Genomic DNA, 91,432 nt, shown 5'->3' with positions numbered 1-91,432 from the left:
CTGCGGCAATAAATAGCAATCGTTTTCCTACATACAAATTTGGCAGTTATTGTAGAGGGCATTTATACCTCGACTGCGAGATTCAGGAGAATGGTACCTGAGGACCTTTTTTTGGCTGTCCAGATTCAGCAGCTACTCTACTTTTTCAATATTGAATCCGTCACGACGAACAAAATCGACTAAACGCTCAATATTTCCGAGTCCCCATTGGTTTGAAATGGCCACAAGCTCGCCTGATGGTAACTCAATCAGCGCATCATCATTCATATGAAACCTGTTCTTGCGCCCTTCAGGGATATGATCTGCTAATGCTATTGTTCTGCTTTTTAATATTTCACTTAATTTTGCTTTCAGCTCACTAAAATCGCTCGGGTTATGCTTCGCGATCCAGTCGGTAAAGAGCTCAAGAGCAAGTTTTCTTTTATTAAAAACCAGTCCCTTATACTTATATTCAGAGTAATCTCGATCTGATTTTTGGCTACTTGCGATTTGCTCTACGCGCTTTTCTCTGAACTTCACCTGATACTCTTCAAGCTCCGGAACAGGGATTATCTGCTCCGCATTGATTAAAACTTCACCGTTGAAGTTATACGGCGTCAAGCGGACACAACGAATATCTACTCCCTTATCTCTCAACCAGATAGCTGTTGTCGTCAATTCTTTACCAAAATCGGCTGAAGCCAGAATAATTCTGATATCTTTGCCAAAATCCACAAGTTCAGTATCTTCCAGTTCAACAAAATCAAGTATCTTTGCTTTAGCATCTATATCTAAGCCGTGCTTTTGCAGATAAGCTTGATAATACTCACATGCTTTCGCAAAACTCATTGTAGAAATCATCGCGGCATATCTTAATGCCTGCAATTCCATATGTGCACCGACTTCATCACGTTTTAATTCAATGACAACTAAATTAGCTTGTTTATCAATGGCTAATAGGTCTATTCTTCGTCGACTGTCTTCCCAGTCTGAAAACTCTTCCGATATAACGAGACAGTCTGGTGCGACAATATCGATATTTTTCTTGATAGCCTCCTGCAAGTCGTAACGTTCTTGCAAGCCTTCAATAGTAAATGTCGTTTTTGTTAATGCAGTAAGGTTTTTATCAGAGATGCAGTACAGTGCCACGTTGAAATCCTTTTATCTAAAATATTGGAATTGTATATTTTTCAGTACATACCTTCTCAACCAATTGATTTGTAAAACACCTTACAATTAATTTTTACGCATAAACAGCAAGGTGTTTTCGTTCCTCTACATACTTAACCAACAGTTTTTTTCATTTTTATATTACTGACTCTAACTTTTTCTGCTTCAGATATTGTGCTGACCAGTTCTTTCGCAACAGCATCAATCACATTAATACATACCGAATTGCCAAATTGTTTATAAATCTGACCTTGTGAAACAGCATCAACAATATAATTATCAGGAAACCCTTGGAGCCGAGCACACTCACGCGGGGTTAGCTTTCTCGGATTTTTATTAAGATGAGACTGATCAATTAATATCTCCGAACCATCTTTATAGTAACGTGCACTTATTGTATTCGTGTATTCACTATTTTCATTAAAAAGTGAATAACCGAAACCATTTCCTTTCTTTTCATGCTCTAGTTTTCGTTTCTGATGACCGTTCCATAGTTTGTCAGATATAGTATATCTATCATCAAACTCAGAAATATTGCTCAAATCCTCTAAAATATCACCAACTTTTGTTGGTGTCATCGGAGGTTTTGGCCAATTAAAGATATTATCAAAATCAACTCCATCAAAATAATCCTTATCAAAGCCGACAATAAATATACGCTCACGATTTTGTGGTGCACCGAAATCGCCTGCACGAAGTACTTTATAATCAACCCAATAATTGAGCTTCTCCGACAATGCAGTCCTAGCATCTTCACTGATTGGAATATCATCAGGTATTGAATGGGCGCTTTGTCCTCTGAGAATATCCAGAATTGTCTTTAGCGTTCGACCTTTGTCATGACCTTGGAGTTGTTTAACATTTTCGAGCATAAATGATTTTGGACGTTTAGTTGCAAGAATCCGTTGAATCTCGAAGAACATAGTCCCGCGAGTATCACTAAATCCTTTTTTAAGTCCAGCCTGGGAAAATGCTTGGCATGGGAAACCACCGAGAAGGATATCGTGATCAGGAATATCCGTTGCTTTAATCTTAGTGATGTCTCCATGCGGCATCTCACCGAAGTTAGTCAGGTATGTCTTCTGCGAGAACTTATCCCATTCAGAAGAAAAGACGCACTGTCCCCCCAATCGCTGGTAAGGTAGTCGAATCCCACCGATACCAGCAAACAGATCAATAAATGTGAATTTTGATTCACATGCTGGTTGTTGCCGGAAAGGGGCATTCTGTAAGTATTCCGTCATTTGTTTTTCAACAGCAAGAATAGCCTGCCATTTCGCGGATGAAGGGGTATGTTCTCCTTCTTCCCAACCACGGACTGTCCTTTCGCCAGCAGAACCAAGCCCTAGTAGGTTGGCGAACTCTGTGCGTCCAAGGCCTAATCTTTTTCTCAGTTCTTTGATATGATGCGATTTATTCTGATTGTTCATGATAGGTCATTTTTATCCGGTTTTTGTCCTGGTAATCGTAACACTGTACAAATGATCAATCAATACAGCTAATGGAGGATGGCTATGTCACAGTCTCAATTGCAGCAATTGTATGACAAAAATGTTCAGTGGAATGCTAGCTCAGTTTTTAATGTAAACTTCCTTGGAACTGGCTCTTTTTTTGAAGTGAGTAATTCATCAGGGAAAGTACATGACATCTCTTTCCAATGCATCCTTCAGTCTCTGAAAGACATCCAAGCTAGTGATAAAGCTAAGCAATTTATAAATTATACTGTACAAACATCAACTCCGTTAAGAAATGATCTAAACGCAGATCAACAGACATTTGACAGTATTTCCCCTATAGGCCACATTCAATGTACTGAATGGAAATATTTTGAAAAAATGGTTCGAGTGCTAGGCCTAAATGTTTTTACCCATCCTCGAGCCAAAGTTGCGGCACAAGAACAATCCAAACTTTTTTTTAATGTTGTATCCAGATTTATACATATTGCTACTAACAAAATTCCACAGGAGCTTGATGAAAGAACATCGTTCAGTGAACAAGATATCGTCATCACAATAGAGTATCTTGAACAAGTAATATCTGATTGTACTATATTCACATTTAGGCCATTAACAAGTACAACCATCACATCCAGCGTAATATCTAAAAGAATAAAGAATACTATTTATCTTGGTGCTCCTGGCACTGGGAAAAGTTATTCAATTGAACAGTTGACTGCTGAATCGCAAAAATTCCGTACAGTATTCCATCCTGACACACAGTATAGTGATTTAGTCGGAAGCTTAAAGCCAAGGATGAGAAGTAATGGTTCATCACAAACTATAAGTTATGAATTCCGTCCAGGAGCTTTCACAAATGCGTTTATCCAAGCGAAAAACAATCCAAATCAGAGAGTTTTTTTAATTATTGAGGAAATCAATAGAGCACCTGCGGCAGCAGTATTCGGCGATTTATTTCAATTGCTCGACCCAGACTGTAACTATGAAATAGATATCGATCCAGATATGTTAGATTACATAAATAATCATCTTACACAAAGCATCGATAAATTATCGTTACCTGTAAATTTAACTATCTTGGCAACTATGAATAGCAGCGATCAAGGAGTTAATTTCTTAGATACTGCATTTAAACGTCGCTGGGCTATTCGATATATCCCGATTGACTATTCAAAAGCTACCCCAGGGGTACTTTACCTTCCTTTACAGGGCGATATTTATCAGGTCGAATGGAGTGATTTTTCAAAAATAATCAATGAAAGGCTAACAGTGTTGGGTATCCCCGAAGATCGTCTGCTTGGTCATCGCTTTTTATCATTGGGAGACCTTAGCGATCCAAGCTCTGCAAATGATTCACTTCGTTACAAACTCTTCGTCTATCTATGGGACGATATTTTACGGCACGGTAAAAGATCTAGTATCTTCGCAACAGAAGTTGGAGGTATTAGCATCGTAAGTTTCGGGCAACTGGTTACCGCATTCTCGGAGGGTAAATCTGTTTTCGAAAGTAGCCTAGAGGAAACTCTTATATCTGTTGGCGCTATTCAACCAAAAGAGGTCGAATAATAATGGATATAGTTCTAAATGAGGATAAGTGTATAGTTAATAGTTTACCTAAACATGTCCGTAACATATTAGATTCAGAAAAACTAATTTACAAGGATCAAGACAGACTAGATTTTTGTGGCATTGTATTACAAAAAAACAGAGTCGATATATTTTTACCAAGAAATAGCGGGACTATAAGAGATAAGGACCCACTAAAACTCGGTGCATCTCTTATCCGCGCAATCTATAAATACACCTTAAATAGGAATCGTACCTCATTTTCAGATGGCACCTCTGAAAACGTTGTAGGGGATTCATTAATCAGTTTAGCATTTACACTCCTCGATGACTATATCAAGAATGGTATTTATATAAGAAGGGAATCATCCATCAAAAAAAACATAGGAAAAACAGATTGGAAGCGAACTATTCTTAGAATTCAAAATTATCCTGCTTCAAACTCTTTTATATATTTGGATACTCTTGGTAGGAAAAGAACTATCCATTATAATGATGAAGTATCTCGTATTCACGCCGAAGTCATTCGTGAGTTAAACGATCTCGTTGGGTGGATTTTCTTCGACACAACTTCAACTATCTCCTCTGAACTTGTCGATATACCCCAACCCACTGGAGATATCAAATCAAAGTTACAAACATTAGAAAAAGAAATGGGATTAATCTATGCAGATAAAGATCTAAAACTCATGAAAGATTTATCAATGTATTTATCAAATAAGAATAAATCTTCGAAAAACAATATTGTTATTGGTATAAATAAATTTCACGCAATGTGGGAACATATGATTGATTCCTGTATGCTTTGGAAATTTGATATCAATCGTAAGTTGGCTAAGCCTAGTTATAAAATTGATGGTGAATTCAAAATTGCATTCCAAAAAGGAGGTCGTACTGACACTGTTTTGAGGAGTGTTGATGAAAATGTATTCGCCATTATTGATGCAAAATACTATGGCGCAAATAGTGTAGCAAACCTGCCTGGTTGGCCAGACCTCATCAAACAGTTTTTCTACGCCTCGGCATTAAAAGATATCTACCCAGAAGCTACAATCTATAACTATTTCATATTTCCAGGAACATCTGGGACCGTAGAATCAGCACATATTGAAGATCCAATCACAAGAGAGCGACAGGATATTCAGTATCCCCCCATCAAATGTGAATATCTCAATCCAATGATGCTCGTTGAATTCTATGAGTCTGGGAAAAAACTTGTAGACCTATCTGAAAGACTTCTTCACATGTCATAACCCGATAATTAATTAAAGCTACGTAAATTTATAAAGGTTCTGCTTTGGTTCAATCAAAATAATATTATCTGGTATAGTTATCTTTACTCATATACCTCTATTATCAATAGTTAATTCAACAATATCTTTTAACTCACATATTTTATATAGATTATTACTTCACTCTATAATTGAATGGGATTAATAAAAACACATTTTTTATTACTTCATAATATTTATTATGAGGTTTATGTTTTGATTAAAAATAATACGTTCATTGATCTAGGTCATAAGTTTTATCCGCTGGATACCAGATCTATATGATAGTATATAATTCAAGTTTATCATATAGTTAATATAATTATTTATTAATCAGAGGTTAATTATGGCTACATCCCCGATTTATCTTAAGCAATCGTGTATTAAAACTTTAACCGCAGTTGAAGCCAATCGAGATGCCTCAAACCAGCACGAATTTAACGGAGTTTCTCAATTAAAACAGATATTTGGCACCGTCAGATTCACCAAGGAAGCACTATTTTCGATTAGAGGAACGGAGGCATTCTGCAAGGATGCTATCACTTGGTATGATGCTAGAGAGAATTCGCCTGACAGAAGCGAGTTTCGCCTTTATTTTCGAGATAATTACGTTATGGAACAGGCTTGTGAAGGTGACAATATTATTGTAGGCATTGATAGAAGTAACCAGATCCATATTATTTTAATCAAGCAAAACAATGCTAACTATCAAGGACGCATACCTAGCTGGAGTTAATTTTTGTATTCTTTCTAAAGTATAAATGAAATTATACCCTCTTGCCTCAGAGTCAATCTGCTGGGGCACTATTTATTTTCTAACTGTGTTCTTTAATAAAATTCGGCCGCATCCCCTGATTTATTCGCCGCCTGCCGTAATTCATTCCGTACTCTTTCAGAGAAGAAAAGACAATGGCACGAGCACTACTGAAACAGGCCTTTGAAACCTGTCAGAAGATTAAATCGGACTGGATGAGCAGCAAGTCAGCACTGCCGCGGGCTGAAATGGTGCTGAAAGAACGGGAGCTGATCTGCACCCGTTCTGAACCGGAGGCCGCACGGTAGCACGCGAAAAAATCCCCGAAAATTCCGCTATTTTTCCCGAAAAAAGCCATGCATTCATAAGGTGCATGGTTTTGCATGCAAATCCCCGTATTTTATTTTCCCCACCACGCCAGTACCGGCGCGGCCTGAGCCGGTTCATGCACCTGCATTAAAAGCGACCTCTTAAGCGGGCAGGCGTGGCGGGGAGAGCATTGTGCGCAAATATTAATTACCAATATATTTACGTAAGCGACTAAAATTAATGCAGCCAAAGATATTTAGCCTCTGTACATGCCAAGCGGGTTATCATCTTCAAATGAACCACCATTAGGATGATAATAATCACTATGATAATGAAAGAATATGGGGAGCTCACATAAAACTGTAAGCCCCCCCTAATTTCTCACCCTAGTAATATGCAATAGCAGTAAATACTCATGATTTACTATATGCTCACTGCTTACGAATAATGTTATTGTCAAAGTGTAATAAATTGACATTCAGACCATTTAGCATGGCCATCAAGTCATCATATTTCTCACTAGTCCCCATAATTATTTGTTTTTTATGTAGGTAAGAACCTGAAGCTTTCTTAATAAATATTTTGAAGCTAACATCTTTAGTTTCTTGTTGTCTTGGTTCATCCATAATTAGCAGCCCCAAATGATTGGTCGATATGCCATTTGAATTAACATCCAGCATCAGCAGTGAATACAAATATGACCAAATTACCCTAATGTTATCACTAGCAGATGCTTCTGAGCCAATATCTATGCTGTCAACGGTAGGTTTATAAGTATTAAATGACAAATCAAAATCATCTATTGGTGTACTTTTGTACCCAAAATCATGTAAGTTTGACTTAAACGAATCTCTCAAGAGTCTTATCTTGGCTTTGTCATTATATGTAAAACCATCATAAGGAAGTGCTGCCAATTTGTTATTACATTCTCTCCAATCTGAAAGAACCGCACGAAGGGTGTCTTTTTTATTTAGCTCAAAACTAGAAAGAGCATGTAAACTGTCAATATCCTTTTCTAGCTTCACTTCTTTTCTTATCAACTCCCGAAGCTCTGCATCTACCGGCGCTGATATACTGCGCTGAATATCTTTAATTTGAGAACGTAAATCCCTGACTTTAGCATTAGCAAAATTTAAAGCCACTTCTTTTCGTTCAAACTTCAACTTTTCACTTTTAGCTAGACTTTCAAACACAGCTAAAGTTTTTTCTAGGTATTTTACATTATCTTCAATAGTTAATATTTTCCCATCTAATGTAGCTGGCAATAGCGTATCTTCTATAAGTTGACCGCATGTTGGGCAATTACCTTCAACAAAAGAAATTTTTTCTTGGGAACCTAACAATTTCAGTTTTTCGATATCCCTATATTTTCTCAAGCTTTCCTTAGTATCATTCAAACTTTTATTAATTGAATTAATGTATGTTTTATTTGCTTCAATATCGGATATCAGTAATGAAAGAGCATTTTCATGATTGACCAAATTTGCTTTTAGGTTATCTAGAACCGCATCCAATGATTCATCATTAAAGCTATATCCGTATTTTAATGTTTCTCTGACAGTTTCTAATTCAGCTTCATGCGTGAGTATATGCTGAGGCAATGGTATATCATGATTTTTTTCGTCTAGTGTGTAAAGATCGCTATCTTGATACACTTCTGATTTTGTAGTAATTTTCTCCGGTATTCTTGATGAAACAAAGAATCCATAAGCCTTCGCATTAGACTCTAAATCAGTAAGAGTATTAAACCATTTTGTTTCTTGATTTTTCTTGTCATCCAAACAAACTTCTCTCTTCCTTCTAATTTCACGAACATCCAGATCAAGAGTATACTCAAGGATATTTTGCGACAAATCCTTTATGCCAAGGTAAGTAGGAGTGATATTTAATATACCTCCCCACCCTCTTGTCTGTTCAACATAATTCACAGTAAATATTGACTCAATATATAATGGGCACTTCGTCCCATCATACTTGATAACTTGAGGTAACTTAACATTAAGATAATTGCATAAAAAATAATGAAACCCTTTCTCACGCTGAGCAGAGCCAGGATCTTTCAAAAAATAATCAGTAAATTTCTGGTCATTTATTTCGTCAAATTTATCTTCAAATACTGTAACTATCTTGGAAGCTTCACTATCGCTTTTTCTTAAAATAGTTATAGTCTTTTCACTTTCATTAGAAATTTGGAGATAGATTTTCGATTCGCTTACTGGTATTTCATTATCATGATAATCTCTCAATTTAGTTGTTAACGCAGATTTTAATGGATTGCTCCTTGATGGACCTAAAATCCCTTCCAAACCTAAAGCGAAGATTATAGACTGTATACACGTTGACTTACCTGAAGAGTTTTCAGCACTAATGATGTTTAAACCATAATCAAATGTGAGATCTGCTCCGTATACACCATCATTTGTTTTCGTTCTAATTATCAAGCGTTCAATTTTAAGCTTGCTCATATTATTCCCTTATATAATATTTGATCGATATTTTTATCTGAAAACTCGGATTTATTATAGTGTTCAATGAATTCCTTCTCATAAACAAACAATGTTGCATCTTTATAAATCATGTTAGATAACAACAGCCCTTTTTGAGTCAGTACAACACTCTTTGCTGAATCTAGAGAAAATAATCCTTCTGCTAATCCAAGCGATATAGCCTTATCTAAAAGCGGGTCAAAACGGATGTTAATATCCGCATTAGCTCCTTCAGAAAGATAGCGAGTTCTTTTGTCATTCGATGCTATTAAAGAATATATAACCTGAATTTTTTTTAAACTTGCAGAGGAGCCACGACATAATTTATTTAAAATAATGGCGAGTAACGATATTCGCCAAATAGGTCTTAATTCCGGTTCAACTGGAGACCCTGAGGAATTAAAAGTCATTTTACTAGGGGTTTCTTTTAAAATATCCATAGTTAGAAATCCAAATTGCAACGCATTATCCAATCACCAACAACTCCAGTGGAAATACATTTTAGATTATCTTGATGAAGTCGGCTAGATTCTTTAAGCTTATTATTTAAAATTTCTATTTGTTGATTAGGAGTAAGCGTTTCATTATCAAAAAAAGCCAGTGATAAATCCTGCTCACGATCAAGAATCCCATTTGTTATTTTCTCATGTAACGTAGGATAGTTGTCCTTAAGATCGGTCATGGCATTTTTATACATTACAATATTTTTTAATAGCATGGTTGATGCGACTTGAACTTGTTTATCATCATCCCTAATCTTTCTAAGCTTACGAGAGATATTATCGACAAACTCACTGCTATTATCCTTTAAGTCATCGATATCAGACATTTCAACCACTGGCAGGTCTAATTTTAAAAGTCGTAAGCCACTAGAGATCAGCTCGTTTTCTTCTTTTTTAAAATTATCACGATCCCAAATTAATATTTTAAAATCTTCATTATCGACATAGGGCAAATTAGCAGTCAGAACCTCACTTTCTTTTTTTGTAGCATGTACATTTAAATGTTTTGACTGATGTCTAGGAACAACTAAAATCCAGCGTCTTATTTTGGTATTATGTAAAATGTTTTTTAAATATCCTTTTTTATCTAAGATAAACTTCCCGATATCGGCCGTCATTTTATCCCTTTGTTTTTCATACAACTTATCAACTGTACATGCTTCATCAGGACAATAAGACTGAAATGCAAAACCCTGAGTGCAATATCCCTCAATGCCTGCATCACCATTATGATAATCAGGTATTGGAATGTAATTTTCCTCTCCAACCTTAAGTCGTAAAAGATCATTTACATGGCCTTCCCACTCTTTAGCTTCCCATACTTTATTTCTTGATATTTCCATAAAAGCGCCAATCTGAATTGAATTAAAGACTTAATTTAAAAAAATCATTAGCACAATACAAAAAACAAATTAATAAAACACTCTTAAATCATCACGTTAGAGCACATTATATTTTGTTCCAACATATGTAAAACTTAATGCTTTTTTAACTTTGCAAAATCAAAAGGTGTAACAGGCATCAATTTATTGGTATCAAGATAATCAGCCCACCACTGCACCATCAATCGACGCTCATCCAAATGCTCGGAGGTATGGATATATGCCGCACGTACATTATTACGCTCTGAGTGGCTCAGTTGCCTCTCTATCGCGTCATCACTCCATAACCCCGACTCCCCCAACGCACCACGCGCCATAGTCCTAAACCCATGCCCACACACCTCGGTTTTCGTATCATAGCCCATCGCACGCAATGCGCTGTTTACCGTGTTTTCACTCATAACCTTAGTTGCGTCATGATCCCCCGGAAAAAGCAGCTCTTTATCACCACTAATCTGCTTTAACTGGTTTAATAAAATCATCGCCTGCCGACTAAGCGGAACAATATGTTCCTCTTTCATCTTCATGCCTCGGTACGAATAACGCACGCCTTTAATTTCTTCTCGCTTTGCAGGTATACGCCAAAGAGATTTATCGAAGTCGAATTCATCCCAACGCGCGAAACGTAATTCACTGGAACGCACAAAAGTTAGCAAGGAAAGCTCGACCGCAATCCGTGTCATTACACGGCCATGATATGCAGCAAGACGTGCAAGAAACTCAGGGAACCGGCTAGAAGGTAAAGCAGGGTAATGTCGCGCTTTGGTTGTCGATAGCGCACCGGCCATATCGCTGGCTGGATTTGAGTAGATGTAATCGTTCTGTACGGCATAACGCATAATGGCCGTGACACGCTGTTGCAGGCGCTGAGCGACATCGTGTTTGCCACTAGCATCAACTTTTTTAATCGGGGCTAACAGGTGGCTGGTTTTAAGCTGCCGAATGTCAGACGAACCGATATGAGGGAAGATATAAAGCTCAAGATAGCGAAGAACGCGCGATCGATGGTCTTCACTCCAGCGCTTGTTACTGGCATGCCATTCTCGGGCGATAGTTTCAAAAGTATATGCCCCCGAATTCTCGGCCTGAGCTTCTTTCTGTTCGACTTTTGGGTCTATGCCCTGTACTAAAAGCTTTTTAGCTTCATCGCGTTTTGCTCTTGCCTGAGCAAGCGTCACAGCAGGCCAAACACCAAAAGCGAGGCGATCCTCTTTTTTGTCAGAGGGACGTCTGTATTTCATGCGCCAATATTTGGAACCTTTGGCCGAAACCTCAAGATACAAACCGCCACCATCGGCCATTTTGTAGGTTTTGTCTTTTGGCTTTGCGGTCTCGACCTGTCTGGCGTTGAGCTTCATTTGGGGGCACATTTCTAATCGAAGTTAAGATGCCCCCAATTATGCCCCCAATGACATCCGGATTTCAACGGACAACCTCGGACGACGCAGGACGTAAAAACCGCTGCAAGCATTGATTTTAAAGGGATATTTGGACTTTCTCGGATGGTCTTGGAAGTACTAATGGTGCCGAAGGCCGGACTCGAACCGGCACGTATTTCTACGGTTGATTTTGAATCAACTGCGTCTACCGATTTCGCCACTCCGGCACGGAAGGGATGCGGAAAACGTTTTGGATTATACCTGTCATGCGCCACCATGCAAGCACCAGCACGCGATAGTCTCGCTAAGTGTTGAAAAAAACAGCGTCATTGCGCTTCGATCGCCCACGCTCCCTCCTTGCTCCAGCTATTCTCATCTCTTACCTGAATTTTTCCGGAATTTACCTCGCAAAAAAATGCAACGTGACCCGCTCGGTTTACATTTGCTGCCGTTTACTATGAGATATCGTTACTGAATCACGTAATAGCGGTTACTCACCGCGCTCAGGACACCGTTATGCGTTTCTATCAGGTTGAACCCACGCTGGAGAACTACTGGCGCGGGATTATCCTTTTCGGCAAAAATGTGGCTTCCTACAAGTTTGCCCTCGCCCACGCGTTGTACGATCTCAAACCTGACGGCAGCGATCTGATCGCGCTTGAGGATCTGGCCATACCATTCAGCGGCCATTTATGCCGTCATCTAAAACACGCACCAAAGCAGATCACTTCACGCAGCAGCCAATTTATTGCCGCCTGTACGCAATTTAATAACGGTGAAATTACACGCGATGAACTCACCGCCATCACCGTCCGCCAGGGGTTTAACAACGTGCTCGATGCCTTTCACAATGTGAATCAGGGTGAGATTGAGAAACGCTTTTTTATCGATGAGCGCAAAACGCATAAAGGCATCCGGATGACGGATAACTTTTACAACCTGGGTGAACGCCTGCAATACCGAAACTTCAGTTTTGAAACTGACGCACGCTGGAACCTGGTCGAGCAGGGCTGGGCAATGAATATCTCCAGCCACCTGATTAACATTGAATATGACGACGATGACCAAATGTTGTTTAGCAGGAACAGCTATCGACGGGTGGCGATCTCCAGTTGTCGGGATAGCCTGAATGGTTATCAGAAGGGGCGCTGCTTCTACTGTTTTGCCCCCATCAGCCTGCAAGCTGGCGATGACACTTTCGCTGATGTTGATCATTTTATTCCGTGGAAAGCACGGGGACAGGTGGCGAATATCGATGGCGTCTGGAATCTGGTCCTCGCCTGCAAGGAGTGTAACCGTGGTGGGAAAGGTAAATTTGCCCAACTTCCTTCGACCAGGCTACTCCAGCGCCTACGGGACCGAAATGAATACTTCATTAACAGCCATTTTCCGCTGCGCGAAACGTTGATTCGCCAGACCGGTGCAACCCAGGCGCAGAGAAACACATTTTTGAACGACAGCTGGAACGAGGCGATTAAAATACTCTTTCACCAGTGGGAACCCATTGCACAAGGAACGGATACATTCTGATGACCCTTGAATATTACCAGCGCCATGCGCAAGATTTTTTCAGCTCGACGGTTAATGTCGATATGGAGTCGCTTTATCAACCTTTTCTGCAACGCATCGCAGAAGGCGGGCGTATTCTGGATGCGGGTTGCGGCTCGGGGCGCGACAGCAAAGCATTTCTTGAGAAGGGGTATAGGGTCGAGGCTTTCGACGCCTCATCGGAAATGGTTAACCTTGCCAGCCAGCATGCTGGGCTGCGCGTCAGACAGATGACATTCAACGATATCGCCGATATTGAACACTATGATGGTATCTGGTGCTGCGCGTCGTTGCTGCATGTAAGTGCCGAAGAGTTACCGAGCGTAATGAGCAAACTCGCCCATGCGCTTAAAAAGGGCGGTACCTGGTATGTGTCGTTCAAATACGGTGAAACTGAACGAGTGAAAGACGGCCGCCACTTTACCGATCTCACCGAGCAAAGGCTGGAAAAGCTGATTGCACCGCTGACGGATATCACGCTACTCAGCAGTTGGACAACGCGCGATAAGCGTCCCGACCGTGACGAAATGTGGCTCAATGCGCTGCTGCAGAAAAAGCCTTAATCCCCCCTTCTGCGAAGCGTCCCGTTTCCCCATACTCTACACTTCCAGTTCAACACCACACTGAGGGAAACACGATGTCGATGATAAAAAGCTACGCCGCAAAAGCGGCGGGCAGCGAACTCGAACTCTATGAATATGATGCGGGTGAGCTTAAGCCGGAAGATGTCGAAGTGCAGGTCGATTACTGCGGTATCTGCCATTCTGATTTGTCGATGATCGACAACGAATGGGGATTCTCTCAGTATCCGCTGGTTGCCGGGCATGAGGTGATTGGTCGCGTGACGGCGCTCGGCAGCGGGGCGCAGGATAAGGGTCTGAAAGTTGGTCAGCGCGTCGGCGTTGGCTGGACGGCACGCAGTTGCGGGCATTGCGACGCCTGTATCAGCGGTAATCAGATTAACTGCCTGGCAGGTTCCGTTCCCACGATTCTTAATCGCGGTGGCTTTGCCGAGAAGCTGCGGGCCGACTGGCAGTGGGTGATCCCGCTGCCGGAGAGCATCGATCTGGCGGCAGCGGGCCCATTGCTGTGCGGCGGTATCACGGTGTTCAAACCGCTACTGATGCACCACATCACTGCCACCAGCCGCGTCGGCGTGATCGGCATCGGCGGCCTGGGGCATATCGCCATTAAGCTGTTACACGCGATGGGTTGCGAGGTGACCGCGTTCAGCTCCAATCCAGCGAAAGAGCAGGAGGTGCTGGCGATGGGAGCGGATAAGGTGGTCAACAGCCGCGATCCGGATGCGCTAAAAGCGCTGGCAGGCCAGTTCGATCTCATCATTAACACGGTTAACGTCGACCTCGACTGGCAGCCCTATTTTGAAGCGCTGGCCTACGGCGGTAACTTCCATACCGTCGGCGCGGTGCTGAAGCCGCTGCCGGTGCCGGCGTTCACTTTGATAGCCGGCGATCGCAGCATCTCTGGTTCGGCGACAGGTACGCCGTTCGAACTGCGCAAGCTGATGAAGTTCGCCGGGCGCAGCAAGGTATCGCCGACCACCGAACTGTACCCAATGTCGAAAATTAACGAAGCTATCCAGCACGTGCGCGACGGCAAGGCCCGCTACCGCGTGGTGCTGAAAGCCGACTTCTGATTATCTCTGCCGGGGGGAGTAAACCTCCCGGTTATTCCCGCCACTTTGGAATTCTCCTCGCAATCTCCGCAATTTAGCGGTGAAGAGTGCGTCACGGTTGCCTATACTCCAGGCAGGATAAATGGAGGAAATCTCAATGAGCGCACCCCTGCTAATCGCCCGCACGCCGGACACCGAACTGTTATTACTCCCAGGCATGGCCAACCGTCACGGGCTGATTACCGGCGCGACCGGGACCGGTAAAACCGTCACGCTACAGAAACTGGCCGAATCGCTGTCTGAGATTGGCGTGCCGGTATTTATGGCTGACGTAAAAGGTGACTTAACCGGCGTAGCGCAGGAAGGACAAGCCTCTGAAAAGCTGCTCGCCCGCCTGAAAAACATCGGCATTACCGACTGGCAACCGCATGCTAATCCGGTCACGGTGTGGGATATCTTCGGCGAAAAAGGCCACCCGGTGCGGGCCACGGTGTCTGACCTCGGGCCGCTGCTGCTGGCGCGTCTGCTGAACCTCAACGATGTGCAGTCCGGCGTGCTGGATATTATCTTCCGTATTGCCGATGACCAGGGTCTGTTGCTGCTGGATTTCAAAGATCTGCGGGCCATTACGCAGTACATCGGCGATAACGCTAAATCGTTCCAGAACCAGTACGGCAACATCAGTAGCGCCTCGGTGGGCGCTATCCAGCGCGGACTGTTGTCACTGGAACAACAGGGAGCGGCGCACTTCTTTGGCGAGCCGATGCTGGATATCAAAGACTGGATGCGAACCGATGCCAGCGGTAAAGGGATGATCAACATCCTCAGCGCCGAAAAGCTGTACCAGATGCCCAAACTGTACGCCGCCAGCCTGTTGTGGATGCTCTCCGAGCTGTATGAACAATTACCGGAAGCCGGCGATCTGGAAAAACCGAAGCTGGTGTTCTTCTTCGATGAAGCCCACCTGCTGTTCAACGACGCTCCGCAGGTGCTGCTGGATAAAATTGAACAGGTGATCCGCCTGATCCGCTCGAAAGGGGTCGGCGTGTGGTTCGTTTCGCAAAACCCGTCCGATATTCCGGACAACGTACTCGGCCAGTTGGGGAACCGCGTGCAACATGCCCTGCGCGCCTTCACGCCGAAAGATCAGAAAGCGGTGAAAACCGCAGCGCAAACTATGCGCGCCAACCCAGCCTTTGATACTGAAAAAGCCATTCAGGAGCTGGGCACCGGCGAAGCGCTAATTTCCTTCCTTGATGCCAAAGGTAGCCCGTCAGTGGTGGAACGGGCGATGGTGATTGCGCCGTGCTCGCGCATGGGACCGGTAACCGACGACGAGCGCAACGGGCTGATTAATCACTCCTCGTTGTACGGAAAATATGAGGAAGAGGTCGACCGTGAGTCCGCCTATGAGCGTTTACAGCAAGGCGTACAGGCCAGCACCGAGCAGCAAAATACGCCTCCCGCCAACGGTAAAGCGATCGACGTGGATGGCGGTATTCTCGGGGGGTTGAAAGATATTCTGTTTGGCAGCACCGGACCACGCGGCGGTAAGCGCGATGGCGTAGTACAGAGCGTGGCGAAAAGCGCGGCGCGACAGGTCACTAATCAGATAATTCGCGGCATGTTGGGAAGTTTGATGGGCGGCAGAAAACGCTAGCAGTGAAATGCCCCTCCCGCACTACGGGAGGGGCGGATATTATGACTTACGCAGCATCAGCCACAGGCTTATCAGGAAGAAGCTGGCGCTAGGCAGCAGCGCGCCGATAATCGGCGGAATGCCGTACACCAGCGTTAATGGGCCAAAGATTTGGTCCAGCACATAGAACACAAAACCGAAGCTAATCCCTGTCACCACGCGCACGCCCATCGGGACGCTACGCAGCGGGCCAAAGATAAACGACAGCGCCATCAGCATCATGACCGCCACTGACAGCGGCTGGAAGACTTTGCTCCACATATTGAGCTGGTAACGTCCGGCGTCCTGGCCGCTCGACTTCAGGTACTTCACGTAGTTATGCAGACCGCTAATCGAGAGCGCATCAGGGTCCAGCGCGACAACGCCGAGCTTGTCCGGCGTAAGGTTGGTTTTCCAGGTCCCGCTAACCATCTGCGAACCGGTGATTTGCTTTGGATTGGTCAGGTTAGATTCATCCACCTGCGACAGACGCCAGACCTTCTGCTCCGGGTCAAACGTCGCGCTCGCAGCATAGCGAACGGACTGCAAACGACGCTTATCGTTAAAGGAGTAGATGCTAATCCCGCCTAATTCGGCGTCGCCTTTCACCCGCTCGATGTAGACAAAGCTGTCACCATCTTTCGCCCACAGACCCTGCTGGGTAGAGAGCAGCGAGCCACCGTACATCTGCTGCGCACGGTAGTTACGCGCCATCTGTTCGCCCTGCGGCGCCACCCATTCACCGATGGCCATCGTCAACAGCACCAGCGGAATCGCGGTTTTCATCACCGACAGCGCCACCTGCATACGGGTAAAGCCGGAAGCCTGCATCACCACCAGTTCACTGCGCTGAGCCAACATGCCCAGCCCCAACAACGCGCCGAGCAGCGCCGCCATCGGGAAGAAAATCTGGATATCTTTTGGTGCGCTGAGCAGGGTATACAGCCCGGCGCCCATCGCATCGTAGCTCCCCTGCCCGGCTTTTTTCAGCTGGTCGACAAACTTGATGATCCCGGAGAGCGACACCAGCATGAACAACGTCATCATGATGGTGGTGAAAATGGTTTTACCGATATAGCGGTCAAGTACACCAAAGGGCTGCATTATACCGCTCCTTTACGCATAAAACGGGCACGCAAGCGGCGCATCGGCACCGTATCCCAAAGGTTAAGTACAATCGCCAGCGCCAGATACGCCAGGTTAACCGCCCACATCCAGAACACCGGATCCAGCTTACCTTTGCCGCCGTTCGACTTCAGCGATGTCTGGACCAGGAAGAACAGCAAATAGAGCAGCATTGCGGGCAGCATCGACAGTACGCGCCCCTGACGCGGGTTCACCACGCTCAGCGGTACGACCATCAGCGCCATCATAAATACAGTGAATACTAACGTGATACGCCAGGTCAACTCCGCGCGGGCACGATCGTTGTCGGTCGTCCACAGCGTACGCATATCCATCTGGTCGGTATCGTTTGGATCCAGCGCCACGGCCTGATGGCCAATAATCGCCTGATAATCCTGGAAGTCAGTGATGCGGAAATCACGCAGCAGCGCGGTCCCTTCAAAGCGCGTACCCTGGTTCAGCGTCACGACCTGGGAGCCATCGCGCATCTGGGTAAGATGTCCGGAATCAGCCACCACCACCGAAGGACGGGCATTACCTTTCGGGCGGATTTGCGCGAGGAACACATCTTTGAAGTTGCTGCCGTCAACGCTTTCGATAAACAGCACCGAACCGCCGTTAGTCGCCTGCTGGAATTGCCCCTGAGCAAGCGCGGCCATGCCGGGGTTAGCTTTCGCTTCCGCCAGCACTTCGTCCTGATGCCTGGAGGACCATGGTCCGGCCCACATCACGTTAACCGCCGCAATAATACTGGTAAACAACGCCAGCACCATCGCCGCTTTCACGAGCACAGCCTTGCTCAGCCCACAGGCGTGCATGACCGTAATTTCACTTTCGGTATACAGTTTGCCCAGCGTCATCAGCAGCCCGAGGAACAGGCTTAAGGGCAAGATAAGTTGCGCCATTTCTGGCACGCCCAGCCCCAGCAGCGAGAGCACCAGATTCGCCGGGATATCACCGTCAACCGCCGCACCAAGGATCCTGACTAACTTTTGACAAAAGAAGATCAAAAGCAGGATGAATAGGATCGCAAGTTGGCTTTTGAGCGTTTCCCGAACCAGATATCTTATGATTATCACTTTAAATACGCCCGTAAAAACCCGTCTTTTGCCGGAATTTAGCTTGTTTCATGGCTTAAACGTCATTTATTCTCTTGAGTCGTCGAAATCGTCGCTAAGATCATTATACTCAACGGATCCACCTCTCAGAAATTGTTCTGACGTGCCAATGCCGTAATAACGTTAAGATTAACACGAAGTCACCGCAACAGCGGGAATGAGTTACGAAAGCTTGCAATTCTATCCGTAGCCACCGCCGTTGTCTTTAAGATTCAGGAGCGTAGTGCATGGAGTTCAGTGTAAAAAGCGGTAGCCCGGAGAAACAGCGGAGTGCCTGCATCGTCGTGGGCGTCTTTGAACCACGCCGCCTCTCTCCGATTGCAGAGCAGCTCGACAAGATCAGCGATGGGTACATCAGCGCACTGCTGCGTCGTGGCGAACTGGAAGGCAAACCAGGTCAAACCCTGTTGCTGCACCATGTTCCTAACGTCCTGTCTGAGCGAATTCTCCTCATCGGTTGTGGTAAAGAGCGTGAGCTTGATGAACGTCAGTATAAGCAGGTCATTCAGAAAACTATAAATACCCTGAATGATACAGGCTCAATGGAAGCCGTCTGCTTCCTGACTGAGCTACACGTTAAAGGTCGCAATAACTACTGGAAAGTACGTCAAGCCGTTGAGACGGCACAGGAAACGCTGTACAGCTTTGATCAGTTGAAGACTAACAAAAGCGAACCACGTCGTCCGCTGCGTAAAATGGTCTTTAACGTACCGACCCGCCGCGAATTGACCAGCGGTGAACGTGCCATTCAGCACGGCCTGGCGATTGCCGCCGGGATCAAAGCGGCAAAAGATCTCGGCAACATGCCGCCGAATATCTGTAACGCCGCCTACCTGGCCTCTCAGGCGCGTCAGTTGGCTGATAGCTATAGCAAAAATGTTGTCACCCGCGTCATAGGTGAGCAGCAGATGAAAGAGCTGGGCATGCACTCCTATCTTGCGGTCGGCAATGGTTCGCAAAACGAGTCGCTGATGTCGGTGATTGAGTATAAAGGTGTCGAATCCGAAGACGTACGCCCGATCGTGTTGGTGGGTAAAGGGTTAACCTTTGACTCCGGCGGTATCTCCATCAAACCTGCCGAAGGCATGGATGAGATGAAATACGATATGTGCGGCGCGGCAGCTGTGTATGGCGTGATGCGCATGGTGGCAGAGCTACAGTTGCCAATCAACGTCGTCGGCGTACTGGCGGGCTGTGAAAACATGCCGGGTGGTCGCGCGTATCGCCCGGGCGATGTGCTGACGACCATGTCTGGTCAAACCGTTGAAGTGCTGAACACCGATGCAGAAGGCCGTCTGGTGCTGTGCGACGTGTTAACCTACGTCGAGCGTTTTGAACCGGAAGCGGTCATTGACGTGGCAACGCTGACTGGCGCGTGCGTGATTGCCTTGGGCCATCACATCACCGGCCTGATGTCGAACCACAATCCGCTGGCGCACGAGCTTATTGGCGCGTCTGAGCAGGCGGGCGACCGCGCGTGGCGTCTGCCGTTGGGTGATGAATTCCAGGAACAACTGGAGTCCAACTTTGCGGATATGGCTAACATCGGCGGCCGTCCTGGTGGGGCTATCACCGCGGGCTGCTTCCTGTCGCGCTTTACCCGTAAATATAACTGGGCGCACCTGGACATCGCGGGTACCGCATGGCGTTCCGGTAAAGCCAAAGGCGCCACCGGTCGTCCGGTAGCGCTGCTGTCGCAGTTCCTGCTTAATCGAGCCGGATTTAACGGCGACGAGTAATGTGTAAATGCCGGATGGCTCTACGCTTATCCGGCCTACAAAACAACACGCTGTAGGCCTGATAAGACGCGCAAGCGTCGCCATCAGGCGATAAGGCCGGGTCACCCGGCCTTGTATTTAAATTCACCACAAGAAGCCCCATATATGAAGAATGCGACGTTCTATCTTCTGGATAATGACACTACCGTTGATGGCTTAAGCGCCGTCGAGCAATTGGTGTGTGAAATTGCCGCAGAACGTTGGCGTGCTGGCAAGCGCGTGCTGATCGCCTGCGAAAACGAAAAGCAGGCCTTTCGCCTTGATGAAGCCCTGTGGGCAAGACCGGCAGAAAGCTTCGTGCCGCATAATCTGGCGGGTGAAGGTCCCAGAGGCGGCGCACCGGTAGAGATTGCCTGGCCGGAAAAACGCAACAGCAGCCCGCGCGACCTGCTCATCAGTTTGCGCGTTGGCTTTGCAGATTTTGCCACCGCTTTCACAGAAGTGATAGACTTCGTCCCTTACGAAGATTCTTTGAAACAATCGGCACGCGATCGCTACAAAGCTTACCGCGTGGCTGGTTTTAACCTGAATACGGCAACCTGGAAATAATGGAAAAGACATATAACCCACAAGATATCGAACAGCCGCTTTACGAGCACTGGGAAAAGCAGGGCTATTTCAAACCTAACGGCGATGAAAGCAAAGAGTCCTTCTGCATCATGATCCCGCCGCCGAACGTCACCGGCAGTTTGCATATGGGTCATGCTTTCCAGCAAACCATCATGGACACCATGATTCGCTACCAGCGCATGCAGGGCAAAAACACTCTGTGGCAGGCCGGTACCGACCACGCGGGTATCGCTACCCAGATGGTGGTTGAGCGTAAGATTGCCGCTGAAGAAGGTAAAACTCGTCACGACTACGGTCGCGATGCGTTCATCGACAAAATCTGGCAGTGGAAAGCGGAATCCGGCGGCACCATTACCCGTCAGATGCGCCGTCTCGGCAACTCCGTTGACTGGGAGCGCGAGCGCTTCACCATGGACGAAGGTCTTTCCAATGCCGTGAAAGAAGTCTTCGTTCGCCTGTACAAAGAAGACCTGATTTACCGCGGCAAGCGCCTGGTGAACTGGGACCCGAAACTGCGCACCGCCATCTCTGACCTGGAAGTGGAAAACCGCGAGTCCAAAGGCTCGATGTGGCACATCCGCTACCCGCTGGCCGACGGCGCGAAAACCGCAGATGGTAAAGATTATCTGGTCGTCGCCACTACCCGTCCGGAAACCATTCTCGGCGATACCGGCGTGGCCGTGAACCCGGAAGATCCGCGTTATAAAGATCTGATCGGTAAATTCGTTATTCTGCCGCTGGTTGACCGCCGTATTCCAATCGTTGGCGATGAACACGCCGATATGGAAAAAGGCACCGGCTGCGTGAAAATCACCCCGGCACACGACTTTAACGACTACGAAGTCGGGAAACGTCACGCCCTGCCGATGATCAATATTCTGACCTTTGACGGCGACATCCGCGAAACCGCGGAAGTGTACGACACCAAAGGCGAAGAGTCTGACGTTTACTCCAACGCGATCCCGGCAGAGTTCCAGAAGCTGGAACGTTTTGCTGCCCGTAAAGCTATCGTCGCTGCCGTTGACGCGCTGGGCCTGCTGGAAGAAATTAAACCGCATGACCTGACCGTTCCTTACGGCGACCGTGGCGGCGTGGTTATCGAACCGATGCTGACCGACCAGTGGTACGTGCGTGCCGACGTGCTGGCGAAACCGGCGGTTGAAGCCGTTGAAAACGGCAGCATTCAGTTCGTGCCGAAGCAGTACGAAAATATGTACTTCTCCTGGATGCGCGATATTCAGGACTGGTGTATCTCTCGTCAGTTGTGGTGGGGTCACCGTATCCCGGCATGGTACGACAACGACGGCAACGTCTACGTTGGCCGTACCGAAGACGAAGTGCGTCAGGAAAATAACCTCGGCGCCGACGTTGCGCTTCGTCAGGACGAAGACGTTCTCGATACCTGGTTCTCCTCCGCGCTGTGGACCTTCTCCACCCTCGGCTGGCCGGAAAATACCGACGCCCTGCGTCAGTTCCACCCAACCAGCGTGATGGTTTCCGGCTTCGACATCATCTTCTTCTGGATTGCCCGCATGATCATGATGACCATGCACTTCATCAAAGATGAAAACGGCAAGCCGCAGGTTCCGTTCCATACCGTCTACATGACCGGTCTGATTCGCGACGACGAAGGCCAGAAGATGTCCAAGTCCAAGGGTAACGTTATTGACCCGCTGGATATGGTCGACGGCATCTCCCTGCCGGAGCTGCTGGAAAAACGTACCGGCAACATGATGCAGCCGCAGCTGGCTGAGAAGATTGCCAAGCGTACCGAGAAGCAGTTCCCGAACGGTATCGAGCCGCACGGCACCGACGCCCTGCGCTTTACCCTGGCGGCGCTGGCTTCGACCGGCCGCGATATCAACTGGGATATGAAGCGTCTGGAAGGTTACCGTAACTTCTGTAACAAGCTGTGGAACGCCAGCCGCTTCGTGCTGATGAACACTGAAGATCAGGATTGCGGCTTCAACGGCGGTGAAATGACGCTGTCGCTGGCTGACCGCTGGATCCTGGCTGAATTCAACCAGACCGTGAAAGCGTACCGCGAAGCGCTGGATAACTTCCGCTTCGATATCGCCGCGGGCATTCTGTACGAGTTCACCTGGAACCAGTTCTGCGACTGGTATCTGGAGCTGACCAAGCCGGTAATGACCGGGGGTTCCGAATCTGAACTGCGCGGCACCCGCAATACGCTGGTCACCGTGCTGGAAGGTCTGCTGCGCCTGGCGCACCCAATCATCCCGTTCATCACTGAAACCATCTGGCAGCGCGTGAAGGTCATTTGCGGTATTACCGCCGATACCATTATGCTGCAGCCGTTCCCGGAATATAACGCCGCGCAGGTTGATGAAGCCGCGTTGGCCGATACCGAATGGCTGAAGCAGGCGATCGTTGCCGTGCGTAACATTCGTGCGGAAATGAACATCGCCCCGGGTAAACCGCTGGAGCTGCTGCTGCGTGGTTGCAGCGCTGACGCGATGCGTCGTGTGAACGACAACCGCAGCTTCCTGCTGAACCTGGCGCGTCTGGAAAGCATCACCGTGCTGCCTGCCAATGACAAAGGTCCGGTTTCCGTGACCAAAATCATCGACGGAGCTGAACTGCTGATCCCGATGGCTGGCCTCATCAACAAAGAAGATGAGCTGGCGCGTCTGGCGAAAGAAGTGGCGAAAATCGAAGGTGAGATTGCCCGTATCGAAGGCAAACTCTCCAACGAAGGTTTCGTCGCTCGCGCACCGGAAGCGGTGATCGCCAAAGAGCGTGAGAAGTTGGACGGTTACGCAGAAGCGAAAGCGAAGCTGATTGAGCAGCAGGCGGTCATCGCCGCGCTGTAATCATCGAGCCCGTAGGTCGGATAAGCGTAGCGCATCCGACACTACTGACGATTAAAAAGCCTCTGGCGTCCTCGCTCAGAGGCTTTTTATTGAATTATCCTCGCTTGCGCTTCCCCTCACCGCAGTGGTATTAACTGCATATGTTCCACATTTATGTCATGAGTTCGCTATGAGTGTCACTACCCCTGCCTTTGCGACGCTGCGTCGTCTTACCGCCGACGATAACGCCGCCATCGCCCGCGTTATTCGCCAGGTTTCCGCCGAATACGGGCTTACCGCTGATAAAGGCTATACCGTCGCCGACCCTAATCTGGATGAGCTGTTCCAGGTTTACAGCCAGCCGGGCGCGGCCTATTGGGTCGTTGAGCAGAATGGTCAGGTAGTGGGCGGCGGCGGCGTCGCGCCGTTAGGCTGTAGCGAGCCGGACATTTGCGAGCTGCAGAAGATGTATTTCCTGTCGAGCGTACGCGGCCAGGGGCTGGCGAAAAAGTTGGCGCTGATGGCGCTGGATCACGCCCGTGAGCAGGGTTTTAAGCAGTGCTATCTGGAAACGACCGCGTTTCTGACCGAGGCTATTCGCCTGTATGAACATTTAGGCTTTGAGCATATCAGCGAAGCGCTGGGCTGCACCGGGCACGTGGATTGTGAAGTACGGATGTTAAAGCCCCTCTGACCTTACGCTGAGGGGCTATGGCAACCTTACTGCATCTCAGCTGAAAGCATCAGACGAATCACGCCGGCCGAACGCGCGGTCGGCAGCTTCAACACCTGTGACCAGAGATCCTGCACTATCTCACAGGCAATCTTCTCTTTGCCGACAGCTTTAGTCGGATCGGCCATGATTTGAATATCCGGTCCATAGCGCTGTACTAGTCCAGGACTTATTGCTTGCAGATCCTGCAACGCCAGCTGTTTCTCTTCTGCCGTGACCGTATGTTTGTTCGGACCATAGGCAGCACGCATCATACTCATATCACTCGCCATACGACGGTTCATGATCTCATGCGGAACCAGACGTGCCGGGTTAATCCCCCCTTTCACTGCCGGAAACAGAAAGCGGAAGCATTCGTCATCACCTATTTTGGCCACGGCGGCGATCTGCTCAAGATTAATTTTCATATATTCAATGACATTGGCATCAGGAGCTTGCTGCAATCGTGCCATCTGCAACTGAAGAATCTGCGGCTGTATCGCGTCGATAACCTGCTGTTCGCTGCTCCCCGCTTTCTTCATCTGCGCTGCCTGGCTGATAATTTTTTGTGTCAGCGCGGGCTCCTGTTCCTTAATCACCTGAAACGCCGGATTAGAGAGCATCGCCTTTTCAAACTGCTGCTCTTCGGTCAGACCATAATCCGGATTTTCACGTGGGATCAGGTAGTGCACATCAAACAGATTCCACGCAATAATCGCCACCACAAAGACCACCGCGCCTGAGATCTTGCCCAGCCAGCCTTTTTTACGAAACATGCCAACGACGATGGCAATCACCACCCCGATATAGCCCGCTAACCATACGTGTGCCCAGTTCATTAACCATCCTTATGCAAAACAATCTCTGGTAAGGGGATATATTTCCCCCTTCGTGTGTTTTGATTATTACGGCAGCGGCGAGCGATTTCCAGCCACCAGATTTTGCTAGCGGAAATGGGGGAAGAGGTAATACGCGCGATGATTGAACACCGCACGTCACGGAAAGAATCAAGCCGGTACGCCGCTGTGAAAGCGGAACTCGTCGTCAGGAGAGGTAATCAGCGCGGCTTCGACTTCGCCAAAAAATCGCACCCGGTCGCTGATATCATCAGCAGAAACCTGCTGCGCCAGCGCCAGATAATCCTGATAGTGCCGCGCCTCGGATCGCAGCAGCGACAGATAAAACGCCTGCAAATCAGCCTCCAGATACGGTGCCAGCGCGGCAAAACGTTCACAGGAGCGGGCTTCGATATACGCCCCGCAAATCAGCTTGTCGATCAGCGTCAGCGGCTCGTGGGTGCGTACCTCTTTGAGCATGCCTTTGGCGTAACGGCTGGCGGTAATTTTGATGTAAGGAATATTGCGGCTCATCATCGCCTCGCGTACCTGCGAGAAGTGATGTAGCTCTTCTTTAATCAGCAACACCATGCTGTCGATAAGCTTTCGTCCCCACGGGTCGTCGGTCTGCGGCATGACGCTTTTGCTTATCTGTTTATTCAGCGCGATAAAATCCGGCTCATCCCCTTCTCTGAAAGCAAACGCTTCATAGGGTTTCAGCCAGTCCAACAGCGCCTGCGATCCCTGTTTATCCGCGACATACTTACGCACCAGCAGCATTGCCGTTTGCGCCGCTTTCAGTTCGCAGACGAGGTGATCGGTCAATAACAGCGGCAGATTCGCCGGGTCTCGCGCTTTATCAAGCCAGGCCTGGGGCGTTTTGCATTTCAGGAAGTTGTGGATCGGGGAGAGTATTTGCGGGTAATCCATACGTTGTCCTTGACCTGCGGCAGCCTGTGCTACCGCAGGTCAGCAGATGACTTAGTGACGCACGCCGTCATCATCTTCGTCGACGAGGTCTTCATCGTCGCCGTCTTCACCTTCTTCGCCGTTCGGGTCTTCAAAATAAGTGCCCCAACCGTCGTATTCCACTTCAAATTTTTCAGCCAGGTTCATCAGTTGCTCAACCTGCGCGTCAATCAGTTCGGCATTCAGGGCGCATTCGCTGAGGATGTCACAGCAAATAACCGTGTCGCCTTCTTCCACTTCCAGCTCTTCCGGCTCGGTCACTTCATAACCCAGTTTGAAGGCTTCTACTGCCGCTTTTTCCAGGGTTTCAAAGTCGTCCGCGGAAAGGTGATGCTCAATGGTGTACAGCGCGTCTGGATCGCTGCCATCTTCGAGTAACTCTTCAATAATCAAGCGTGTTTCTTCACGCTGCTCTTCCAGTAGTTCCGGGTTTGCCATGGCTCGTTCCTCATAATGTCCTGCCGATACTCTTATTGTCACATACCGCTGTCATTGCCTCCACCTTTCCAGGAAAGATTTGTTAAACAAGGTTGCAAATGAATAAAAATACATATAAATTGAATTTTAATTCAATAAATGGCTTAAGCCATGTGAGGAAACCATGTCTACGTTTTATCAGAAGCACTTTTTGAAATTGCTCGATTTCACCTCTGCTGAACTCACGTCACTGCTCAAGCTCGCCGCACAGCTCAAGGCAGATAAGAAAAACGGCACAGAGGTGGCTCAACTCACCGGTAAAAATATCGCGCTCATCTTCGAAAAAGACTCGACTCGTACTCGTTGCTCTTTCGAAGTTGCCGCATACGATCAGGGCGCTCGAGTGACATATCTCGGGCCAAGCGGCAGCCAGATTGGACATAAAGAGTCGATTAAAGATACTGCCCGCGTGCTTGGCCGTATGTACGACGGTATTCAGTATCGGGGTCACGGTCAGGAAGTGGTGGAAACGCTGGCGGAATATGCCGGTGTGCCGGTGTGGAATGGATTAACTAACGAGTTTCATCCCACCCAGTTACTGGCGGATCTGTTAACTATGCAGGAACACCTGCCGGGTAAAGCGTTTAATGAGATGACGCTGGTCTATACCGGCGATGCCCGTAACAATATGGGCAATTCAATGCTGGAAGCCGCCGCGTTAACCGGGTTAGATCTGCGTCTGGTTGCACCGCAGGCCTGCTGGCCGGAAGAGAGTCTGGTGGCAGAATGCAAAGCGCTGGCACAGAAAAACGGTGGCAATATTACGCTGACGGAAGATGTCGCCACGGGCGTAAAAGGTGCGGACTTCATCTACACCGACGTATGGGTGTCAATGGGCGAAGCGAAAGAGAAGTGGGCCGAGCGTATTGCGCTGCTGCGCAAATATCAGGTAAACAGCGCGATGATGGCGTTCACCGGCAATCCGCAGGTGAAATTTCTGCACTGCCTGCCCGCGTTCCATGATGATCAAACCACGCTTGGCAAACAAATGGCGCAACAGTACGGTTTGCACGGCGGGATGGAAGTGACCGACGAAGTCTTTGAGTCACCCGCCAGCATCGTATTTGATCAGGCGGAAAACCGGATGCACACTATTAAAGCGGTAATGGTGGCGACGCTTTCCAAAAAATAACGTTGCATGATTGATTTGCCGGATGGCGATGCTAAGCATCTTATCCGGCAATCTGCACCGTTGTGCCTGATGGCGCTGCGCTTATCAGGCCTACGGTCCGTCACTCAACCAACAGCTTAACCACCGCTTTGCGTACCAGCGCCGGAGCACCGACTGCGCACAGCGGTTTGTGCACTTCCCCCGGATAGAACACCACAAAGTCACCCTCGTTCAGCACCACCGTTTTCTCCTGTGCCCCTTCCGGCAGGAAGGCAATATCTTTATCCGCCAGCCAGTCAGTTTCCGGCGCGCCCGCAGGCTGCGTACTAAAGGCCATGCCTTCCTGCCCTTTGAGCAGGATCTGAATATCCAGATAGCGGGCATGATATTCGGCACGGCGCTGTGCAAACGGCTCCGTCATATCTTCGGCAATCAGATAAAACAGGCGATCGCCATCGATGTCGTGCTTACCCTTTTCCGTCGCATCCGTAACATGCGTTTTAATGTGCTCAATCGCCTGACGCAGCTCTTCCGGCAGCCAGGCACCCAGGTTGTGAATATTGCCGACAATCATCTCAAACCCCTTAATTAAAACATCGTTTCATTTTTGTTGTTATACGAAAAAACGGCCTGCCATACCACTCCTAATTACCGATATTTTGCGGCAACGCATGTTTATCGCTGATGATGTTAGATAGTTGTTAACCTAACGCATCAGGTTATGCATAAACACTGCATAACTCTTACCCTCTCATTTTTCTCTTTGCTGGTAACTTGCTGGTTTTGAAAGTGTTATGATAAAACCCAGCCGTCGATCACAATTCACACCTCCCCCACTCGCTTTGTTCGCCACCATATTTATTTGGCAATAAACTGTCCCGTACAAATAATAGAATCACAGAACCGCATAAACATTCACCTCATAATAAAAAACACATAAAAATCAATTGATTATTAAGTGTATATATTTTTAAAAATGTACATAAAATTAACATAAATAAATAACAAGACATATTCATGCGTAGCAATTCAGTTATTGTATTTATTATTTTTTAAAATCTCAGAGCCATCTCATATATTAGGAAAGCAAATTCAAATATCGAACCGACTGTGAAACAAATCACGTTTCCGTATCAAATAAGATCTAAATATAGATTCTGAAATCAGCTGAAAAATCATGACTGCAATAAATTGCATTTGCAGCCATCTCCTCTTTATTTTTTAAAATCGTATTAAAGGAATAATGATGGAAAAGCATTATGTCGGTTCTGAAATCGGTCAATTACGTAGCGTGATGCTGCATCGCCCTAATCTCAGCTTAAAAAGGCTGACGCCATCCAACTGTCAGGAGCTGCTTTTTGATGATGTGCTTTCGGTAGAACGTGCAGGTGAAGAGCACGACATTTTCGCCAACACGCTGCGTCAGGAGGGAATTGAGGTTCTGTTACTCACTGATTTATTGACACAAACTCTGGATATTCCAGACGCTAAAAGCTGGCTGCTGGATACGCAAATTTCTGATTATCGCCTTGGCCCCACTTTCGCCGCCGATGTCCGCGCCTGGCTTGCGGACATGCAGCACCGGGAACTGGCACGGCATTTAAGCGGCGGGCTGACCTATGGCGAAATCCCAGCGTCAATCAAAAATATGGTGGTTGATACTCATGATATTAATGATTTTATTATGAAGCCATTGCCCAACCATTTATTTACGCGTGACACCTCCTGCTGGATATATAACGGCGTATCGATTAATCCGATGGCTAAAACCGCCCGGCAACGAGAAACTAATAATCTGCGGGCGATTTACCGTTGGCACCCGCAATTCGCCGATGGTGAATTTATTAAATACTTCGGTGATGAAAATATTAATTATGACCACGCCACATTAGAAGGTGGAGATGTGCTGGTCATTGGTCGCGGTGCGGTACTTATTGGCATGTCTGAGCGTACCACGCCACAGGGAATCGAGTTCCTTGCCCAGTCACTCTTCAAGCATCGCCAGGCAGAGCGCGTCATCGCGGTCGAACTGCCTAAGCATCGTTCCTGTATGCATCTCGACACCGTTATGACCCACATCGATATCGACACCTTCTCTGTCTACCCGGAAGTGGTGCGCCCGGACGTGCAGTGTTGGACTCTGACGCCGGACGGGCGCGGCGGCCTGAAACGGACGCAGGAAAGTACGCTGGTTCATGCCCTGGAAAAAGCGCTGGGGCTCGATCAAATTCGCCTGATTACCACCGGCGGTGACGCCTTCGAAGCCGAACGTGAACAGTGGAATGACGCCAACAACGTCCTGACGCTACGTCCCGGTGTGGTTGTGGGTTACGAGCGCAATATCTGGACCAACGAGAAATACGACAAAGCCGGCATCACCGTTTTACCCATTCCTGGCGACGAACTTGGACGCGGACGCGGCGGCGCGCGCTGCATGAGCTGCCCGCTGGAACGCGACGGTATTTAAGGAGACGTCATGGAAAATAAACCGACCCTGGTTGTGGCTCTGGGCGGCAACGCGCTGCTCAAACGCGGCGAGCCGCTGGAAGCTGACATCCAACGTAAGAACATTGAGCTGGCGGCAAAAACCATCGCCCGGCTTACGCAACAGTGGCGTGTGATTCTGGTACACGGCAATGGCCCACAGGTTGGACTGCTGGCGTTACAAAATAGCGCTTACGCCAGCGTCACCCCCTATCCGCTCGACATTCTCGGCGCGGAAAGTCAGGGAATGATTGGCTATATGTTGCAACAGGCGCTGAAAAACCAGCTTCCACAGCGGGAAATTAGCGTCCTGCTGACTCAGGTTGAAGTCGATGCCCACGATCCGGCCTTCAGCAATCCCACCAAATATATCGGCCCCATTTACGACCAAACCCAGGCCAATGCATTGCAGGTGGAAAAAGGCTGGGTTTTCAAAGCTGATGGTAAAGCGTTCCGTCGCGTTGTGCCCTCTCCGCAGCCCAAACGCATTGTTGAAAGTGACGCGATCCAGGCGTTGATCGCCCGCGATCATCTGGTCATTTGCAACGGCGGTGGCGGTGTGCCGGTCGTGGAAAAGGCCGATGGCTACCACGGTATTGAAGCCGTGATCGACAAAGATCTCTCCGCCGCCCTACTCGCCAGCCAGCTTCATGCTGATGCGTTGCTCATCCTGACCGACGCCGACGCGGTGTACCTCGACTGGGGCAAACCCACCCAACGGCCTTTGGCTCAGGTCACCCCCGAGATACTCGGCGAGATGCAGTTCGACGCCGGTTCTATGGGTCCAAAAGTTACCGCCTGCGCGAATTTTGTCTCTCAATGCCATGGGATAGCAGGCATCGGCTCGTTGGCCGACGGTCCGGCCATTCTCTCGGGAGAGAAAGGCACATTGATTCGGCCCGAAACCATTGCTTACGACGCGTGACCCATTTTGCCGGATGGCGCCTGCGCCTTATCCGGCCTACATAAGGACATTCTGATGACTGTTAACTTAAAAAATCGCAATTTTCTTAAACTGCTCGACTACACCCCGGTAGAGATCCAGTACCTGATCGATCTGGCTATCGAATTAAAAACGGCGAAAAAGGCCGGACGCGAAAGACAGACGCTGGTCGGTAAAAATATCGCGCTAATCTTCGAAAAAACCTCAACCCGCACCCGCTGCGCCTTTGAAGTTGGCGCTTTTGATCAGGGCGCACAGGTGACCTACCTCGGCCCAAGCGGCTCACAGATTGGTCACAAAGAATCGATGAAAGATACCGCCCGCGTGTTAGGCCGTATGTACGACGGCATCGAATATCGCGGATATGGCCAGGAGATCGTGGAAGAGCTGGGGCAGTTTGCCGGTGTTCCGGTATGGAACGGGCTGACCAACGAATTTCACCCTACGCAGATCCTCGCGGATCTGATGACCATGCTGGAACACGCGCCGGGCAAAACCTTACCTGAACTGAGCTTCGCCTACCTCGGTGACGCCCGCAATAACATGGGTAATTCACTGATGGTTGGCGCGGCGAAAATGGGGATGGACATCCGCCTCGTCGCCCCTAAATCCTTCTGGCCGGATGAAAAACTGGTTGCCGAATGCCGTGAGATCGCCGGCGTGACGGGCGCGCGCATTACGCTCACGGAGGACGTTGAGGAAGGCGTTTACGACGTGGATTTCCTCTATACCGATGTCTGGGTCTCCATGGGTGAACCCAAAGAGGCATGGGCAGAACGCGTAAGCCTGATGACGCCTTATCAGATTAACCAGCGAGTCATCAACGCAACCGGCAACCCCAATGTGAAATTTATGCACTGTCTGCCCGCCTTCCATAACGAACACACCAAAGTTGGACGTGAAATCGAAGCGGCTTACGGCCTGAAAGGGCTTGAGGTCACGGAGGAGGTGTTCGAGTCAGCACACTCCATCGTCTTCGACGAAGCAGAAAACCGGATGCATACCATTAAAGCGGTCATGGTAGCGACACTCGGCGACTAACCCCTGCGGGCATATGTCGCCTGACGGCATATGCCCGAGTTATCCGGAGAACATCATGGGCAAATTCAAATTTCCCAGCGCGTATACCATCCTGTTTATTCTTATTGCACTCGTCGCTGTTATGACCTGGATTGTCCCGGCAGGGAAATATCAGATGGCGATGAATGCGACCCTGGGCAAAGAAGTGCCGGTTGCCGGGACTTATGCCCCCACCGAGGCGCATCCCCAAGGTATTACCGCTGTACTGCTGGCACCGATTGACGGTCTTTATAATCACGAGACCTACACCGCTGGCGCCATTGATGTGGCGCTGTTTGTCCTGATCATCGGCGGGTTTCTCGGCGTAGTAAACAAAACGGGGGCCATCGACGCCGGTATCGAACGCGTGACGGTCAGGCTTAACGGCAAAGAAGAGTGGATGATCCCCATCCTGATGGGACTTTTCGCCGCCGGAGGTACGATTTACGGGATGGCGGAAGAATCGCTTCCTTTTTACACGCTGCTCGTCCCGGTGATGATGGCGGCCCGCTTTGATCCACTGGTTGCTGCTGCGACCGTTTTGCTCGGCGCAGGTATCGGCACACTCGGTTCGACAATTAACCCTTTCGCAACGGTTATCGCTGCCAATGCTGCCGGGATCCCCTTCACTCAGGGAATGCTGATGCGCATTCTGCTGCTGGTCATCGGCTATGTGATCTGTGTGGTGTGGGTCATGCGCTATGCCCGGAAAGTTCGCAGCCATCCTGAGCTGTCTATCGTGGCGGATAAAATGGAGGAAAACCGCGCCCATTTTCTCGGTAGTCGCGCCAATACCAATCTGGAATTCACGGCAACGCGGAAATGGATCCTGCTGATTTTCGCCGCCGCCTTTGCGGTAATGATCTATGGAGTAGCGGTACTCGGGTGGTGGATGGCAGAAATATCCGGTGTTTTTCTGGCTGCTGCGATTATCGTCGGCGTAATCGCCCGCATGAGTGAAGAGGCATTTACCAGTACGTTCATTGACGGTGCGCGGGATCTGCTTGGCGTGGCGCTGATTATCGGTATTGCGCGCGGCATCGTCGTGGTGATGGATAACGGCATGATCACTCACACCATTCTGCACAGCGCTGAAAATTTAGTCTCCGGCCTTTCCACCACCATTTTCATCAATGTGACCTATTGGCTGGAAGTTTTGCTCTCCTTCCTGGTCCCATCGTCCTCTGGGCTGGCGGTCCTCACCATGCCCATTATGGCCCCGCTGGCCGACTTCGCGCATGTACAGAGGGATCTGGTCGTCACCGCGTATCAATCCGCTTCCGGCATTGTGAATCTGATTACACCCACATCTGCGGTTGTGATGGGTGGGCTGGCCATCGCGCGCGTTCCCTATGTGCGTTACCTGAAATGGGTCGCTCCGTTACTGCTCATTTTGACGTTACTGAACATGGTCGTCCTGAGTATCGGCGCGATGCTGTAACCCTTTTAGCCGTCGGATACCGGCGGCTTTTTTGATCGTTCTCTCGTTTTTCTGCACAACCGCCCGTTTGAGCCGTTATTGATACTGCAAATGTGGTGAATTTCGCCATCGCATTGATACAGATAAGAAATATAAGGTGATTTTATGAAGGAATTCGATGATTACTCTGCCAAAGAGCAAAAACAGCTGGCGATGTGTCAGCGCCTGATTAGCGAAAAAAGCTACCTGTCTCAAGAAGCGCTGCGTCGCGACCTGCAAAGCCACGGCTTTACCAGTATTAGTCAGTCGACGGTGTCTCGTTTGCTGAAGTTGCTCGGGGCCATAAAAATAAGAAACACAAAAGGGCAAAAAATTTATTCTGTGAATCCTCAGTCACGACCCGCTCCTGATGCCGCGCGATCGATCGCTGAAATGGTGGTCAGCATAGAACACAATAGCGAGTTTATCCTCATTCACACCGCAGCAGGATATGGTCGCGCGGTTGCCAGAATCCTCGATTATCACGCCTTGCCGGAAGTTCTGGGCGTCATTGCCGGTAGCAGTATCGTCTGGGTCGCGCCGCGCGTCGTGCAGCGAACGGGCCTGGTTCACAAGCAGATTAATTATCTCTTTAAAATGAATTAAAATTCAGAAGAACCGTTTGCGATGAATAAATCGTGCATTTTTCGCTTGATCCCATAACGTAGCTGAGTATAATCGCGGACAATTTGCCGGGAGGATGTATGGTTCAGTGTGTACGACATTTTGTCTTACCGCGTCTGAAAAAGGACGCTGGCCTGCCGTTTTTCTTTCCGTTGATCACCCATTCCGAGCCCCTCAATTGAGGGGCTTTTTTTTTGCCCAGGCGTCAGGAGATAAACATGGCTAACCCGCTCTATCAAAAACACATCATTTCCATAAACGACCTCAGCCGCGATGACCTCAATCTGGTCCTCGCAACGGCGGCGAAATTAAAAGCGAACCCACAGCCGGAGCTGTTAAAGCATAAGGTCATCGCCAGCTGTTTCTTTGAGGCGTCCACCCGCACCCGTCTATCCTTTGAAACTTCTATGCACCGTCTGGGCGCCAGCGTGGTAGGTTTCTCTGACAGCAGCAACACGTCTCTGGGCAAAAAAGGCGAAACGCTGGCTGACACCATTTCCGTCATCAGCACCTATGTCGACGCCATCGTCATGCGTCATCCGCAGGAAGGCGCCGCGCGTCTGGCAACAGAATTCTCTGGTAACGTTCCGGTTCTTAACGCGGGCGACGGCTCTAACCAGCATCCAACCCAAACGCTGCTGGATCTGTTTACCATCCAGGAAACACAGGGCCGCCTGGACAATCTGCAAATCGCCATGGTGGGTGATCTGAAATATGGCCGCACTGTCCACTCCTTAACTCAGGCGCTGGCGAAATTTGAAGGCAACCGCTTCTACTTCATTGCCCCGGATGCGCTGGCCATGCCGCAATACATTCTGGATATGCTGACTGAAAAGGGCATCGCCTGGAGCCTGCATGGCACTATCGAAGAGGTAATGGCGGAGGTCGATATCCTCTATATGACCCGCGTACAAAAAGAGCGTCTGGACCCATCCGAATACGCCAACGTGAAAGCACAGTTTGTCCTGCGCGCCAGCGACCTGAACGGCGCCAGAGCCAACATGAAGGTACTACATCCGCTGCCGCGTATTGATGAAATCACCACCGACGTCGATAAGACGCCGCACGCCTGGTATTTCCAGCAGGCTGGCAACGGCATCTTCGCCCGCCAGGCGTTACTGGCACTGGTACTGAATAGCGAACTGGCACTGTAAGGGAGAAAAAGAGATGACACACGATAACAAACTGCAGGTTGAAGCCATCAAACGTGGCACCGTGATTGACCATATTCCCGCACAGGTTGGTTTTAAATTGCTGACGCTGTTCAAGCTGACAGAAACCGACCAGCGAATCACCATCGGTCTGAACCTGCCGTCCGGTGAGATGGGTCGTAAAGACTTGATTAAAATTGAAAATACCTTCCTGACCGACGAGCAGGTTAACCAGCTCTCTCTGTATGCCCCGCAGGCAACGGTGAACCGCATTGACGATTACGATGTTGTGGGTAAATCACGTCCGAGTCTGCCAGAGCGCATCGACAACGTGCTGGTGTGCCCGAACAGCAACTGTATCAGTCATGCTGAGCCGGTTTCTTCCAGTTTTGCAGTGAAAAAGCGTGCTGATGACATCGCACTCAAATGCAAATACTGTGAAAAAGAGTTTTCGCATTATGTGGTGCTGGCCAACTAATTTGGGTTGGTTATGAAATGTGGCCTCTCTATAATGGCCGGGAACATTCTATTACCGCTGTAATTCAGGAGAAATCATGAGCAAGACTATCGCGACGGAAAATGCACCAGCAGCAATCGGCCCATACGTACAGGGTGTTGACCTGGGTAGCATGGTAATCACTTCCGGTCAGATCCCGGTCGATCCGAAAACCGGCGCCGTAGCGGAAGACGTGTCCGCTCAGGCGCGTCAGTCGCTGGAAAACGTAAAAGCTATCGTTGAAGCAGCAGGTCTGAAAGTGGGCGACATCGTAAAAACGACCGTCTTCGTGAAAGACCTGAACGATTTCGCTACCGTCAACGCCACCTACGAAGCGTTCTTCACTGAGCACAACGCGACCTTCCCGGCGCGTTCTTGCGTGGAAGTTGCCCGTCTGCCGAAAGACGTGAAAATCGAGATTGAAGCGATCGCCGTTCGTCGCTAAATATGCTTGTGCCGGATGGCGGCTTCGCGTAATCCGGCCTATGCAAGCGTAGTTTGTAGGCCCGGTAAGCGCGAGCGCCACCGGGCATTTATCACATCACGCCAAACAGTTTCGGCAGAAACAGCGAAATCGCCGGAATGTACGTCACCAGCATCAGCACCAGGAACAGCACCAGGTAGAATGGCAGCATCGCCTTCACCACCTGCTCGATTTTCTGCTTACTCACCGCACTGGCCACAAACAGCACCGACCCCACCGGCGGCGTAATCAGGCCGATCCCTAAGTTCACCAGCATGATCATGCCAAAATGGACCGGATCAATACCGAGCGCGTTGGTCACCGGTAGTAGCACCGGCGTCAGGATCAGGATCAGCGGCGCCATGTCCATCAGCGTACCGATCAGCAGCAGCATGATGTTAATGCACATCAGGATGACGTATTTGTTATCCGAGATGCTGGTGAAGGCTTCGGTAATCCGCATCGGCAACTGCATATAGGTCATGACGGCCCCAAACGCGGCGGCAAAGCCTATCAGGATCATCACGATAGTGACCGTTTTCACCGTGCGGAACATCAGCTTCGGCAGTTCAGACCATTTATAGTCACGATAGATAAACATGGTGACAAAGAAGGCCCAAAGACAGGCTATCGCCGCGGATTCCGTTGCGGTAAAGATACCTGACAGGATCCCGCCCATGATGATCACCACCGTCATTAATCCCCACAGTGTATCGACGAAAATCTTCAGTGCCTGGCGAAACGGTACGCGCTCCCCTTTTGGATAACCGCGTTTATGGGCAAAAGCCACGCACATCACCATCAGGCTAAAGCTCAGCAACAGGCCCGGCAGGATCCCGGCGATGAACAGCGCGGCAATCGACACCGTCCCGCCCGTTGCCAGCGAGTAGATAACCGAATTATGGCTGGGCGGCGTGAGGATCGCCTGCACCGAGCCGCTGGCCGTTACCGCCGCGGCAAAGTCGCGCGGGTAGCCTTTTTTGTCCATCTCCGGGATCATCACTGAACCGATAGAAGCGGTATCGGCCACCGACGATCCTGAAATTGCGCCAAAAAAGGTCGAGGCGACGATGTTTACCAGTGACAGCCCACCGCGGATAAAGCCAACAAAAATATAGGCAAAATTCACCAGTCGCCGCGCGATTCCCCCTTCCGCCATGATTGCCCCGGCCAGAATAAAGAATGGGATCGCCAGTAGCGAAAACTTGTTTACTCCGCTGGTCAGTTGGATCATTACGGCTTCCAGCGGAATATCAATATACCAGGCTCCAATGATGGCGCTAATGCCAACCGCGTACGCTACCGGTACCCCAATCGCCAGCATAATGCCAAGCGTAAAGACGAGAATAAATGCATCCATCTGCTTTCCTTAATGAAATGGGGGCGGTAACTAGCTGGTTGAACCCAGCATGACAACGGGACGTTGATATTGCGGGCCGCGGAATATCTTTTCTGCGATAAACAGCAGCGTTATGGCAGAGCCAATCGGCAACGGAAGATAGTTTTGCCCGGAGCTTAAAAGCGGGAATTCCGCTACGGGCTGGTCCCACAGCTCAAGACACAGATTGGTTCCATACCAGAGAATAAACAGGCTGATCGCCACCAACATGATATCTGCGATAATCGAGCAGTAACGACGGGCGGACTCCTCCAGACGGTCAATGACCATGCTCACCGCGATATGTGAACCTGCGCGATAGCTCACCGCCGCGCCAATAAAGGTGAACGTCACCATACAAAGAATGGCGACCGGTTCAGGCCATGACAGGGCATTGTTCAGGACATAGCGTGCAAATATGCCAATGGGGATAATAGCGACCATAACCAATAATGCGACACCGGCAATCCACATAGAGACCCGATAAAGAAAATCCATTACCGATGAATAGCATTCACCCATAATTATCACCTCGAATTAATCAAAAGACTCAGGCAGAGGATTGCTTCCCTCCGCCTGATGAATTACTTCACATCCTGAATACGTTTGATCAAATCCTGGTGGTCTTTACCGTAATTATCCCGCACTGACTGCGTGGCTTTATAGAAATAGTCAGTATCAATATCGTGGAACTGAACGCCATTGGCTTTCATGGTCTCCAAAGATTTCGCATTATATTCTTGCCAAAGTTTGCGTTGTTCTATCTGCGCTTCTTTGGCGAGCTTAATAATGAGTTCCTGGTCTTCTTTTTTCAATTTATCCCATTTGGCTTTGGAGAACAGAAAAAGCTCAGGAATAATAAAGTGTTTGCTCCAGGTATAGTTTTTAACGACCGGTAAATAGTTGTGCGCAACAAATGTTGGCGGGTTATTCTCTGTGCCATCAATAACGCCGGTTTGCATACCGCTAAACACTTCACTGACGCCCATCACGATGGCGTTAGCTCCCATCGCTTTTAAGGTATCCAGCGCTATCGGACTCCCTTGAACGCGGATTTTCATACCGTGTAAATCTTCCGGTTTCACCACCGGATTTTTGGTAATCAGGTTGCGCGTCCCGGCATCCATCCAACCAAGAAATACCAACCGCGATTTCGTATTAGCCGTCAGACGGTCGCCAATCTCTTGACCGATCATGCCGTCAAGGACCTTATGCAGATGGTCTTCATCGCGAAAGATATACGGCAGGGTAAACACGTTAATTTCAGGAAGAATGGCGGCAACAGGCGTCATTGAGACGCGAATAATATCGATAGCGCCTAATTGCGCCTGCTCAATCATCTGTTTTTCATCACCTAACACGCCACCTGGAAATGTTTTAATCTCCAGACGGCCATCGGTCGCAGCGCTGAGTTTCTCCCCCATATGTTTCACTGCGACAACGTTCGGGTAATCAGCCGGATGCACATCCGCGGCGCGAAAAGTTTGTGCCAGCGTTGCATGACTCGCCAGTAATACGGACGCGCCAATACACAGACTTAACAGTTTTTTTGTCAGTTTCATTTGTCCTTCTCCAGAAGTTCATAATATCCATTAACAGGAATAGCTTGCAGAGCAAATGACTGCCGGAATTAAAACGGGCAGCGAGAAACTTTCTTAACGACGTTACCTGTGCAGACTAGCTGGTGTAACAATTTATTTCGATGACTGTGTTCACAAAAAATCGCAGATGCTAATAATTTTTAGCACAGTGTTTCATTTTTGCAACGCAGATCGTTTTCTTGATAAAAAAACAACGCAAGGAAGGCGATTTGATACTAATTCCCTCCGCTAGTATTTCAATAAAAATAAAACACTAATATTTCGTGGGAATATCTTTCGAATGAAAAAGAGAAATGCAGGATGGTATTTACACCATCCTGCTGAGAAGTTTGATGTTTACTGCCAACCGTAGCGACGGCTATAAAAACCTTTCACTAATTGGGTCAATGTCATGTAGCCCGCCAGAATCACAATCAGCCACGGGAAGTAGCTCAGCGGCAGCGCCTGCAATTGCAGATAGCTGGCCAGCGGCGAGAACGGTAATGCAATGCCCACCACCATCACGACCAGCGTCATTAGCATCAGCGGCCATGCGGCGCGACTTTGGATGAACGGCACACGACGGGTACGGATCATATGCACAATCAGCGTTTGCGACAGCAGGCCCACCACGAACCAGCCCGACTGGAACAATGTCTGATGCTCTGGCGTATTGGCATGGAAGACAAACCACATCAGGCAAAAGGTCAGAATATCAAAGATCGAGCTGATCGGCCCAAAGAAGATCATAAAGCGGCCCAGTTCGGCGGGATTCCAGCGCTGTGGCTTTTTGATCTGCTCTTCGTCGACGTTATCAAACGGAATCGCCACCTGGGATACATCGTACAGCAGGTTCTGGATCAATAAGTGCAACGGCAACATCGGCAGGAACGGCAAAAAGGCGCTCGCCACAAGTACGCTAAACACGTTACCGAAGTTAGAACTGGCGGTCATTTTGATGTACTTCAACATGTTAGAAAAAGTACGGCGTCCTTCGATCACCCCTTCTTCCAGCACCATCAGGCTCTTTTCCAGCAGAATAATATCCGCCGCTTCACGCGCAATATCGACCGCGCCATCAACAGAGATACCGATGTCCGCCGCGCGCAGCGCAGGAGCGTCATTGATGCCATCGCCCATAAAGCCAACCACGTGGCCTTCACGCTTGAGCAGCGTAACAATGCGCTCTTTGTGCATCGGCGTCAGGCGGGCAAACAGCGTGGTGCGCTGGGCCAGTTTTGCCAGTTCGTCATCGCTTAACCCTTCAATGCTGCTGCCAATCACCACATCGCCCGCATCCAGCCCCACTTCATGGCACACTTTTGCCGCCACCAGCTCGCTATCACCGGTGAGAATTTTCACCGTAATACCGCTGGCTTTCAGCGCTTTCAGCGCCGGAGCGGTGGTCTCTTTCGGTGGATCGAGGAACGCGATATAGCCTTCGAGGATCAGATCCGACTCATCAATACGCTGGTAATCACCTTCGCGCGCGGGCAGGTACTTGGTGGCCACCGCCACTACGCGCAGCCCCTGACGGTTCAGCGTATCGGTGACGCGTTTTACCCGACGCAGCATGCCCTCATCCAGGGGGACAATCTCGCCGTTGTGGCGCACCTGGGTGCAGACGCTGAGGATCTCCTGCAGCGCGCCTTTGCACACCAGCTGATGCACATCAGTTTCTTCCGCAACCACCACCGACATGCGGCGACGTTCGAAATCAAACGGGATCTCATCGATTTTTTGCCAGCGGGTAGAGAGCTGGCGGGCAGATTCTTCATCCACGCCTTCCAGCACCGCCGTATCCAGCAGATTCTTCAGCCCGGTCTGGTAATGGCTGTTCAGCCACGCAGAATGCAGAACGTGCTCGCTGGGTTTGCCGGAAATATCAGTATGATTCTCCAGCACAATTTTATCCTGGGTCAGGGTCCCGGTTTTATCGGTGCACAGGATATCCATCGCGCCAAAGTTCTGGATGGCATCAAGGTGCTTGACGATGACCTTTTGTTTAGACAGCTTCACCGCCCCGCGCGCCAGCGTCGAGGTGACGATCATCGGCAGCATTTCCGGGGTCAGCCCCACCGCAACAGACAGCGCAAACAGCGCCGCCTCCCACCAGTCGCCTTTGGTATAGCCGTTAATGATGAGCACAATGGGCGCCATCACCAGCATAAAGCGGATCAGCAACATGCTGACGCGGCTGATCCCTTTCTGGAAGGCATTCTGCTCGCTTTCCTGCTCGCTGACGCGGCCCGCCAGTTGTCCGAACCAGGTATTGGCTCCGGTCGCAATCACGATAGCCTGCGCTGTACCGCTCACCACGTTGGTGCCCATAAAGCACAGGGTATCGCACTCCAGCGGGTTGCTTTGCTGCGGGTCGCGGCTGGTTGCGACCTTCTCCACGGGTAGCGATTCACCGGTCAGCGAAGCCTGCGCCACAAACAGATCGCGCGCCTGGACGATACGTAAATCCGCCGGGATCATATCCCCTGCCGCGAGCTTAATAACATCACCGGGTACCAACTGGTCGATCGGCAGTTCAACCCAACCGTTCTCCCCTTTTTCGTTGATCACACGCAGCACCGTGGCGGTGTTGCTGACCATCGCTTTCAGCGCGTCTGCTGCTTTGGTGGAACGCGCCTCCTGCACAAAATTCAGCAGCGTCGAGATGGCGACCATCAGCGCGATGACGCCAGCAGCGAACAGATCCTCAGTGGCATAGGAAATGGCGCCAAGAATGGTCAACAGAATATTAAACGGATTGCGGTAGCAGACCCACAGATGCACCCACCACGGCGACGGCTTCTGCGCCGGCAACTGGTTTTCGCCATGGATTTCACGAGCGTTCTCGACCTCTGTAGCGTTTAATCCTTCCGGGTGCGCGCCAAACGTTTTCCACAGCGCGGCTTCGTCCATCAACGCCATTTTCAGGCAATGTTCGCTCAGCGAGGGCGGGATCGGCGTGCTGGCAACGGTTTGCGCATTGGGCAACGGATCGCGATGTACCAGACGATGCGGTAAATGGCGGTTAAGCCGGGCAAACAGCTGGCGAGTCATATTTTTGAACATAGGCAGTCCCCCTGCGCCAGTCTTAACGGGCGCAGTAAATCCTTCAGGCGTGGCAAAGCCTTGCCTGATGGCAATTTTCAAATCACAACAGGGACGTCAGAACGTCACTGTCTTACGCATCCGGTAAGACAGTGAAAGACAGGCTTACCGGAAAGTTTTGTTTCTCCGTCTCGGGAGAGGGGTGGGATCGGGATCCATATAGCCTCCGGTAAGTGAAAGATAAGCGCTGCGGATTATACGCAGAAAACCATAAGGTTTGTGGCAATTATGGCGGTATGATAAACCATGGAAACTAAACCAAACGTATACCAGACTTTGCCCATTGCGCTGTGCTTGAGTAAAGTTATTCTCTTTTGGCATAACTTCACACGCGACACGGGAAAACAGGATGCAAAATCGGCTGACCATTAAAGACATCGCCCGCTTAAGCGGTGTGGGGAAATCCACGGTTTCCCGCGTTCTCAACAACGAAAGTGGCGTCAGCGAACGTACTCGTGAACGCGTCGAAGCGGTGATGAATCAGCACGGTTTTTCCCCTTCCCGCTCCGCACGCGCCATGCGTGGGCAAAGCGACAAGGTGGTGGCGATTATTGTCACGCGCCTGGATTCGCTTTCAGAAAATCTCGCCGTACAGACCATGCTGCCCGCTTTTTATGAGCAGGGTTACGATCCGATCATGATGGAAAGCCAGTTCTCGCCTGAACTGGTCGAAGAACATCTGGGCATGCTCAGACGCCGCAATATTGACGGTGTGGTGCTGTTTGGTTTTACCGGCATTACCGAAACGATGCTCACCTCCTGGCAGGATTCTCTGGTACTGCTGGCCAGAGATGCCAAAGGCTTTGCCTCCGTCTGCTATGACGATGAGGGTGCTATTCATAACCTGATGCAGCGTTTATACGATCGCGACCACCGCCATATTAGCTTTCTTGGTGTTCCCCATAGCGACGTGACCACTGGTAAGCGCCGTCATGAAGCCTACCTGGCATTCTGTAAGAAACACAAACTGCATCCGGTTGCCGCACTGCCGGGTCTGGCCATGAAGCAGGGTTATGAGCAGGCCGCCAGTGTCATCACCCCGGAAACCACCGCCTTAGTCTGTGCGACGGATACCCTTGCCCTTGGGGTCAGCAAATATCTGCAGGAGCAGCGGATTGAAAATCTGCAGTTGGCGAGTGTGGGCAGCACACCGCTGATGAAATTCCTCCATCCGGAAATTATCACCGTCGATCCAGGCTACGCTGAGGCCGGACGACAAGCGGCCTCACAGCTGATCGAGCAGATCAACGGCCGTAGCGAACTGCGACAAATCGTTATTCCCTCCACCCTCGCCTGATCGCTTTCTGAGCGCTAATTTGTGATCTTCGCTGCGTTTCGGGAACGTTCCCATTTTTAAATATTCATCGAAGAGATACTCTGGCGGCAGGTCAACAACAGGGCTTAATAATGAGCAAAGTAAAACAAGCAGACATCGACCGGCTGATTGAGCTGGTAGGCGGGCGCGACAATATCGCTACGGTGAGTCACTGCATCACTCGCCTGCGTTTTGTACTGAATCAGCCTGCGAATGCCAGGCCAAAAGAGATCGAGCAGTTGCCGATGGTCAAAGGCTGCTTCACCAACGCCGGGCAGTTTCAGGTAGTGATTGGCACCGAGGTGGGCGATTACTACAAAGCACTGCTGGCGACCACCGGCCAGGCCAGTGCCGACAAAGAGCAGGCGAAAAAAGCCGCGCGGCAGAACATGAAGTGGCATGAACAGCTGATTTCCCATTTTGCAGAGATCTTCTTCCCTCTGCTGCCAGCGCTGATTAGCGGCGGCTTGATCTTGGGTTTTCGCAATGTGATCGGCGATCTGCCAATGAGTAACGGGCAGACGCTGGCGCAGATGCATCCGTCGCTGAAAACCCTCTACGACTTCCTGTGGCTAATTGGCGAAGCGATCTTCTTCTATCTGCCTGTCGGGATCTGCTGGTCAGCAGTGAAGAAAATGGGCGGCACGCCGATCCTCGGTATTGTGCTGGGTGTGACCCTGGTTTCGCCGCAGCTGATGAACGCCTATCTGCTCGGTCAACAGGTGCCGGAAGTGTGGAACTTCGGCCTGTTCAGCATTGAGAAAGTGGGCTACCAGGCGCAGGTTATTCCGGCCCTGCTGGCCGGTCTGGCGCTTGGATTTATTGAAACGCGCCTGAAACGCATCGTCCCGGATTATCTGTATCTGGTGATCGTCCCGGTGTGCTCGCTGATCCTCGCGGTGTTCCTTGCGCACGCCTTTATCGGTCCGTTTGGCCGCATGATCGGCGACGGCGTGGCGTTCGCGGTCCGTCATCTGATGACCGGCAGCTTTGCGCCGATTGGCGCGGCGCTGTTCGGCTTCCTGTACGCCCCGCTGGTGATCACCGGCGTACACCAGACCACGCTGGCTATCGACATGCAGATGATCCAGAGCATGGGCGGTACGCCGGTATGGCCACTGATTGCGTTGTCAAACATCGCTCAGGCTTCCGCGGTGGTCGGCATCATTATCTCCAGCCGCAAACACAATGAACGCGAAATATCAGTACCTGCGGCGATCTCGGCTTATCTCGGGGTAACGGAACCGGCGATGTACGGCATCAACCTGAAATACCGCTTCCCGATGCTGTGCGCGATGATCGGCTCCGGTCTCGCCGGTCTGCTGTGCGGCCTGAACGGCGTGATGGCGAACGGCATTGGCGTCGGCGGCCTGCCGGGTATCCTCTCCATTCAGCCAACTTACTGGCAGGTATTTGGCATGGCGATGGTCATCGCGATTGTTATCCCGATGGTACTGACCTCATTCGTCTACCAGCGTAAATACCGTCAGGGCACATTACAGATTGTTTAACTTTTCTTCGGGGCGCAGTTGCGCCCCATCGTATCTCCAGGAAACAGCAATGAATATTCCACACTGGTGGCAAAACGGCGTTATCTATCAGGTGTACCCCAAGAGCTTTCAGGACACCACCGGCAGCGGCACGGGTGATTTACGCGGCGTAACGCAGCGTCTCGACTATCTGCAAAAACTGGGCGTTGATGCTATCTGGTTGACACCCTTCTACATTTCGCCGCAGGTTGATAACGGCTACGACGTCGCCGACTACATGTCTGTCGATCCGGCTTACGGCACGCTTGCAGACTTTGACGAACTGGTAGCAGCGGCGAAAGCGCGCGGCATACGCATTATTCTGGATATGGTGTTTAACCACACCTCAACCCAGCATTCCTGGTTTCGTGAGGCGCTGGATAAAGACAGCCCGTATCGTCAGTTTTATTTCTGGCGTGACGGCGAACCGACCACCCCGCCGAACAACTGGCAGTCAAAATTTGGCGGCAGCGCCTGGGGCTGGCACGCCGAAAGCGAGCAGTATTATCTGCATCTCTTTGCCCCGGAGCAGGCCGACCTGAACTGGGAAAACCCGGCGGTACGCGCCGAGCTGAAAAAAGTCTGCGAGTTCTGGGCCGATCGCGGCGTGGACGGCCTGCGCCTCGACGTAGTCAATCTTATCTCCAAAGATCAGGACTTCCCGAACGATCCCGACGGCGATGGCCGCCGTTTTTATACCGACGGCCCGCGCGCGCATGAGTTTTTACGCGAGATGAACCGCGACGTCTTCACCCCACGTAGCCTGATGACGGTCGGCGAAATGTCTTCCACCACGCTGGAAAACTGCCAGCAATACGCCGCGCTGGACGGCAGCGAACTGTCGATGACCTTTAACTTCCACCACCTGAAGGTGGATTATCCCAACGGTGAAAAATGGACGTTAGCCAAACCGGACTACGTGGCGCTCAAAACTCTGTTCCGCCACTGGCAGCAAGGGATGCACAATCAGGCATGGAACGCGCTTTTCTGGTGTAACCACGACCAGCCGCGCATCGTGTCGCGTTTTGGCGAGGAAGGGAAATACCGTGTGCCAGCCGCCAAAATGCTGGCGATGGTGCTGCACGGCATGCAGGGCACGCCCTATATCTACCAGGGGGAAGAGATTGGCATGACCAACCCGCACTTCCGCCAGATTACCGATTACCGCGACGTAGAAAGCCTTAACATGTTCGCGGAACTGAACGGCCAGGGACGCGATGCCGAAGAGCTGCTGGCAATCCTCGCCAGTAAATCCCGCGATAACAGCCGCACGCCGATGCAATGGGACGGCAGCAAACATGCCGGATTTACCCAGGGCGAGCCGTGGATCGCACTGTGCGACAATGCGACGGATATTAACGTGGCAGCCGCGCTTGATGATGCCGATTCCGTGTTTTACACCTATCAGAAGCTGATCGCCTTGCGCAAAACGGAGCCGGTTATTACCTGGGGCGACTACCAGGATCTGTTACCAGACAGCCCACTCGTATGGTGTTATCAGCGCGAATGGCAAGGACAGCGGCTGCTGGTCATTGCCAACCTGAGTGATACCTTCCAGAACTGGCAACCGACTCATACCGACGGAAACTGGCAAGTGCTTATGCACAACTATGCCGAGGTCGCCAGCCAACCCGTTGACATGACGCTGCGTCCTTTTGAAGCCGTCTGGTGGGTGCAAAAATAATGGCGCAAAGATACGGATAAGCGTCATTATCCGTATCTTCAATTACGCAGTTCGTATGGGATGTATAGCGATACCTGAAATGTACCATGATAAAATTTACAAGCACTGGGGAATAAAATAAAAATACACCTGCCTCTTATTATATTGCCCGGCAGGATATTATGAAAAATCTTATTAGAACATGTACTATTTCAGCATTACTGATTAGCAGCCAAGGATGGTGTGGGAATACTGCAGTTGATTTACGCTTTGGTCATAACACAAACTCTGAAGCAAATGACTCAAGAATTAAAGTCATGCATCAGGCTGACAACGGTTTTTATTTTTCCGTTGAGGCTGCACAAAATCACAATGACACGTTTTTTGGCGATACCGATAGAAATGATCCCGATGATAAAGGTGTGACTGAAGCAGCTCAAGAAATAGAAACGCGCTGGCGTTTTGACTTAGGTAATGGTTATGCAATTGCACCAGGTTTAGTTACTGTATTTACTTCCAGCAACACGCACTATCGACCTTTTATTCAGGGTTGGAAATCTTTTGATAATGGACTTAATCTCTCAGCGCGCTATCGCTATAACACAGTAAACGACTCCCACAGTGACAGAAAATTAGACGGTAGCGGTTACACTCGCCGCGAGTCACACCAGTTCGATCTCTGGTTTGCCTATAATATTGGTAATTTTGGTATGTCTTATAATCCTCGTTTCCGCTGGCAGGATGGTGTCGACCAGGGAACAGGTGATGATACATACTGGGAGCATACCGTGGCGTTCAATTATAAACTGGACGATGGCTGGACCCCGTATGTTGAGTTAGTATCTCTTGATAAAACCTACATCAATGACCACGGGGATCATGAAAATGATTACGCCGTGCGTCTGGGGATTGTTAAGCAGCTCTGATGTTTCACGCCGCATCGTGTTGCAGCAAATAGCAACCGATGCGGTCAACCACAGTAAGCAGTTCAAGCTGGCCTTCCCGTTGGTATAAAGAAATCGCATCAATATCAATGTCCAGAGGCCAGCACAGTGTTGCCAGCGTCGCTAATGTTGATCCTCTCTTGGTAATCGCAATTATTTTTAGCCCTTTACGCAACGCATTTCTTGCCATTTCAACTAACGAGGCAGTTTCACCTGATTTACTGATGAGCACCAGCGTTCCTTGGGAAACCCGTGTGAGCTGGTGAATGTCATTGAGAATTAAATGGGGCAAACTCGCCAGCGAAAGAAAACGAGAAAGATAATTCAAACTGGTCAGCGATGCCCCGCGTGAATATAAAAATATATGACTTGAATTAATCAATTGGTTACATAGTTGTATTATCAGCTCTTCTTTTTCGTTTCCTATGCTAAATTTCACCGGCTCCGCGACACGTCTGTCTCGTGAAAACTGATACCGCAATTCGGTATAGCTTTGATACCCCATTTTTTTACACACTCGATTCACGGACGTGGTGGTGGTGAACGTCTCGGTAGCAATCACTTTGGCGGAAATACCAGAGATTTCATGTGCATGACACTGTATATATTCAAATATTAACCTTTCATTACCTTGAAAAGAATTCATAAAACAGCACTCTTTAACTAAAGATAGATTGATCATACCCGTATCTTATACCAGACACTGCAATGTGAATCACACTATCATGTTTCAGGTATCCCCATACGCAATAAGTATCACCAAACGTTTATTGGACTTTTTATTTCTCTTTATAATTCCTGTAGTTCTATTTTCAGAGATTTGACAATGACACCACAAAAAATAGTTGCAGTAACAGCATGCCCTACAGGTATTGCGCATACATTTATGGCGGCCAACAAAATTGTCGCCTGGGGAAAAGAAAACGGCTTTAACGTTAAGGTCGAAACACAAGGAAGCGACGGAGTTAAAAATAAGCTCTCCCGTCAAGATATCGCCAGTGCTGATGCTATCATCCTGGCGGTTGATGTCCCTGTCCAGGATGCCGAACGTTTTGAGAACGTACCTCATCTCAAAATACGTACGCAGGAACTAATCAAGAATACCGACCACTCTATTCATCGGGCGCTGGCTTTGGATAAAGATACGACTACCGCCAATGACGAACCAGAAGAACGCCGTTCCGCCTGGCAGATCTTTATCGGACATATTATGGCGGCAATTAGCTATATGTTGCCTGTCGTGGTGCTCGGTGGATTACTCATGGCGGTAGCGAAAATAACCGGGCAATTCATTCCCATCAACGGAACACCGTTTGAGGTGCTGGATAAACTGGGCTTTATGGTCATCAAGTTTATGTACCCGGTATTCGCCATGTATCTCGCCTTTTCTATCGCTGGAAAACCGGCGTTAATACCTGGCCTTATCGGCGGTATTATGTCTGACGAAGTCTATAAGCGCTTTTTTGATCTCGAAGGTTTTATGCCCTCGGGATTTTTTGGCGCTATCGCAATCGGCTTTTTTGTCGGTCATCTGGTGCAGTGGCTCAACGATACGATAAAAGTACGTCCGCAAATTACCACTATAAAAACCATGCTGATTGTGCCTATATGCACCGGTATCACGCTGGTGATTGTCATGCAGTACCTGATTAACCCAATTTTTGGCGCACTAAACCAGGCGATGGTGACCTTTTTTACCTCTGCTGGCGACTCTGGACGCAATTTTTACTCGCTGATGATTGCAGCAGGTACTGCTTTTGACCTCGGCGGGCCGATTAACAAAGCGGCGGGTTCAGTGGCTCTGGGACTTAACGGCGTGAGTGAGACCTTCGATTTAACCGCCAGAGAGCTGGCCATTGTCATCCCTTCAATCGGCGTCGGCATTGCTGCATTGCTCAATAACCGCTTCGGCCTTCCTAACGTATTTAACAGCGAAGAAAAAACTATCGGCAGCACTTCGCTGCTACTGGGTTTCATTGGGATTTCTGAAGGCGCGATCCCATTTATTCTGAAGAATCCCCGTCTGATCCCGGTATTTATGGTCGGGGCAATGGCAGGCGCACTCATTGCCACAACGTTAGGTGTCAAACAATCTTTACCGCTGCCTGCCGTTTGGGGATGGCCGCTTGCCACCAACGTTACGGGTTATCTAATCAGTGTTTTCGCAGGCTCTCTGGTGTGCGCGTTAGGCGTGCTTTTCTTCAGCCCGAAACTGGCAACAAATTCAGGAAAGTAAAATGAGTCATATCCATGTCATCGCGCACACGCACTGGGATCAAGAGTGGTATTTCACCCTACAGGACAGCAATATTCTGGCATCGCGAAACTTTGCCGATGTTATCGACACTTTAGAAATTCACCCCGATTACACCTGTTACCATTTCGATGGACAAACCGCTGTTGTTGAGGATTTTCTGGCCGTCAATCCGCAGTATGCTAACCGTCTGAAAAAACTCGTCAAACACAAACGGCTTTTTATAGGCCCCTGGTATACCCAAACGGATACTTTCAACGTTCACGGCGAATCGATTATCCGCAACCTGAAATACGGCATTCTTTCTGCGCGAAAACTGGGTCATGCTATGATGGTGGGCTATCTGCCCGATACATCTGGTCATAACAGCCAACTCCCTACACTGCTCCGCGGATGCAACCTGGATAACATCGTTTTCTGGCGGGGCATTAATCATGATACTCAGGCTGAGCAGAGCCAGTTTATCTGGCGTGCGCCGTCAGGCTCGGAAGTGATTGCCTGCGTAATGCCGTTCGGCTATGGCGCGGCCAAAAACATTCAGCCAGACGATGCGCACCTGCAAGAAAAAATCTTTCCGATGGTTAATCTCATCCGTCAACGTTCTGGCCTGAATGACCTGCTCCTGCCCTGCGGCGGCGATCAGGTCAACATCGATCCCAACTTGCCGAAAATTCTGCAGACAGTCAGTAAAAAATCATCAGAAGGTGATCGGTTCCTGCTCTCATCGCTGGAAACGTATATCGATACGCTTCGTCAGCAAGCCAAAGGATTTACCTGCTGGCAAGGAGAGTTGAAGTCACCGCGCTATACCCGGATCCACAAAACCATCGGCTCCGTCCGCTACGACATTAAAAAGAAAAATTACGATGTCGAGCAATTTTTACTGGGTAAACTGGAGCCAACGATCGCGCTGGCTCGCCAGCATGGCATTGATGTCAACCTCCAGTGGGTTGATCAAATCTGGAAAAACCTGTTACGCAATCATGCCCATGACTCCATAGGCGGATGCAACAGTGATGCGACTAATCGGGACATTCTTCACCGCCTGGAACAGACCGAACAACTCAGCCATAGCCTGTGGAATCTGGTGATGAAAGAGTTGGCGATGGCCAGTAGCCAGGAGAACGATCTCGTTGTGGTAAACCCCGGCGCTACGTCCTGGTCCGGGATCATCAACGCCACACTGTACAGCCGCACGCCCTCCCTGAAGCTCTTCATTGATGAGCAGCCTCTCTCATTTAGCATGATAGAACAAACGGAACTCCCCGGCGGACGCATGATTCAGGTTACGCCGCAGGGTGAAAAAGAAGTTGAGCTTGCGCCTTATTACCGCTCGCAAGTCGCCATCGACGTAGCACAGTTGCCCGCGCTGGGTTACATCAATATTGCCGTTCGCGAGAGTGAGCACGCAGTCTCTACGCTCCGCTCTTGTGCTGAAAGCCATATTGAGAATGAGCATTATCGGCTAACCCTGGGTGGTGGAACGCTGACGTTTGAGGATAAACGCAGCGGTAGGGTAATTGCTGATCTGCTGGCGTTTGAAGACTGTGCAGATGCTGGCGACAGTTATGATTTTTCGCCACTGGAGGGCGATATCCCCAACCAGTTCAATAATTTTTCGCTCCTCGCTTGTGAAAAAAGTCAGCATGTCGAGCGTTTAACGCTAGGAATCACTCTCAGTCTGCCTTCTTCATTAAGCCAACGTGCAACACAAGATTGTCCGGTACAGATTGTATGCGAGCTACGCCAAGGTGAAGCCCAACTTTTCATTGATGCTCATGTGGAAAACAAGGTTTGCGACCACCGTCTGCGTCTGCTGATCAACAGCGATATTCACACCCGTGAATCAATAGCCTCACAGCCTTTCGGCATTATTCACCGACCCGTGGCCGATGCCCCCGCTGACTGGCGGCAACATTATCGCGAGAAGCCCGTCGATATTGAAACCAGTGAGGGAATTATTGCCATTGCGGAAAACAACAAGGCGCTGATCGTTAACAGCCTGGGCATGAAGGAATTTCAGATCCTGCAAAACGGGACCTCGCAGCTTGCGCTGACGCTCTTCAAATCGACAGGCGTTTTAGGGCGTGACGATCTGGCCTGGCGTCCTGGGCGCGCTTCCGGAATCAATAACACCGTCATTTACACGCCAGAAGCTCAGTTACACAAGCCTCTGCATTTTAGCCTGACGTTGTCTCTCGCCGAACGCGCCGACCATTTGACATTACGTCGCCTGGAAACCCGAGTGCTACGCCAGCCATTCAATTGGCAGAATCAGAAATTGAACACACTGGATAACCGCCTGGAACGCTTCACGCTCAATTTTACACCGCGTTCACTTCCAGAAACCTTCAGCCTGCTGTCGCTTCCAGAGCCGCTCATTCTTTCGGCGCTCCCCCACGCCCAGACGGTAAATGGCACGATCCTACGTGTTTTCAATGCCGGAGAGCATCCGGTTGAGCTTCCGCCATTTCTGCAAGAGATGTCACAGATTAACTATCTGGAAGAACCCGTTGAACACTGCCATGAAATTGCACCGTTCGCCACCTGCGATTTCCTTCTCCCACAACCGGAGCGTCACGTAAAAGTATGAATAATTCCCCGCGTGAAACATTTATCCGCGAGACGCTGGCGCAGCTCTATCCGCAAGCTGATCATCAAGCAATCGCGGCAAAAATTGAGCAACTTATCCAATACTGGAAACCCAAAACACAAACGGCAGTACCGTTAGATCAGAGCCGCATCTGGATGATCGCCTATGGTGATAGCATCTGCGCGCAAGGGGAAAATCCTCTGTCGATTCTCCACCAGTTTGCAAAACTGTGGTTAAAAGGGACGATCAGCGATATCCATCTGTTACCTATGTTCCCCTGGTCCTCCGATGATGGTTTCAGCGTGGTGGATTACCGGCAGATTGATCCCAATCTTGGGCAATGGTCAGATATTGCGGCACTGGCTGGCGATTTTAATTTGATGTTCGATTTTGTGATTAACCATATTTCACAGCAAAGCCGTTGGTTTCAGGGCTATCTTCGCGGCGAGCCTCGCTACCAGAACTACTTTATCAACGCCGATCCGGATGAGGATTATCATCTGGTAACCCGCCCACGGACGCTGCCGTTGCTTACCCCCTTCAAGCGATCGACAGGGGAAACGTCACACATCTGGACGACATTCAGCGCCGATCAGATCGATCTCAATTTTCGTGAATCTGACGTTTTATTGGAAAGCATTGATATTATGCTGGAGTATGCCTCACGCGGCGCCCAGGCGATTCGACTCGATGCCGTAGGCTTCCTGTGGAAGGAAAGCAACAGCAGCTGTATTCACCTGCCGCAGACCCATCTGATCATAAAACTCTGGCGAGCGATTCTGGAAGAGAACTGGCCTGACTGCCTGTTGATTACCGAAACCAATGTGCCACATCAGGAAAATATCAGCTATCTGGGTTCAGGGGATGAGGCTCACATGGTGTATCAGTTCCCGTTACCCCCTCTGACGTTACACGCTTTCCTGCGCGGCAATGCGCGTTGGCTACGTCAGTGGGCGCAAAGCCTGGAACAGGAAACGTTTCCAGACAACACCACCTTTTTCAATTTTCTCGCCAGCCACGACGGCATTGGATTGAGACCCGTTGAAAATATCCTCTCTACGGAAGAAAAAACGTTTCTGGTCAATGAAGTAGAACGCAAGCAAGGGCGTATTTCCTGGCGTACCAATCCTGACGGCAGCCAGTCACCTTATGAAATGAATATAAACTTCCTGAGTGCATTAAGCGAACCGGGGGAGGCTACTGACAGACAGGTCGCCAGGTTCGCCGCCGCTCACGCCATCCTCTTTATGCTGCGGGGCGTACCTGCAATTTACTACCACAGTCTTCTTGGTAGTGAAAACGATCTGCACGGGCTTAATACATCAGGGCTAAATCGTCGCATTAACCGTGAAAAGCTGGATTTCGCCGCCACGCATCAGGCATTAGTCACCCCTGAATCCCGACAAGCGAAGATCTATGCTGCGCTGTCGAGATTACTTCGGGTACGTAAACAGCATCCCGCTTTCTCACCATCATCGTCTCAGCAAGTCCTTGAACTGCCAGACGCACTGTTTGGTGTCAAACGCCAGATGGGGGGAGAAACCCTGTACTGTGTTGTCAATCTCACTGCAATCACACAACCACTTTCTTTGCCCACCGAAGGAACAGATCTTCTGATGGGGACACCCTTTAACGGCGCTTGCCTGCTAACCGGCTGGCAAACAGTATGGATCCGTACCGCGACGCAACCGGAGGAATAATATGGAACTGTCGGCACTTACTCGCTCTGAATTAATTTTTATCGATCCACCGCACACTTCTCCCGATGCAGTTATTCGGCATATGTCTTCGGCACTGTTTGAATGCGGACTGATTACTAATAACGAGGATTTTATTGACAGCGTTCTCCGCCGAGAAAAGGAAGGACCAACGGCACTGGGCGAAGAGCTGGCCGTCCCTCATGGAAAATGTGACTCTGTCGTAAAGGCATCGTTTTGTGTCGCCCTCTTTCCCGAGCCGATATTGTGGCCGGGTCTTGAAGGGCCTGAACCTGTACGGTTGGTGTTCCTGCTTGCGATTCCGCCAAATGAAGCCGGCACCACGCATATGCAATTGCTGACCCAGCTTACCTCGTCGCTGGTTGAGGATGAGATGCGAAACGCCATTCTTAATGCCACGTCCGTAGAACAGGTGTTAACGCTGCTCTCACCCAGCACTGCCCCTGCTCAGGAAGCGCCAGAACGTCGCGTGAAAGGTCAGCGCCTTGTCCCTCTTATTCTGGGTCTGGTTGCCCTTGCGGCCTTCATTAACGCGGGTATCCATTGGATGCAGTCGTTATCATCATAACCCTTACTGGGCAGTGTGATACCTGCCCAGCTTTACCTTCCTGTTTTTGCTGAATAAATAATCAGAATTTTCCAAGGGTAATTTACAATCGGCTGTAGCGCCCGTCATCTGTACGCTCCGATTTTTACTTTGCGCTACATCAAAAAAATCGTAAACATCCTTGATGCAAATCACTACATATAGAACTTAAAATGCACGCCGACCCAATATGTTGTATTAATCGCCTATAATTGCTACAACTACAATGCACCGCTTCACGGTGGAATTGTGGATAACGTGGGTCAGGATTGCGGGAAGTCATTGGCAATAGAGATGAATAAAGCCATGGCCGCTTCCCCAACCTCTGTGGATAACCTGTTCTTATAAATATGGAGTGATCATGACACCGCATGTGATGAAACGAGATGGCTGTAAAGTGCCGTTTAAATCAGAGCGCATCAAAGAAGCCATTCTGCGTGCAGCTAAAGCAGCGGGAGTCGATGACGCAGATTACTGTGCCACCGTCGCAGAAGTCGTTAGTAGTCTGATGAATGAGCGCAGCCAGGTCGATATCAACGAGATCCAGACAGCGGTAGAAAACCAGCTGATGTCTGGCCCGTACAAACAACTCGCCCGTGCGTACATCGAATATCGCCACGACCGTGATATCCAGCGTGAAAAACGTGGCCGTCTGAACCAGGAAATTCGTGGTCTGGTTGAGCAAACCAATTCTGCTCTGCTGAACGAAAACGCCAACAAAGACAGTAAAGTGATCCCGACCCAGCGCGACCTGCTGGCCGGTATCGTCGCCAAACACTATGCGCGCCAACACCTGCTGCCGCGTGATGTAGTCCAGGCGCACGAGCGTGGTGATATTCACTATCACGATCTCGACTACTCGCCGTTCTTCCCGATGTTCAACTGCATGCTGATCGACCTGAAAGGCATGCTGACGCAGGGCTTTAAGATGGGTAACGCGGAGATTGAACCGCCAAAATCCATCTCTACCGCGACCGCCGTGACCGCGCAAATTATCGCGCAAGTTGCCAGCCATATTTATGGCGGTACCACCATTAACCGTATTGACGAGGTTCTCGCGCCGTTCGTGACCGAGAGCTTTAATAAACATCGTAAAACCGCTGAAGAATGGCAGATCCCGGACGCCGACGGTTATGCCCATTCCCGTACCGAGAAAGAGTGCTACGACGCATTCCAGTCCCTCGAATATGAAGTGAACACCCTGCATACCGCCAACGGTCAGACGCCGTTCGTCACCTTTGGTTTTGGCCTGGGAACCAGTTGGGAATCGCGTTTGATTCAGCAGTCTATTCTGCGTAACCGCATTGCTGGCCTGGGTAAAAACCGTAAAACCGCGGTGTTCCCGAAACTGGTGTTCGCGATTCGCGATGGTCTGAACCACAAGTTTGGCGATCCGAACTACGATATCAAGCAGCTGGCGCTGGAGTGCGCGAGCAAGCGTATGTATCCGGACATCCTGAACTACGATCAGGTGGTCAAAGTCACCGGTTCGTTCAAAACACCAATGGGCTGCCGCAGCTTCCTCGGCGTGTGGGAAAACGAGAACGGTGAACAGGTTCACGATGGTCGCAACAACCTCGGCGTTATCAGCCTCAACCTGCCGCGTATCGCGCTGGAAGCCCATGGCGATGAAGCCACCTTCTGGAAACTGCTCGACGACCGTCTGGTACTGGCGCGTAAAGCACTGATGACCCGTATCGCGCGTCTGGAAGGCGTAAAAGCCCGCGTTGCACCCATTCTGTATATGGAAGGTGCCTGCGGCGTGCGTCTGAAAGCGGACGATGACGTGTCTGAAATCTTTAAAAACGGTCGCGCATCTATCTCTCTGGGCTACATCGGTATTCACGAAACCATCAACGCGCTGTTTGGCGACAAGCATGTGTATGACAGCGAGCAACTGCGCGCCAAAGGTATCGCCATTGTGAAACGTCTGCGTCAGGCGGTCGATCAATGGAAAGATGAGACTGGCTACGGCTTTAGCCTGTACAGCACGCCGAGTGAAAACCTGTGTGACCGCTTCTGCCGTCTGGATACCGCCGAGTTTGGCGTGGTGCCGGGCGTAACCGACAAAGGTTACTACACCAACAGCTTCCACCTCGACGTGGAGAAGAAGGTGAACCCGTACGATAAGATCGATTTCGAAGCGCCATATCCGCCGCTGGCGAGCGGGGGCTTCATTTGCTACGGCGAATACCCGAATATTCAGCACAACCTGAAAGCCCTGGAAGATGTTTGGGATTACAGCTATCAGCACGTGCCGTATTACGGAACCAACACGCCAATCGATGAATGCTACGAGTGCGGCTTTACCGGTGAGTTCGAGTGCACCAGCAAAGGCTTCACCTGCCCGAAATGTGGTAACCACGACGCCGCGCGCGTGTCGGTCACCCGCCGCGTGTGCGGTTATTTAGGCAGCCCGGACGCACGTCCGTTTAACGCCGGCAAACAGGAAGAAGTGAAGCGCCGCGTTAAGCATTTAGGCAATGGGCAGATCGGTTAATATCCGTTTGCAAAGGCCGTAGGCCTGATAAGACGCAATCGCGTCGTTATCAGGCATCACAATGTTGCCGGATGCGGTGCAAGCACCTTATCCGGCCTACATGCTTTCTGGACACCCGCTATGCGCTACCATCAATACTATCCCGTCGATATCGTCAATGGCCCCGGAACCCGCTGCACCCTGTTTGTCTCCGGGTGCGTGCACGAATGCCCCGGTTGCTATAACAAAAGCACCTGGCGGCTCAATTCCGGCAAACCGTTTACCAAAGAGATGGAAGATAAGATCATTGCCGATCTGAACGACACGCGTATTCACCGTCAGGGAATTTCGCTGTCGGGCGGCGATCCGCTGCATCCGCAAAACGTGCCGGATATTCTGCAACTGGTACAGCGTATTCACGCTGAGTGTCCCGGGAAAGATATCTGGGTGTGGACCGGCTACAAGCTTGATGAACTCAACGCCGCGCAAATGCAGGTGGTCGATCTCATCAACGTGCTGGTCGATGGTAAATTTGTGCAGGACCTGAAAGACCCGGCGCTCATCTGGCGCGGTAGCAGCAACCAGGTCGTGCATCATTTGCGTTGATCTCCAGGCGGTTAATATTCTGTTTTCCGCCTTTAAAAGCGACTCACGCACTCCATCGCGACCGTTTTGAACTCGGTGAAATTCCGGCACGCGCAGAGCCGCGTCATGGCGCGTTCGCGCAGGAAAGTGACGAAAATATCGTAGATAGCCATCGCTTCTTCGTATTCGCTTTTGCTGATGGCGAGCAGGAAGATCACGTGCGCCGTTTCATCGCCCCAGGCAATTCCCTGCGGGGCGAGGATGGTGTAGACCACCGTTTTCTTTGCCAACAGACCGAGGGAGTGCGGCAGGGCGATGCCGTCACCCAGCATAGTGCTGACGATGGCCTCACGCTCGACAACCGAATCAAGAAACTCCGCATCGACAAAGCCTTCATCCTGCAACTGACGGCATAATGTATTGAACAACGTTTGTTGATCCATTGGGCCATCGATAACGCGGAAATGGGTGGCATCGAAAAATTTATTCAGCATCCACGGACGGGTTCTGTCGACCAGCACCAGTTTGCCAATCTGCTCCAGTTGATAATCGGTAGGGAACGGCGCAATCATCACCACAGGCTTATCTTTTTCTCCGATTCGCGCGGTCGAAATCACGAAGTCTTCGCTGATGCTTTCCCGCTGTTCGTAGTCGCGCAGCGTCACGGTATCGACGATTTCTATCTGCGGATATTTACGCGCCAGCACCGCTTCAATCATCCGCGCCATCGCATTTCCGGCATCGCATACCAGCAGAACTTTCGGTTGCCTTTGATAACCAATGTTGTAACTACGCTCCAGCCCAACACCGATATGCAGGACGAGGAAACCAATCTCATTTTCACTGATGGTGTACGGCGTATATTTGCCCCATCCCGAGACGGCGGCCAGCGTCATATCCCATGCCATCGGATAGTGCTGTTTAATATTTTCCAGCAGCGGATTAGGGATCATTATCTGGTAGCGCACCCGGGTGATCATCGTTTTAATATGCGTCAGCAGGTCGGCATGTAACTGTTTGTCATTCAACAGGTTGTAGTTGTACTGGCTATTGATAAAACGCAGGATGTAATTGACCAACGCTTCATCATCATCCGCATTAATAGCACTGGGGGCGATCTCCTGAACCTGACGGGCGGCAATATGCACCTGCAGCCAGTTCTCTTCAGAAATGGAGAGCGGTTTATCCGCCAACCGATGCAATACCGCCGCGATTTCCCGCGTGGCCAGGCATACAGATTGATCGGCTTCCTCTGCGGCAAATTCCGGTAGCGGATACCCTTCGCTAATCCGCCGTACTGCCACCGCGCAGTACAAGCGCAAAAACAGCTCGCCCTCATCGGTCAGGCGGATATGGAAACGGGAAAAAATGTCCTGCAAAACGGGTTGCAGTTGCTCAGGGATCCCGGCGTTCAATGCTTCTTCGGTCACCAATGGGTGCTGCGGATCCTGCTGTGCCAGCATCCACAGCAGATCGGTCAAACAGGCGCGGATCGCCATCTCGCTGCCGAACAGCTTCATGCCATGACGGGGGCGCGTTTCCAGCGTCAGGTGATAACGTTGCAGATGCTCGCGCACCTCAGCCATATCGTTTTGCAGCGTCGCGCGGCTGATAAACCATTCATCAGCCAAATCTTCCAGCTTCAGCGAAAAGGCCGACGTCAGAAAGCGAGCTATCAGCCAGTGAACCCGTTCCTGGCTGGTGCGTGGGATACGCAGCAACGTGTCGGGCTGCTGCGTCTGCAGGGCATGAAAACTTGCCGGATCGTCAATTTTGAGCTGATAACCGTTACCCCGGCAGAGGACAAACTGCGCGCCATACTGGGTGAGCAGTGCGTTTAACGCGGTGATGTCCGCCCGTACGGTGCGTGTGGAAACCGACAACCGCTGCGCCAGCTCGTCCTGTGGAAGCGCTTCGTTTTGCAACATGCCAAATAGCTGCGCTAAACGTTGGTTGGGGAATCGCACGTCAGTTTCCTCATCAGTCAATTAGCCTACGCAGGCCCGGGTCATCGCCATCAGTTGGCGTACGTCGTCCGGACGGGTATTACCACTCACCTTATCAATAATCGAACTATAGATGTGAGGAATGATTTTGCTCACTCCGGCATCGAGGGCGATCTGCAGGATTTCACTGAAATTATCCAGATCGATCCCGCCCGTTGGCTCCAGCCAGAAGTCATGACGCGCGCAGGCCTGGGCGACCGCGATGTATTCGTCACGGCATTGCAGGCCGCCCATCGGGAAGTATTTAATTGAGCTGCCGCCCATATCTTTGAGCAGCGCAATGGCGGTTTCTACCGGCACAATGCCGTCCGGTGCTTTGCTGCTTAGCGGACCGGTGGAAATCTTTACCAGCCCCGGCGTACCGGTTGGTGAAACCAGACCGTTGACCACCGTGTCCTGCTGGCCCAGCAGCGCACGACTGGTCGCCACGCCGGTAAAGACCTGATTGACATGCTGGGGCTGCACCTGACGGGAAATTTCACTGACCATCGCCGACTGGTTAGGATCGCCCGCCCCCAGCCCCACGGAGAGCGCATTGTCGATAAGCGCCGCGTATTCACGCATATCCGTTACCGCGCTTGCGACATCCGGGTAATTTTTTGACAATACGCCAACCAGCACGTGCCCTTCCGCCGCCTCGTAAATCTCCTGGGCATTTTCTTTGGAGCCTGCCAGTACGTTCAGGCAGACGCGGTCGCGATAAAAGTTAGGGATCAGTTTCATGCTTTTTTCTCCTGCGAAATCACTTCACCAATTCGACGGGCCACAATCTCCAGCTGCGCGCGATCGACGCTGCGCACATCGGCTTCGATAATGCCTTCGTTGGCTTTGTAACCACGGAAGTAAATCGCGTACTCCCCTTGCTTCAGCGCGTCGACCAGTTCGCCAGTGGCGATCCCGGTTACCGCTTCGTCAAACTTAATTTCCGTACGCGCGATGTCGCGCCCTGCACTGTCCCACACCACGCGGGCGCTTACGCCGTGAAGCTGATTCAAGTTATTAATAAACGGCGTCATTTTCTCGACCATTTCCGCACCGCTCTCTTTCTGCGCGTTGAGGTACAGTTCAATAGCGCAGGTCAGGCCAAGTATTCCCTCTTTACCCACTTTCATTGCCCGGCCAATACCCGCCGTTTGACGTTTTACCCACTCAACGTATTGAGTTTTACCGATCACCAGACCGCTGGTTGGCCCTTCAATTGCCTTCGCACCGCTATAGATAACGAGATCTGCGCCCACGCGGTAGTAGCACTGCAAATCTTCTTCCGCCGCCGCGTCCACAATCAGCGGTAGATTATGCGTGCGCGCCACCACCGCAGCCTGCTCCACGCTGAGCATACTTTTCTGTACGCAGTGGTGAGATTTGATATACAGAATGGCCGCGGTGCGCGGTGTGATGGCTGCCGCTAACTGCGCTGCGGAACATTCGTTGGCATAACCGGCTTCTACGACCTTGCCGCCGCCAAGCGCTACCATGGTGCCCACCGGCGCGCCAAAGTTGACGTTGTGACCTCTGGGCAACACGATTTCGTTGTTGTCGATGGGCGTAACGTGCAGGTTCTCCAGCAGCCAGTCGCTGTCTTTAACCAGCACAGCCGCGACCGACTGGGCGATCCCGGCTGAAGCGCAGGAGACAACTGTTGCCCCTTCCACTTCCAGCAATTTCGCGATGTAGTCACCGGTTTTATTCACCAGGTCTTTCATCTCAAAGTATTGGTTCATCCCGGCTATTGCGGCCTCAACCACTTCGGGTCGCGGCGTAGACACACCGAGTGCCGTCATGCGACCTGATGTGTTAATCACCTGTTTTAATTTGTATTTCTCAAAAATCGAAGGCATGTTCCGCGCTCCCTTGTTCGGTCATATAGCCCTTGCCCGCACGTATTGCGGCAAGCGGCACCAGCAGTTGTTCAGCCTGCAGGCTGTCGTTTTCTGCATCTACCAGCACGGTTGGCTGGCGCTTAAGCGTAAAGAGGGTTAAATCGGCATCCAGACCGACCTGCAGTCGCCCCTTCTGTTTCAGGCGCAGACCATTGGCAGCATTGGCGGTAACGCATTCAATGACCTGCGGAAGCGACATGCCAATGGCAAGAAATTTCGACATCACATTCGCCAGGGAATACACCGGGCCGCTAATACGGTTGCGACAATAAATATCGGAGCTGATGGTGTGCGGCAAAATACCCAGGCTGATGGCGCGTTTCGCCACTGCAAAGCTCAGGCTGGCGGTGCCATGCCCAACGTCCAGACGCACGCCGCGTGAAATCGCCCGCGTCACTGATGCCCGCAACTCACCTTGCGGCGTCAGAATGCGGTTCGGCTTACCGTTGTAGCAGTGGGTAATGATGTCGCCTGCGCTCAGGCGCTCGGCGATCTCATCCAGATCCGGCGGGTTGTTGCCGATATGCACCATCAGCGGCAGGCCACCGTTCTGCGCCTGCATCGCTTTGGCGCGCTCCAGCGGCGTGATGCCGTTAACCCCTACCACGCTGCTGCTCATGCGCGCCTTCAGGCCGACGATAAAGTCCGGGTGACGTTTCACCGCCTGCCGCACCGCATCGGCGTCAATATTGGCCATGTTAGCCAGCTCGTTTTGGGCGATCAGCCCAACGCGTGAAACATTCAGCAGCGCATAAACCTCGGTGGCCGCATCACGAGTCAGCGTATAAAAATCGTCAATATCATCAGCGCCTGTGCTACCGGCATCCACCACGGTGGTAACGCCAGTGGCAACACCCACACTGTCCGGTTCGTCATGGTAAATCGGCGATTTCGGGTAGCAGTGAACGTGAGAATCAATCCAGCCCGCGCTAACGTAACATTCGCCGCGCAGGTCAATGGTTTTCAGCGCCGGACCATCAACGTCACCCAACGCCGCGATTTTGCCACCCTGAAGGGCAATATTAGTCAGCGTGTCATCGACCAGACGCGCATGGCGCAGGAGTAAGTCAAACATCGTTCTCTCCTTTGCCGGATGGCGGCGTAACCGCTTTATCCGGCCTACAAATCAACCGTTAGCTAATGGCAATCGGGAAGATGGAACCGAGGATCATCGCGCCGAGAATCGCCCCGCCGGTGATCGGTTTTTGCCAGATATAAAACAGCAGCGCACCCAGCAGTGAACCGACGCCAATCGGAATGGAGGCCGTCATCGCACTGAGGATAATCAAGGGACCGAGGAAGCGGCCAGAAGCGTTACCGGCCCCCATCATCACGTCCGCTCCGTAGGTTGAGTCGCTCTGATTGATGGTGAACTTACGCGCCAGAATGATGATGTAGCCAATCGCCAGACCAATCACCAGGCCGGTGACCAGCGAGGCAGCGAAGTTGGCGACCGGGAAGATAATGCCCGCGCCCAACAGCAGCGCCGGAACGCCTAACCCGACCCCGGTCTGGATCGCCCCGCCGATATCCAGAATCCCCACCAGCGAACCTTCAATGATGCGGGCAAACAGGAAGCTGGCGCCAAATGCCGCTACCGCCCCGTAGGAGCCGGTGTCCATTCCCGCTTTCAACATCGCCACGAACGCCACTTCGTTGAATGCGCCGATACCGTACAGGTAGTACATGTGCGTTCCGGCAAACACGCCGGATGAGAGCAGGCCAACGAAGATCGGGAACGACCAGTCAGCGAACCAAAAACCTTTATTCTGTTCCATGATGGCCTCCGTTATTTACCGCTGAGCGAGTTGTGGATAAGTTCCAACCAGTCAGGCACGGTCAGATGGAAGGATTCGATCATCTTCATGTCGAAGCCGCGGAAGAAGCCGCTCAGGACGAACAGCGCGACGATAGCCACCATCATCACTTTCGTCACGTGGTTCCAGCCGCTCTCTTCAACACCTTTGCCGATCAAAATGCCAAGCACCAGACCCGGGACGGCGTTGCCCATAATTAACTGCGCCGCGCCGCCAAAAACGGTAGCCCAGAAGCCGGATTTCTTGCCGGCATCAATCGCCGCCAGCCAGAAAATCACTGGCATCACGGTGTTGACCAGCAGGTTTGCCGCGGGCACCAGCACCTTAACGGCAGTAACCTGTAGCGCTTCCGGTACGGATGACGCGGTGAGGTTCAGGAAGGTCACGACAATCATGCCGATAACACCGCAGGCAATCGCCATGCGCTTAGGATCATGCAGCGTTTCACCAACGTTGCGATTTTTAATCATCAGCGCGGCGGCGCCCCAGTTGGGGATGATGCGATGGTCGACGTCCTGCGTGAACGCCCCTGCGGCAACGGAAGAAGCCCAGGCGTTAAAGAAAAAGCCCAGGCCGAACGAGAAGTGAGAAGCCGGATCCCCTTCACAGGAATTCAGTTCTCCCAGAGTACGAAACGCGCCCATCCCTTGAGTGGTCGGCGCATGAAACATGCGTGCAGCCCCAGCGCCGACCCCGACGCCAACCAGGCCGCCGATGATGAGCGATTTTATTAATATTATCAGGAACATAATTATGCCTTTTAATAAAGAATCAGCGTTGCGTAACGAAATCCACCTTGTCGAGATTGATGGCAGTCACGTTGACGGTCACGTCCAGCTCCACGCTGAAGGTGCGTCTTTCCCGGCGCAGGAAGAGGAACAAAAACGCCTCTTTGCGCACCGTTTCACGCGCTTGAACAACCTGCACATCCTGTGGCTCAATACGCAGTAAGATATGCGGGGACGCTTTCATCACCGCAGCCTGAACGTGGTTCAGAGCATCGGCAAAGGCGCGCGCTTTGGCCTCCCCCTTGCCCGTGACTCTCACCGTGGTGGTGAATTGCTCTTTCATGCTTAAGCGCCGTATTTCTTTTGCCACGCCTGTACCAGGCGCTCACCGAGTTCTTCTTTGTCCATAAAACCGAACCCCAGCACGTTGCAGCCTTCATTGATGGCGGTTACCCCTTCATCGACCGAGCGCATACCATATTTCGCCTTGTAGCCATATTTGGTTTGCGCGGTAATCGCGCCCGCCCCGCCGCTGCCGCAAAACGAGATGCCAAAGGTGGCGTTTTCCGCTTTCATCACATCGCCCAGCTTCATATCTGCCGCCACACCCGGCACCACGACCGCTCGGCCACCCGCTTTCTCAACGCCTGCCGCCACTTTCTGGCCTTTACCCAGACGATCGCCAATCACTACGGTAATTTGTTCCATCTTTTGCTCCTTACAGGTTGTCTTTCGCGACTTCGAAGTGCACCGACAGCAGCCAGGCCTCTTCCTCAGGAAGATTGCCAAACTCAGCGACCACGTCGCGGGCAAGCGCCATTGATTCGGCAGATATTTCATCGAACAAGCTGGCATCGACTTCTGGTAAGGGTTCACCCGTTACCGAGCGGTGCGCCATGGCGCGAACATGCGACGTCAGCATCTGTTCCTGTACGGCGTTGGGAATAATGTGGCGTTCACGCAGCAAGGCATACACCTGCGCCAGCATGCGGTCGGCCAGTTCAACCGATTCCCCCATGTCATTCATTACAGCTCCGTTATTCACTCGTCTTACCCCACTAATGGCTCTGAGGGTAAATTAGCGGTGGGGGTTAAAAGTTTGTAGCGAGTTGTTTTCCACTTCGAAGTGGAAAGAGGCGCAGCGATAGTGATCTATGCCGCAGAAAAGGCGATATTTGCGCTTTAGTGGCGGGAAATTGTGACGGGTATCGCAAGAAATGAGCAGAAAACAGCCGGTTCGGCGAATGATTTCCCTAACTCTAAAGTTGAAAAAATGTGACGGGGATAGCCTTTGGCGTCTTATCCGGCCTACGATTATGCAGGCCGGATAGAGCAGATTAACGGAACTTCTTGTGGTTTTCGTTGCGTGTTTTTTTCAGGTCTTCCGCAACGGCTTTCGCCTCTTTGACTTTACCTTCGTTCGCCAGCTTCAACGCGCCGTCGATCTGACCGATCAGCGTGTCAAAGCCGTGGCGGAAATCCTTCATCTCCGGGCTGTCCGGGGATTTGTTTTCCAGCTTCGGCGGCGTTCCCTTTTGCGCGTCCAGCGCGGCTGCACGCATTTTGGTTAACGCGTCTTTCAGCTCAGTCGCATTATCCGTTTTTTCGACGATTTTCAGGTTGTCGTTGAGGATCCCCATATCGTCATCAAGATCGGCCGCAAACGCAGAAGAACCAAGAACCAGCGTTGAAGCTGCGACGATCGCTAACAGGTGTTTACGCATTGCTCACTTCCTTTTTTATTATTCAAAAATAAACAAACGCCAGATACCCTCAATGATTCACGCCACAGCTTGAAGTATGGCGGGTATTATTGCCCGGCGATCTTCATCTCCGGCAACAGGACTGAACCACACTGAATATTACTGCGCGTTTCAATATCGTTGCCGACGGTGACGATATTACGCCACATCTCTTTTAAGTTACCGGCGATGGTAATTTCACTCACCGGGTACTGAATTTCGCCGTTTCCGACCCAGAAGCCCGCCGCGCCGCGCGAGTAATCGCCGGTAATGCCGCTTACGCCCTGCCCCATCAGCTCAGTCACCACCAGACCCGTGCCCATCTCTTTGAGCATCTGCTCGAAGCTTAGACCTTGTCCAGGAATACGCCAGTTGTGAATCCCGCCCGCATGACCGGTGCTCTTCAGCCCCAGCTTACGGGCAGAGTAGTTGGTCAGCAGCCACTGGGTCAAAATGCCGTCTTTAATAATGTCACGGCGCTCTGTGCGTACGCCTTCGCTGTCAAATGGCGAGGAGGCCAGTCCTTTCAGCAGATGTGGATGCTCTTCAATGGTCAACCATTCCGGCAGAATTTGTTTGCCCAGCGAGTCCAGCAGGAAGGTGGATTTGCGATATACGGAGCCACCAGCAATCGCGCCGACCAGGTGTCCGAACAGTCCGGTCGCCACTTCATTGGCGAAAATGACCGGCGCTTTCATGGTGGAAAGCTTACGCGGAGACAGGCGAGATAAGGTACGGCGCGCGCAGTCTGCCCCTACCCATTCCGGCGTTTGCAGATCGCCCATCGCCCGGCCAATGGTGTAAGCGTAATCACGCTCCATATCGCCATTTTCTTCCGCGATCACGCAGCTGGAAAGGGAATGACGCGTGGAGCAGTAGCCCTGCAGCATGCCATGGCTGTTGCCAAACACTTTGATGCCATAGTGGCTGTTAAAACTGCCGCCTTCGGTATTGGTGATACGCTTATCAGCCTGCAGCGCCGCTTGTTCAGCACGAGCAGCCAGTTCGATGGCTTCGTCAGGGGAAACGTCCGCGGGGTGGAACAGGTCTAAATCAGGCGCATCGAAGGCCAGCAGTTCTTTATCTGCCACGCCCGCGCACGGATCCGGCGAAGTGTAGCGTGCAATGTCCAGCGCGGCCTGTACGGTACGGGCAATCGCCTGCGGACTTAAATCGGTGGAGGATGCGCTGCCCTTACGGTTCTGGTGATAAACCGTAATCCCCAGCGCGCCATCGCTATTGAATTCTACGTTCTCCACTTCGCCATAACGGGTGCTGACGCTAATACCCGTGGTCTTGCTAACAGCGACTTCCGCGCCATCCGACTTACCTGACGCTAATTCCAGAGCCGTCGAGACCGCTTCTTCCAGAATCTTACGCTGCGCTTCAACTTGTGAGATTACTTTCATCGCAAATGCCATAATGTAGAGAGAGTTTCTCTGAAGTCTAACAGAGAACCGTTTTTCAGTGCGCATCTTAACTGGTAACATTAGCCTCTTTTTTTAAGGAGCCTGACATGACTAAGCAGCCCGAAGACTGGCTCGACGACGTTCCCGGTGATGACATCGAAGACGAAGACGATGAAATTATCTGGGTCAGTAAAAGTGAAATAAAACGTGACGCCGAGGAGTTAAAACGCCTGGGTGTGGAACTGGTAGAACTGGGGAAAAACGCGCTGGATAAAATCCCGCTCGACGCGGATTTACGTGCCGCCATTGAGCTGGCCCAGCGCATTAAGATGGAAGGTCGCCGCCGCCAGCTGCAGCTGATTGGCAAAATGTTGCGCCAGCGCGATGTTGATCCTATCCGTCAGGCGCTGGACAAGCTGAAAAACCGCCACAACCAGCAGGTCGTTGTCTTCCATAAGCTGGAGCAACTGCGTGACCGTATGGTTGACGGTAGCGATGAAGCCATCGAAGAAGTGATGAACCTGTGGCCTGATGCCGATCGTCAGCAACTGCGTTCGCTGGTGCGTAACGCCAGGAAAGAAAAAGCGGGCAACAAGCCGCCGAAATCAGCGCGTCAGATTTTCCAGTACCTGCGTGAACTGGCGGAAAACGAGGCGTAACCTCTTCGTCTGCCGAAAGTGCCGGATGGCGGTACAAACACCTTATCCGGCCTACAACGCATCGTAGGCCCGGTAAGCATAGCGCCACCGGGCATTTTTTTACTCTTCTTCTGCCTGAGCTTTCTTCGCCAGGCCATCCAGCAGTTTCTGATGAATGCCGCCAAACCCGCCGTTGCTCATCACCAGGATGTGATCGCCTGGCTGTGCGGTTTTCACCACCATATCTGCCAGCGCATCCACATCGCCGCTCCAGTGCGCAGGCTGTACGCAGGCTTCAGCGACTTCTGCTACCTGCCACGGAATGTGCGGCGGTTGCAGCAGGAACACTTCGTCCGCACGACCTAACGATGGCGCCAGGTCATCTTTGCACAGGCCCATTTTCATGGTGTTCGAGCGAGGTTCCAGGACCGCGATAATGCGCGCAGTGCCGCCCACTTTACCGCGCAGTGCAGCAAGCGTTGCCAGAATCGCCGTCGGGTGATGAGCAAAATCGTCATACACCGTCACGCCGTTCGCTTCGCCGCGCAGTTCAAGACGACGACGGGCGTTGATGAATGAGCCCAGCGCATTCGCCGCGTCGGCAGGCACTACGCCAACATGACGGGCAGCCGCAATCGCCATCAGACCGTTGTGCATGTTATGTTCGCCAACCAGCCCCCACTTCACTACGCCAACGTTTTCACCGTCCAGCCACACTTCCCACTCGGAGGCATCGGTAGTGAGTTTTTTCGCCTGCCAGTGGCCTTGTTCGCCCACCAGCTCTTGTTCGCTCCAGCAGCCCATCGCCATCGTCTGTTTCAGATTGATGTCGTTTTCCGGGTAGATGATGCGTCCCTGGCCCGGCACGATACGCACCAGGTGATGGAACTGTTTCTGAATAGCTTTCAGATCGTCAAAGATGTCCGCGTGATCGAACTCAAGATTGTTGAGGATCAGCGTACGCGGGCAGTAATGCACGAATTTAGAACGCTTATCGAAGAAGGCGCAGTCGTACTCATCCGCCTCAATCACGAAGAAGTCGCTTTCGCCCAGACGCGCAGAAACCTCAAAGTTGCCCGGAACGCCACCGATCACAAAGCCTGGCTTATAGCCGCAGGCTTCGAGGATCCAGGTCGCCATTCCGGCAGTGGTGGTTTTGCCGTGCGTCCCCGCAACCGCCAGCACCCAGCGATCGCGCAGCACAAAGTCATGCAGCCATTGCGGGCCGGACATGTATGGAATGTTCTTCTCAAGCACCGCTTCCACGCAGGGATTACCACGGGTCATGGCGTTACCGATGATCACCAGGTCCGGCTGCGGGTCGAGCTGGCTGGCATCGTACCCCTGAATCAAATCAATGCCTTGCTTCTCAAGTAAGGTACTCATCGGCGGATACACATTGGCGTCCGAACCGGTTACTTCATGACCAAGCGAGCGCGCGAGCATCGCCAGACCGCCCATGAAAGTGCCACAAATTCCCAAAATATGAATGCGCATACGTCACTATCCTTTTTTAATCTGGGGGCCATTTTACGCACATGTCCGGCAAGTGAGAAACGCATTTCAGGATATTCCGTAGTTTGCTGGCGCGATTCACCTAAGCGCAACAATGGAAATATTTGTTAATATTGTTGCGGTCGCTTTACTCCACATAAATTGCAGGGAAAGTGTTATGAAAACGTTAGGTGAATTTATTGTCGAAAAGCAGCACGAGTTTTCTCATGCTACCGGTGAACTCACTGCTTTGTTGTCGGCAATAAAGCTGGGCGCCAAGATCATCCACCGCGATATCAACAAGGCCGGTCTGGTCGATATCCTGGGTGCCAGCGGTGCTGAGAACGTGCAGGGAGAGGTTCAGCAAAAACTCGATCTGTTCGCGAACGAAAAACTGAAAGCTGCACTGAAGGCGCGCGACATTGTGGCGGGCATTGCCTCGGAAGAAGAAGATGAAATCGTCGTCTTCGAAGGCTGTGAACACGCAAAATATGTTGTGCTGATGGATCCGCTGGATGGCTCATCCAACATCGATGTTAACGTCTCTGTCGGTACGATTTTCTCTATTTATCGCCGCGTAACCCCTGTCGGCACACCGGTTACGGAAGAGGATTTCCTGCAGCCGGGCAACAAGCAGGTTGCTGCGGGCTACGTTGTTTATGGTTCTTCCACCATGCTGGTATATACCACCGGCTGTGGCGTACACGCCTTTACCTACGATCCTTCTCTGGGCGTATTCTGCCTCAGCCAGGAACGTATGCGCTTCCCGGCGAAAGGCAGCACGTACTCCATTAACGAAGGCAACTACATCAAATTCCCGAATGGCGTGAAGAAGTACATTAAATTCTGTCAGGAAGAAGATAAGTCAACCCAGCGCCCGTACACCTCGCGCTACATTGGCTCTCTGGTTGCGGATTTCCATCGCAATCTGCTGAAGGGCGGAATCTACTTGTACCCAAGCACCGCCAGCCACCCGCAAGGGAAACTGCGTCTGCTGTACGAATGCAACCCGATGGCCTTCCTGGCTGAGCAGGCGGGCGGCAAAGCCAGCGATGGTAAAGAGCGTATTCTGGATATCATTCCGGAAAGCCTGCACCAGCGCCGCTCCTTCTTCGTGGGCAATGACCATATGGTTGAAGATGTAGAACGCTTTATCCGCGAGTTCCCGGACGCGTAATTGTCTTGATCGTACGGACGTAGGCCGGATAAAACGCGCAGCGTTGCCATCCGGCAATTCATTGACTGATGGCGGCTTCGCCTTATCAGGCCTACGTTCGGTTACACTGTCTGTAGCTTAAACGCCGCCATCGCCTCCAGCAGCGCATGTGACTGCTCTTCCAACGAGCGGGTAGCCGCTGAAGACTGCTGTACCAGTGCCGCATTTTGCTGCGCCGTTTCATCCATCTGCATCACCGCGATATTCACCTGCTCTATGCCGCGACTCTGTTCCTGGGACGCGCTGGCAATTTCACGCATCAGCTTAGTCATGCGCATCACTTCAGTGGCAATTTCATCCATGGTTTCACCCGCCTGCTGCGCCAGCTCGCTGCCTTCACCGACGTGGGTGTGCGAATCGCTGATTAACGCGCGGATCTCTTTTGCCGCTTCGGCGCTGCGGCTGGCCAGATTACGTACTTCACCTGCAACAACCGCAAAACCCCGTCCTTGCTCACCGGCCCGCGCCGCTTCAACGGAGGCATTGAGCGCCAGAATATTGGTCTGAAATGCGATGCCGTCAATCACGCTAAGAATGTCGGCAATGCGGCTGGAACTGCCGGCAATATCGCGCATTTTCTCGATCACATAGCACACCATCTCGCTGCCGCGATCGGCGGTATCCGATACCGATTTTGCCAACTGGTGCGCCTGTTCGGCGTTGTCCGCATTCTGTTTCACAGTCGCCGTTAACTCTTCCATGCTGGCGGCGGTCTGTTCCAGCGACGTGGCTGTCGATTCAGTGCGCTGCGCCAGATGCTGGTTCCCGGCCGTCAGTTCACGACTGCCAATATCAATTTGCGAGCTGGCATCACGCACGCGTTGCACCGAGTCGCCCAGCGCATGACGCATGTCATCCATCGCTGCGTTCAGGCGGTTGAATTCGGCGCTGGCCGACAGCGCAGCAACCGACGATAAATCTCCCGTCGCCAGACGTTCCAGCTGTTCAACAATGTTATCCAGCGGTTTGAGAAACTTATTTCGCAGCATAAACCAAATAACCGCCAACAATGCGATGGCCGCCAGCATCGCTGCACTCATAATACCGTGATAAATCAATGAAGTAATAATGCGGGTAGAGGCGTATAGCCCCATTCCGCCGGTCAGCAAAAGAAGAAACGCCAGCAGAGACAATAACACCAACAAACTTGATCGAATTGAAAGGGATTTTGGCATTGTTATATTTCCGGTTGTAGGGTTAAAACAGACCTGTACAGAACCTATCGACTACAACCGGAAAAAGTTTAGCTATTTAAATGTCTTGTGAAAAATCATGATGTTACTTTGGTGTTGTCGCCGTGCTTACGCGGGTGACCGGCGAGCTTTGACGATTTTCCCAAAGCACCGTGAGACCGCGTTGTAAGGCAATAAAAATAAACAATAAAATACCAATCGCGATCTTGGTCCACCAGGAACTTAATGTGCCGTCAAAATTAATATAGGTCTGGATCAGCCCCTGAATAGCCACGCCAAACAAGGCGCCTAAAACCGTACCCACTCCGCCGCTCAACAGCGTACCGCCAATCACGACTGAGGCAATCGCATCCAGCTCGACACCGACGCCCGCCAACGCATAACCGGCCTGGGTGTAAATTGAAAAGACAATGCCAGCCAGCGTAGCCAAACCGGTAGACAACATATAAATACGGATGGTGGTGCTGCGGGTGGAGATCCCCATCAGGTTAGCAGAGGTGGCGTTGCCGCCAATCGCATAAACCTGATTACCGAACCGCGTACGATGCGCCAGAAAGATGCCAATCACCACCACTGCCAGCATCAGCAATCCCATCGCGCTCAGACGGCCGCCGCCGGGGATTTTCCATGCCAGGCTGGAGAGCATGTCATAAACCGGATGGTTAATTGGGATCGACTCTTCAGAAACCAGATAGCTAACGCCGCGCAAAAAGAACATTCCCGCCAGGGTAATGATAAACGCCGGGATCTTCAGCGCATCAATCAGCAATCCCATAAACGCGCCAAACGCGCAGCCCATCAGCAAAATCAGCGGGAACGCCAGTAACGGAGAAATCCCCCAGTAGCCAATCGCCTTGGCCAGAAATACGCCGGTAAAGGCGATTACCGAGCCAACGGAAAGGTCGATCCCGCCAGAGAGGATCACGAAGGTCATGCCGACGGCAATAATTCCTAAAAAAGCGTTATCGGTCAGGATATTGCAAATCACCCGGGTGGAAGCAAAAGCCGGAAATTGCGTCAAGCAGTAGAGGTAGCCCAGCGCAAACACGCCGAGGGTGATCATCAGCGGTAAATTACGTTTTATCATGACCACGCACTCCTTTTATCAGGCTGATAAAGCGTTGTGACTGCACAACCAGCACACACAACACCACGACGGCTTTGACCACCTGATTCAGTTCCGGCTGGAAGCCCGACAGTAAAATCCCGGTGTTCATTCCCTGAATAATTAACGCGCCGATCACCGACAGCAGCAGGTTAAAACGCCCGCCCATCAACGAGCCGCCGCCAATGACCACCGCCAGAATAGCGTCCAGCTCCAGCCATAATCCGGCGTTATTCGCATCCGCGCCGCGAATATCCGCCGTGACAATGATCCCGGCGATAGCGGCACACAGGCCGCTCAGTACATAGGTGAGCATCACAATAATGCGGGTGTTGACCCCGGCGTTTTTCGCCGCACGAATGTTGATACCCACCGCTTCAATAAACATGCCCAGCGCCGTTTTACGTGTCAGCAGCCAGAACACCACCAGCGTCAGTAGCGCAATAATCACCGGCGTGGGGAACAGTAACAGCGAGCCGCTGCCAAGCCAGGAAAGCTCAGGTGAGTTGAAGGTGACGATCTGCCCGGAGGTGATCAACTGCGCCACTCCGCGCCCGGCGACCATCAGGATCAGCGTGGCGACGAACGGTTGGATCTTGAGGATGGCCACCAGAATTCCGTTCCACAATCCCGCCAGAATGCCAGAGCCTAAGGCGGCAAGCAGCACCACCGGCAGGCTGTGCCCGGCCACCGTCATCGCAGCGGTCGTCGCCCCGGCAATGGCCATCACGGCGCCAACGGAAAGATCAATGCCACCAGTGGCAATCACCAGCGTCATACCAATCGCCAACAGCGCCACGGGTGCAGCGCGGTTGAGAATATCAATCGGGCTACCGAACAGCCGACCATCCTGCAAAATCACCTGATAGAAGTGCGGCGCAACCAGACTGTCCACCAGCAGTACCAGCAACAAGGCTACCAGCTGTGGCATCCCCTTGGGCCAATGAAACCGTCGTTTAGGCGGATTGGATTGAGGGAGAGATTGAGGCATCACCATAGTCTCCTTAGGCCGCAATGGCGTTCATGATCGCCGGGACGGACAATTCAGCCAGTGGGATCTCGGCCACCTGTTTGCGATCGCGCATAATAATGACCCGATCGGCATAGCCCACCAGTTCTTCCAGTTCCGATGAGATAACCAGCAGGGCCAAACCATCGGCGCACAACGTTTCGATCAGGCGGATGATCTCGGCATGCGCGCCGACATCGATCCCGCGCGTGGGTTCATCGAGGATCAGAAACTGCGGTTTGGTCAGTAACCAGCGCGACAACAAGACTTTTTGCTGATTGCCGCCGGAGAGAAATTCGATCGGCTGTTCAGCGTTAGGGGTGCGAATACCAAGCTGGCGAATAAAGCGCTCGGCAATCTCGTTTTGTTCTTTACGGGGAATTGGGCGCAACCAGCCGCGCTGCGCCTGCAACGCCAGAATGATGTTTTCGCGTACCGAGGCGGCGGCGATTATGCCATCCGTTTTGCGATCCTCCGGGCAAAAACCGAGCCCCAGGCACGAAGCCTGATGCGGCGATCGCAAGGTCTGCGGTTTACCTTTGATCAGTGCGCTGCCGCTGTCGGCGGGTTTAATGCCAAAGATCACTTCCGCGGTTTCCGTTCGCCCGGATCCCAGCAGCCCGGCAAGACCGACGATCTCACCTGGACGCACCTGCAGATCGAACGGGGCGATAGTGCCTTTCTTGCCAAAGCCGCTAAACGCCGCCACCGGTTTATCGCTCAGCAACGTGCGGCCCGCACGTTGTAGCGCATGGGTATCCAGTTCGCGACCCAGCATCATTTTGACCAGTTCGATCTGTGGCAGCTCGCGAGTTTCACGACAGCCCACAAAGCCACCGTTACGCAGGACGGTGATGCGATCGCTGACCTGATAAACCTGATCGAGGAAATGGGTGACGAAGATCAGACTGACGCCGCGATCGCGCAGATGCCGCATCAGGCCGAACAGCATTTCAACTTCCTGGGTATCGAGGCTGGCGGTAGGTTCATCGAGGATCAGCACCTTCGCAGAGAGATCGATCGCCCGGCAAATGGCGACGATCTGCTGCATTGCCACGGAAAAGCGGTTCAGAGGCTCGCGCACATCAAGAGAAAAACCGTACGACGCCATCAGCTCCGTCGCGCGCTTTTCCATCTGTTTACGCTGCAACAGGCCAAAGCGTCGCGGTTCGCGGCCAATAAACAAATTATCCGCTACCGACATATTGGGCAGCAGGTTCACTTCCTGGTACACGGTGCCAATCCCCAGTTGCTGGGCATGGGCAGTATTTTTGGGGGAGACTGGTTGGCCTTCGAGCCAAATCGTGCCGCGATCGGCATGATAAACACCGGTCAACGCTTTGATCAGCGTCGATTTCCCCGCCCCGTTTTCGCCGAGCAATGCCATGATCTCGCCGCGTCGCAGGCTGAAATCCACGTTATCCAGCGCTTTGACGCCGGGAAAGAATTTGCTTAAGCCCTCTGTGCGGAGGATTTCCTGATAGTGGTCGGTGGTCATGGTTCCCCCTGCATCACGCCGGATGGCGCTACGCTTATCCGGCCTACAAAAGAGCTTAATGTAGGCCGGGCAAACGCAGCGCCTTCGGCAGTTTCATGAAGGCTTAGTAGCCCATGTTTTTCTTCTTCTCTAGCTCTTCTTTCGCGGTATCCGGCAGATAGAGGATCGATTTGGTAATGGTCAGCTTCTCAGGCATCGTGCCGTCTTTTTTGAATTTCTCCAGCGCGTCAAATGCCGGGCCTGCCATATTCGGCGTCAGCTCGACGCTGGCATTGGCTTCACCATCAATCATCGCTTTGTAGATATCCGGTACGCCGTCAATAGAACCCGTCAGAATGTCTTTGCCTGGTTTCAGGCCAGCCTCTTTGATCGCCTGAATAGCGCCGATCGCCATGTCATCGTTGTGGGCGTAAACCATGCAGATGTTCTTGCCGTTGTTTTCCGCTTTGATAAAGCTCTCCATCACTTCTTTCCCTTTACTGCGGGTGAAATCGCCGGACTGAGAGCGGATAATTTTGATGTTTGGCGCGTTAGCGATGGCTTCAGCGAACCCTTTCTTACGATCGATCGCCACGCTGGCACCAACGGTCCCTTGTAACTCAACGACGTTACACGGCTTGCCGTTCACCTCTTTAATTAGCCAGTCGCCGATCAATTTGCCTTCCAGCACGTTATCGGCGGTGACGGTAGTCATATAGAGAGATTTGTCTTTTACATCGATGGAACGATCAAGCAAAAAGACCGGAATATCGGCATCTTTGGCCTCTTTTAACACCGGCTCCCAACCTGTTGCCACGACCGGCGCAATAAAGATGGCATCGACGCCCTGGGCAACAAATGAACGGACTGCTTTAATCTGGTTTTCCTGCTTTTGCTGGCCGTCAGCGATTTTCAGCGTAATTCCGCGTTTTTCGGCCTCGCTTTTCGCCACGTTGGTTTCTGCGGCGCGCCAGCCGGATTCAGAGCCAACCTGCGAAAATCCTACGGTTAAAGGGGCTGCTATTGCCATAGACGACATGGCTGCCGAAACTGCTGTGACTATAAGTAAGCGCTTCCACATAAGTGCGTCCTCGTAGGGTGATTATTGTTGGTTAATAAACCGTCGCGAAAAAACTATAGACAATTGAGCATGTAACGGATTGCGTTACATCACACTTCAAAAAAGTAAATAAAACGTTAATCACAAGTTTGTAATCGCTTTCATATCACTATGAAAAATGCGGCTGAAGATATGGATTTTTCTGTCACCAGAGAGGAGCAAAAAGAAGAAAATGGGAGTAGATAAAGCGAAAACAAGCGGAGACATTCCGCGCGAGTTGGCTATAATACCCGCCACTTGTTTGCCATAGCTTATTTAAAGGAAACAGACATGAGCTTACTCAACGTCCCTGCCGGTAAAGACCTGCCGGAAGATATCTACGTTGTTATCGAGATCCCTGCCAACGCAGATCCGATCAAATACGAAGTTGACAAAGAGAGCGGCGCCCTGTTCGTTGACCGCTTCATGTCCACCGCGATGTTCTATCCGTGCAACTACGGTTACATCAACCACACCCTGTCTCTGGATGGCGATCCGGTTGACGTTCTGGTCCCGACTCCGTACCCGCTGGAGCCAGGTTCAGTGATCCGCTGCCGTCCGGTAGGCGTTCTGAAAATGACCGACGAATCCGGTGAAGATGCGAAACTGGTTGCGGTACCGCACACCAAGCTGAGCAAAGAATACGATCACATCAAAGATGTGTCCGACCTGCCGGAACTGCTGAAAGCGCAGATCACCCACTTCTTCGAGCATTACAAGGATCTCGAAGCAGGCAAATGGGTAAAAGTTGACGGTTGGGACAACGCCGAAGCGGCTAAAGCTGAAATCGTTGCTTCCTTCGAGCGCGCGAAGAAGTAATTCTTACTTATGATGCTTAGCCCCGCATGTCGGGGCTTTTTTGTGCCCAAATGCGAGTGCAACGGGCACATAAAACAACGCCACCCGAGGGTGGCGTGTTCATATCAGTACTGGTCTCTGTCTAACCAGTTACCGCTTTCAATCAGCGTTAAGCCATCAACCGGACGTTGGTACACGTACATCCATGCACTTCCGTACGGCGTTTGAATTAGCTGGCGTGCGTATTCACCACCACGGGTACGCAGAGCGTCAAGCTCTGCCAGCGTGGCGTTATCAATACGATAAACTTCCCCGTGTACTGTTCCATTTCCCGGAACGGCGCCTGGATAGTGGCCCAGGCTGTACAACTGGTAGTTGTCGATACTGAAATTTCCCAGCAACAGGGCATTGGTCATCCAGTGGCTGTTGCCTTGTTTGGTTCGTAAACTGCCGTAGACAAATATTCGCATTGCTAAAACTCGAACTGATAGAGCAAATCAAGTGCCTGATCTACGCCAGACACTGCTTCCAGATATAGCTTAGGCATCAGACGATAACGTAGCGTGAGTGTCGCTAAGGAGTCAAATATACCCACACCATATTTCACCTGCAGACCTGGCAGTACGTATCCGCTGACAACGACCTGAGATGAGTCACCCACCCCTTGCGTGTCCAGTGCCAGATTGCTTACGCCAAATGTCTCCCCGATTTTACCCACAACCTGACCACTTTGTGCAACCCCCAGGCCAATAAGCATTGAAGTCATCGCCGCGCTGTCGCTCTGTTCACTATCCAGTCCTTGCCCACGAAGCAGGTAGGACAGCGCCATTTGCTGCGACATCGCCGGGTCGGAGAAGATCTCCGCTTTCGGTTCATCAGCCGTGCCCGTGACGCGAACGCCGGCGATCACGTCATCTTCGGTAGCATCCGGGTTACGAATCGCTTCAATATTGAGCAACGGCTGATCCGGCGGACCGGAGAATAACAGCTCGCCCTTACGCACAATCAGATCCTGACCATAGGCATGGAAGCGACCGCTCGGGATATTAATCTGTCCGTTAAGCCCGAGTCCCTGTTTATCCTGCACCACCTTCAGATCGCCCGTCAGCCGCGCTTTCAGACCAAAGGCATCAAGACGCACGTTATTACCGACGTGGATGTTCAGGTTGCTGTTGATCGGGATCCCGGCGGTCTGCGGTTTCTCAGGCTGGAGATCGTTATTAAGCATCACCATATCGCTGGACACCCCTACCGCGCTTTCCGGCAGATCGTGGACCACGATACGCGCCCACGGCACATCGACATTGCCGTTCAGGGTAAACAGGCTCGGTGTCGCTTCAAATTCCACATCCGGCGAGACATCCAGACGCACCATCGGCGGCACGGTGATCCGCACCCGACTGCCTTTCGCCGCAACGCGCGCCCGCCAGTTGTCGATCTGACTCCAGTCAGCGTCGCCGCTCAGGTTGATTTCCCCCTGCTGCGTACGCACCACACCCGCCAACGTTGAGCGTGTTCCGGTGAAGTTAACGGCTAACTGGCTTGGCTGCATGTCAAACGGCATAAAGTTACCGTCTATATCCAGTCCGCTCAGTTGCAATTGTCCAAGCAGCTGTGGGCTTTGCACATCGCCGCCCAGACGCAGGTTGGCGTTGATCGTCCCCGCGGCCTTTTCACCACGTGAGAAGATAGGGTTCACCATCGCCAGATTGAAGTTGCGGATATTGACGTTGCCGCCCAGGTTACGGCGCCCTTGTGGATCGGTTACCTGCACCTTTCCGTCAAACTGTCCGTTATTGGTCAGGCGAATCAGCCAGCCCAGTTCGGCACGGTTGTCGTGCAGGTCGGCGGTCAGATTCAACGTTTCAAATGCCACTGGCAGCGGCGCATCGTTCACGCTTTGCGTGACCTTCACGTTGCGTCCGGAAAGCATGACCTGCCCCTGCGGCAGCCCATCTTTGGTCGTGTCCCAACTGACATCGGCTTTGCCGGTGAACACCCCGCTGGCCTGAGTCGTATCCGGCATAAACGGTTTCAGCATCGCCAGGTCGAAACGGTTGAGATTCACCACCGCGCGTCCTTCTGCACCGGCATCAATGGTTTGCGGTACGCATAGCTCCGCATTCGGGTTGTTCCAGCAGTGCGGCCCAATGCTGATTTTTTGCTCCTGATTGCGGTAATCCAACGCGATAGCACGATTGAGCGCCCACGGACCAACCGGTGTCTGGAAACGGGTATTGCTTAATTCCCCTTTCCAGCGCTGCTCTTTGCGATCAAAGCTGCCTGCCAGGGAGAGCTGTCCGGAGACCGGCTCCCCCTGAATGCGCAACTGTAGCTCATGCTGCTTCTCACTGCCTTTGGCGTTAAGCGTCACCAGGCCGATATTCACGTCAGGTTGTACAATCCGTTCTACGCGAACGTTGAGATTACCGGCGATTTGCTCCGCCGATTTCACGTCGCCTTCGACGCGAACCTGAGCAACGGAAAGCTCCTGCCAGCGCAGGCCGCGAGCGGTGATGTCCGCCAACAGCTGTGGCGCTTCTACCGTCCCGCGAACTTTTACCAACCCTTTCGCCGTACCGCCTAATCCCGGCAGCGCGTTATCCAGGCTTGGGGCATCAATCGTCGCGTCGAGATTAAGGTCTTTGACCCCCAGTTCCCCTTTCACGTCCGCACTGTTGCGTCCCAGTTCCAGATGCAGGCCAGGGATCGTCCACTGCAGGTAGCTGTTCCCCTTCAGCGAGCCATTCACATTAACCTTGTTCTGCTTCACGTTACCGGTCAGCTTCAGCTCAGGAATCTCCATCTGCCAGCTTCCGCCGTACAGACTCCCGCGCGTTTTCACCAGACCATTCAGCTTTGACGGCCAGTCCGGGATTGTTTTCGCAGTGTCGATGCCGTCCAGCGTTAACTCCCCGCGCCAACTGATCGCCTGCTGCCAGTCCACCAGCGCTTTCAGCTCGGTTTTCCCTTCCAGCGCCGCAATGCTCAGTTTATCGAGATTGATCTGCTGTTCGTTGCCTTTGGCATCCAGTGTGATGGTAGCCGGAGGAATATCCTGCCCTTTCACCGCGGTACGCATCGACAACGTATAGTCGGTCATTTTGCCGGTCAGCTTGAGCTTAATGTCATCGGCCTGGAACTGCTTGTCGCCGGTAAACGGCCAGTAAACCTGCTTACTCACCACTTCCAGATTGAGCGGTAATCCGGCTTCTGCCAGACGCGTTTGCGCGCGCAGGTCCATATCAACCGGGCCAGACAGATTGACGCCGACTTCCAGCTGTTCACGCAGCGCGCCACCGACCTTCAGCTTCACCTTTTCGCCTTTTAATGGATCGACGTTCAGCGTGCTGTTGAGGGTAATATCCACCGGCCATGTGTTGGTGAGCTGCGCCGTACCGCTGGCGTTTACCGTACCCTGATTAGAGTCGATATCCAGCGCGTCGAGCTTCATGTTGCCGTCAATGCTGCTCACTTTGAGCAGCATGTTATGCACCGTTAAATCCGTATCCCCGGTCACGCGCAGTTGCTCGCCGCGAAACTCTTCAATATTGAGGTTGAGCGGCAGATGGACATCGGTCATTTCCGGTAGCACCGGCTTTGAGAACAGATCTTTTAGCGTTTCACCGAGCGGTTTTTCATCCGGCTGCGGGTTTTGAATCTTCGGTTCAACGACCTCTTCCTGCGCCACTTCCGCCACTTTAGGCAGGGCAATCAGCAGGCCCTGTAATGACGTTGGCTTCAGGGTCAGCGTTTTTTCCTGCCAGTTCAGGCCGGAGGTAAAATCGAGCACTGAAACTGTGGTGTCGTCAATTTTGATATTGATGTTATTCAGCGCCACGCGCGAAAGCGTGATCGGATAAGGTGTGGAAAGGTTAAGCGGGCCGCTATCCTCCTCCTCAACCGGTGCTGAAGGCGGCATCTTTTTGCTGTCGATCGCCACGTTGATATTTTTCAGCGACAGATCGTTGACGCACAGGCTACTATCCCAAAGACACTCCAGCCCGACGGCCAGATGCACTTCACCGGCATTCACCGCCACGCCAGGCTGGTCATAACGAATATTTTTGAGCGATAAATCCCGCCAGCCGCCGCTGACCTGACCAATTTCCAGCCCCGGAACCCAGCGATTAGCTGCCTTGAAGATCAGGTGCAGGCCCGAGGTAGTACCGACAAGGAACGCCACCGTGCCTAACAACAGCAGGATAAAAATTAGCACGCCGAGGCTTATCTTCTTCCATAAACTCATAATTCAGGCCCCAGACCGATGTAAAACTGTAAACCATGTTCATCTTTGTCGCCGACAGGGACGGCAAAGTCGAGCTTGATAGGTCCGACCGGCGACTGCCAGCGCACACCGACCCCGGCGCCGGTTTTGAAATCGCTTTTGCGAATATCGCTGACCGCTTCGCCGCTATCGACAAACATTGCGCCCCACCATTTCCCGGTCACGTTGTACTGGTATTCCAGCGAGCCGGTTGCCAGCTTCGAGGCCCCTTTCAGCTTACCGTCGCTGCCTTCGGGCGAAATAGATTTGTATTTGTAACCGCGAATACTGCGATCGCCCCCGGCGAAGAAACGCAGATCCGGTGGCACTTTGTCGAAGTCCCCGGTTTCAATCCAGCCGAGGTTACCGCGCATCACAAAGCGATGCCTGTCGTACAGCGTACGGATCCAGACGTTTTGCGCCTGGAAGACAGAGAAATCAACGTCTGAACCCCAGGCCGTATTGGAATAATCAATGGAATAGCGCTGAGAATCGCCCCAGACGGGCATCAGACCGCCGCGCGAACGCGTCCGGCTAATCATCACGCCCGGATAGAGCAGCATGGTGGTATTGGTGACGTTACCCTGCGTAAAGTGGTCGAGGCTCCAGCGCAGGTTAATCGCGCGCTGCCAGCCGCTGGAAAGGTCCCAGTAACGGGAAACCGCAAGCGTCGTGGAGTCCTGCTCGGTGTCGTTTAAATCAGTACGCTTAAAGCCCCCCTGCACCAGGTAATACTGCTCCAGTGGGTTCTTTAACAGCGGCATTTTATAACTAAAATCAAGGACCTGCTCTGGCGCAGAGATACTGGCGCTAGTGGTCAGGCTGTGGCCATAGGAGTTCATCCACGGCTTTTTCCACGAGGTCTTTACCCGTGGCCCGACGTCAGTTGAATAACCAACCCCGGTTTCGATGGTGTTTTCGGTTCGCGGCGAGACCACGCCTTTAAGCGGCAACACTTTGGTTTTGCGGGCTTTATCAAATTCTGGCGCGACAACCACAGAATTAAACCATCCGGTCGCCGACAGACGACGGTTAAGTTCCCCCAGATCTTTCGACTCGTACTCTTCACCTTCTTTAAATGGCACCAGGTTTTGCAGGTACTCATCGCGAATTTGCGAGCCTTCAAAGGTGACATGCCCAAAGCGATAGCGTTCACCGCTGTTGTAATCGATATCCCAGAACGCCTGACGGCGCTCAAGCGCTATTCCAAGCTGGCTTTTATTAAATTCACTGTCGAAATAGCCTTTGCGCAGCGCCACGCTGGTGAGGGATTTTTTGAAGTTGTCATAATCACCCTGATTCAACACGGTGCCGATTGCCGGGCGCGTTTTCAGCAGATCCAGATAATCTTTATCCGTACGCGCGCCACCGCGCAAAATCACTTCGGTGCCGCCAATCAGCACCGGCTCGCCGGGGGTTACTTTGGCAATCAGCACCTGGCGTCCTTTTGCCGGTGGCGGGCGCAGCTCAAAATCGATGGTCGGCTCAAAGTAGCCCAGCGCTTTTAGCCCTTCGCGGATGGCATCATCAACGCGCGCACGAAAGCGTCGGTCTGGAGTGACTTCATCACTTTGAATCGTGGACAACTGCGCACGAACGTTTTTCTCCAGCGGTCCTGATAATCCTTCGACCTGTAAGCGAACATTCGCGGCGGCGGCGGAGCCACTTAAGCACAGTAATCCCACCCAACATAACTGACGGATATGTGGCACATTTTCTCCTGAATATCCTTTTTTCCCACCCCTGGAAAAAAATACTATGCCGTTCCTCGGCTTAACAAAAAATCAACAATAAGAGTTGAAAAACAGACGACAACCCAAATATTTCTTATGTTTAACTCTAGACGTATTCATGCCGTTTATTGTGGGCAAAGACGCGTCTCGTTACAACCTTAACCCAAATGACTGATTTCGGGAGAACGGCCATGAGTTTATTTGATAGAAAGCATCTCGTTACTCAAGCAGATGCGCTACCTGGACGCAACACCCCGATGCCAGTGGCAACGCTGCATGCGGTTAACCAACATTCGATGACCAACGTGCCCGACGGTATGGAAATCGCCCTTTTCGCCATGGGATGTTTCTGGGGCGTGGAGCGTTTATTCTGGTCATTACCCGGCGTGTACAGCACCGCAGCCGGATACACCGGCGGCTATACCCCTAACCCGACCTATCGGGAAGTCTGTTCTGGCGATACCGGGCATGCCGAAGCGGTGCGCGTCGTCTATGACCCGCATGTTATCAGCTACGAGCAACTGCTGCAGGTGTTCTGGGAAAATCACGACCCGGCGCAAGGTATGCGCCAGGGGAACGACCACGGTACGCAGTATCGTTCCGCTATTTATCCCTTAACGCCAGAGCAAACCGCCGCGGCACAGGCCAGCCTTGAGCGTTTTCAGGCGGCGATGACCGCCGCTGGCGACGAGCGCACCATTACAACGGAAATCAGTACGGCAACCCCGTTCTATTATGCCGAAGACGATCACCAACAATATCTGCACAAAAATCCTTACGGCTACTGTGGAATTGGCGGGATTGGCGTGTGTTTGCCACCACAAGGATAAATTTCCCCCTCTGGCGACGTTACAGTACCTTACGCTATACTAGCTCCTGAATTTACCGGCTCACTTCCACGAGCCGGTTTTCAATGTGTATTTCACACGGATTTATCAACTTCTCCCTTCCGAGGATCTGACCCGAACGGTCGGATAAGATATGTTAAACAGTATTTTAGTCATTCTCTGCCTGATCGCCGTGAGTGCGTTTTTCTCGATATCCGAGATCTCGCTTGCCGCATCACGCAAAATCAAACTTAAGCTGCTTGCCGATGAAGGCAATGTGAACGCACAGCGTGTTTTGAAGATGCAGGAAAACCCCGGCATGTTTTTTACCGTGGTGCAGATTGGCCTAAACGCGGTCGCCATTCTCGGCGGTATCGTTGGTGATGCGGCCTTTTCCCCGGCGTTTTACAGCCTGTTCTCAAAGTACTTCGCTCCAGAGCTGTCCGAACAGTTAAGTTTTATTCTGTCCTTCTCACTGGTTACTGGCCTGTTCATCCTGTTCGCGGATTTAACCCCGAAACGCATCGGTATGATTGCGCCAGAAGCTGTGGCTTTGCGTATCATCAACCCGATGCGCTTCTGTCTGCTGGTCTTCCGCCCATTGGTATGGTTCTTTAACGGTCTGGCAAATAACATTTTCCGCCTGTTTAAAATTCCGATGGTGCGTAAAGATGACATCACGTCAGACGACATTTACGCCGTGGTCGAAGCAGGTGCGCTGGCGGGTGTTCTGCGCAAGCAGGAACATGAGCTGATTGAAAATGTGTTCGAACTGGAATCCCGCACCGTACCGTCTTCAATGACCTCGCGCGAGAATATTATCTGGTTCGATCTTCACGAAGACGAGCAGAGCCTGAAGAACAAAGTGGCGGAACATCCGCACTCCAAATTTCTGGTGTGTAACGAAGATATCGATCACATCATTGGCTATGTCGATTCAAAGGATCTCCTCAACCGCGTGCTGGCCAACCAGAGTATGGCGCTGAACAGCGGCGTGCAGATCCGCAATACGCTGATTGTCCCGGATACGCTGACGCTCTCTGAAGCGCTGGAAAGCTTCAAAACCGCAGGCGAAGATTTTGCCGTCATCATGAACGAGTATGCATTGGTGGTGGGGATTATCACGCTCAACGATGTGATGACGACGCTGATGGGCGATTTAGTCGGTCAGGGCCTGGAAGAGCAGATCGTGGCGCGTGATGAAAACTCATGGTTAGTCGACGGCGGTACGCCGATTGATGACGTCATGCGCGTCCTGGATATCGACGAATTCCCGCAGTCCGGCAACTATGAAACCATCGGCGGCTTTATGATGTTCATGTTGCGTAAAATCCCGAAACGCACCGACTCGGTGAAGTATTCAGGCTACAAATTTGAAGTAGTGGATATCGATAACTACAAGATCGATCAGCTGCTGGTGACGCGTCTGGACAGTAAACCTACCGTTCTGGTACCGAAACTGCCGGATGCGAAGGAAGAGGCAAAGGCGTCATAGCGCCTTGCAGAAACATCAACGGCTCCTGTCCTGGAGCCGTTTTTTTAACTACCGCATAGCACTTTGATCAAGCCATCTCAGTTTGCAGACGCAAGACCTGACGGTTAACTTCGGACATCACGGAAAAATGCAGCTTGTCCTTCACTTTTGGGATAAGAATCTTACCCTTATCAAATTCAAAAGCGCCTACATCCTTGATATATAACCGTCCACGAAACAGGATCTTCACGTACTTCGCCACCTGCAGCGGGTTGTATCGTTGGAAAATTTTCATTGTTGTCTCCTGCTGAGCATTACGCCTTTGCGGTACCACAATCGGTCCGACAATCCTCAGGCGCAAATTTTAATGCCCTATGACTATAGACTATCTCGTTGATGTTTCCAGCGTGTATAAGTTTATTTACCTTCCAGTTACAATTATTCAGAATTATCTTTTCAACGCTTCGCTGTCTTCAGTATAAGCCTTCGATTTTCGCAGGATTTGTGCGCCCGTCCGCAAACTGGCATCGCGCTTGCGGGAAAAAGCATCAATCGCACATATGATTAAATTCCAGGCCCAAGTGGTCGGATCACCTGCAAAATAAAGAAAGAAGGAAAACCTATGACCTTACGAAAACTGCTGGCGCTGTCGTGCCTGCTGCTGCCGATGATTGCCTCCGCCCATAAGTTTGAGACTGACCAGCGCGTACCGCCGGTGGGGATCGCCGATCGCGGCGAACTGATTCTCGATAACGATAAGTTTAGCTACAAAAGCTGGAATAGCGCGCAACTGCCCGGCAAAGTACGCATTGTGCAACACATTGCCGGACGCACCTCCGCCAAAGAGAAAAACGCGAACCTGATTGAAGCCATCAAAGCGGCGAACCTGCCGCACGACAAATACCAGACCACCACTATCGTCAACACGGATGACGCCATTCCTGGCTCCGGTATGTTTGTGCGCAGCAGTCTGGAGAGCAATAAGAAGCTCTACCCATGGTCACAATTTATCGTCGACAGCAACGGCATTGCGCGTAAAGCCTGGCAACTGGATGAAGAAAGCTCAGCTATTGCGGTACTCGATAAGGACGGACGCGTACAGTGGGCAAAAGATGGCGCATTAACGCAGGAAGAGGTGCAGCAGGTGATTACCCTGCTGCACAAATTGCTCAGTAAATAGAGACGCGGAAGCCGGGGTTGAGGAACGATTCACGTGGGGTATAGTCCAGAGGTTTCCCCTGCCAGTCGTGAACGTGCGCTCCGGCTGCGGCGGCAACGGCGTGGCCAGCGGCAGTGTCCCAGACGTTAGTTGGCCCAAAACGCGGATACAGCTGCGCGCGCCCTTCCGCCACCAGGCAGAATTTCAGCGACGATCCAATCGACGTGGTCTGGTGCTCGCCCAGTTGTTGCAGATACTCTTTTAACTCATTGTCGGCATGCGAACGGCTAATCACCACCAGCGGTGGACGCGCGTCACGTACCTGGATTTGTTTGCGCACACCGCACTCTTCTTTCCACGCTTTACTTTCTGCCGCACTGTACATGACCTTCATTACTGGCGCGTAAACCACACCAAGCACCGGCTTTCCCTGCTCAATCAGCGCAATATTGACGGTAAATTCACCGTTACGTTTAATAAACTCTTTGGTACCGTCCAACGGATCGACCAGCCAGTAGCGCTGCCAGTGCTGGCGAACATCCCAGCCAGGAGGGGCTTCTTCAGACAGAACCGGAATATCCGGCGTCAGCGCCTGTAATCCTTCGAGGATCACCGTATGCGCAGCGATATCCGCCGCCGTGACCGGAGAATCATCCTGCTTGCTGGTAATCTCCATCGGTTTGATTCCATCGTAGACCTGCATAATGGCATCGCCCGCGTTCCGTGCAAGCTGGCATACATGTTCTAACATTCTCCACCTCGTTTGTCAGTGGTGTTAACTCGTTGTTTTACTTATACCCGATCGTCAGGGGATCCGCCAACTGTGATAGCGTCTGCGGTTTTAAACGCTATATTCATGTCATGATTCACAGTTCTGTAAGCAAGAAGATTTATATACATTTTCTTTTGTGGCTTAGATCTTAAAAGGATGCCCCTGATGATTAAGTTTAGTGCAACGCTTCTGGCAACGCTGATTGCAGCCAGCGTGAATGCCGCGACCGTCGATCTGCGAATAATGGAAACCACTGATTTACATAGCAATATGATGGATTTCGATTATTACAAAGACACGCCGACTGAAAAATTTGGCCTGGTGCGTACGGCAAGTCTGATCAACGCCGCGCGTGGTGAAGTCAAAAACAGCGTGCTGGTTGATAATGGCGATCTGATTCAGGGCAGCCCGCTCGGGGATTACATGGCGGCCAAAGGGCTGAAAGCGGGCGAAACTCACCCGGTATATAAGGCGCTGAATACTCTGGATTACGCGGTAGGTAACCTCGGCAATCATGAATTCAACTACGGTCTGGAGTATCTGCACAACGCGCTGGCCGGAGCGAAGTTCCCCTACGTTAACGCCAATATCATCGACGTTAAGACCAAAAAGCCGCTGTTTACGCCTTATCTGATCAAAGACACTGAGGTAATTGACCAGGAAGGTAACAAGCAGACGCTGAAGATTGGCTATATCGGCTTCGTGCCACCACAAATCATGACCTGGGATAAAGCCAACCTCAGCGGCAAAGTGACGGTAAATGACATCACCGAAACCGCACGTAAGTATGTGCCGGAAATGCGGAAAAAAGGCGCTGATGTCGTGGTGGTGGTTGCTCACTCCGGGCTTTCTGCCGACCCGTATCAGACGATGGCGGAAAACTCCGTTTATTACCTCAGCGAAGTACCGGGCGTGGATGCCATTATGTTTGGTCACGCTCACGCCGTCTTCCCAGGTAAAGACTTTGCCAATATAAAAGGCGCAGATATCACAAAAGGTACGCTGAATGGGGTTCCTGCGGTGATGCCGGGTATGTGGGGCGATCACCTGGGCGTGGTGGATTTAGTGCTGAATAACGACAGCGGTAAATGGCAGGTCACTCAGGCGAAAGCCGAGGCGCGCCCGATCTATGACGCCGCAGCCAAAAAATCACTGGCAGCAGAAGACAAAAAAATCGTTGAGATCCTGAAAGCCGATCACGACGCCACGCGTGAGTTTGTCAGCAAACCGATCGGTAAATCCGCCGACAACATGTACAGCTATCTGGCGCTGGTACAGGATGACCCGACCGTACAGGTGGTGAACAACGCGCAGAAAGCCTATGTGGAACACTTTATTCAGGGCGATCCGGATCTGGCAAAACTGCCGGTACTTTCCGCCGCCGCGCCGTTTAAGGTCGGTGGACGCAAGAACGATCCGGCCAGCTTCGTAGAAGTCGAAAAAGGCCAGTTAACCTTCCGTAACGCCGCTGATTTGTATCTCTATCCCAACACTCTGGTGGTGGTGAAAGCCAGCGGTAAAGAGGTGAAAGAGTGGCTGGAATGTTCCGCCGGGCAGTTCAATCAGATTGATATCCACAGCAGCAAACCACAGTCGTTGATTAACTGGGATGGCTTCCGTACCTATAATTTCGACGTGATTGACGGCGTGAATTATCAGATTGATGTTTCACAACCCGCCCGCTACGACGGCGAGTGCCAGACCATCAACCCAAAAGCAGAGCGGATTAAGAATCTGACCTTTAACGGTAAGCCTGTCGACCCTAACGCCATCTTCCTCGTCGCGACCAACAACTACCGCGCCTACGGCGGTAAGTTTGCCGGAACCGGCGACAGCCACATCGCGTTTGCTTCTCCGGATGAAAACCGCTCGGTGCTGGCCGCGTGGATTGGTGCTGAGACGAAGCGTGCCGGTGAAATTCACCCGGCGGCAGATAACAACTGGCGTCTGGCGCCAATTCATAGCGACACACCACTGGATATTCGCTTTGAAACATCACCGTCTGATAAAGCCGCTGCATTTATTAAAGAGAAAGGCCAGTATCCGCTGAAGAAAGTCGCGACCGATGATATCGGCTTTGCGATTTATCAGCTGGATTTGAGTAAGTAACTTTCGTGCCGGATGCGACGCAACAGCGTCTTATCCGGCCTACAAAACTACGCAGCCCGCTCATCTCGCTGCGCCAAAACCTGCGGCAAATTCAGTTCTATCCAGTCCGCCAGCGCGGCAACTTTATCGCTCACCTGCTCACCCAACGGCGTCAGGCTATATTCCACATGCGGCGGCACCACCGGATAAGAGACTCGATTGATAAACCCGTCCTGCTCAAGCGCCTGAAGCGATTGCGCCAGCATCTTTTCGCTGACGCCGCCCATCTTACGGCGCAAATCGCTAAAGCGGTGCGTACCGTCGCGCAGCGCCACCAGAATTAACACGCCCCAGCGGCTGGTGACGTGTTTTAACACCTCGCGGGAGGGACACTGTTCGGCAAACAAATTGCCATCGCGTAATTGCTGGGAGAGCGTCGACGCTGTCATTTTCATACTAACCTTTTTGTGCGTACTTACTAAAAGTTAGTTTAAGTGTTAGCGTGATTAAACACAAGACCAATACCAAGGAGTTACCCCATGATCGCAATTACCGGTGCCACCGGCCAACTGGGCCAACACGTTATTGAATCGCTACTGAAAACCGTTCCTGCCAGCCAGATTGTGGCAATTGTGCGTAATCCCTCTAAAGCGACGGCGCTTAGCCAGCAGGGCATTACCGTTCGCCAGGCGGATTACAGCGATGAAGCCGCCTTGACGGCTGCCTTACAGGGTATTGACAAGCTACTGCTAATCTCGTCGAGCGAAGTGGGACAACGTGCCCCGCAGCATCGCAACGTGATTAATGCAGCAAAGGCTGCCCACGTGAAATTTATCGCCTACACCAGCCTGCTGCACGCCGACACCTCCCCGCTGGGGCTGGCTGATGAGCATGTGGCAACCGAGAAGATGCTGGCTGAATCCGGTATCGCCTACGCGCTGCTGCGTAACGGCTGGTACACCGAAAA

Annotated in this window: 83 protein-coding genes and 1 tRNA gene (1 of these 84 running past the window's edge); 40 read left to right on the top strand and 44 right to left on the bottom strand. The window is 51.3% G+C overall.

The features are described from left to right. Positions 1 to 132 precede the first annotated feature (132 nt). Both FDW92_RS04435 and dcm read right to left on the bottom strand, forming a co-directional pair. A complete protein-coding gene (locus tag FDW92_RS04435; protein WP_042312650.1) occupies positions 133 to 1,128 on the bottom strand; it encodes a membrane protein in 996 nt (331 codons plus the stop codon). Positions 1,129 to 1,262: 134 nt separating this feature from the next. Then, positions 1,263 to 2,579, bottom strand: coding sequence for a DNA (cytosine-5-)-methyltransferase (gene dcm, locus FDW92_RS04430; RefSeq protein WP_042312652.1), 1,317 nt, complete (start codon positions 2,577 to 2,579; stop codon positions 1,263 to 1,265). An 84-nt stretch (positions 2,580 to 2,663) separates the two neighbouring features. Here dcm and FDW92_RS04425 point away from each other — a divergent pair, with 84 nt between their 5' ends. The 4 genes from FDW92_RS04425 (at position 2,664) to FDW92_RS04410 (ending at position 6,505) form a co-directional block, all read left to right on the top strand. Next, positions 2,664 to 4,172 (top strand): AAA family ATPase, encoded by a 1,509-nt coding sequence (locus FDW92_RS04425; RefSeq protein WP_052511203.1) that lies wholly within the window; start codon positions 2,664 to 2,666, stop codon positions 4,170 to 4,172. A 2-nt stretch (positions 4,173 to 4,174) separates the two neighbouring features. Next, positions 4,175 to 5,425 carry an LlaJI family restriction endonuclease gene (locus tag FDW92_RS04420; RefSeq protein WP_042312654.1) on the top strand — a complete coding sequence of 417 codons (1,251 nt, stop codon included), beginning with the start codon at positions 4,175 to 4,177 and terminating at the stop codon, positions 5,423 to 5,425. Between the two features lie 364 nt (positions 5,426 to 5,789). Further along, the gene (locus FDW92_RS04415) at positions 5,790 to 6,179 is read left to right on the top strand and encodes a hypothetical protein (RefSeq protein ID WP_042312655.1); all 390 of its coding nucleotides are present in this window, start codon (positions 5,790 to 5,792) and stop codon (positions 6,177 to 6,179) included. 173 nt (positions 6,180 to 6,352) lie between these two features. Next, a complete protein-coding gene (locus tag FDW92_RS04410; RefSeq protein ID WP_227255155.1) occupies positions 6,353 to 6,505 on the top strand; it encodes a hypothetical protein in 153 nt (50 codons plus the stop codon). A gap of 432 nt (positions 6,506 to 6,937) precedes the next feature. Here the strand turns inward: FDW92_RS04410 and FDW92_RS04405 are convergent, their stop codons facing one another. The 5 genes from FDW92_RS04405 to FDW92_RS04385 all read right to left on the bottom strand — a co-directional run bounded on the left by FDW92_RS04405 (position 6,938) and on the right by FDW92_RS04385 (position 11,982). Then, on the bottom strand, positions 6,938 to 8,971 hold the full coding sequence (locus FDW92_RS04405; RefSeq protein WP_042312657.1) for an ATP-binding protein: 2,034 nt from the start codon (positions 8,969 to 8,971) through the stop codon (positions 6,938 to 6,940). Further along, positions 8,968 to 9,432, bottom strand: a complete 465-nt coding sequence (locus FDW92_RS04400; protein ID WP_042312659.1) for a hypothetical protein — start codon at positions 9,430 to 9,432, stop codon at positions 8,968 to 8,970. Before FDW92_RS04400 ends, FDW92_RS04405 begins: the two co-directional genes overlap by 4 nt. A gap of 2 nt (positions 9,433 to 9,434) precedes the next feature. Further along, positions 9,435 to 10,337 (bottom strand): hypothetical protein, encoded by a 903-nt coding sequence (locus tag FDW92_RS04395; RefSeq protein ID WP_042312662.1) that lies wholly within the window; start codon positions 10,335 to 10,337, stop codon positions 9,435 to 9,437. A 134-nt stretch (positions 10,338 to 10,471) separates the two neighbouring features. Further along, positions 10,472 to 11,734 (bottom strand): integrase arm-type DNA-binding domain-containing protein, encoded by a 1,263-nt coding sequence (locus FDW92_RS04390; RefSeq protein WP_042312665.1) that lies wholly within the window; start codon positions 11,732 to 11,734, stop codon positions 10,472 to 10,474. A 163-nt stretch (positions 11,735 to 11,897) separates the two neighbouring features. Next, positions 11,898 to 11,982 (bottom strand) — tRNA-Leu (locus tag FDW92_RS04385). A 289-nt stretch (positions 11,983 to 12,271) separates the two neighbouring features. On the opposite strand from FDW92_RS04385, the gene FDW92_RS04380 reads away from it, so the two are divergent. The 4 genes from FDW92_RS04380 to FDW92_RS04365 all read left to right on the top strand — a co-directional run bounded on the left by FDW92_RS04380 (position 12,272) and on the right by FDW92_RS04365 (position 16,599). After that, positions 12,272 to 13,285, top strand: a complete 1,014-nt coding sequence (locus FDW92_RS04380; RefSeq protein WP_042312667.1) for an HNH endonuclease — start codon at positions 12,272 to 12,274, stop codon at positions 13,283 to 13,285. Next, positions 13,285 to 13,866 carry a class I SAM-dependent methyltransferase gene (locus tag FDW92_RS04375; RefSeq protein ID WP_042312668.1) on the top strand — a complete coding sequence of 194 codons (582 nt, stop codon included), beginning with the start codon at positions 13,285 to 13,287 and terminating at the stop codon, positions 13,864 to 13,866. Before FDW92_RS04380 ends, FDW92_RS04375 begins: the two co-directional genes overlap by 1 nt. A 74-nt stretch (positions 13,867 to 13,940) precedes the next feature. Further along, positions 13,941 to 14,960, top strand: a complete 1,020-nt coding sequence (locus FDW92_RS04370; RefSeq protein ID WP_042312670.1) for an NAD(P)-dependent alcohol dehydrogenase — start codon at positions 13,941 to 13,943, stop codon at positions 14,958 to 14,960. 136 nt (positions 14,961 to 15,096) lie between these two features. Beyond that, positions 15,097 to 16,599, top strand: a complete 1,503-nt coding sequence (locus FDW92_RS04365) for a helicase HerA-like C-terminal domain-containing protein (protein WP_042312864.1) — start codon at positions 15,097 to 15,099, stop codon at positions 16,597 to 16,599. 39 nt (positions 16,600 to 16,638) lie between these two features. Here the strand turns inward: FDW92_RS04365 and lptG are convergent, their stop codons facing one another. From lptG to FDW92_RS23110, 3 genes are all read right to left on the bottom strand, one after another. Then, on the bottom strand, positions 16,639 to 17,721 hold the full coding sequence (gene lptG, locus FDW92_RS04360) for an LPS export ABC transporter permease LptG (RefSeq protein WP_042312673.1): 1,083 nt from the start codon (positions 17,719 to 17,721) through the stop codon (positions 16,639 to 16,641). Then, positions 17,721 to 18,821 (bottom strand): LPS export ABC transporter permease LptF, encoded by a 1,101-nt coding sequence (gene lptF, locus FDW92_RS04355; protein WP_042312675.1) that lies wholly within the window; start codon positions 18,819 to 18,821, stop codon positions 17,721 to 17,723. Before lptF ends, lptG begins: the two co-directional genes overlap by 1 nt. Positions 18,822 to 18,883: 62 nt before the next feature. Then, complete coding sequence (locus tag FDW92_RS23110) at positions 18,884 to 18,934, bottom strand: hypothetical protein (RefSeq protein WP_212723231.1); 51 nt, start codon at positions 18,932 to 18,934, stop codon at positions 18,884 to 18,886. Positions 18,935 to 19,087: 153 nt separating this feature from the next. On the opposite strand from FDW92_RS23110, the gene pepA reads away from it, so the two are divergent. The 4 genes from pepA to FDW92_RS04335 all read left to right on the top strand — a co-directional run bounded on the left by pepA (position 19,088) and on the right by FDW92_RS04335 (position 24,715). Beyond that, positions 19,088 to 20,599 (top strand): leucyl aminopeptidase, encoded by a 1,512-nt coding sequence (gene pepA / locus FDW92_RS04350; protein ID WP_038636783.1) that lies wholly within the window; start codon positions 19,088 to 19,090, stop codon positions 20,597 to 20,599. 144 nt (positions 20,600 to 20,743) lie between these two features. Next, entirely contained in the window at positions 20,744 to 21,187 is a 444-nt protein-coding gene (gene holC / locus FDW92_RS04345; protein ID WP_042312678.1) for a DNA polymerase III subunit chi, read from the top strand. Further along, the gene (locus FDW92_RS04340; protein ID WP_042312681.1) at positions 21,187 to 24,042 is read left to right on the top strand and encodes a valine--tRNA ligase; all 2,856 of its coding nucleotides are present in this window, start codon (positions 21,187 to 21,189) and stop codon (positions 24,040 to 24,042) included. The genes holC and FDW92_RS04340 overlap by 1 nt, the downstream gene beginning before the upstream one ends. A gap of 169 nt (positions 24,043 to 24,211) precedes the next feature. Beyond that, on the top strand, positions 24,212 to 24,715 hold the full coding sequence (locus FDW92_RS04335; protein ID WP_042312683.1) for a GNAT family N-acetyltransferase: 504 nt from the start codon (positions 24,212 to 24,214) through the stop codon (positions 24,713 to 24,715). Between the two features lie 26 nt (positions 24,716 to 24,741). Here the strand turns inward: FDW92_RS04335 and FDW92_RS04330 are convergent, their stop codons facing one another. The 3 genes from FDW92_RS04330 to rraB form a co-directional block, all read right to left on the bottom strand. Continuing rightward, entirely contained in the window at positions 24,742 to 25,572 is an 831-nt protein-coding gene (locus FDW92_RS04330; RefSeq protein ID WP_042312685.1) for a hypothetical protein, read from the bottom strand. Between the two features lie 168 nt (positions 25,573 to 25,740). Next, positions 25,741 to 26,499 (bottom strand): tRNA isopentenyl-2-thiomethyl-A-37 hydroxylase MiaE, encoded by a 759-nt coding sequence (gene miaE / locus FDW92_RS04325; protein ID WP_042312687.1) that lies wholly within the window; start codon positions 26,497 to 26,499, stop codon positions 25,741 to 25,743. Positions 26,500 to 26,550: 51 nt separating this feature from the next. Beyond that, complete coding sequence (rraB, locus tag FDW92_RS04320; protein ID WP_042312689.1) at positions 26,551 to 26,976, bottom strand: ribonuclease E inhibitor RraB; 426 nt, start codon at positions 26,974 to 26,976, stop codon at positions 26,551 to 26,553. A 163-nt stretch (positions 26,977 to 27,139) separates the two neighbouring features. Here rraB and argF (FDW92_RS04315) point away from each other — a divergent pair, with 163 nt between their 5' ends. Continuing rightward, positions 27,140 to 28,147: an ornithine carbamoyltransferase gene (gene argF, locus FDW92_RS04315; RefSeq protein WP_042312691.1), complete on the top strand. Its 1,008-nt coding sequence runs from the start codon at positions 27,140 to 27,142 to the stop codon at positions 28,145 to 28,147. 100 nt (positions 28,148 to 28,247) lie between these two features. On the opposite strand, the gene FDW92_RS04310 is transcribed toward argF (FDW92_RS04315), so the two are convergent. Next, positions 28,248 to 28,700 (bottom strand): YhcH/YjgK/YiaL family protein, encoded by a 453-nt coding sequence (locus FDW92_RS04310; protein WP_042312693.1) that lies wholly within the window; start codon positions 28,698 to 28,700, stop codon positions 28,248 to 28,250. 672 nt (positions 28,701 to 29,372) lie between these two features. On the opposite strand from FDW92_RS04310, the gene arcA reads away from it, so the two are divergent. From arcA to FDW92_RS04285, 5 genes are all read left to right on the top strand, one after another. Further along, positions 29,373 to 30,593, top strand: a complete 1,221-nt coding sequence (gene arcA, locus FDW92_RS04305; RefSeq protein ID WP_038636756.1) for an arginine deiminase — start codon at positions 29,373 to 29,375, stop codon at positions 30,591 to 30,593. Between the two features lie 9 nt (positions 30,594 to 30,602). Beyond that, positions 30,603 to 31,535 carry a carbamate kinase gene (gene arcC / locus FDW92_RS04300; RefSeq protein WP_042312696.1) on the top strand — a complete coding sequence of 311 codons (933 nt, stop codon included), beginning with the start codon at positions 30,603 to 30,605 and terminating at the stop codon, positions 31,533 to 31,535. A 54-nt stretch (positions 31,536 to 31,589) separates the two neighbouring features. Further along, complete coding sequence (argF, locus tag FDW92_RS04295) at positions 31,590 to 32,594, top strand: ornithine carbamoyltransferase (RefSeq protein WP_042312698.1); 1,005 nt, start codon at positions 31,590 to 31,592, stop codon at positions 32,592 to 32,594. Positions 32,595 to 32,649: 55 nt separating this feature from the next. Beyond that, a complete protein-coding gene (locus FDW92_RS04290; protein WP_042312700.1) occupies positions 32,650 to 34,053 on the top strand; it encodes a YfcC family protein in 1,404 nt (467 codons plus the stop codon). Between the two features lie 144 nt (positions 34,054 to 34,197). Then, positions 34,198 to 34,677, top strand: coding sequence for an arginine repressor (locus tag FDW92_RS04285; RefSeq protein ID WP_042312701.1), 480 nt, complete (start codon positions 34,198 to 34,200; stop codon positions 34,675 to 34,677). Here FDW92_RS04285 and FDW92_RS04280 read toward each other — a convergent pair. Beyond that, positions 34,674 to 34,796: a hypothetical protein gene (locus FDW92_RS04280; RefSeq protein WP_087857458.1), complete on the bottom strand. Its 123-nt coding sequence runs from the start codon at positions 34,794 to 34,796 to the stop codon at positions 34,674 to 34,676. The two genes, FDW92_RS04285 and FDW92_RS04280, sit on opposite strands and share 4 nt — an antisense overlap. On the opposite strand from FDW92_RS04280, the gene pyrL reads away from it, so the two are divergent. The 4 genes from pyrL (at position 34,776) to ridA (ending at position 36,787) form a co-directional block, all read left to right on the top strand. After that, positions 34,776 to 34,877, top strand: coding sequence for a pyr operon leader peptide (gene pyrL / locus FDW92_RS04275; RefSeq protein WP_003025819.1), 102 nt, complete (start codon positions 34,776 to 34,778; stop codon positions 34,875 to 34,877). The genes FDW92_RS04280 and pyrL overlap by 21 nt on opposite strands. 36 nt (positions 34,878 to 34,913) lie before the next feature. Further along, complete coding sequence (gene pyrB / locus FDW92_RS04265; protein ID WP_038636743.1) at positions 34,914 to 35,849, top strand: aspartate carbamoyltransferase; 936 nt, start codon at positions 34,914 to 34,916, stop codon at positions 35,847 to 35,849. A gap of 13 nt (positions 35,850 to 35,862) precedes the next feature. Next, positions 35,863 to 36,324: an aspartate carbamoyltransferase regulatory subunit gene (gene pyrI / locus FDW92_RS04260; protein WP_003025816.1), complete on the top strand. Its 462-nt coding sequence runs from the start codon at positions 35,863 to 35,865 to the stop codon at positions 36,322 to 36,324. Positions 36,325 to 36,400: 76 nt separating this feature from the next. Continuing rightward, positions 36,401 to 36,787 carry a 2-iminobutanoate/2-iminopropanoate deaminase gene (gene ridA, locus FDW92_RS04255; protein WP_000047544.1) on the top strand — a complete coding sequence of 129 codons (387 nt, stop codon included), beginning with the start codon at positions 36,401 to 36,403 and terminating at the stop codon, positions 36,785 to 36,787. 91 nt (positions 36,788 to 36,878) lie between these two features. Here the strand turns inward: ridA and FDW92_RS04250 are convergent, their stop codons facing one another. The 5 genes from FDW92_RS04250 to mgtL form a co-directional block, all read right to left on the bottom strand. Beyond that, positions 36,879 to 38,165 (bottom strand): TRAP transporter large permease, encoded by a 1,287-nt coding sequence (locus FDW92_RS04250; RefSeq protein ID WP_003839607.1) that lies wholly within the window; start codon positions 38,163 to 38,165, stop codon positions 36,879 to 36,881. Between the two features lie 30 nt (positions 38,166 to 38,195). Continuing rightward, entirely contained in the window at positions 38,196 to 38,705 is a 510-nt protein-coding gene (locus tag FDW92_RS04245) for a TRAP transporter small permease (protein ID WP_042312703.1), read from the bottom strand. A gap of 62 nt (positions 38,706 to 38,767) precedes the next feature. Beyond that, entirely contained in the window at positions 38,768 to 39,745 is a 978-nt protein-coding gene (locus tag FDW92_RS04240; protein ID WP_042312705.1) for a TRAP transporter substrate-binding protein, read from the bottom strand. Between the two features lie 375 nt (positions 39,746 to 40,120). Beyond that, positions 40,121 to 42,817, bottom strand: a complete 2,697-nt coding sequence (gene mgtA / locus FDW92_RS04235; RefSeq protein WP_162267390.1) for a magnesium-translocating P-type ATPase — start codon at positions 42,815 to 42,817, stop codon at positions 40,121 to 40,123. A 156-nt stretch (positions 42,818 to 42,973) separates the two neighbouring features. Next, complete coding sequence (gene mgtL, locus FDW92_RS23105) at positions 42,974 to 43,027, bottom strand: mgtA regulatory leader peptide MgtL (protein WP_137350111.1); 54 nt, start codon at positions 43,025 to 43,027, stop codon at positions 42,974 to 42,976. Positions 43,028 to 43,217: 190 nt separating this feature from the next. On the opposite strand from mgtL, the gene treR reads away from it, so the two are divergent. The 4 genes from treR (at position 43,218) to FDW92_RS04210 (ending at position 48,301) form a co-directional block, all read left to right on the top strand. Continuing rightward, a complete protein-coding gene (gene treR / locus FDW92_RS04225) occupies positions 43,218 to 44,165 on the top strand; it encodes a trehalose operon repressor TreR (protein ID WP_042312708.1) in 948 nt (315 codons plus the stop codon). Positions 44,166 to 44,275: 110 nt separating this feature from the next. Further along, the gene (gene treB, locus FDW92_RS04220) at positions 44,276 to 45,694 is read left to right on the top strand and encodes a PTS trehalose transporter subunit IIBC (protein ID WP_042312710.1); all 1,419 of its coding nucleotides are present in this window, start codon (positions 44,276 to 44,278) and stop codon (positions 45,692 to 45,694) included. A gap of 49 nt (positions 45,695 to 45,743) precedes the next feature. Beyond that, a complete protein-coding gene (gene treC / locus FDW92_RS04215; RefSeq protein ID WP_042312712.1) occupies positions 45,744 to 47,396 on the top strand; it encodes an alpha,alpha-phosphotrehalase in 1,653 nt (550 codons plus the stop codon). 161 nt (positions 47,397 to 47,557) lie between these two features. Then, a complete protein-coding gene (locus FDW92_RS04210) occupies positions 47,558 to 48,301 on the top strand; it encodes an oligogalacturonate-specific porin KdgM family protein (RefSeq protein WP_042312715.1) in 744 nt (247 codons plus the stop codon). 4 nt (positions 48,302 to 48,305) lie between these two features. Here the strand turns inward: FDW92_RS04210 and FDW92_RS04205 are convergent, their stop codons facing one another. Beyond that, positions 48,306 to 48,965 carry a MurR/RpiR family transcriptional regulator gene (locus FDW92_RS04205; protein ID WP_042312717.1) on the bottom strand — a complete coding sequence of 220 codons (660 nt, stop codon included), beginning with the start codon at positions 48,963 to 48,965 and terminating at the stop codon, positions 48,306 to 48,308. A 180-nt stretch (positions 48,966 to 49,145) separates the two neighbouring features. Between FDW92_RS04205 and FDW92_RS04200 the strand changes: the two genes are divergently transcribed. From FDW92_RS04200 to nrdG, 6 genes are all read left to right on the top strand, one after another. Beyond that, positions 49,146 to 50,555, top strand: a complete 1,410-nt coding sequence (locus tag FDW92_RS04200) for a fructose-specific PTS transporter subunit EIIC (protein WP_072014804.1) — start codon at positions 49,146 to 49,148, stop codon at positions 50,553 to 50,555. A gap of 1 nt (position 50,556) precedes the next feature. Then, positions 50,557 to 53,166, top strand: a complete 2,610-nt coding sequence (locus FDW92_RS04195; protein ID WP_137400550.1) for a glycoside hydrolase family 38 C-terminal domain-containing protein — start codon at positions 50,557 to 50,559, stop codon at positions 53,164 to 53,166. Further along, a complete protein-coding gene (locus tag FDW92_RS04190) occupies positions 53,163 to 54,866 on the top strand; it encodes a sugar phosphorylase (RefSeq protein ID WP_042312723.1) in 1,704 nt (567 codons plus the stop codon). Before FDW92_RS04195 ends, FDW92_RS04190 begins: the two co-directional genes overlap by 4 nt. A 1-nt stretch (position 54,867) precedes the next feature. Next, the gene (locus tag FDW92_RS04185) at positions 54,868 to 55,452 is read left to right on the top strand and encodes a fructose PTS transporter subunit IIA (RefSeq protein ID WP_042312726.1); all 585 of its coding nucleotides are present in this window, start codon (positions 54,868 to 54,870) and stop codon (positions 55,450 to 55,452) included. Between the two features lie 379 nt (positions 55,453 to 55,831). Then, positions 55,832 to 57,970, top strand: a complete 2,139-nt coding sequence (nrdD, locus tag FDW92_RS04180) for an anaerobic ribonucleoside-triphosphate reductase (RefSeq protein ID WP_042312728.1) — start codon at positions 55,832 to 55,834, stop codon at positions 57,968 to 57,970. A 120-nt stretch (positions 57,971 to 58,090) separates the two neighbouring features. Further along, a complete protein-coding gene (gene nrdG / locus FDW92_RS04175) occupies positions 58,091 to 58,555 on the top strand; it encodes an anaerobic ribonucleoside-triphosphate reductase-activating protein (protein WP_042312732.1) in 465 nt (154 codons plus the stop codon). Positions 58,556 to 58,587: 32 nt separating this feature from the next. Here the strand turns inward: nrdG and FDW92_RS04170 are convergent, their stop codons facing one another. The 11 genes from FDW92_RS04170 to pmbA form a co-directional block, all read right to left on the bottom strand. Further along, a complete protein-coding gene (locus FDW92_RS04170; protein WP_042312734.1) occupies positions 58,588 to 60,501 on the bottom strand; it encodes a BglG family transcription antiterminator in 1,914 nt (637 codons plus the stop codon). A 21-nt stretch (positions 60,502 to 60,522) separates the two neighbouring features. After that, positions 60,523 to 61,263 (bottom strand): KDGP aldolase family protein, encoded by a 741-nt coding sequence (locus tag FDW92_RS04165; protein WP_042312737.1) that lies wholly within the window; start codon positions 61,261 to 61,263, stop codon positions 60,523 to 60,525. Beyond that, a complete protein-coding gene (locus FDW92_RS04160; protein ID WP_042312739.1) occupies positions 61,260 to 62,378 on the bottom strand; it encodes a DgaE family pyridoxal phosphate-dependent ammonia lyase in 1,119 nt (372 codons plus the stop codon). Before FDW92_RS04160 ends, FDW92_RS04165 begins: the two co-directional genes overlap by 4 nt. Next, positions 62,362 to 63,495 carry an amidohydrolase/deacetylase family metallohydrolase gene (locus FDW92_RS04155; protein WP_042312741.1) on the bottom strand — a complete coding sequence of 378 codons (1,134 nt, stop codon included), beginning with the start codon at positions 63,493 to 63,495 and terminating at the stop codon, positions 62,362 to 62,364. The genes FDW92_RS04160 and FDW92_RS04155 overlap by 17 nt, the downstream gene beginning before the upstream one ends. 58 nt (positions 63,496 to 63,553) lie before the next feature. Next, on the bottom strand, positions 63,554 to 64,198 hold the full coding sequence (locus FDW92_RS04150; protein WP_038636652.1) for a DUF4310 family protein: 645 nt from the start codon (positions 64,196 to 64,198) through the stop codon (positions 63,554 to 63,556). Between the two features lie 11 nt (positions 64,199 to 64,209). Then, positions 64,210 to 64,986: a DUF4311 domain-containing protein gene (locus tag FDW92_RS04145; protein WP_006686375.1), complete on the bottom strand. Its 777-nt coding sequence runs from the start codon at positions 64,984 to 64,986 to the stop codon at positions 64,210 to 64,212. Between the two features lie 22 nt (positions 64,987 to 65,008). Further along, entirely contained in the window at positions 65,009 to 65,308 is a 300-nt protein-coding gene (locus FDW92_RS04140) for a DUF4312 family protein (RefSeq protein WP_038636649.1), read from the bottom strand. A gap of 2 nt (positions 65,309 to 65,310) precedes the next feature. Beyond that, entirely contained in the window at positions 65,311 to 65,673 is a 363-nt protein-coding gene (locus tag FDW92_RS04135) for an SFCGS family glycine-rich protein (RefSeq protein ID WP_008786042.1), read from the bottom strand. A gap of 10 nt (positions 65,674 to 65,683) precedes the next feature. Next, complete coding sequence (locus FDW92_RS04130) at positions 65,684 to 65,992, bottom strand: PRD domain-containing protein (RefSeq protein WP_016151467.1); 309 nt, start codon at positions 65,990 to 65,992, stop codon at positions 65,684 to 65,686. Between the two features lie 310 nt (positions 65,993 to 66,302). After that, positions 66,303 to 66,689 (bottom strand): cytochrome b562, encoded by a 387-nt coding sequence (cybC, locus tag FDW92_RS04125; RefSeq protein WP_042312743.1) that lies wholly within the window; start codon positions 66,687 to 66,689, stop codon positions 66,303 to 66,305. 86 nt (positions 66,690 to 66,775) lie between these two features. Continuing rightward, on the bottom strand, positions 66,776 to 68,128 hold the full coding sequence (pmbA, locus tag FDW92_RS04120) for a metalloprotease PmbA (RefSeq protein ID WP_042312745.1): 1,353 nt from the start codon (positions 68,126 to 68,128) through the stop codon (positions 66,776 to 66,778). A 95-nt stretch (positions 68,129 to 68,223) separates the two neighbouring features. Here pmbA and yjgA point away from each other — a divergent pair, with 95 nt between their 5' ends. Then, complete coding sequence (gene yjgA, locus FDW92_RS04115; protein WP_038636638.1) at positions 68,224 to 68,775, top strand: ribosome biogenesis factor YjgA; 552 nt, start codon at positions 68,224 to 68,226, stop codon at positions 68,773 to 68,775. A gap of 99 nt (positions 68,776 to 68,874) precedes the next feature. On the opposite strand, the gene mpl is transcribed toward yjgA, so the two are convergent. After that, positions 68,875 to 70,251, bottom strand: coding sequence for a UDP-N-acetylmuramate:L-alanyl-gamma-D-glutamyl-meso-diaminopimelate ligase (mpl, locus tag FDW92_RS04110; RefSeq protein WP_016151460.1), 1,377 nt, complete (start codon positions 70,249 to 70,251; stop codon positions 68,875 to 68,877). 175 nt (positions 70,252 to 70,426) lie between these two features. On the opposite strand from mpl, the gene fbp reads away from it, so the two are divergent. Next, positions 70,427 to 71,425 carry a class 1 fructose-bisphosphatase gene (gene fbp, locus FDW92_RS04105; RefSeq protein WP_042312748.1) on the top strand — a complete coding sequence of 333 codons (999 nt, stop codon included), beginning with the start codon at positions 70,427 to 70,429 and terminating at the stop codon, positions 71,423 to 71,425. A 101-nt stretch (positions 71,426 to 71,526) separates the two neighbouring features. On the opposite strand, the gene FDW92_RS04100 is transcribed toward fbp, so the two are convergent. From FDW92_RS04100 to ytfQ, 5 genes are all read right to left on the bottom strand, one after another. After that, positions 71,527 to 72,639, bottom strand: coding sequence for a methyl-accepting chemotaxis protein (locus tag FDW92_RS04100; RefSeq protein ID WP_081953364.1), 1,113 nt, complete (start codon positions 72,637 to 72,639; stop codon positions 71,527 to 71,529). 103 nt (positions 72,640 to 72,742) lie between these two features. Beyond that, positions 72,743 to 73,744, bottom strand: coding sequence for a galactofuranose ABC transporter, permease protein YjfF (gene yjfF / locus FDW92_RS04095; RefSeq protein WP_042312751.1), 1,002 nt, complete (start codon positions 73,742 to 73,744; stop codon positions 72,743 to 72,745). Continuing rightward, positions 73,731 to 74,753, bottom strand: coding sequence for a galactofuranose ABC transporter, ATP-binding protein YtfT (gene ytfT, locus FDW92_RS04090; RefSeq protein WP_042312868.1), 1,023 nt, complete (start codon positions 74,751 to 74,753; stop codon positions 73,731 to 73,733). The genes yjfF and ytfT overlap by 14 nt, the downstream gene beginning before the upstream one ends. Positions 74,754 to 74,766: 13 nt before the next feature. Continuing rightward, a complete protein-coding gene (gene ytfR / locus FDW92_RS04085) occupies positions 74,767 to 76,269 on the bottom strand; it encodes a galactofuranose ABC transporter, ATP-binding protein YtfR (protein ID WP_042312753.1) in 1,503 nt (500 codons plus the stop codon). A gap of 103 nt (positions 76,270 to 76,372) precedes the next feature. Beyond that, positions 76,373 to 77,329 (bottom strand): galactofuranose ABC transporter substrate-binding protein YtfQ, encoded by a 957-nt coding sequence (gene ytfQ, locus FDW92_RS04080; protein WP_042312755.1) that lies wholly within the window; start codon positions 77,327 to 77,329, stop codon positions 76,373 to 76,375. A 309-nt stretch (positions 77,330 to 77,638) separates the two neighbouring features. On the opposite strand from ytfQ, the gene ppa reads away from it, so the two are divergent. Continuing rightward, entirely contained in the window at positions 77,639 to 78,166 is a 528-nt protein-coding gene (gene ppa / locus FDW92_RS04075) for an inorganic diphosphatase (RefSeq protein WP_038636623.1), read from the top strand. Between the two features lie 104 nt (positions 78,167 to 78,270). Here the strand turns inward: ppa and FDW92_RS04070 are convergent, their stop codons facing one another. Genes FDW92_RS04070 through tamA form a run of 3 tightly spaced genes read right to left on the bottom strand, consistent with a single transcriptional unit; the run spans position 78,271 to position 84,124 of the window. Then, positions 78,271 to 78,615, bottom strand: coding sequence for a gamma-glutamylcyclotransferase (locus tag FDW92_RS04070; RefSeq protein WP_003025723.1), 345 nt, complete (start codon positions 78,613 to 78,615; stop codon positions 78,271 to 78,273). A gap of 2 nt (positions 78,616 to 78,617) precedes the next feature. Next, positions 78,618 to 82,394: an autotransporter assembly complex protein TamB gene (tamB, locus tag FDW92_RS04065; protein WP_042312758.1), complete on the bottom strand. Its 3,777-nt coding sequence runs from the start codon at positions 82,392 to 82,394 to the stop codon at positions 78,618 to 78,620. Further along, a complete protein-coding gene (gene tamA, locus FDW92_RS04060) occupies positions 82,391 to 84,124 on the bottom strand; it encodes an autotransporter assembly complex protein TamA (protein ID WP_042312760.1) in 1,734 nt (577 codons plus the stop codon). The genes tamB and tamA overlap by 4 nt, the downstream gene beginning before the upstream one ends. 212 nt (positions 84,125 to 84,336) lie before the next feature. On the opposite strand from tamA, the gene msrA reads away from it, so the two are divergent. Both msrA and FDW92_RS04050 read left to right on the top strand, forming a co-directional pair. Then, on the top strand, positions 84,337 to 84,975 hold the full coding sequence (gene msrA / locus FDW92_RS04055) for a peptide-methionine (S)-S-oxide reductase MsrA (protein ID WP_042312762.1): 639 nt from the start codon (positions 84,337 to 84,339) through the stop codon (positions 84,973 to 84,975). Positions 84,976 to 85,126: 151 nt separating this feature from the next. Then, positions 85,127 to 86,467 carry a hemolysin family protein gene (locus FDW92_RS04050; RefSeq protein ID WP_003025713.1) on the top strand — a complete coding sequence of 447 codons (1,341 nt, stop codon included), beginning with the start codon at positions 85,127 to 85,129 and terminating at the stop codon, positions 86,465 to 86,467. Between the two features lie 67 nt (positions 86,468 to 86,534). Here FDW92_RS04050 and FDW92_RS04045 read toward each other — a convergent pair whose 3' ends face one another. After that, on the bottom strand, positions 86,535 to 86,741 hold the full coding sequence (locus FDW92_RS04045; RefSeq protein WP_003025710.1) for a DUF1107 domain-containing protein: 207 nt from the start codon (positions 86,739 to 86,741) through the stop codon (positions 86,535 to 86,537). A gap of 327 nt (positions 86,742 to 87,068) precedes the next feature. Here FDW92_RS04045 and FDW92_RS04040 point away from each other — a divergent pair, with 327 nt between their 5' ends. Beyond that, positions 87,069 to 87,626: a YtfJ family protein gene (locus FDW92_RS04040; RefSeq protein ID WP_042312764.1), complete on the top strand. Its 558-nt coding sequence runs from the start codon at positions 87,069 to 87,071 to the stop codon at positions 87,624 to 87,626. On the opposite strand, the gene cysQ is transcribed toward FDW92_RS04040, so the two are convergent. Then, positions 87,616 to 88,356: a 3'(2'),5'-bisphosphate nucleotidase CysQ gene (gene cysQ, locus FDW92_RS04035; RefSeq protein ID WP_042312766.1), complete on the bottom strand. Its 741-nt coding sequence runs from the start codon at positions 88,354 to 88,356 to the stop codon at positions 87,616 to 87,618. The two genes, FDW92_RS04040 and cysQ, sit on opposite strands and share 11 nt — an antisense overlap. Before the next feature lie 186 nt (positions 88,357 to 88,542). Here cysQ and cpdB point away from each other — a divergent pair, with 186 nt between their 5' ends. Continuing rightward, complete coding sequence (cpdB, locus tag FDW92_RS04030; protein WP_137400549.1) at positions 88,543 to 90,486, top strand: 2',3'-cyclic-nucleotide 2'-phosphodiesterase; 1,944 nt, start codon at positions 88,543 to 88,545, stop codon at positions 90,484 to 90,486. A 47-nt stretch (positions 90,487 to 90,533) separates the two neighbouring features. On the opposite strand, the gene FDW92_RS04025 is transcribed toward cpdB, so the two are convergent. Continuing rightward, positions 90,534 to 90,914, bottom strand: coding sequence for a helix-turn-helix domain-containing protein (locus tag FDW92_RS04025; protein ID WP_042312871.1), 381 nt, complete (start codon positions 90,912 to 90,914; stop codon positions 90,534 to 90,536). A gap of 90 nt (positions 90,915 to 91,004) precedes the next feature. On the opposite strand from FDW92_RS04025, the gene FDW92_RS04020 reads away from it, so the two are divergent. Continuing rightward, positions 91,005 to 91,432: the 5' portion of an SDR family oxidoreductase gene (locus FDW92_RS04020; RefSeq protein WP_042312771.1), read on the top strand. The gene runs 421 nt beyond the window's last position; 428 of the gene's 849 nt are visible here — the first part of the coding sequence; the start codon lies at positions 91,005 to 91,007; its stop codon lies off the right edge, out of view.

The organism is Citrobacter sp. wls706, from assembly GCF_005281305.1.
Classification (GTDB): Bacteria; Pseudomonadota; Gammaproteobacteria; order Enterobacterales; family Enterobacteriaceae; genus Citrobacter; species Citrobacter werkmanii.
This window is presented reverse-complemented; position numbering and strand designations above follow the sequence as displayed.

What these genes read in the sequence shown, in the direction of transcription:
- dcm (WP_042312652.1), bottom strand. Translation starts at nt 2,579, where the DNA reads ATGAACAATCAGAATAAATCGCATCATATCAAAGAACTGAGAAAAAGA.
- FDW92_RS04425 (WP_052511203.1), top strand. Translation starts at nt 2,664, where the DNA reads ATGTCACAGTCTCAATTGCAGCAATTGTATGACAAAAATGTTCAGTGG.
- FDW92_RS04420 (WP_042312654.1), top strand. Translation starts at nt 4,175, where the DNA reads ATGGATATAGTTCTAAATGAGGATAAGTGTATAGTTAATAGTTTACCT.
- FDW92_RS04415 (WP_042312655.1), top strand. Translation starts at nt 5,790, where the DNA reads ATGGCTACATCCCCGATTTATCTTAAGCAATCGTGTATTAAAACTTTA.
- FDW92_RS04410 (WP_227255155.1), top strand. Translation starts at nt 6,353, where the DNA reads ATGGCACGAGCACTACTGAAACAGGCCTTTGAAACCTGTCAGAAGATT.
- FDW92_RS04405 (WP_042312657.1), bottom strand. Translation starts at nt 8,971, where the DNA reads ATGAGCAAGCTTAAAATTGAACGCTTGATAATTAGAACGAAAACAAAT.
- FDW92_RS04400 (WP_042312659.1), bottom strand. Translation starts at nt 9,432, where the DNA reads ATGGATATTTTAAAAGAAACCCCTAGTAAAATGACTTTTAATTCCTCA.
- FDW92_RS04395 (WP_042312662.1), bottom strand. Translation starts at nt 10,337, where the DNA reads ATGGAAATATCAAGAAATAAAGTATGGGAAGCTAAAGAGTGGGAAGGC.
- FDW92_RS04390 (WP_042312665.1), bottom strand. Translation starts at nt 11,734, where the DNA reads ATGAAGCTCAACGCCAGACAGGTCGAGACCGCAAAGCCAAAAGACAAA.
- FDW92_RS04380 (WP_042312667.1), top strand. Translation starts at nt 12,272, where the DNA reads ATGCGTTTCTATCAGGTTGAACCCACGCTGGAGAACTACTGGCGCGGG.
- FDW92_RS04375 (WP_042312668.1), top strand. Translation starts at nt 13,285, where the DNA reads ATGACCCTTGAATATTACCAGCGCCATGCGCAAGATTTTTTCAGCTCG.
- FDW92_RS04370 (WP_042312670.1), top strand. Translation starts at nt 13,941, where the DNA reads ATGTCGATGATAAAAAGCTACGCCGCAAAAGCGGCGGGCAGCGAACTC.
- FDW92_RS04365 (WP_042312864.1), top strand. Translation starts at nt 15,097, where the DNA reads ATGAGCGCACCCCTGCTAATCGCCCGCACGCCGGACACCGAACTGTTA.
- lptG (WP_042312673.1), bottom strand. Translation starts at nt 17,721, where the DNA reads ATGCAGCCCTTTGGTGTACTTGACCGCTATATCGGTAAAACCATTTTC.
- pepA (WP_038636783.1), top strand. Translation starts at nt 19,088, where the DNA reads ATGGAGTTCAGTGTAAAAAGCGGTAGCCCGGAGAAACAGCGGAGTGCC.
- holC (WP_042312678.1), top strand. Translation starts at nt 20,744, where the DNA reads ATGAAGAATGCGACGTTCTATCTTCTGGATAATGACACTACCGTTGAT.
- FDW92_RS04340 (WP_042312681.1), top strand. Translation starts at nt 21,187, where the DNA reads ATGGAAAAGACATATAACCCACAAGATATCGAACAGCCGCTTTACGAG.
- FDW92_RS04335 (WP_042312683.1), top strand. Translation starts at nt 24,212, where the DNA reads ATGAGTGTCACTACCCCTGCCTTTGCGACGCTGCGTCGTCTTACCGCC.
- FDW92_RS04330 (WP_042312685.1), bottom strand. Translation starts at nt 25,572, where the DNA reads ATGAACTGGGCACACGTATGGTTAGCGGGCTATATCGGGGTGGTGATT.
- miaE (WP_042312687.1), bottom strand. Translation starts at nt 26,499, where the DNA reads ATGGATTACCCGCAAATACTCTCCCCGATCCACAACTTCCTGAAATGC.
- rraB (WP_042312689.1), bottom strand. Translation starts at nt 26,976, where the DNA reads ATGGCAAACCCGGAACTACTGGAAGAGCAGCGTGAAGAAACACGCTTG.
- argF (WP_042312691.1), top strand. Translation starts at nt 27,140, where the DNA reads ATGTCTACGTTTTATCAGAAGCACTTTTTGAAATTGCTCGATTTCACC.
- FDW92_RS04310 (WP_042312693.1), bottom strand. Translation starts at nt 28,700, where the DNA reads ATGATTGTCGGCAATATTCACAACCTGGGTGCCTGGCTGCCGGAAGAG.
- arcA (WP_038636756.1), top strand. Translation starts at nt 29,373, where the DNA reads ATGGAAAAGCATTATGTCGGTTCTGAAATCGGTCAATTACGTAGCGTG.
- arcC (WP_042312696.1), top strand. Translation starts at nt 30,603, where the DNA reads ATGGAAAATAAACCGACCCTGGTTGTGGCTCTGGGCGGCAACGCGCTG.
- argF (WP_042312698.1), top strand. Translation starts at nt 31,590, where the DNA reads ATGACTGTTAACTTAAAAAATCGCAATTTTCTTAAACTGCTCGACTAC.
- FDW92_RS04290 (WP_042312700.1), top strand. Translation starts at nt 32,650, where the DNA reads ATGGGCAAATTCAAATTTCCCAGCGCGTATACCATCCTGTTTATTCTT.
- FDW92_RS04285 (WP_042312701.1), top strand. Translation starts at nt 34,198, where the DNA reads ATGAAGGAATTCGATGATTACTCTGCCAAAGAGCAAAAACAGCTGGCG.
- pyrL (WP_003025819.1), top strand. Translation starts at nt 34,776, where the DNA reads ATGGTTCAGTGTGTACGACATTTTGTCTTACCGCGTCTGAAAAAGGAC.
- FDW92_RS04280 (WP_087857458.1), bottom strand. Translation starts at nt 34,796, where the DNA reads ATGTCGTACACACTGAACCATACATCCTCCCGGCAAATTGTCCGCGAT.
- pyrB (WP_038636743.1), top strand. Translation starts at nt 34,914, where the DNA reads ATGGCTAACCCGCTCTATCAAAAACACATCATTTCCATAAACGACCTC.
- pyrI (WP_003025816.1), top strand. Translation starts at nt 35,863, where the DNA reads ATGACACACGATAACAAACTGCAGGTTGAAGCCATCAAACGTGGCACC.
- ridA (WP_000047544.1), top strand. Translation starts at nt 36,401, where the DNA reads ATGAGCAAGACTATCGCGACGGAAAATGCACCAGCAGCAATCGGCCCA.
- FDW92_RS04250 (WP_003839607.1), bottom strand. Translation starts at nt 38,165, where the DNA reads ATGGATGCATTTATTCTCGTCTTTACGCTTGGCATTATGCTGGCGATT.
- FDW92_RS04245 (WP_042312703.1), bottom strand. Translation starts at nt 38,705, where the DNA reads ATGGGTGAATGCTATTCATCGGTAATGGATTTTCTTTATCGGGTCTCT.
- FDW92_RS04240 (WP_042312705.1), bottom strand. Translation starts at nt 39,745, where the DNA reads ATGAAACTGACAAAAAAACTGTTAAGTCTGTGTATTGGCGCGTCCGTA.
- mgtA (WP_162267390.1), bottom strand. Translation starts at nt 42,817, where the DNA reads ATGACTCGCCAGCTGTTTGCCCGGCTTAACCGCCATTTACCGCATCGT.
- treR (WP_042312708.1), top strand. Translation starts at nt 43,218, where the DNA reads ATGCAAAATCGGCTGACCATTAAAGACATCGCCCGCTTAAGCGGTGTG.
- treB (WP_042312710.1), top strand. Translation starts at nt 44,276, where the DNA reads ATGAGCAAAGTAAAACAAGCAGACATCGACCGGCTGATTGAGCTGGTA.
- treC (WP_042312712.1), top strand. Translation starts at nt 45,744, where the DNA reads ATGAATATTCCACACTGGTGGCAAAACGGCGTTATCTATCAGGTGTAC.
- FDW92_RS04210 (WP_042312715.1), top strand. Translation starts at nt 47,558, where the DNA reads ATGAAAAATCTTATTAGAACATGTACTATTTCAGCATTACTGATTAGC.
- FDW92_RS04205 (WP_042312717.1), bottom strand. Translation starts at nt 48,965, where the DNA reads ATGAATTCTTTTCAAGGTAATGAAAGGTTAATATTTGAATATATACAG.
- FDW92_RS04200 (WP_072014804.1), top strand. Translation starts at nt 49,146, where the DNA reads ATGACACCACAAAAAATAGTTGCAGTAACAGCATGCCCTACAGGTATT.
- FDW92_RS04195 (WP_137400550.1), top strand. Translation starts at nt 50,557, where the DNA reads ATGAGTCATATCCATGTCATCGCGCACACGCACTGGGATCAAGAGTGG.
- FDW92_RS04190 (WP_042312723.1), top strand. Translation starts at nt 53,163, where the DNA reads ATGAATAATTCCCCGCGTGAAACATTTATCCGCGAGACGCTGGCGCAG.
- FDW92_RS04185 (WP_042312726.1), top strand. Translation starts at nt 54,868, where the DNA reads ATGGAACTGTCGGCACTTACTCGCTCTGAATTAATTTTTATCGATCCA.
- nrdD (WP_042312728.1), top strand. Translation starts at nt 55,832, where the DNA reads ATGACACCGCATGTGATGAAACGAGATGGCTGTAAAGTGCCGTTTAAA.
- nrdG (WP_042312732.1), top strand. Translation starts at nt 58,091, where the DNA reads ATGCGCTACCATCAATACTATCCCGTCGATATCGTCAATGGCCCCGGA.
- FDW92_RS04165 (WP_042312737.1), bottom strand. Translation starts at nt 61,263, where the DNA reads ATGAAACTGATCCCTAACTTTTATCGCGACCGCGTCTGCCTGAACGTA.
- FDW92_RS04160 (WP_042312739.1), bottom strand. Translation starts at nt 62,378, where the DNA reads ATGCCTTCGATTTTTGAGAAATACAAATTAAAACAGGTGATTAACACA.
- FDW92_RS04155 (WP_042312741.1), bottom strand. Translation starts at nt 63,495, where the DNA reads ATGTTTGACTTACTCCTGCGCCATGCGCGTCTGGTCGATGACACGCTG.
- FDW92_RS04150 (WP_038636652.1), bottom strand. Translation starts at nt 64,198, where the DNA reads ATGGAACAGAATAAAGGTTTTTGGTTCGCTGACTGGTCGTTCCCGATC.
- FDW92_RS04145 (WP_006686375.1), bottom strand. Translation starts at nt 64,986, where the DNA reads ATGTTCCTGATAATATTAATAAAATCGCTCATCATCGGCGGCCTGGTT.
- FDW92_RS04140 (WP_038636649.1), bottom strand. Translation starts at nt 65,308, where the DNA reads ATGAAAGAGCAATTCACCACCACGGTGAGAGTCACGGGCAAGGGGGAG.
- FDW92_RS04135 (WP_008786042.1), bottom strand. Translation starts at nt 65,673, where the DNA reads ATGGAACAAATTACCGTAGTGATTGGCGATCGTCTGGGTAAAGGCCAG.
- FDW92_RS04130 (WP_016151467.1), bottom strand. Translation starts at nt 65,992, where the DNA reads ATGAATGACATGGGGGAATCGGTTGAACTGGCCGACCGCATGCTGGCG.
- cybC (WP_042312743.1), bottom strand. Translation starts at nt 66,689, where the DNA reads ATGCGTAAACACCTGTTAGCGATCGTCGCAGCTTCAACGCTGGTTCTT.
- pmbA (WP_042312745.1), bottom strand. Translation starts at nt 68,128, where the DNA reads ATGGCATTTGCGATGAAAGTAATCTCACAAGTTGAAGCGCAGCGTAAG.
- yjgA (WP_038636638.1), top strand. Translation starts at nt 68,224, where the DNA reads ATGACTAAGCAGCCCGAAGACTGGCTCGACGACGTTCCCGGTGATGAC.
- mpl (WP_016151460.1), bottom strand. Translation starts at nt 70,251, where the DNA reads ATGCGCATTCATATTTTGGGAATTTGTGGCACTTTCATGGGCGGTCTG.
- fbp (WP_042312748.1), top strand. Translation starts at nt 70,427, where the DNA reads ATGAAAACGTTAGGTGAATTTATTGTCGAAAAGCAGCACGAGTTTTCT.
- FDW92_RS04100 (WP_081953364.1), bottom strand. Translation starts at nt 72,639, where the DNA reads ATGCCAAAATCCCTTTCAATTCGATCAAGTTTGTTGGTGTTATTGTCT.
- yjfF (WP_042312751.1), bottom strand. Translation starts at nt 73,744, where the DNA reads ATGATAAAACGTAATTTACCGCTGATGATCACCCTCGGCGTGTTTGCG.
- ytfT (WP_042312868.1), bottom strand. Translation starts at nt 74,753, where the DNA reads ATGCCTCAATCTCTCCCTCAATCCAATCCGCCTAAACGACGGTTTCAT.
- ytfR (WP_042312753.1), bottom strand. Translation starts at nt 76,269, where the DNA reads ATGACCACCGACCACTATCAGGAAATCCTCCGCACAGAGGGCTTAAGC.
- ytfQ (WP_042312755.1), bottom strand. Translation starts at nt 77,329, where the DNA reads ATGTGGAAGCGCTTACTTATAGTCACAGCAGTTTCGGCAGCCATGTCG.
- ppa (WP_038636623.1), top strand. Translation starts at nt 77,639, where the DNA reads ATGAGCTTACTCAACGTCCCTGCCGGTAAAGACCTGCCGGAAGATATC.
- FDW92_RS04070 (WP_003025723.1), bottom strand. Translation starts at nt 78,615, where the DNA reads ATGCGAATATTTGTCTACGGCAGTTTACGAACCAAACAAGGCAACAGC.
- tamB (WP_042312758.1), bottom strand. Translation starts at nt 82,394, where the DNA reads ATGAGTTTATGGAAGAAGATAAGCCTCGGCGTGCTAATTTTTATCCTG.
- msrA (WP_042312762.1), top strand. Translation starts at nt 84,337, where the DNA reads ATGAGTTTATTTGATAGAAAGCATCTCGTTACTCAAGCAGATGCGCTA.
- FDW92_RS04050 (WP_003025713.1), top strand. Translation starts at nt 85,127, where the DNA reads ATGTTAAACAGTATTTTAGTCATTCTCTGCCTGATCGCCGTGAGTGCG.
- FDW92_RS04045 (WP_003025710.1), bottom strand. Translation starts at nt 86,741, where the DNA reads ATGAAAATTTTCCAACGATACAACCCGCTGCAGGTGGCGAAGTACGTG.
- FDW92_RS04040 (WP_042312764.1), top strand. Translation starts at nt 87,069, where the DNA reads ATGACCTTACGAAAACTGCTGGCGCTGTCGTGCCTGCTGCTGCCGATG.
- cysQ (WP_042312766.1), bottom strand. Translation starts at nt 88,356, where the DNA reads ATGTTAGAACATGTATGCCAGCTTGCACGGAACGCGGGCGATGCCATT.
- cpdB (WP_137400549.1), top strand. Translation starts at nt 88,543, where the DNA reads ATGATTAAGTTTAGTGCAACGCTTCTGGCAACGCTGATTGCAGCCAGC.
- FDW92_RS04025 (WP_042312871.1), bottom strand. Translation starts at nt 90,914, where the DNA reads ATGACAGCGTCGACGCTCTCCCAGCAATTACGCGATGGCAATTTGTTT.